We start from the raw sequence: 113,853 nt of genomic DNA on the forward strand, positions 1-113,853 counted from the left end.
GGACCTGCTGACCAACAAGGCCGGCACCTTCGTGGTCAGCCGGATCCCGCTGCGCCAGGAGGACGGCCAGACCATCGGCGCCATCGGCATCGTGCTGTTCGACCAGCCGGAGACCACGCTCAAACCGCTGATCGAGAAATTCGCGCTGCTGCAGCGCGACCTGGACGACGCCCGCCGCGAACTGGCCAGCCAGCGCAGCCGCGCGCTGCTGCACGGCGATGGCGGGGTGGGCGGCGGAGGCCAGCGCCGCGCCAAGTACACTTTCGCCAGCTTCATCGGCACCAGCGCGGCGGCGCTGGAGGTCAAGCGCCACGCGCGGCGCGCCGCGCAATCCTCCAGCCCGGTGCTGCTGCTGGGCGAGACCGGCACGGGCAAGGAGTTGCTGGCCCACGCCATCCATCTGGCCTCGGCCCGCGCGCGCGGGCCCTTCGTGAGCCTGAACATCGCGGCCGTGCCCGACACCTTGCTGGAGGCCGAGTTCTTCGGCGTCTCGCCCGGCGCCTACACCGGTGCCGACCGGCGCGGGCGCGACGGCAAGTTCAAGCTGGCCGATGGCGGCACGTTGTTCCTGGACGAGATCGGCGACATGCCGGCCGCGCTGCAGGCCAAGCTGCTGCGCGCGCTGCAGGAGGGCGAGATCGAGCCGCTGGGCTCGAACCGGCTGGTGCCGTTCGACGCGCGCGTGATCGCCGCCACCTCGCGCGACCTGCCGGCCCTGGTGCGCCAGGGGCGCTTCCGCGAAGACCTGTACTACCGGCTCAACGTGCTGCCACTGAAGCTGCCGCCGCTGCGCGAACGCCGTGGCGACATCCCCGCCCTGGTCGAGGCGCTCAGCGAAGACCTGGCCCAGCGCAGCGGCGAAGCCCCGCCAGAACTGACGCCCGACGCACTGGCGCTGCTGGCCGGCCAGCACTGGCGCGGCAACATCCGCGAACTGCGCAACGTGCTCGAACAGCTGGCCATGCGCAGCGACAGCCAGCGCGTGGACGCGGCCGAGGTGCGCCGCGTGCTGGCCGAGACCGGCGTGGCCGCCATCGCCGCCGCCGCGCCCGAGCCGCTGCCCGAGCGCGAGGGCCATGCCGCCCTGCTGCGCCCGATGGCCGAACAGGTGGCCGAACTGGAGGCGCGCGCCATCGCCGCCGCCATGGCCGAGACCGGCGGCAACAAGCTGGCCGCAGCGCGGCTGCTCGGCATCTCGCGCGCGACGCTGTACGGCCGACTGCAGCACAACACGTAACTTCCCCTTTCATCACAACTGCGTACCGCCGCCACGGCGGCACGCCCAGTCCCTGCTAAGTTCGCCGCTCGGGCCGCCGGGCGGTCCCCCTCACAAGGAACGACACCATGCGCAACCACGTGCGCGGAAGCGGCCTCGCAGGCATCACCAATCTGGCCTTGCTGGCCCCTGTCCGCGCGGGCCTGGCCCCGGGCTTCGAACCCATCAGCTATCTCGAGCGGCTGCGCCGCCTGCTGGATGCGATGCACGCCTCGCGCCGCAATGCGCGCGAGTCCGAACTGCGCGACTCCGCCTTCCCCGACCCCATCGGCCGCTTCCTGATGATCAGCGGCTTCCGCTATGCGCTGGTGCCGCCCTCGCTGGTCGGCTCTGACACCTGGCACCTGTCGCTGAACGTGAGCTTCGACGGCGGCTGGGAACCCTACATGCGGGTCATCTACCGCGACATCGGCCCGCTGCTGGACGCGCTGCTGTGCCACTGCGACGGCTACCCCGGTTCGCGCACGAGCGACTTCGACACCTACTGCCGCTGGGTGCGCAGCGCCGAGCAGGACGCCGGCATCTTCTACACCGACGGCCCCGCCACGCTGGCCGACCAGCGCTACCTGGCCAGCGTGGAGCGCCTGCAGCGCGAGAGCGGCTGCCCGGTGCAGGCCGACCGCGCCATCGCCGCCCACGCCGAGCCCGACGACCTGAGCGCCACGCGCCAGGGCCTGGAGCGCATGCTGGGCGACCTGGAAGGCCTGTTGCCGCTGCACCTGCGCACGCTCAAGGGCCTGTACCGGCTGACCGGCTGGTGGGCCGGCGCCGACGGCGACATCCTGCTGCGCTTTGCGCAGCTGGCGCTCAAGGGCCTGCAGTCCACGCTGGCCACCGATGCCTTCAACCAGCATCCGCAGGTGCCGTTGCTCAAGAAGCTGTTCGCCGACGAGCTGGCCTGGCTGGCCCGCCCGCTGCCCGAGCCGGTGCCGACCGACCGGCTCGCGTGGAGCCCCGACGCGTTGCAGGCCGCCGTGCTGGGCGAGGGCCCGCGCGCCACGCACGGCGCGCTGGTGCTGCTGCGCGTGACCGATCCGCAGCGGGCCGCCGAGCACCTGGCCACGCTGGCTCCGCGCTGCGCCGCGCCGGCTGCCGCCGAGGGCGAAGTCCGCCTGCACATCGGCTTCACGATGGCGGGCCTGCGCGCGCTGCGGATCGACCCCGAACGGCTGGACCGCCTGCCGCCCGAGTTCGCCGAAGGCATGGAGCCGCGCGCCGGCCTGCTGGGCGACCTGCGCGGCAACCATCCCGACCACTGGCACCGCCCGCTGCGCCACGGCGTGGACCCGGCACGCGAAGACCGCATCGAACTCGACGTGGTGCATGTGGCGGTCATGATGCGCACCATCGACACCAGTGACGAGGGCCATGGCCTGCACCCCCTGATCCAGGGCGCGGTGCGCGTGCTGGGCCAGGGCACGGGCCTCACGGTGCTGGCGGTGGAGCCCACGCGCAGCCGCACCACCGCACCCAACGGCCGCGAGCATTTCGGCTTCGTCGACGGCATCAGCCAGCCCATGGTCACGCCCGACCTGGTGCCCGATCCGGCGCCCGACAGCTCGGCCTACCCACGGCAGCACCAGGTGCGCCCCGGCGAGCTGGTGCTGGGCTTCGCCAACGACCGCGGCGACGGCCCGTACCCGGCCGAGGCCGATGGCCTGCTGGACCGCGGCAGCTTCCTCGTGGTGCGCAAGCTGCGCCAGCGGCTGGACCACCTCTACGACGCGCTGGAGCAGCACGCCCAGGGCGACCCCGTGCGCCGCACCGACCTGCTCGAACGCATGATGGGCCGCCGCCAGGACGGCACGCCCCTGGTGGCCAGCGGCCCCGGCGGCGACAACGATTTCCGCTACCGCGCCGCCGACCAGGCGCAATGCCCGTTCTCCTCGCACGTGCGGCGCGCCAACCCGCGCGACGGCCGGCCCGGCCTGCCGCGCATCCTGCGCCGCGGCATGGGCTACGGCCCGGCCTCGCTGGAGGCGGCGCCCGACGCCGACCGCGGCATCCTCTTCATGGCCTACTGCGCCAGCATCGCCGAGCAGTTCGAGACCGTGCAGCGCTGGATGGCCGGCGGCAACAGCAGCGGCGTGGGCTCGACCCAGTCCGACCCCTTCCTGGGCGTTCCGCGCGCGGGCCAGCCGCGCGTGTTCCGCTGGGTCGATGCCAGCGGCGCGCCGCAACGCGCCGACCTGGGCGAGCAGGCCTTCGTCGAGCTGCAGTGGGGCCTGTACCTCTTCGTGCCCGCGCTGGCGGCTCTGGCCCGGCTGTCGGACTTCCGCAGCGCGCCCGAGCCGGTGCTGGCGCCTGCGCCCGTGCCGCCCAGCGCGCTCGACGAATGGCGCGCCCGGCTCGAGGACCGCGACAGCGGCCGCGCCACCTGGCGCACCGTGCGCGAGCAGCATGGCGGCGACCAGCAGGCCGAGCCCTATGGACGCCTGCTCGGTTCGGCCGACAAGGTGTTCCCCGCGCTGGCCGATGCGCCGTGCAAGCACTTCTCGGTGAAGGGCTTCGGCGACCGCATGCAGGCCTCGCTGGGCGTAAACCACCTGGGCATGGACCCGGCCGACGGCCACACGGCGGTGGGCCCCGTGGTCAACGCGGCCGTGGCCAGCATCGGCGAGGCCCAGGCCTTCGCCGCGGCCAGCGCCGTGGCGCAGGCCGTGCTGGCCGAGACCGTGCGCGCCTCCAGCGGCGCTTTCGCGCTGCGCCATCCCGACGGCCGCGTGCGCGTGGCGGTCGATCTCATGGGCTACTCGGAGCAGGTGGTCGGCGCGCTGTCCAGGCTCTGGTTCGGCCTGCCCGATGGCCAGAACATGGTGGTGGGCGGGCGCAGCCCCACGCCCGATCCGCAGGGCAAGCCGCGCTGCCCCGGCCACATCATCGGCCCCTCGCGCATGGTGTTCGGTGCCCACCCGCAGGTGCGCGTGACGGCCGAGGGCGAGCTGCACGGCCCCATGGTGCTGCAGGCCGTCAAGGACACGCTGGCCGGCGGCGCCTCGCCCGGCCTGGTGGCAGCGCTGCGTCCCGGGCTGGCCGCGCTGGGCACGGCGCACGGTCCGGACCTGCTGGAGCGCGAGATCGCCGGGCTGCTGCTGGGCTTCGCGCCCACGGTGCACGGCAACTTCCTGACCGTCATGAAGAACTGGATCGAGGACGGCCGGCTGTGGGCCCTGCAGCAAGAGCTGGCCGACCGCGTGCTCGCCGGGGATGCGCCACTGGACACCGCGCGCGCCGCGCTGTGGCGGCCCATGCTGGACACCATGCAGGCCGAGCCCGTGCCGCCCATGGTCTGGCGCCGCCCGGTGGTGGACGGCCAGCCCGATGCGGACGCCACCGTGGTGCTGGGCCTGGCCTCGGCCATCGAGAGCCTGCCGCCCGAGGAGCAGGCCCGGCGCGACGCGCTGCTGTTCGGCGGCGACTACTTCGCGCCCGGCACCGACCGCTGGGGCCTGCACGCCTGCCCGGGTTCGCGCATGGGCGTGGGCGTCATGCTGGCGATGGCTTGCGCGCTGCTGCAGGCCGGCACGCTGCGGCCGACCGGCTCGCCGGTGCTGCTGATCCTGACGCCCAAGGCAGCGGTGCCGTCACCGGCACCGGCACCGGCGCCGGCCTGAGCCGGGTCACAGGCGCTCGCGCAGCTGCCGCGCCTGGCCCAGGTGCCAGGCCATGTCCATGGCGGCGAACGCCGCCTCGGCCTGCGCCAGCAGGGCGCGCGCATGCGCACCTGCCCCGTCGGCGGCGGCCAGCTCGGCCTCGGTGAGCTGCGTGGCCGCCTGCTCGTGCGCCGATCCGCGCGCCTGCGCCACGCGGTAGGCGAAGGCCAGCTGGCGCTGCGCAGCGCCGCGCTGGCCGTTCGCATGGGCCGCGCGCGCCATCGCGCGCGCCGCCATGGCCAGGCCGATGCGGTCTTCGCGGCGGCCGCGCTGCAGGGCCAGCAGCGCATGCCGGCGCGCTTCCTCCGGCCGGCCCAGCGCCAGCAGGCTGTCGGCCAGCCAGCCGTGGTTGAGCGAGCGGAACAGGCCGCTGTCGCGTGGCAGCACCCAGTCGGTCACGGCCACGAGGCGGTCGACCGCGGCCGGGTCGCGCTGCAGCATCCAGTCGGCGTAGCCGCCGATCGCGCGGGCCACCGACAGCTGCCACAGGCAGCGCGTGGCTTCGGCGATGCGGGCCGAGGCCGCGGCGGCCTCGCGCGCGGCATCCCAGCGGCCCTGCCACAGCAGCACGGCGGCGCGCCAACCTTCGATGCTGGTGCCGATCTGGTGCGTGAGCCCGACGATGCAGTCCTGCGCCTGGTCGAAGCATTCGGCGGCCGCGGCAAAGCGCCCCTGGTCGCCCAGCACCACGCCGCGGCAGACCAGCGAATAGGCCAGCCCGACGTTGGTGCGGCGGCCGCTGCGGTGGCTGCGCTTGACCGCGATGGCGCGGTCCAGCAGGCTGGCCGCGGGCAGGTAGTGCCCGGCCGCGGCGTGCGCCTCGCCCAGCGAGGCCAATGCCTGCGTGGCGAGCGGCTCGTCGCCGGCCGCCTCGGCTTCGCGCAGGGCCTGCTCGCCATGGCGGATGGCCTGGCGCGCCTCGCCCAGGGCGTAGTGCACGCAGCCCAGCCAGTGGCGCGCGCGCGCCACGCGCCCGAGGTCCCCGTGGCGCTGGGCCAGCAGCACGGCGCGCTCGGCCAGCGCGATCTGGCCGCGCTCGGGGTCGAACATGCAGACCATCGCGAGCCGCTCGACGATGTCGACCCAGCGCAGCGCGCGCTCGCCCGACAGCTCGCCGCGCTCCAGTGCCGCCAGCGCGGCGTGGAAGTGCGCCCGGGCGCGATCCAGCGCCGAGACCGCCAGCGCGCGGTCGCCGGCCAGCTCGGCATAGTGCGCCTGCAACGCCGGATCGCCGCCGGCGCCGAAGTGCAGGGCCAGCGCCTCGGCATCCTCCTGCACGCCGGCCTGGGCCTGCTGCATCAGCGCCACGGCGATGCGCAGATGCAGCCACTGGCGCTGCAGCAGGCCGACCGAGGCGTACACGACGTCGCGCGTGACGCCGTGCTTGAAGCGCAGCGTGCCCGCGTGCTCGCCGGGGAACAGGAAGTCCTGCTCGGCCAGCTCGCGCAGCAGCGGGCCGTCGGTGGCATGGCCGGTGATGCGCGCCAGCAGCCAGGCCGGCACCGTGTTGCCGATCACGGCGGCGGTGCGCAGCATGTCCACCAGCGGCGCGGCCAGGCTGTGCACGCGCGATTCGATGAGCTGGTTGATCCAGCCGGCCGGGCTGGGCGGCGGCGCCAGCCGGCCGCTGTCGCCGTGGGCGGCGGAGTGGCACAGCTCTTCGATGAACAAGGGGTTGCCGCCCGCGCGTGCGCAGATCTGGGCCACCACGAAGGGGTCGGCGCCGGGCAGGTAGGCGGCCACGGCTTCGGCGGCGGTGGCCTGCGCCAGCGGCGCCAGCGTGATCGCGTCGAAGCCCGGCGTGGCCGGCGCCGCTGCGCTGCCGACGACGCGCCGCGTCAACACCACCAGCAGGCGCAGCCCGTCCAGCTGCAGGATGCTGGCCAGCACCTGGTGCGATGCGTCGTCCGCCCATTGCCAGTCGTCGATGAACAGCACCAGCGGCTGCTCGGTCGCCAGCCGTTCGAAAGCCTCCGTGAAGGCGCGGGGCCGCGCCGGCAGCTCGGCCGTGCCGAGCGACTGCATCATCTGGCGAAAGGGCTGCAGCGGCGCTGCGCCCAGGCCGCTGTCGCAGCTGCCGCGCAGCACCCGGCAGTCGCGCTGGTGGGCGTGGTGCAGGAACTCCTCCACCAGCCGCGTCTTGCCGATGCCGGGCGGCCCGGCCACCTCGACACCTGCCGGCGCGCCACCGCAGGCGGCGTCCAGCGCGCGCGCCAGCCGGTCGGACTCGGCCTGGCGGCCCACCAGCGGCGCCTGCTTGCGGCTGCGTGCCTGCACGCCGGCCAGCGTCTCGGCCTGGGCCCCGATGCGGTAGACGAGGATCGGCGCGTCGCGGCCCTTGACCGTGAGCATGCTGGGCGCACCGGCGCCGAAGAAGCGGCGCGCCGGTCCCAGCGTCTCGTCGCTGACGACGATCTCGTGCGGGCCGGCGGCGTCCGACAGGCGGGCCGCGATGTTGGGCACCGTGCCCATCAGTTCGAAGCGGCCGCGCTCGATGTCGCCATCGCCGATCAGCACCAGCCCGGCGTGGATACCGGTGTGCAGCTGCAGTGCGAAGCCTGCCGGCAGGCGGGGCGCCAGCCGTCCGACCGCCCGGTGCAGCGCCAGCGCGGCCTCGACCGCGCGGCGCCCGGCCTCCTCGTGCGGCACCGGGTGGCCGAACATGGCCAGCAGCCCGTCGCCCTGCACGCGCACGATGGTGCCGCCCCAGCGCGGCACGGTCTCCTGGTAGGCGATGCGCAGCATGGAGAGCAGGGCGGCGTACTGCTCGGCCTCCATCGCGCCGGCCAGTTCGGTGGAGCGCGACAGGTCGGAGAACAGCAGCGTGACGTAGTGGCGACGCTGCACCACGGCCAGGTCCGTGCGGGGGGTGGGGGCGGGGGCGGGCGGCAGCGTTTCGATCATGGGGCGGCAGCGCGTCGTCGCGGTGCATCAGGCATGTCGGCAAAGTGTTGTCGTTGGGCCACATGGCATGGTACAGGGCAGCGCGGCCGCGTGCCGCCCCCATGTGGGCCACGCGCGTGGCTGCAACAGCTCACACCTCGCCACGCCGTATGGCGTCGGCCCGCAGCGCGATCGCGCCGCGTTCGGCATCGGACAGCCGCGCCAGGTTCTGCACCTGCGCCCGCATGCGCGGGTGCGCGGCGAAACGCTGCGCGTGGCGCGCCAGGAAGTCCCAGTACAGGGTGGTGAACGGGCAGGCGCTGTCGCCCGTGCGCTCCGCGGGCTGGAAGCGGCAGTGCCGGCAGTGGTCGCTCATGCGTGCGATGTACTGGCCGCTGGCCACGTAGGGCTTGCTGCCCAGCAGGCCGCCATCGGCGAACTGGCCCATGCCCAGCGTGTTGGGCAGCTCCACCCATTCCACCGCGTCCACGTAGACGGCCAGGTACCAGGCGTGCACCTGCACCGGCTCCACGCCCAGCAGCAGCGCATACAGGCCGGTGACCATCAGCCGCTGGATGTGGTGGGCATAGCCCAGGTCCAGCGTCTGGGTGATGGTGTCGCGCAGGCATTCGCGGTCGGTCCGGCCGGTCCAGTACCAGTCGGGCAGCGGGGCGTGGGCGTCGAGCGCGTTGCGCTCCAGGTAGCCCGGCATCTCGCGCCAGTAGATGCCGCGCACGTATTCGCGCCAGCCCAGGATCTGGCGGATGAAGCCCTCGGCGCAGGCGATCGGCACCTGGCCGCTGCGGTACGCCGCCTCGGCCCGCGCGATCACCTCGCGCGGCTCCAGCAGCTTCAGGTTCAGCGCCGCGCTGAGCTGCGCGTGGTAGAGCCAGGGCTCGCCGCCCCACATCGCGTCCTGCCAGTGGCCGAAGAACGCAAGCCGCTCGCCGATGAAGGCGTCGAGCGCCTGCAGCGCCTGGGCGCGTGTGACCGGCCAGGCAAATGCGTCGAGCCGGCCCGGGTGGCCGGCGAAGCGCGCACGCACGAGCGCGATCACCTCTTGCGTGGTGGCGTCGGGCGGGAAGGCCGCGGGCGGCGGCAGGAAGCCGGGGCCGTCGCGGCCGAAGGCGGCGCGGTTGTCGGTGTCGAAGTTCCAGGCACCGCCGGCGGGGGCGTCGCCGTCCATGAGCACGCGGTGGCGCCGGCGCATGGCGCGGTAGAAGTGCTCCATCACCAAGGCGCTGCGGCCTTCGGCGTAGCGCTGGAAAGCGGCCGGCGTGCACAGGAAATGCCGGTCCTCGCGCGCGTCCAGCGGCACGCCGCTGCTGGCAGCCACGGCGTGCAGGGCTTCGCGCACGCGCCACTCGCCAGGCTGCACCAGCACCACCGCGGCGGGCCGCAGCCGGGCCAGCGCCGCGCCCAGCTCGGCGGCCAGCGTGCCGCGGTTGCCCGCGTCGTCCAGCCGGCGGTAGTCCACGTGCAGGCCTTCGCCGCGCAACGCATCGGCGAAGTGCCGCATGGCCGCCAGGAAGATGGCGATGCGCGGCTGCGTGCTCCAGACCTGGGTGGACTCCTCCAGCACCTCGGCCATCCAGACCCGGTCCTGCGCGGGATCGAAGCCGTCGAAGGCGGCGGACTGCCGGTCGAGCTGGTCGCCCAGCACCACGACCAGGTGGCGCACGCCGCAGGGGGGAGCGTCCAGCGCGGGGGGAGGGGTCATGGTCGGCGATTCTGCAATGGCGGTGCGACCCCGGGCACGACCCCGGGCACAATGCGGCGCCTGCGCACGCCCCCACCACCATGCACATCCTGCTCGTTGAAGACGACGAAGCCCTGGCCACCTCGGTCGCCAGCGCGCTGCAGGCGCAAGGCTGGCGCGTGGACGTGAGCGACCGCGGCGAGCCCGTGCCGCGCTCGCTGGCCCAGGACGCCTACGACCTGCTGGTGCTGGACCTGGGCCTGCCCGGCATCGACGGGCTGGAAACCCTGCGCCGCGTGCGCGCGAGCGGCTGGCTGCTGCCGGTGCTGGTGCTGACCGCGCGCGACAGCGTGGAGGACCGCGTCTCCGGCCTGGAGTCCGGCGCCGACGACTACATGTGCAAGCCCTTTGCCCCGGCCGAGTTGGTGGCCCGGTTGCGCGCGCTGGTGCGCCGGCACGAGAACCGGCGCGAAGGCAGGCTGGCGCTGGCGGCCCTGCGCTTCGACCCGCAGGGCATGCGCGCCTGCATCGGCGAGCAGGCGCTGCCGCTCAGCGCGCGCGAATCCACGGTGCTGCAGTACCTGATGACCCGGGCCGGCCAGGTCGTCTCGCGCGAGCAGCTCATGGCGCTGGTGCCGGGCTGGGCCGCGGGCACCTCCGACAACGCACTGGAACTGCTGGTCTCGCGCCTGCGCGCCAAGATCGAGCCGGGCGGCGTGCGCCTGCGTACCGTGCGCGGCCTGGGCTACCTGCTGGAGGCTGCGGAGCCCGATGGCGCCTGAGGCGCCCGTGCCGGGGGCGCCGCCGGCCGCGGTGCCCAGCCTGCGGCACGCGCTGCTGCTCTGGCTGCTGGCACCGCTCGTGGTGCTCGTGCCGCTGGCCACGGCCCTGCTGTACCTGCTGGCCGTGCAGCCGGCCATGGACAGCCTGGACCGCGCGCTGACCGACACCACGGTGGCGCTCGCGCAGATCCTCGAGGAGCACGAGGGCCAGGCCCGCCTGCCGCTCAGTGCGCAGACCGCGCGTGCGCTGCGGGCCGACCTGGTCGACGAGGTGGTGTTCGCGGTGGGCGACGCGCAGGGCCGCCTGCTGGCCGGCGAGCGCGCGCTGCTGGCGCAGGACCCGCACCTGCCGCGCGGCGACTGGCGCTTCTTCGACGGCGCACTGCGCGGCCAGGCCATGCGCGTCGTCGCCCACGGCGCGGCCTGTGGCGGGCAGACCTGCCCGATCCTCGTGGCCGAGTCGCTGGGCAAGCGCGATGCCGCGGCGCGCGCCGTCGTGCTGGCCGCGGGGGGCGTGAGCCTGCTGCTGGCCCTGTGCCTGGCGGTGCTGGCCCGCGTGGCGGTGGGGCGCGGGCTGCGGCCGCTGCAGCAGGCATCGCAGGAGCTGGAACGGCGCTCGCTGCAGCAGCTCGATCCGCTGCCGTTGCAGCAGTTGCCGCGCGAGGTGGCCTTCTTCGGCGGCGCCATCAACGCGCTGTTCGGGCGGCTGCGCCAGGCGGTCGGTGTGCAGCGCAGCTTCCTGGACGACGCCTCGCACCAGCTGCGCACGCCGCTGGCGGTGCTGCTGTCCGAATCGGCCCAGGCACTGGCGCAGCCGCACCCGCCTGAACTGCATGCGCGGCTGCAGCGCCTGCATGCCGCGGCCGAGCGCAGCGCCCATCTGTCGCACCAGTTGCTGACGCTGGCACGTGCCGAGGGCGCGGCGCTGGAGCGGCGCGACGCTGCGCGCATCGACCTCGCGCAACTCGTGACCGGGGCCGCCGCCGACTGGGTGCGGCCAGCCCTGGCCGCCGGGCAGGACCTGGGCTTCGACCTGCAGCCCGCGGCGGTGCTGGGCGAGTCCTGGCTGCTGCGCGAGCTGCTGGCCAACCTGCTGCACAACGCCCAGCAGCACGCCGGGCGCGGCGCGCAGGTGACGGTGCGCACCCGCACCGAGGGCGGCCACGCGGTGCTGGACGTGGAGGACGACGGCCCCGGCATGGACGCCGCCGACCTGGCCCGCGCCTGGGACCGCTTCCACCGTGGCCGCTCGGCCAGCGGGCCCGGCACCGGCCTGGGCCTGCCCATCGTGCAGCACATTGCCCAGCTGCACGCGGGCAGCGCCGAACTGCTGGCCGGGCCGTCCGGGCGTGGCCTGTGCGTGCGTGTGCGCCTGCCGAACGCCGGCGCCTGAAGCCCCCGTCGCGCGAAGCTGTCGCCAAGCTGTCGTACGTGGTACCCGATAGGGCGGGGCAGCGGTCCGCCGCCAAGAATTCCGGCACGGCCCGCGGCTTGCCGCCTGCGTGGCCCATAGGCGCCTGCGAAGCCATGTTCCGGCGACGCAGGCGTGGAGACCAACCCATCGGAAGTTCATGATGATCGACCGCAATCTCGCGAGGGGCCTGTTCCTGGCACTCATCGCATTGGTATTCGGCGGCTTCTCGCTGCAATACCAGACCGGCTCCCTCGGCCGGGCCGGCCCCGGCCTGTTTCCGCTGATCGTCAGCGGCATCCTGCTGACGATCGCATTGATGATCATCGTGCGTTCGCGCTTCACGGCGCGCGAGCCGCTGGACCTGAACATCAAGAACATCGGCCTGCTGCTGGTCTCGCTGTGCGTGTTCGCGTTTCTTTCGCTGTACGTGAACATGCTCGTGGCGATCGTGGCCATGGTGTTCATCTCGGGCAAGGCAGCGACCACCTACTCGGTGTCGCGCAACATCAAGATCAGCATCGGCCTGATCCTGGTGGCCTTCGCGTTCCAGAAGCTGCTCGGCCTCTCCCTGCCGCTGATCTGAAGGAGCTGCGATGGACGTCCTCCACAACCTCATGTTCGGTTTCGGCCACGCGCTGACGCTGGACAACCTCATGTACTGCGCCCTCGGTTGCACCGTGGGCACCATGGTCGGCCTGCTGCCAGGCCTGGGCCCGCTGGCCACCATCAGCCTGCTGCTGCCGCTGACCTACTCGATGCCGCTGGACGGCTCGCTGATCATGCTTGCCGGCATCTACTACGGGGCGCAGTACGGCGACAGCGTGAGCGCGATCACGATGAAGATCCCGCATGCCAGCTCCATCGTGGCCTGCATCGACGGCTACGCGATGACGCTCAAGGGCAAGACCGGATTGGCGCTGTTCACGGCGGGCTTCTCCAGCTTCATCGGCGGCACGATCTCCATCGTGGTGCTGGCGTTCCTGGCGCCCACGCTGAGCCAGGTGGCCTTCCTGTTCGGCCCGGCCGACTACTGCGCGCTGATGATGGTGGGCTTCGTCTGCGTGAGCTTCGTCACCACGGGCAGCCTGCTCAACGGCCTGGCCATGTGCATGGTCGGCGTGCTGCTGGGCCAGATCGGCACCGACGTGAACAGCGGCGTGGCCCGGTTCACGATGGACATGCCTTTCCTGGCCGACGGCATCGGCCTGGTCAGCATCGCGCTGGGCTGCTTCGGCATCGCCGAGATCACCAAGAACCTGGACGCCAAGGAAGAGCGCACGCCCTTCAACGGCGCCATCAAGCTGATCCCGACCTGGCCCGAGTTCAAGCGCATCATCCCGAGCGCACTGCGCGGCAGCGTGCTGGGCTCCTTCCTGGGCATCCTGCCCGGCGGCGGCCCGGTGATCGCCCAGTTCGCGGCCTATGCCGTGGACAAGAAGGTCAGCAAGTACAAGCACGAGATCGGCGAGGGCGCCATCGAGGGCGTGGCCGGCCAGGCCGCAGCCGACGAATCGGCCGCGCGCACCAGCTTCATCCCGCTCATGAGCATCGGCATCCCCGAGAACGCCGTCATGGCACTCATGATGGGCGCCTTCATGATCAAGGGCGTCACGCCCGGCCCGAACCTGATCCCCGAGCATCCGGACCTGTTCTGGGGCCTGGTGGCCAGCATGTGGGTGGGCAACTGCTTCCTGCTGATCCTGAACGTGCCGCTGGTGCGCTGGTGGCTCACGCTGTTCAAGATCCCGTACAGCGTGCTGTTCCCGGCGATCCTGTTCTTCTGCTGCATCGGCTCGTTCAGCGTGAACAACAACGTCGACGACATCTTCGTCACCGCCGCCTTCGGGGCCATGGGCTACATGTTCATGCGGCTGGGGCTGGACGCCGCGCCGCTGATGCTGGGCTTCATCCTCGGCCCGATGCTGGAGGAGAACTTCCGCCGCGCCATGCTGCTGACGCGCGGCAGCTTCCTGGAGATGGCGCACCGGCCGATCGCCGGCACGCTGTTCACGCTGGTGGGCTCGTTCATCGTGTGGCAGATGGGGCTGGCGATCTGGAAGCTGCGCAAGGGGGGCGGGCAGGTGGCGCCTGCGGTGGCGACCCACTGAGCGTCGACTGATGGATGCAAGGCCCGCATGCTCGCGCATGCGGGCCTTGTTGCATTTGGGGGCGACGGCCCAGGGTCGTCGGTCACCCCGTCCGCAGCACAATAGCGGGTTGCCGACCGCCTCCCTTTCGCCCTGATGTCCCGCACCCGTCTGACCCTTGCCCGCCTTGAATCACTGCTGCTGACCGCCTGCGATGACCTGCGCGGCAACATGGACGCCAGCGAGTACAAGGAATACGTCTTCGGCATGCTGTTCTTGAAGCGCGCCAGCGACCTGTTCGACCAGCGCCGTGAGCAGATCGAGAAGCAGGGCGAGCGCGACGGCCTGTCGCCGGCCGACATCGTCGCCAACCTGGCCGACCCCGACCAGTACTCCGGCCAGTACTTCTATGTGCCGGCGCGTGCGCGCTGGAGCACGCCGTGGACCGACGCCGAGACCGGCGTGCAATACCCCGCGCTCAAGCACACCAAGGAGAACGTGGGCTCCATGCTCAACAAGGCTCTGGAGGCCCTGGAAGACGCCAACGCCGACGCGTTGCAGGACGTGCTCAAGGGCACGATCAACTTCAACCGCAAGATCGGCCAGACCACGCTGGACGACGACACCCTCGTCAACTTCATCCAGAACTTCGACCAGATTCCGCTGCGGGACGAAGACTTCGAGTTCCCCGACCTGCTGGGCGCGGCCTACGAATACCTGCTGAAGGACTTTGCCGACCAGGCCGGCAAGAAGGCCGGCGAGTTCTATACGCCGGCCGAGGTGGTACGCGTGTGCGTGGAGTTGTGTGACCCGCAGGAGAACATGCGCGTGTACGACCCCACCTGCGGCTCGGGCGGCATGCTGATCCAGGTACGTGACTACTTGCGCGAGCATGGCCGCCAGGCCGGCAACGTGGCGCTGTATGGGCAGGAGAAGATGGGCACCACCTGGTCCATCTGCAAGATGAACATGCTGCTGCACGGCATCCCCGATGCCAGCATCGAGCAGCAGGACACGCTGCGCGAACCCCAGCACCACGACGAGGACGGTCAGCTCAAGCGCTTCGACCGCGTGCTTGCCAACCCGCCCTTCAGCCAGAACTACATCAAGAAGGACATCAAGCACCCGGGCCGTTTCCCGGTGTGGCTGCCCGAGAAGGGCAAGAAGGCCGACCTGATGTTCGTGCAGCACATGCTGGCCGTGCTCAAGATCGACGGCAAGCTGGCCACCGTGATGCCACACGGCGTGCTGTTCCGCGGCGGCGAAGAACGCGAGGTGCGCAAGCTGCTCATCGAGCGCGGCGTGCTGGAGGCCGTGATCGGCCTGCCCGCCAACCTGTTCTACGGCACCGGCATCCCGGCCTGCATCCTGGTGCTGAACAAGGCCGGCGCTGCCGAGCGCCGGCACGCGCTGTTCATCAACGCCGACCGCGAGTACCGCGAGGGCAAGGCGCAGAACCACCTGCGGCCCGAGGACATCGACAAGATCGTGCACGTCTACCGCGACGGGCATGACGTGCCGGCCTACGCCCGTCGTGTGCCCTACGAGGAGATCGCGGCCGAAGACTTCAATTGCAACATTCGCCGCTACGTGGACAACGCGCCGCCGCCCGAGCCGCAGGACGTGCGCGCGCACCTGCACGGTGGCGTGCCTGTCGCCGAGGTGGATGCGCTGGAACATTTCTGGGCGCAGTACGCGGGCCTGCGCGAGAGCTGCTTCGTGCCCCGCCCTGCGTCGCCTGACGGCCGCTATATGGACTTCAGCCCCGCGTTGGCGGACCGGCGCGCCATCGCGACCCACGTGGCCGAGCATGCCGGCGTGCGGCAACGGCATGCCGCGTTCATGCAGCAACTGCAGGCGTGGTGGCAGGCCCATCTGCCGGTGGTCGACGCGCTGGCGCCCGACGCCGACAACCAGCACGCCACGGCGCGCAACGTCTACCAGTTGCGCATCGATTTGCTGAAGGGCATCGAGCGCCAGTTCGCGGCCACCGCGACGGGCGCGGCGCTGCTCACGCGCTACCAGGTGCGCGGCGCCTTCGCCAACTACTACAAGCTGCTGCAGTCCGATTTCAAGTCCATCGCCGCCAGCGGTTGGGGGCCGGAACTGATCCCTGACGACGACATCCTGCAGAGCCAGTTCCCGCTGGTGCTGGCTGAGCTGGAGCAGCAGCAGGCGCGGCTGGCGGAACTGCAGGCACTGTTCGCTGCCGCCGGCGAAGAGGATTTTGAGGATGTGGACGGCACCGGCGTACTGCCGCCCGAGCAGGTCAAGGAACTGAAGGCCCAGCTCAAGGAGGCCAAGGGCTCGATGAAGCTGGCCAAGCGCGACAGGAGCTTTGGCGACTGGACGGCATACCAGGCCGAGGCGCAGCGGCTGGAGGCGCTGCTGGCCGCGCACAAGAAGCTTGAAGATGAGGCCAAGGGGCTCAAGGCGCTGATCAAGGGCACGGAGAAGAGCCGCGACGAACTGGTGGAGCAGGCGCGCAAGAAGATCAGTCCGGCGCAGGCGCGGCAGGCGATCCTGCAGCGGCTGGAAGCGGTGTTGATGGAGAGTTACCGGCAGTACTTGCGGGCGGATCAGCGGGCGTGTGTGGCCGCCGTTGAGAACCTGTGGGAGAAATACGCCGTGACAGCCATGGCACTGGAAGTCAAGCGCGAACAGGCTGCTGTCGAACTGGCCGAGCATCTCGCGGAGCTGGGGTATGACTGAGCAGCCGATCAGCGAGCTTGCGGACATCAATCCGCCACTGACGAAACTCCCATCCGATGCAACCATGGTGAGTTTTGTCGCCATGGCGGATGTCAGCGAATCCGGCCGACTGATCTCTCATCAAACGAGACCGTTTGAGCGCGTCAAAACCGGTTTCACGCGCTTTCAAGACGGTGACATCCTGTTCGCCAAGATCACCCCGTGCATGGAGAACGGCAAGGGGGCGCTTGTTCACGGGTTGGAGGGAGGCGTGGGTTGCGGCAGCACTGAGTTTCATGTGTTGCGGGCCAAGAATGGCCACGATGCGCGCTACCTGCATCAGTGGCTGCAGTGGGGCGCCACCCGTGATAAAGCCAAGTTGTTCATGTCGGGCTCGGCGGGGCAGCAGCGCGTGCCATCCGATTTCTTTCGACGTTTTCGCATTCCTGCGCCGGATGGCACCGCGCAACGGCGCATTGCCGCCATCCTCACCAGCCTCGACAACGCCATCGAAGCCACCGAAGCGCTGATCGAGAAGAACCGGCAGATCAAGGCTGGGCTGATGCAGGATCTGTTCACGCGCGGGGTGCTGTCTAATGGGCAACTACGGCCGCCGCCCGCCGCGGCCGCCGTACTGTATCGAGATTGGGAGCTTGGCTTCTTGCCAAAGTCTTGGAACTTGGTTAAGGCAGGTGCGCTTTGCTCCTTGATTACTAAAGGCACAACGCCGTTAGCTTCTGAAATGTGGCAGGGCGCTGATGGGGTGCGATTTCTGCGAGTCGACAACCTGACTTTCGACGGGCGGCTTTCTTTCGCGGCTAGTGATTTCCGAATTTCTGGAAAAACGCATACGACGACCTTGTCACGGTCTCGTTGCTTTGTCGGCGACGTGTTGATGAATATCGTGGGACCACCGCTTGGCAAAGTTGGGTTGGTGGAGGACCAGAGTCTCAATATCAACCAGGCAATCGCCGTGTTCAGACCTAGCAGCCAAGTGCTTTCGCGGTTTCTGTTGATCTGGCTCACCACAGATTTAGCTAAGCAATGGATTCTTCAGCGCGCGAAGCAGACTTCTGGGCAGGTCAATGTCACGCTGGCGATGTGTCAAGCGATACCCGTCCCGCTACCTGATTTGGCCGAACAAGAGCGGATCATCGAGCGCTTTGCTTCGGTGGAACTTCGGTTGCGAGCTGAAGCGGATCAGCTCGACAAACTCCGCTTCAAGAAACTCGGCCTCATGCAAGACCTCTTAACCGGCGAAGTCCTGGTCACGGTCCCCGCACCCGCCAACGCCGCCTGATCCCATGCCGCTCCCCCTCAACCTGCCCCACCTGCTGCGCCAGCGCACGGTGGAGGGCGAGCGCATCGAATACAAGGCCGGCTGGAATCCCGACTCCATCCTGCGTACCTTGTGCGCCTTCGCCAACGACTTCGCCAACCTGGGTGGCGGCTACATCGTGATCGGTCAGGACTGCGATGCCAACGGCCAGCCGGTGTTCCCCCCCATCGGCCTGGCCGAAGACCAGATCGACAAGATCCAGCAGGAACTGCTGGCCGCCTGCCAGTTGATCCAGCCGCCGTACTTCCCCGCGCTGAGCGTGGAACGTGTGGAGGGCCGCCTGCTGATCGTGCTGCAAGCACCCGGCGGCATGCACCGGCCCTACAAGGCGCCGGCCTCGGTGAAGGCCAAGCATAAGACCTGGCACTACTACATTCGCCGTTACAGCAGCACGGTGGAGGCCAAGGGCGCGGACGAGCAGGAACTCCTGAGCCTCACCGCCAACGTGCCCTGGGATGACCGGCTGGCGCAGCAGGCGCGCGTGGAAGACCTGTCGCGCCCGTTGATGTTGGACTACCTGCGCGAAGTGGGCAGCGCGCTCGCAGACGATGCAGTCATCATGCCGCTGGAAGTGCTGGGGCGTCAGATGAATGTGGTGGGTGGCTCGACCGAGACGCCCTGGCCCAAGAACGTGGGCCTGCTGTTCTTCACCGAGGCACCGGACCGCTTCTTTCCGTACACGCAGATCGATGTGGTGTGGTTCCCCGAGGGTGCGGGTGGTGACCGCTTCGACGAGAAGATCTTCAAGGGCCCGCTGGCGCGCATGACGCGCGAGGCGCTGGGCTACATCCAGCGCAACTACCTGACAGAGACGGTGCTGAAACACCCCGACCGCGCGGAGGCCACACGGGTCTGGAACTTCCCCTACGTGGCCATCGAGGAAGCGCTGGTCAATGCCGTGTACCACCGCGCCTACGACGAGCGCGAACCGATCGAGGTGCGCATCAGCCGCGAGGAGCTGGTCATCCTGAGCTTTCCGGGGCCGGACCGCTCCATCCGCCTGGAGGACTTCGAGGCCGGCCGCGCCGTGAGCCGCCGCTACCGCAACCGCCGCATCGGTGAGTTCCTGAAGGAGCTGGACCTGACCGAAGGCCGCAGTACTGGGGTGCCCAAGATCCTGAAGGCCATGGCGGCCAACGGCTCACCCGCGCCATTGTTCGAAACGGACGATGACCGGGCAGCGTATGTGATCCGGTTGCCGGTGCATGCGCTGGCAGCGCCAGTGGAGGGGACTACTCCGGAAGTCACCACGGAAGTCACCACGGAAGTCACCACGGAAGTCCGCCGTGTCGTTCAGGCGCTGCAGGGTGAATGGTCGCGCCAGACCCTGCAGCAGGCGCTGGGCTTGGCAAACGCCGAACACTTTCGCAAGGCGTATCTGTTGCCGGCGCTTGCCAGCGGCCTCGTCGAGATGTCGCTGCCCGAGACACCCCGTAGCAGCAAACAGCGTTATCGGCTCACTGCAGCAGGTCGACAGGTCAGGGGTGCGGCGTGAGCGAATACACCGAGGTCGAACAGCCCTTCCTGGCGCAACTGGCCGCCCAGGGCTGGACCGTCATCGACCAGGGACCGCAGTTGCCGCAAGCGGCGGACGCCAGCCTGCGCACCAGCTTCCGCCCGTGGTGGCTGCCCGGCGTATTCCGCGAGGCGGTGCGCGCGCTGAACACCTTGCCCGATGGCATGCCCTGGTTGGCTGACCGCCAACTCGACGAACTGGAGTCCGCACTGTTCCGCCAGCCTCAACGCACGTTGCTGGAGGCCAACCTCGTGGTGCACGAGTTGCTGATCAAGACCCAGGTGGATGTGAACGAGGCCACGGGCGAGGTGGACCCGGTGGTGCGGCTGATCGACTTCCAGCACCCGGAGCGCAACCGCTTCCACGCCGTCAACCAGTTCCGCATCGACACGCCGGGTTGCGTGCGGGGATTCATCGTTCCCGACATCGTGCTTTTCGTGAACGGCATCCCGCTGGTGGTGGTGGAGTGCAAGAAGGGATCGGCCACCTGCGCCAACCCGATGCAGGAGGCCTTCGTGCAACTGCAGCGCTACATGCGCCGCCGGCCCGAGACCGAGGCCGCTGGCCTGAAGGAGGGCGAGCCCCGGTTGTTCCGCAGCAACCTGCTGCTGGTGCGCAGCAGCGGCGCCGAGGCGGACTACGGCAGCATCAGCTCGGAGGCCGAACACTTCTATGCGTGGAAAACGCTGTATCCGGCCGACGATGTCGGCGCCGAAGCGCTGAGCCCTCAACAGCGGCTGGTGGCCGGCATGCTGGTGCCTGCCAACCTGCTGCAGATCGCACGCACCTGCACCGTGTTCATGGACACGGACGCCGGAACGCGTGTGAAGGTGGTGTGCCGCTACCAGCAGTTCCGCGCTGCCGGCAAGATCGTGCAGCGCCTGCGCAGCGGGCAGACGGCCGCCGAGCGCAGCGGCGTGGTGTGGCACACGCAGGGTTCGGGCAAGTCGCTGACCATGGTGTTCGTCGCGCGCATGCTGCGCGCCAGCACCGATCTGAACGACCACAAGATCGTGCTGGTGAACGACCGGCAGGACCTGGAAGAGCAGCTGGGCGAGACGGCCACGCTGATCGGCGGCCGCGTCAACGTGATCGGCAGCACGCAGGCGCTGCGCCAGCACCTGGCCAGCGACAGCTCGGACATCAACATGGTGATGGTCCACAAGTTCCAGGAGCGCGAGCAGGCGCTGAGCCCCATGGTGGCCGAGGCCTTGGGCACCTACCTGGCCATGCCGGCGGGCAAGACCTTCGGCGTGGTGAACCGGTCGGAGCGCATCGTGCTGATGATCGACGAGGCTCACCGTACCCAGGGGTCGGACCTGGGCGAGAACCTGTTCGAGGCCTTTCCCAATGCGGTGCGGCTGGCCTTCACCGGCACTCCGCTGCTGACCGAGCGCCATGGCGAACGCAAGACGGTCAAGCGTTTCGGCGAGTACATCGACACCTACAAGCTGATGGACGCGGTGCACGATGGCGCCACGCTGCAGATCTTGTACGAAGGCCGCACGGCCGACAGCGCGCTGAACGAGAAACACGCCTTCGACCAGAAGTTCGAAGATCTGTTCAGGGACCGCAGCGAGGAAGAGTTGGCGGCCATCCGCAAGAAATACGGCGCCACGGGCGACATCCTGGAGGCAGAGGCGCGCATCAATGCCATTGCGCGCGACCTGGTGGCGCACTATGTGGACAACATCCTGCCCAACGGCTTCAAGGCGCAGGTGGTCTGCCACTCCAAGCTGGCCTGCGTGCGCTACCGCAACGGCATCCGCGCCGCCATTGCCGAGCGGCTGGCGCTGGAGCAGGCCCGGCCGGCACCGGATGCGGCGCTGGTGCGCAAGCTCGGTCTCCTGCAGGCGGTGGTGGTGGTTTCGTCCGACGGCACCAACGAAGCGGCCTACATCACCCATGCGCGCAGGGAAGCCGCGCGGTTGAACGCAGTGCAAAACTTCTGCAAGGGCTTCGACCTGGATGACCCGGATCAGGCGAATACCGGCATCGCGTTCCTGATCGTGTGCGACATGCTGCTGACCGGCTTCGATGCGCCCATCGAGCAGGTGATGTACATCGACAAGCGCCTGCGCGAGCACACGCTGCTGCAGGCCATTGCCCGCACCAACCGCGTGAAGCGCGGCAAGCGGCGCGGCTATGTGGTGGACTACATCGGCCTGGCCAACCACCTGGCCGAGGCCTTGAGCCTGTACACCGCCAGCGACGAGCTGGAAGAATTGCGTGAAGGGTTGAAGAACATCGGGACCGAGCTGCCAGTGCTGGAAGAGCGCCACCAGCGGTTGCTGCAGCACTTCGAGGCCAAGGGCGTGGCGGGCATTCAGGCCTTCGTCAGCGGCGCGCTGCTCAGCCAGGCGCAGGAAGCTGCCGTGGTGCATGCTGCCGTCAAGTCGCTGGTCGACGAGCGTTACCGGGCCGACTTCGAGGTCTACCTGAAGAAGTTCCTGATGAGCCTGGACATCGTGCTGCCGCATGTCTCGGCGCAGCCATTTCGCGTGCCGGCCAAGCGCTTCGGCTACATCCTGCAGGTGGCCAAGGAACGTTACAAGGACGACAGCCTCGACCTGGGCGATGCTGGCGAGAAGGTCAAGGCGTTGATCAACGAACACCTGGTCAGCCTGGGCATCAATCCCAAACTGCCGCCGGTGGAGTTGCTGGCGCAAGACTTTTTGCAGCGCCTGCAGCAGCACGCCGGCGACAACGACGAGGCCAGGGCCAGCGAGATGGAGCACGCCATCCGCAAGCACTGCACGGTGCACCACGACGAAGACCCGGCGTTCTACCAACGGTTGTCGGAGAAGGTGGATGCGCTGATCGAGCGCCACCAGGGCGCCTGGGACGCGCTGGTGGACCAACTCGACGCGCTGCGCAGCGAGGCTGTGGCAGGGCGCCAGGACGGCGTGCACGGCCTGGGGCGCGAAGCCAGCAGCTTCTTTGAGCATCTGGTGCAGGTGGCCTATGGTGCGGAGCCGGTGCCTGCCACTGATCTGCCTGCGTTCAAGCGCTTGGTCGAGCAACTGGTGGAGCTTCTGCAGCAGACCATCGGCAGCATCGACTTCTGGCAGAACGCCGACAAGCAGAAGCGCCTGCGGGGCGAGATCAAGCAGGCGATCAGCCGCACTGGGCCACAAGCGGCGGTGGCGCAGCGGGAGCGGCTGGCGGTGGAGGTGATGAAGCTGGCGCGGAACCGGCACGACGGCTTGTTGCAGGCAGGGCGCCATGAACGCTGATGCTGCCGCCAACCTGCGTCGGGTCCACGACATCGAGTACCTGCTGCTGCCGGGAACGGTGCGGCGAACCACGGACATCGTGATCGAGCGCGATGGCGCCGTCACCGTGCGCCCGCCTGCGCGCATGACGCCGGAGCAGGTCGACCACACGGTGTTGAGCCGGCGCCTGTGGATTTACCGCAACCTGGCGGAGTGGCGCGACCTGAACGCCACGCGCGTGGTGCGCGAGTGGGTCAACGGCGAGAGCTTTCTCTACCTGGGCAGTGCTTATCGCCTGCTGCTGGTGGCCGAGCAGAACGTGCCGCTGAAGCTCAAGGATGGGCGCTTTTGCCTGCTGCGCGGCCTGGTGGAGAAGGGCGGCACGGCGGCGGCGCAAGAGGCTTTCAGAGACTTCTATTGCAAGGCAGGGCAGGCGCGTATCGCGCAGCGCGTGTCGTATTTCGCACCGCGGGTGGGTGTGGCGCCTGGGCCGCTGAAGGTGCGCGAGCTAGGCTACCGCTGGGCGGCCAGCCTGCCCGGTGGTGGGCTGCTGTTCCACTGGAAATGCCTCATGGCTCCACTGAGGATCATCGACTACATCGTGGCGCACGAGCTGTGCCACCTGCGCCACCGTGACCACGGCGAGGCATTCTGGAACGAGGTGGACAAGGTGCTGCCGGACTACCGGCAGCGCAAGGAATGGCTGCGCGCGCGCGGGGCGGAGATGGACCTGTGAGTGGCCACCGTCCGAAACACCACCCTCGACAGGGCCGCTAACACCGGCTGCCGGAACGTGTAGGCATCAGAGTCCGGTCAGCAGATCGTCCAGCTTCTCAGGCGTCAGCCCGGCTTGCTGCGCTCGGCCCGCTGTCCTGTCCATGGTGCGGGCCAAACGATCGGCGTAAAAGGCGCGCACGGCCTCGTAGTCCTCGGGCGACACCATGACGCCGACGAGGCCGTCATGCCCCATCACGCGCACAGGCCCCTTCTGCGCCATGTCGATGAAAGCGTCGAACTGGGTCTGGGCCTGGTTGGCCGTCATGGTTTGCACGGCTGACTCCGTTGGGTCGTCGGCTGGACATTCTCGTCAAGTCACTCGATTTGGCCGATGAAGTGGTTCATGGCCCCAGCGCGCGCAGGCCTGCGAGCACCACCGTCGCCAGGCCGAGCGCCACGGTGCAGACCTTCCAGAACAGCACCGGGTCGCGTTCGGCCAGCGGCAGGGCGCGCGTGCGCAGCAGCGCGGCCCCGGGCCGGTGCAGGTCGTGCACGAACTCCGACACGGCCTCCTGCCGCCGCGCGGGATCGGGCTGCAGCGCCTTGTGCAGCACCGCGTCCAGCCAGGCCGGCAGTTCGGGGCGGTGGTGGCGCAGCGGCACGTAGCGCAGCCGCTTCAGGTCCGTGCCCTGGCGCAGCTGCGTGACCTGCAGGCCATACGGCAGCTGTCCGCAGAGCATCTGGTAGGTCAGCACGGCCAGCGCGAACAAGTCGGCGGCGGCGGTGGCCGTGCCGCCCACGAAGTACTCGGGCGCGGTGTATTGCAGCGAACCCACGATGCGCGTGGCCTGCAGCGCGGGCACGGCCTCGGCCAGGCCGGCCACGTGGGCGGCGGCGAAGTCGATGATCTTCACGGTGCCGCTGCGGTCGATCATCACGTTCTCGGGCCGCAGGTCCTGGTGCAGCATCTCCTTGCCGTGCAGGGCCTGCAGGCCTTTGGCGAGTTGCGCGACGAGGCCGCGCACGCTGTCCAGGTCGGGGCGAGGGTGGTCGGTCATCCACTGCGCAAGCGTCTGGCCCTCGACGTATTCCATGGCCACATACAGGTGCTCGCGCGCCTGCTCGCCTGCCCAGGCCTGCAGCACGTGGGGGCTGCGCACGCGGCGTGCCACCCATTCCTCGAGCAGGAAGCGGTCCAGCGCCTCGGCGTCCTCGCGCAGCTCGACGGACGGCACCTTGATCACGAGCTGGTGGCCGGCCTGCGCGTCGAGCGCCAGGAACACCTGGCTGCGCGCACTCGCGTAGAGCTCGCGCACCAGCGTGTAGCCCTCGAAGACCATGCGCGGCGCCAGCGGCGGTGGCAGGCGCAACTGCGCGCGCTGCGCCTGCCAGGGCTGGGCGTCGAGCGGGGGCAGTGCGTCGATGCGCAGCAGCTGCACGGTGGCATCGTCGTCGCTGCCGCGCTGGCGCGCCGTGTCGACCAGGAACCGGGCCGCGGCGTCGAAGTCGTCGGGCCGGTGGGCCAGCGCCTGGTGCACGGCGGCGGCGTCCAGCCGCTCGTAGGCGCCGTCGCTGGCCAGCAGGTAGAGCGCGCCGGCCTCGGCCTCCAGGCACAGGTGGTCGATCTCCACATGCGGCGTGGCACCCAGCGCGCGGCCCAGGTAGGACTGGCCCGCGCCCATGTGCACGCGGTGGTCCTCGGTCAGCTGCTCCAGCGCCTGCGCGTGCACGCGGTAGATGCGCGTGTCGCCCACGTGCAGCAGGTGCAGCTCGCGGCCCTTGAGCACGAGCGCGCTGAAGGTGCAGCAGTAGCCGCGGTCCTTGTCGAAGCGCGCGTCGCCGCGCTGGTTCTGCGCATGCAGCCAGGCGTTGGTGGCACCCAGCACGCGCTGCGCGGCACGGCGCACGGACCAGGCCTCCGAGCAGGCGTAGTAGTCGTCGAGGAAGCCGCGCACGGCCGCGGCACTCGCCACATGGCTCACGGGGCTGGAGCCGATGCCGTCGGCCAGCGCGACGGCGATGCCCTTGAAGCGCAGTGCCGAGCCTGTGGGCACGATGGCACCGTGGAAGTCCTGGTTGGCCCCGCCGGCGCCGGCCTGCGAGTGCTGGCCCAGCGTGATGCGCAGGGTCTGCCCCACGGCGCCGCTCAGGCGATCTTGCGCTTCGCGCCGGTCTTGTAGTGCGTGGAGTACAGCGTGAGGCCCACGAAGGTCAGGCCGCCCACCAGGTTGCCCAGCACGGTGGGGATCTCGTTCCAGATCAGGTAGTCCATGAACGTGAACTTGCCGCCCAGCATCAGGCCGATGGGGAACAGAAACATGTTGACGATGCTGTGCTCGAAACCCATGTAGAAGAACACCATCACGGGCATCCACATGCCGATGGCCTTGCCCGACACGGAGGTGGACATGAAGGCCGCCACCACGCCCGTGGACACCATCCAGTTGCACAACACGCCGCGGATGAAGAGCGTCAGCATGCCGGCGGCGCCGTGCGCCGCATACCCCACCGTGCGGCCTTCGCCGATGTGGCCGATCTTCTCGCCGACGGCATTGGGCGCCTCGGAGAAACCGAAGGTGAAGATGATGGCCATGAACACGGCCACGGTGAAGGCGCCGGCGAAGTTGCCGCAGAACACCAGGCCCCAGTTGCGCAGCACGCCCTTCCAGGTGGCGCCGGGGCGCTTGTCCAGCACCGCCAGCGGGGCCAGCGTGAACACACCCGTCAGCAGGTCGAAGCCCATCAGGTACAGCAGGATGAAGCCGACCGGGAACAGCATGGCACCGACGAGCGCGTTGCCGGTGTTGACCGTGACCGTGACGGCGAAGGCCGCCGCCAGCGCCAGGATGGCGCCCGCCATGTACGAGCGGATCAGCGTGTCGCGCGTGGACATGAGGAGCTTGGATTCACCGGAATCGACCATCTTGGTCACGAATTCGGCAGGAGCGAGGTAAGCCATTTTTTTTTGGAGGTGAAGGAGGTAAAGGGTGTTTCAGTTCAGGGCGACGAGCACGCGGCCGTCTTCCACGCGCACGGCGTGCACGGCCACCGAGTGCTCGGGCGCCTCCAGGCATTCGCCCGTCGCCAGGTCGAAGTGGTTCTTGTAGAGCGGCGAGGCGACGACGGTGCGCTCGCCCAGGCTGCCGATCAGCCCGCGCGACAGCACGCTGGCGCCGGACTTGGGGTCGATGTTGTCGATGGCATGGAGGCGGTCATCGCCGAGGCGGAACACGGCGACATGGCGGTCCTCGACCAGCGCGCAGACGCCGGTGTGGGGCACGATGTCTTCCAGCGTGCAGACGGTGGTCCAGGTGTGGGTCTTGGCAAGCATGGGGCTCTCCTGATCAGGCGGCGGCGGTGTCGCGTTCTTCGGCCCGTTCACCAGGGCGCGCGGGGCGGATCTGGCCGCGTTCCTTCACGAACACGATGCGCTGGTCGGGCTGCTCGCTGTTGACGAAGCTCTTGAAGCGCTGGCGCACGGCCGGGTCGTTCACGGCGCTCTTCCACTCGCACTGGTAGGTGTCCACCACGTGCTGCATCTGCGCCTCGAGTTCGGCGCCGATGCCGAGCGAGTCCTCGATGAGCACCTGCTTGAGGTAGTCCAGCCCGCCCTCCAGGCCCTCGCGCCAGGTGCTGGTGCGCTGCAGCCGGTCGGCCGTGCGCACGTAGAACATCAGGAAGCGGTCGATCATGGCGAGCAAGGCTTCCTTGCTCAGGTCGCTGGCGATCAGCTCGGCGTGGCGCGGCTTCATGCCGCCGTTGCCGCAGACGTAGAGGTTCCAGCCCTTCTCGGTGGCGATGATGCCCACGTCCTTGCCCTGCGCCTCGGCGCATTCGCGCGTGCAGCCCGAGACGCCGAACTTGATCTTGTGCGGCGCGCGCAGGCCCTTGTAGCGGTTCTCCAGCAGCACCGCGAGGCCGACGGAATCGTCCACGCCGTAGCGGCACCAGGTGCTGCCGACGCAGCTCTTCACGGTGCGCAGCGACTTGCCGTACGCGTGGCCGCTCTCGAAGCCCGCGGCGATCAGCTCTTCCCAGATCAGCGGCAGCTGCTCCAGCCGCGCGCCGAACATGTCGACCCGCGCGCCGCCCGTGACCTTGGTGTACAGGCCGTACTTCTTGGCCACCTGGCCCACGGCGATCAGGCCGTCGGGCGTGACCTCGCCGCCCGGCATGCGCGGCACCACGGAATAGGTGCCGTCCTTCTGGATGTTGCCCAGGAAGTAGTCGTTGCTGTCCTGCAGCTTGGCCAGCTGCGGCTTGAGCACGAACTCGTTCCAGATCGAGGCCAGCACGCTGGCGGCCACGGGCTTGCACACGTCGCAGCCCAGGCCCTTGCCGTGCCTGGCCAGCAGCTCGTCGAAGGTCTTGATTTGGCCCACGCGCACCAGGTGGTAGATCTCCTGGCGCGAGTAGGCGAAGTGCTCGCAGACATGGTTGTTCACGGCCATGCCGCGGCGCGCCATCTCGAACTTCATGACCTGCGTGACCAGCGGCACGCAGCCGCCGCAGGTGGCGCCGGCCTTGGTGCAGGCTTTCAGGTCGCCGATGGTGCAGGCGCCTTCGCCCACCGCCGCACAGATCTGTCCCTTGCTGACGCTGTTGCACGAGCAGATCTGGGCGCTGTCGGGCAAGGCTTCGACGCCCAGGCCGGGCTTGGCCTTGCCGTCGCTGGACGGCAGGATCATGAACTCGGGATCGTCCGGCAGCGCCAGGCCGTTGAGTGCGGTCTGCAGCAGCGTGCCGTACTCGTCGGCATTGCCGACCAGCACCGCGCCCAGCAGCTTCTTGCCGTCTTCGCTGACCACGATCTTCTTGTAGATCTGCTTGCGCTCGTCCACGTACTGGTAGTTGCGGCAGCCGGGCGTCTTGCCCTGCGCGTCGCCGATGCTGGCCACGTCCACGCCCATCAGCTTGAGCTTGGTGCTCATGTCGGCGCCGGTGAAGGCGGCGTCGGCATCGCCGGCGATGTGGCGCGCTGCAGTGCGCGCCATGTCGTAGCCCGGCGCCACCAGGCCGAACACCTGCTCATTCCACGACGCGCATTCGCCGATGGCGTAGACGTCGTGGTCGCTGGTGCGGCAATGGTTGTCGATGACCACGCCGCCGCGCGGGCCGATGGCCAGCACACACTGGCGTGCCAGGTCGTCGCGCGGGCGGATGCCGGCGGAGAACACGATCATGTCGGTCTCCAGGTGCGTGCCGTCGGCGAACACCATGCGGTGGCGCGCGGTGGCGCCGTCGACGATCTCGGTGGTGTTGCGGCCGGTGTGCACCTGCACGCCCAGCGCCTCGATCTTGGTGCGCAGCGTGCGGCCGCCGCCTTCGTCCACCTGCACGGTCATCAACCGCGGGGCGAACTCCACCACATGCGTCTGCAGGCCCATGTCGCGCAGCGCCTTCGCGCACTCCAGGCCCAGCAGGCCGCCGCCGATGACGACGCCGCTCGTGGACTTGGTGCCGGATGCCTGCATGGCCTCCAGGTCCTCGATGGTGCGGTAGACGTGGCAGTGCGCGCGGTCGCGGCCCGGCACGCCGGGCACGAAGGGGTTGGAGCCGGTGGCCAGCACCAGCTTGTCGTAGCCGATGACCTCGCCGTCGGCGGTGGTCACGGTCTTGGCGCGGCGCTCCACCGCGGCGGCACGCGCGGCCAGGCGCAGCGTGAAGCCGCTCTTCTCGAAGAAGCCGGGCGCCACCAGCGAGAGTTCGTCGGCGGTCTTGCCGCTGAAGAACTCCGACAGGTGCACGCGGTCGTAGGCCGCGCGCGGCTCCTCGCAGAGCACGGTCACGTCCAGGTCGCTCAGGCCTGACTCGGCCAGGCTTTCGAGGAATTTGTGGCCCACCATTCCGTGGCCGACGACGACGATCTTCATGTGGCTTGCGCTCCTGCTGGCTGCGGGCTGGCCGCGGCGCAGGAACTGCGCGCTTTGGCCGACCCTGGCGGGTGGCGCTTGCGCGCTCCGCCGGTTGGTTGGAACACCGCCTGCGCACAGCCCGGTCGGGCCGCAAACAGACAGAGGTTCCGCCACCGTTGGCGGAGAGTCGGGCGGATGTGAAACCGCCCCGTCACCCGGCTACGGCGCCGGAGGACAGGGCAGGTGTTGCAATAGGCGTGCCAGTTGCGATCGCAATGGAATCAACGGCTTGCAGCCGATGGCGAGCGGTAGGCCATCGGTCGTGGTGCACGCCGAGCCCCAATGTGGGGCATTCCCAGGCCGGCGTGGGCCAGCCTGGGGCAATCCCTCACGGCGTGACAGGACTGATCTTGGCGCCTTGCAGTGCCACGCCGGCTTCCAGGCCGGCATTGGTCAACACGTAGCCGACCACGGGTTGGCGGATGGTGTTGCTGTCGACCTGCCCGTTGGCGCCCACGGTGGCCAGGGCCACGGTGGCGTCGGCACCCACGGTCCAGCCGCTGCTGGCGCGGAACTTCTCCAGCGCTTCACGGGTGCTGAACACATAGATCACTGCGCGGGACTGGGCGCCGGCCTGCCAGCCGACCGAGCCGGCCGTGGTGCTGTAGTAACCCACCGTGCGGCTGCCTTCGCGCAGCGCGCCGCGGCCGTATTCGGCGCCCAGGCCCAGGCTGGCGCTGATCACGGACGGGAACACGAGCGTGCCGGCCGAGCGGGCCACGAGCTCGCGCGAGCCCGGCACCGTGTTGTAGAGCTTGGACAGCGCCGCATCGACATCGGCGTCGATGGCTTGGCGCGCCGATGCGGGTGCGCTGGCCGTGCCAGGCTTGGTCGTCGTGCAGCCGACGAAGGCAAGGCTGCAGGCGGTCAGCAGGGCGGTGGCGGCGAGGGTGCGAAAGCGGTTGTTGTGCATGTTGTGCATGGCGGTTCTTCCTTGGGTAGCTCCATCAGGCCCGAAAGGGCGACGGGAATGCTAGGCCCGCTCCCGCGCACTCGGCGCCGGCTTGCGGCCCCGGCCTACAGGAGGCGGGCAGCGCCGGCCTCAGGAAAACCCTGTCGAAATGCCGTGCAGTTGTCTGCAATTCAGGCAACTGCGCTGTCTGAACTGCGTGCGGTTTTCAGGAAGATTTGGGGTAAGTTGTTTGAAAACAAAGGCTTGCGCTGTTGGCATGGACTGTGCAATTTCCAGGCATCACACATTTGGAGACTACGCCATGAACCGTCGCCGTCTGGCACGCCTGTCAGCCATTGCCGCACTCGCGCTGTGCGCCAGCGCGAGCTTCGCCCAGTCCAAGGAAATCCGCATCGCCCATGTCTACGGCAAGACGGGTGCGCTGGAGGCCTACGGCAAGCAGACGCAGACCGGCTTCATGATGGGCCTCTCGTACGCGACCGAAGGCACCATGGCCGTGAACGGCAAGAAGCTCGTCGTGCTCGAGAAGGACGACCAGGGCAAGCCCGACCTGGGCAAGTCGCTGCTGGCCACGGCCTATGCCGACGACAAGGCCGACCTGGCCGTGGGCACCACGGGCTCGGGCGTGGCGCTGGCCATGCTGCCGGTGGCTGAGGAGTACAAGAAGATCCTCGTCGTCGAGCCGGCCGTGGCCGACTCGATCACGGGCGACAAGTGGAACAAATACATCTTCCGCACCGGCCGCAACTCCAGCCAGGACGCCATCAGCAATGCCGTGGCGCTGGACAAGGACGGCACGACCATCGTCACGCTGGCGCAGGACTGGGCCTTCGGCCGCGACGGCGTGAAGGCCTTCAAGGACGCGGTGAAGAAGGCCAGGATCGGCCACGAGGAATACCTGCCGCCCACCACCACCGACTTCACGGCCGGCATCCAGCGCATCGTCGACCAGCTCAAGGACAAGCCGGGCCGCAAGGTGGTCTGGGTGGTCTGGGCCGGCGCCACCACGCCGTTCAACGCGCTGGCCGATGCCGACCTGCAAAAGCGCTTCGGCATCGAGGTGGCCACGGGCGGCAACATCCTGCCGGCCATGACGGCCTACAAGCGCTTCCCGGGCATGGAGGGCGCCACCTACTACTACTTCGGCCTGCCGAAGAACCCGGTCAACGAGGCGCTGGTGGCTGCCCACTACAAGGAGTTCAAGACGCCGCCGGACTTCTTCACGGCCGGCGGCTTCTCGGCCGCGATGGCGGTGGTCACGGCGCTCAAGAAGACGGGTGGCGACACCAACACCAACAAGCTCATCGCCGCCATGGAGGGCATGAGCTTCGAGACGCCCAAGGGCACCATGACCTTCCGCAAGGAAGACCACCAGGCGATGCAGAGCATGTACCACTTCCGCATCAAGCAGGACCCGGCCTTCGCCTGGGGCGTGCCCGAGCTGGTGCGCGAGATCAAGCCTGAGGAAATGCAGGTTCCGGTCCGCAACAAGCGTTGATCGCGGCGTGCTGGAGACCCGAGACCTGACGATCCGCTTCGGCGGACACGTGGCCGTCAACGCCGTGAGCTGCGCCTTCGCGCCGGGCACCTTGACGGCCATCGTGGGGCCGAACGGCGCGGGCAAGACCACCTACTTCAACCTGATCTCGGGCCAGCTCAAGGCCAGCGCGGGCACGGTGGCGCTGGACGGGCGTGAACTCTCCGGCCTGCCGCCCTCGGCGCGCACGCGCGCCGGCCTGGGCCGGGCCTTCCAGCTGACGAACCTGTTCCCCAACCTCACGGTGCTGGAGAACGTGCGCCTGGCGGTGCAGGCCACGCGCGAGGGCCCGCACCGGCGCGGCCTGAACCTGTGGAGCATCTGGAGCGACCACCGCGACCTGCTGGCACGTGCCGATGCGATCCTGGCCGATGTCTCGCTGCAGGCCCGCGCGCACGACACCGTGGCCAGCCTGCCGCACGGCGACCAGCGCAAGCTGGAGGTGGCCTTGCTGATGGCGCTGGAGCCGCAGGTCTTCATGTTCGACGAGCCCACGGCCGGCATGAACGCGGCCGAGGCGCCCGTGATCCTGGACCTGATCCGCAAGCTCAAGCGCGACCGCAGCAAGACCATCCTGCTGGTCGAACACAAGATGGACGTGGTGCGCGAGCTGGCCGACCGCATCATCGTGCTGCACAACGGGCAGCTCGTGGCCGATGGCGACCCGGCAGAAGTCATCGCCTCGCCGATCGTGCAAGAGGCTTACCTCGGAGTGGCCAAGGCATGAACCTGCTCGAACTGAACGACGTGCACACGCACATCGGCGCGTACCACATCCTGCATGGCGTGGACCTTGTGGTGCCCCAGGGCCGGGTCACCATGCTGCTGGGCCGCAACGGTGCCGGCAAGTCGACCACGTTGCGCACGGTCATGGGCCTGTGGCATGCGTCGCAGGGCAGGGTCGTGCTGGCGGGGCAAGACATCACCGCAGCCGCCACGCCGCAGATCGCCGCGCTGGGCGTGGCCTATGTGCCCGAGAACATGGGCATCTTCGCCGACCTCACGGTCAAGGAGAACATGCTGCTGGCCGCGCGCACCGCCAAGCGCGCCGAGCAGATGGACAGCGGCCGCCTGCAGTGGATCTTCAAGATGTTCCCGGCCGTCGAGAAGTTTTGGAACCACCCGGCCGGCAAGCTGTCGGGCGGGCAGAAGCAGATGCTGGCCGTGGCGCGCGCCATCGTCGAGCCGCGCCAGCTGCTGATCGTGGACGAGCCCAGCAAGGGCCTGGCGCCGGCCATCATCGACAACATGATCGACGCCTTCGCCGAACTCAAGGCGCAGGGCGTGACCATCCTGCTCGTCGAGCAGAACCTGAACTTTGCGCGGCGCCTGGGCGACACCGTGGCCGTGATGGACAACGGCCGCGTCGTGCATGCCGGCGGCATGGCGGCGTTCTCGGCGGACGCCGCGTTGCAGCAGTCGCTGTTGGGATTGGCCATATGACGTTCGACTGGAAACCATTGGCCCTGGTGCCGGTGCTGGCGCTGCTGGCCTTGCCGCTCGTGGGCTCGCCCTCCACCTGGCTCACGCTCACGGTGGCGGGACTGGCCATGGGCATGATCGTCTTCATCATCGCCTCCGGCCTCACGCTGGTGTTCGGCCTCATGGACGTGCTGAACTTTGGCCACGGCCTGTTCATCGCGCTGGGCGCCTTCGTCGCGAGCAGCGTGCTGGGCCTGATGGCCGACTGGACCGGCTCGCAAGAGCTGTGGCGCAACCTCGTGGCGGTGTTCCCGGCCATGCTGGTGGCCATGGCGGTGGCGGCCGCCGTGGGCCTGGCCTTCGAGCGCTTCATCGTGCGGCCGGTCTACGGCCAGCACCTGAAGCAGATCCTGATCACCATGGGCGGCATGATCATCGGCGAGGAGTTCATCAAGATGGTCTGGGGCCCCGCGCAGATCCCGCTGCCGCTGCCCGAGGCGCTGCGCGGCTCGCTCTTCATCGGCGAGGCGGCCATCAGCAAGTACCGGCTGCTGGCCGTGGTGGTGGGCCTGGTGGTGTTCGCCACGCTGGCCTTCACCCTGAGCCGCACCAAGATCGGCCTGCTGATCCGCGCCGGCGTGCAGGACCGCGAGATGGTCGAGTCGCTGGGCTACCGCATCGGCCGGCTGTTCGTCGGCGTGTTCGTGGCCGGCAGTGCGCTGGCGGGCCTGGGCGGCGTGATGTGGGGCCTGTTCCAGCAGAACCTGGTGCCGCAGATGGGCGCGCAGGTCAACGTACTGATCTTCATCGTCATCATCATCGGCGGGCTGGGCTCGACGCTGGGCGCGCTGATCGGCGCGTTGCTGGTGGGGCTGATGGTCAACTACGTGGGCTTCGTGCTGCCGGTGGCCACGCAGTTCGCGAGCATCGCGCTGATGGTGGCGGTGCTGATGTGGCGGCCGCAGGGCGTGTACCCGGTGGTGAAGGTATGAGGGTTTGCTGCTCTACGCCTGGCATGGCGGGCGCCCAGGCGGCGCCAGCGGGCCTGCGTTCTCCAGCCCACGCTCGCGCAAACCGGCAGTGGCCCGCGCGAGGCGCGCCCTTGAACGCCGGCGGCGCGCCAGCTGTGTATCTCGCCATCGCGAATGGGGCCTGCGCTAGCAGGCCCACTGCCGCCGCCCGAAACCGAGGTGGCACATGGGTGCGGACGCACCGGTCGTGCGCCTCGGCACAAGCGCAACGTGAGGCAGGTGGTGCTGACATGCGGGCGCAGGCCCCATTCGCGGCCCAGAGATGGCTTGCAAGCCGCGCTATGGGCGGGCGAGCGCAAGGCCCGCAAGCAACCACCATCGCCCGCGAGCGTGGGCCGGAGAACGCGTTTCTGCGCCGCCTGCCGTCTGGGCAGCAACGCGCGCGCGTCTCCCCCAGACAAAAGGCCCAAGCATGAGCCGCATCCTCTCCCACGACCTGCCGCGCAGCCGCTGGCTGGCCCTCATCCTCGTCGCCCTCGTGCTGGGCCTGGCCTTCGCGCCCTTCCTCTTCCCGGGCGTCAAGGCGCTCAACGTCGCGGCCAAGGTGCTGGTGTTCGTGGTGCTGGTCGCCAGCTTCGACCTGCTGCTGGGCTACACCGGCATCGTGAGCTTCGCGCACACGATGTTCTTCGGCATCGGGGCCTATGGCGTGGCGATCGCGTCCTCGCGCATGGGGGCGGGCTGGGATGCGCTCGCGGTGGGCATCGTCGCGGCGCTCGCGCTGTCCTTCGTACTCTCGCTGGCCATCGGCCTGTTCTCGCTGCGCGTGCGCGCCATCTTCTTCGCCATGATCACGCTGGCCGTGGCCTCGGCGTTCCAGACGCTGGCCTCGCAGCTCTCGTCCTTCACGGGCGGCGAGGACGGGCTGACCTTCAAGATGCCCGAACTCATCTCGCCGAGCTTCGAGTTCGCCGAAGAGCCTTTCCTGGGTGCATCGCTGGACGGGCGGCTGCTCTGCTACTACGGGCTGTTCGTGCTGGCCGTGGGCCTGGTGCTGGCGCTGCTGCGCATCGTCAACTCGCCCTTCGGCCGCGTGCTGCAGGCCATCCGCGAGAACGAGTTCCGCGCCGAGGCCATCGGCTACCGCGTGGTGGTCTACCGCACCACGGCGGCGGTGCTGTCGGCCCTGTTCGCCACGCTGGCCGGCGCCATGCTGGCCATCTGGCTGCGCTACAACGGGCCGGACACCTCGCTGTCGTTCGAGATCATGGTCGACATCCTGCTCATCGTGGTGATCGGCGGCATGGGCACCGTCTACGGCGCGGCCATCGGCGCCACGCTGTTCGTGGTGGCGCAGAGCTACCTGCAGGACCTTCTGCGCCTGGCGAACGAGGCCGTGGCCGGCGTGCCCTGGCTGGCGGCCGTGTTCACGCCGGACCGCTGGCTGCTCTGGCTGGGCCTGCTGTTCGTGCTCTCGGTCTACCACTTTCCGACCGGCATCGTCGGGCGCCTGCGGGCGCGCGCGTTGGCACGGCGCTGATTTCTTTCAACGACGAGGAGACAGACCATGCGATGCGAGAACCCGCGGCCAACGCCGCTCTGTGCCCTTGCGCTGGCGGCGGCGGCCATGCTGGCGGGCTGCGGCGACGATGGCCCCAAGGCCAACGCCAAGCCCGATTTCGTCGGCACGGTGACGATGCTGGAATACGACGGCAGCCGGGACGACCTGCTCACGGCGGGCCTGGGCAAGACGGGCCTGGCCGGTGCCGCGCCGGGCTATGCCAACGCTGCCGCGCCCACCGCGGCCGAGTTGCGCCGCAATGCCATCTACAACAACTACCGCGCGCTGCTGGACATGACCGCTGCCGGCGGCTACGGCGTGCTCTACGGCCCCAACGTGGCGCTGGACGGCACGGCCTCGCTGGGCGAGGGCAAGGTGGCCGGCGGCGAGTACATCGCCTTCAGCGACGACGGCAGCGGCCGGCGCAACGTGACCCTGATGGTGCAGGTGCCCAACAGCTTCGATGCCAAGCAAGCCTGCATCGTGACGGCCACCTCGTCGGGCTCGCGCGGCGTCTACGGTGCGATCTCGGCCGGCGAATGGGCGCTCAAGCGCGGCTGCGCCGTGGCCTACACCGACAAGGGCACGGGCGCAGCGCCGCACGACCTGCAGAACGACACCGTGCCGCTGATCGACGGCACGCGCGCTGCCGCGTCCGCGGCGGGTACGGCGGCGGCCTTCCGCGCCGCGCTGACGGACAGCCAGCGCGCCGCCTACAACGCGGCCACGCCCAACCGTTTCGCGTTCAAGCATGCGCACTCGCAGCAGAACCCCGAGAAGGACTGGGGCCGCTCCACGCTGCAGGCCGTGCAGTTCGCGTTCTACGTGCTCAACGAGCGCCTGGGCGAGCGCGCGGCCGACGGCACGCGGCTGCAGACCTTCGTGCGCGGCAACACGCTGGTGATCGCGTCCAGCATCTCCAACGGCGGCGGCGCGGCTTTGGCCGCGGCCGAGCTCGACGACGAGGGCTGGATCGACGCGGTGGCCGTGTCCGAGCCGGCCGTGGAACTGCCGGCCGACCCGGGCGTGAGCATCCGGCGCGGCGCCACGGCCGTGCCCGTCAGCGCAAGGACGCTGATCGATTTCACGACCTATGCGCACGTGTTCCAGACCTGCGCCGCGCTGGCGCCCAGTCTGGCCGGGGCGCCCTACCAGGCGGCCTACGCCGCGGCGTTCGCCACGGTGGCGCCGCCGCGCTGCGCTTCACTCAAGGCCAAGGGCCTGCTGACGGGCACTGGAACCACGGCCCAGGCCGAGGAGGCGCTGGCCAAGCTGCGCGCTTACGGCTGGGAGGCGGAGGCCCAGGTGCTGCATCCCTCGCTGGCGGCCTTCGAGGTGGCGCCGGCTGTGGCCGTGACCTTTGCGAACGGCCTGGCGCGTGCAGGTGTGCAGGAGCGGCTGTGTGGCTACGGCTACGGGGCCACGAGCGCGCTGGGCGTGCCCCAGGCGCTGGACGCCACGTCGCTGGCCGGCATGTTTGCCACCGGCAATGGCGTGCCGCCGGCCAGCAACGTGCAGTTGCTCAACGAGAACAATCCGGGCGGCGCGGCACGCGACCTGCTGTCGCGCTCGCCGTCCACGGGCGCCTTCGACATGAACCTGGACGGCGCGCTGTGCCTGCGCGACCTGGTCGAGGGCAACGGCGCCTGGGCGCAGCGCCTGAAGACCGGCGTGGACGAAACCCGCCGCAACGGCAACCTGCGCGGCAAGCCCGCCGTGATCGTGCACGGCCGCGACGACGCGCTGCTGCCGGTCTCGCACACCTCGCGTCCCTATGCCGCGCTGAACAAGCGTGTCGAGGGTGCGAGCAGCAGGCTCAGCTACATCGAGGTGACCAACGCGCAGCACTTCGACAGCTTCATCGGCCTGCCGACCATCCTGCCCGGCTACGACAGCCGCTACATCCCGCTGCACGTGTACCTGAACCACGCGCTGGACGCGGTGTGGGCGAACCTCAAGAGCGGCACGGCGCTGCCGCCGAGCCAGGTCGTGCGGACGGTGCCGCGCGGCGGCACGCCGGGCGCCGCGCCGGCCATCACGGCGGCCAACGTGCCCGCCATCGCCGCCGCACCCGCCGCAGCCAACCGCATCGACTACGCCGCCGGCGTGCTGACCATCCCCGACTGAGTTTGTCCATGACCCCCAGCTCGCACTACGTGGTCTGCGCCGGCCGCGAGATCCACTACACCGCCTGGGGCGCGCCCGACGCGCCGGCGGTGATCGCCTGGCACGGCCTGGCGCGCACCGGCCGCGACATGGACGAGCTGGCCGCGCACCTGGCCGACCGCTACCGCGTGGTCTGCCCCGACACCATCGGGCGCGGACTGAGCCAGTGGAGCCCGGTGCCGCGCGAGGAGTACTGCATCGCCTTCTACGCGCGGCTGGCCGAGGCGCTGCTCGACGCGCTGGGCATCGCGCGCGCGCACTGGGTCGGCACCTCGATGGGCGGCGCCATCGGCATGGCCTGCGCGGGCGGGCTCGTCGTGCCGGGCATGCGCGCGCGCGTGCAGAGCCTGGTGCTCAACGACAACGCGCCGCAACTGGCCGATGCGGCCATCGCGCGCATCCGCGCCTATGCCGGCCAGCCGCCCGCGTTCGCGACGGTGACCGAACTCGAAGCCTTCTTCCGCCAGGCCTACGCGCCCTACGGCTGGCTCGGCGATGCGCAGTGGCGCCGGCTGACCGAGACGTCCACGCGGCGCCTGCCCGACGGCCGCGTGACGCCGCACTACGACCCGGCCATGGTCGGCCAGTTCGTCGACCACCCCGACGACTACCTGCTGTGGGACGCCTACGACGCCATCCAGGCGCCAGTGCTGTGCCTGCGCGGGGCGCAGTCCGACCTGGTGCTGCCGGAGACGGTGGCGGCCATGCGCGGCCGCGGCCCCGGTGCAGCGGGACGCTTGCAGGTGATCGAGGTGCCCGGCTGCGGGCATGCGCCGGCGCTCAACGTGCCGTCGCAGCTGGCGCCGGTGCGCGCTTTCATCGACGCGGCGCAGGCTGCAGGCTGAGCCGCGGCGCACGCTTCGGGGCGTGGCAGGGCGGGGCGGGGCGTGCCCCTGCGGCGGCGCTGGCGGCGTGGCAGATCGCCATGCCGTGTCAGCCAATGCCGCAGCTTTGTTGCGACCGGGGAAACGGTCCGTTCTCCCGCGCCCGGTTTTTCTTTTCGACTGCGACTTCCACAATCGAGCCATCGATGAGACGCACACAGAACGACTCATCGAGACGGGGCAGACATGGTGTCCACCCCGCCGAATGAGAAGTTGCTTCCCCATCGCCTCGAAAGGAATCCATCATGAACAAGTTCTTCGCTTCCGCACTGATCGCCGCCGCCGGCTTCGCCGCAGCTCCCAGCTTTGCAGCCGACTTCGTTGGCGGTGAAGTCGGCTACGTGCCGCAGGTCTCCACCACCGTGAGCGGCCTGAGCCGTGAAGCCGTGCGCGCCGAAGTGCTGCAGGCCGAGCGCAACGGCACGATGCCTGAACTGGGCGAGGGTGCCGACGTTGGCGCCGTGTCCACCGCCAAAAGCACGCTGAGCCGCGACGCTGTGCGCGCCCAGGCCGTCTACGCCGTGCAGCATGGCCAGCAAGTGGGCGGCGAAGTCTGATCGGTCAGCACGCCCTTTGACGAGCCGCCTGCGGGCGGCTTTGTCGTTTCTGGAGGGTTGTGCTTGCCGTTGGCTTCCACGGCCAGCAGCGCTTTTCCTACGCTGCGGCGCGCCCTTCGATCACCCACCGGGCTGGGCGTCGGCGTAGCTTGGAGGTCGAGCATGTTGCTCGGCAATCCAAGGAGACGTAGATGGCGAATCAACCCAACCAGACCACCGGCGGCACCAACCAGGACAAGTCTGCACAGCAGACACAGGCCCAACCGAACCAGGGCGGTCAACAAGGCCAGGGCGGCAAGCCCCAGGACCAGCAGCAACAGGCTGGCGGGAACAAGGCAGGCCAGCAGGATCAGCAGGGTCAGAAGGGGCACCCACCCGGCGCCACCCAGGGCGACAACCCGAACAAGCAGACGGGCGGCAAGTCGCAATAACGCGTTCCAGTGACCGGGCCATCGCCTACGGGCGGTGCGCCGGTCGAGCGGCGATGTTCTCGAGCGCCGCAGCCCGGCCGTTGCGGCGGGGGCATGGACCGAGCCTACGGACGCTGGAAACGCCCCAGGGCGTTTGACCAGCTCGGCGGATCAGATCACTTGGCGGGCGCGGACGGCTTCATTTCGCCCACGCCACCCTTCTTGTCGGCCTTCTCGCCATTGGCTTCCGCAGACGGCGTAGGAGCAGCCTTGCGCTCTGCCGCCGTGCCGCGTCCTGCGGCATCGGTAGAACCGGTTGAAGGTTTGCGCTCAGCCGGCATGCGCGCCTTCTCGCCCATCGACTCGGTCGTCGGCGCGGGTGCCTTGCCGCTCGGGGCTGGGCCGCTCTTGGGGGCCATGCCGGGCGCATCGGTGCCGGCCATGCCGGCCTTGGGGCCTGCCGGTGCCGTGCCCTTTTCTCCGTTGGCCTGCGCCGAAGGGGTCGGCGCGCTCTTGGAGCCTCCCGTGTCGCTCTGTGCGAACGCCTGCATGCTTGCCGCCTGGGCCAGAACCAAGCCCGTTGCCAAAATCAGCTTCTTCATTTCGCTTCCTTTTTGATGTGATCCGCTGCACCGAACGTGGCGCCGTTGGGAACCCCACCAGCCTAAGAAGCCGTGCGGTGCGGGGCAGTAGGACGGGAGGCAGTCGGTACGCAAGCCACACGTGCGCTTGGACCTTGCTCGGCAACGTCGATGTCGGCAACTGCGGCCCATCCGCCCGACGCGGGCGGCCATGAAACGCCGTCCTTGAGCTGCCTGGCCGTTGGTGTCTTCCGACTTGTGCCTGTCACACGTGGGCAACCCTGTGGACAACCGATAGGGCAACTGCGGGGATCGTTGACTGGCGCGGCCTGCACCGCGGTGCCCGAAAAACAGGCGATTCGGACTGCCGGTGGGCGCAGGTGGCCGATGTGGCCCCGAGCAAGTGGCTACACCTGCCATCGGTGGCGCAGAAAGCACAAAGGGCTAGGTCCTTGTGAGACCTAACCCTTTGATTTTCTGGTGCCGGAGAAAGGAATCGAACCCTCGACCTTCTCATTACGAATGAGCTGCTCTACCGACTGAGCTACACCGGCGTAGCCCGCGATTATAGCGTCATTTTTCGGCGTGGTAGCCGGTCACGCGCTCGACTTCGTTCTTCGAACCCAGGATCACGCTCACGCGCTGGTGCAGCTTGGTCGGCTCGATGTCGAGGATGCGCTCCTTGCCGTTGGTCGCGGCGCCGCCGGCCTGCTCGACCAGCCAGCTCATGGGGTTGGCCTCGTACATCAGGCGCAGCTTGCCCGGCTTCTCGGGCTCGCGCTTGTCCCAGGGGTACATGAAGACGCCGCCGCGCATCAGGATGCGGTGCACGTCGGCCACCATGCTGGCGATCCAGCGCATGTTGAAGTCCTTGCCGCGCGGGCCATCCTTGCCGGCCAGGCATTCGTCGATGTAGCGCTTCACGGGAGCGTCCCAGTGGCGCATGTTGCTCATGTTGATCGCGAACTCCTTGGTGTCCTCCGGGACGCGCAGGTTCTCCTGCGTCAGCACGAAGGATCCTTGCTCGCGGTCCAGCGTGAACATGGCCACGCCATCGCCCACCGTCAGCACCAGCGTGGTCTGTGGGCCATAGATGCAGTAGCCGGCCGCGACCTGCTTGGCGCCGGCTTGCAGGAAGTCGGCTTCCTGCACGCCGGGATGGTCGTCGGGCTTCTTGAGCACGCTGAAGATGGTGCCGATGCTGACGTTCACGTCGATGTTGGACGAGCCGTCCAGGGGATCGAACAGCAGCAGGTATTCGCCCTGCGGGTAGCGGTTGGGCACCACGTAGATGCCTTCCATCTCCTCGGAGGCCATGGCGGCCAGGTGGCCGCCCCATTCGTTGGCCTCGATCAGCACCTCGTTGGCGATGATGTCGAGCTTCTTCTGCACCTCGCCCTGCACGTTCTGCGTCTCGGCAGCGCCCATCACGTCGCCGAGCTCGCCCTTGTTGACGGCGAAGCTGATGCGCTTGCAGGCGCGGGCGACCACTTCCAGCAGCAGGCGCAGCTGGGCCGGGATCAGGCCGTCGACGCGCTGCTGCTCGACCAGGTAGCGGGTCAGTGAGACTTTCTGGGTCATGGGATTCCTTTGAAGTGGGTGATGAGATGCGGCCGGGCGCCGGGCCGCCCCAAGCCGGCCGCGCCTCCACCTCGGGGGTGGAGTTGCACGACCGAAGGGAGTGAAAAGCCGGAGGCCATCTAGTCCAGTGCGCGGGTCACGACCTCGCGCACGTCGTTGGACAGGTCGGCCTTGGCGGCCACGCGGGCCAGCGCTTCGCGGGCGGCCGTGCGGTAGGGCTCGGCGAGCTTCTTCCAGCGGTCCAGCGCGCGCGCCAGGCGGGCGGCGACCTGCGGATTGATGCCGTCGAGCTCGATCACGCGGTCGGCCCAGAACACGTAGCCGGCCGCGTCCGTGCGGTGGAAGCCGCCCGGGTTGGCATTGCAGTAGCTGAAGATCACGCTGCGCGCGCGGTTGGGGTTGCGCAGGTTGAAGTCGGCATGCTTCATGAGCTGCTTGACGGCCGGCAGCACGTTGCCGTTGCGGTCGGGGCTCCCGGCCTGCAGCGCGAACCATTTGTCCAGCACCAGGGCCTCGTCCTTGAACAGCGCGTGGAAGCGCTCCAGGGCCGGCGTGGCGAGCGCGTGGGCGCTGGCCACCAGGGCCGACAGCGCGTTGAAGCGGTCGGTCATGTTGCCGGCGTCCTTGAAGCGCTGGTAGGCCTTGCCTGGCCAGACCGTGTCGCCACTGGACCGCGCGGCCAGGCACAGCTGGGCCAGCGCCAGGCCGGCCAGCGCGCGCCGGCCCGATGAGCGCGGGTCGGGCTGGTAGGCGCCGTTGTCGCGGTGTTCCTCGTAGGCCCACTGCCAGTCGTCGAACAAGGCCGTGGCCAGCTGCGCGCGCATGGCTTCGCGCACGGCGTGGATGCGTTGCGGGTCGACCACGTCCAGCTGTTCGGCCAGGTAGGTCTCGGACGGCAGCGTCAGCACCAGCTCCTTGAAGGCCGCGTCCAGCGTGGGGTGGCGCAGCACCTCGCGCATGGCGTCGAGGAAGGCGGCGTCCAGCACCGGCTGGGCGGCGGCGGAGCCGTCGTCCGCGATGGCCTTCAGCGCACGGCGCAAGGCCAGACGCTGGCCGGCTTCCCAGCGGTTGAACGGATCGCTGTCGTGCGCGAGCAGGGCCAGCAGTTGGGCGTCGGTGTAGTCGATGTCCAGGATCACGGGGGCCGAGAAGCCGCGCAGCAGCGAAGGCACGGGCTCGGCGGACAAGCCGTCGAACACGATCTCGTGCTGCGCCTCGGTCATCACGAACAGTGCGGGCTGCTGCGTGGACAGCTCCTGGCCGTCGGCACCCAGCAGGCCCAGCGCGACCGGGACCACGAAGGGCTCCTTGAGTGCCTGGCCCGGCGTGGGCGCGCAGCTCTGCGCGAGCGTGAGCGTGTAGCGGCCCGCGGCGGCGTCGTACCGGCCCTTGGCCTGCACGCGTGGCGTGCCGGCCTGGCTGTACCAGCGCTTGAACTGCGGCAGCAGGCGTGCGAGTTCGGAGCCGGGATTGGCATCGGCAATGGCCTGGGCGAAGTCGTCGCAGGTCACGGCCTGGCCGTCGTGGCGTTCGAAGTACAGCTTCATGCCGGCGGCAAAACCGTCGCGTCCCACCAGGGTCTGCATCATGCGCACGACCTCGGCGCCCTTTTCGTAGACCGTGACGGTGTAGAAGTTGTTGATCTCCACGTAGCTGTCCGGCCGCACCGGATGCGCCATCGGGCCGGCATCCTCGGGGAACTGGGCGGTGCGCAGCACGCGCACGTCCTCGATGCGCTTGACGGCGCGGGCCGAGGGCTCGGCGCACAGGTCCTGGCTGAACTCCTGGTCGCGGAACACCGTCAGGCCTTCCTTGAGCGACAGCTGGAACCAGTCGCGGCAGGTCACGCGGTTGCCGGTCCAGTTGTGGAAGTACTCGTGGCCCACCACCGATTCGATGTTGGCGAAGTCCACGTCGGTCGCCGTGGCCTGGCTGGCCAGCACGTACTTGGTGTTGAAGATGTTGAGGCCCTTGTTCTCCATGGCCCCCATGTTGAAGTCGCTGGTCGCCACGATCATGAAGCGTTCCAGGTCCAGCGGCAGGCTGAAGCGGGCCTCGTCCCAGGCCACCGAGGCCATCAGCGACTGCATGGCGTGCTCGGTCTTGTCCAGGTCGCCGGGGCGCACGTAGACCTGCAGCAAATGGTCGCCGCCCAGGCGCGAGCGGATGCGCTGCTCGCGCGCCACGAGCTTGCCGGCCACCAGCGCGAACAGGTAGCTGGGCTTCTTGTGCGGATCGACCCACTTGGCGAAGTGGCGGTTCTCGTTGCCGGTGCCTTCGAGCGGGCCGTGCTCGACCAGGTTGCCGTTGGACAGCAGCACCGGGTAGAGCGTCTTGTCGGCACGCAGGGTCACCGTGTAGCTGGCCATCACGTCGGGACGGTCCAGGAAGTAGGTGATGCGGCGAAAGCCCTCGGCCTCGCACTGCGTGAAGAACGAGCCGTTGCTGACGTACAGGCCCATCAGCTTGGTGTTCTTGGCCGGCGCGCAGGTGGTGAAGATCTCCAGCGCGAAGGCGCCTTCCTCGGCCGCCGGCAGGTTCTCCAGCACCAGCTGGCCGCCCTCGATGCGGAACGAGGTCCCCTGGCCGTTGACCAGCACGCGGGCAAGGTTCAGCTCTTCCCCGTCCAGCCGCAGCGCCTGGGCCGGCACCTCGGGGTTGCGGCGCAGCACCATCTTGTTGAGCACCCGGGTCTTGGCCGGGTCCAGGTCGAAGCAGAGGTCGACCGTGTCGATCCAGAACGCCGGTGCCTGGTAGTCCCCGCGGCGGATCGCCACGGGCTGGCTCTGCGCATCACGCAATTGCAACATCGAGCATCTCCAGAAATTTCGAATGGGCGAGTTCGTCGTAGGTGCGCACGGCCGCGATCACATGCGGGCCGGCGAGTTCTTCGGCGCTGTGGGTGCTGCACACGGCCACGGCGCGCATGCCGCCACGGCGGGCGGCCTCGATGCCGAAGGGTGCGTCCTCGAACACGATGCAGCGCTCGGGCGCCACGCCGATGCGGCGCGCCGCTTCCAGGAAGATGGCAGGGGTGGGTTTGCCGGACAGGCCCTCGTCGCCGCCGACGATGGCCAGCGGCGGGGGATCCATGCCCAGGCGCGACATCACGAAGGCGATGTTGTGCCTGTCGCCGGCCGTGCCCACGGCCAGCTTGAGTCCGCGCGCCGCGGCCTGCCGCGCGAACGCGGCAAAGCCGGCGATCTCGCGGAACTCCGCCCTGAACAGGTCGCGGTAGATCTGCTCCTTCTCGTGCACGAAGGCCAGCGCCTCGGCCTCGCCCAGCGGGCGGCCGAAGACCTCGGCCATGCACTCCACGCCGGTGCGGCCGGTGGTGCGCGCGAGGATCTCGGCAGCTTCCATCTGGATGCCGTGCCGGCGGCAGAACGCCACCCAGGATTTGGCATGCCAGGGCATGGAATCGACCATGGTGCCGTCCATGTCGAAGATCAGGGCTTCGGTCTTCATCCTCAGATGCCCTGCTTGAGCGACGCTTCGATGAAGGCGTCCAGGTCGCCGTCCAGCACCTTCTGCGTGGCCGAGATCTCGACGTTGGTGCGCAGGTCCTTGATGCGGCTGTTGTCCAGCACGTAGCTGCGGATCTGGTGGCCCCAGCCCACGTCGGTCTTGCTGTCCTCGAGCTTTTGCTGCTCTTCCTGGCGCTTGCGCATCTCGTGGTCGTACAGGCGCGAGCGCAGGCGCTTCCAGGCCACGTCGCGGTTGCTGTGCTGGCTGCGGCCATCCTGGCACTGCACCACGATGCCGGTCGGGATGTGCGTGAGCCGCACGGCCGAGTCGGTCTTGTTGATGTGCTGGCCGCCGGCGCCGGAAGCGCGGAAGGTGTCGGTGCGCACGTCGGCCGGGTTGATCTCGATCTCGATGGAGTCGTCGATCTCCGGGTAGACGAAGATGCTGGCGAAGCTGGTGTGGCGCCCGCCCGAGCTGTCGAACGGCGACTTGCGCACCAGGCGGTGCACGCCGGTCTCGGTGCGCAGCAGGCCGAACGCGTACTCCCCCTCGATCTTGATCGTGGCGCCCTTGATGCCGGCCGTGTCGCCAGGCGACTCGTCTTCCACCGTGGTCTTGAAGCCCTTGCGCTCGGCGTACTTGAGGTACTGGCGCAGCAGCATGCTGGCCCAGTCGCAGGCCTCGGTGCCGCCGGCGCCGGCCTGGATGTCGACGAAGCAGTTCAGCGGGTCGGCCGGGTTGCTGAACATGCGGCGGAACTCCAGGGCCTCGACCTCGGCCGCCAGCTTGGCGCCTTCGGCCTCGATGGTGGCCAGGCCCGCCTCGTCGCCGTCGTCCTTGCTCATCTCGTAGAGCTCGGTGTTGTCGGACAGCTCGCGCGCCAGGCGCTCCAGCGTCATGACGACGTCTTCCAGCGCCTTTTTCTCCTTGGAGAGCTCCTGCGCTTTCTTGGGCTCGTTCCAGACCGCGGGGTCTTCCAGCGCGGCGTTGACGGTCCTCAGGCGTTCGGCTTTGGCATCGGCGTCAAAGATACCCCCGTAGTTCCTGGGTCCTTGCGGCCAGGTCCGTCAGTTGGGTGCCGATCTGGTTGATGTGTTCTGCGTCCATGGTGTTCTCGCTTATCGGGTGGTGCCTTGCGGCAAAACGTGCGATTTTCTCATGCGCATCCGCCGGCCCGCCGTGGCCCTGCGGCGGCCGGGGAGGGCAGGGGCTCAGGCCACTGCGGGCAGCGCGTGCACAAGGCGCGGCTGGCCGCTGCCGAGCCGGAACACGGCCACGGCCTGGACCAGGTCGTGGGCCTGCGACTTGAGGCTGCTGGCCGCGGCGGCGCTCTGCTCGACGAGGGCGGCGTTCTGCTGGGTGGCATGGTCCATCTGCGTCACCGCCTCGCCGATCTGGGTCACCCCGGAACTCTGCTCCTGGCTGGCGTCGCTGATCTCGCCCATGAGGTCGGTCACACGCTGGATGGCGGCCACCACCTGCTGCATGGTGGCGCCGGCCGCGTCCACCTGGGCCGAGCCTTCCGCCACGCGGGCGGCGCTGGCGCCGATCAACGCCTTGATCTCGCGCGCCGCCTCGGCGCTGCGCTGGGCCAGGTGGCGCACTTCGCTGGCCACCACCGCGAAGCCGCGGCCCTGCTCGCCGGCCCTGGCCGCTTCCACGGCGGCGTTCAGCGCGAGGATGTTGGTCTGGAAGGCGATGCCGTCGATGGTGCCGGTGATGTCGGCGATGCGGCGCGAGGCGTCGGCGATGCCCTGCATGGTCTGCACCACACGGCCCACCGCGGCGCCACCCTCGGCGGCGATGCGCGAGGCCTCCTGCGACAGGCCGTTCGCGCTGCGCGCGTTGTCGGCGTTCTGGCGCACGGTGGCGCCGAGTTCTTCCATGGAGGCCGCCGTCTGCTCCAGGGCCGAGGCCTGCTGCTCGGTGCGCGACGACAGGTCGTTGTTGCCCAGCGCGATCTCGGCGCTGGCCGTGGCCACGCCCTCGGCGTTCTCGCGCACATTGGCCACCACGGTGGAGAGCGCGCCCTGCATGGCGTGCAGCGCGTTCAGCAGTTGGGCCACCTCGTCCTTGCCCAGCACCTGGGCGGCGGCGGTCAGGTCGCCGGCCGCGACGGCGCGCGACACGGCCACGGCCCGGTCCAGCGGGCGCACGACGGAGCGGCTGAACAGGATGGCCCCCACGGTGGCCAGCACACAGACCACCAGCATCGTGGCCAGGCTGATGCCCAGTGCGCGGCGCGACTGCTCGGCCGCCGCCGTGGCGATGGCCTGGCTCGCGGCGGCGATTTTCTCGCCGGCCTGGTCGAGCAGTTGCGCGGGCTCGCGGTCCATGCCCTGCACAGCCTTGTCGCCTGCGCTGGCGTCGAATCCGGCCGCCTCGAACGCGGCATAGCCCTTGCGATAGCCCTCGCCCATGGCCGCATGGGCCGCCCGAAACCGCGCGACCAGCGCACCCGCTTCGCTGGTGCCCAGGGCGGCGGCGAGCAGGCCCGCATCGCGCGCGATGACGGCTTCCTTCTGCTGGAATGCGGCCCAGTAGCGCGCGCGCTGCTGCGGGTCCTTGCCGCGCAGCAGCACGTTCTTCCACTCCTGCACCTGGGTCTTGAAGTCGTTCAGCAGGCCGCTGACATCGCGCTCCTGCGCCGTGTGCGCGCGCACCGTGGTCTCGTAGGTGCCCAAGCCCTGGTTGAGCTGGTACATGCCGAACAGTGCGGCACACAGCAAGGCGGCCAGGGCGGCGAGGAAGGCAAGCGGAAGCTTGAGGCTGAGTTTCATGCGGGTCTCCGGGATTTCCCGGATGGCATTGGACGGCAATTGCGCGCTGGCTGCAACAGCCCTGCGCAATATTCGCTCAAGCGATGAACTTCTCGATGGCCCGTGCCACCGCCAGCGGCTGGTCGTGCTGCAGCATGTGGCCGGCGTCGTCGATGCGCAGCACGGTGCAGTCGGCGATCTCGCGCAGCCGCTCGTGGTAGTCGGCCAGCGTGTAGCGGCCCTTCCACCATTGCGACAGGCTGTCGTCGGACGCCTCCACCGCCAACACCGGCGCCGTGATCGCGCGGTACAGCGCCAGCACCTCGTCCACGCGCATGGCCTGGGCGAAGATGGTCTTGTGCGCGGCGTCGCCACGGATGCGCCACTCCAGGCTGCCATCGGCGCGCGGCGTTGCGTGCGCCCATTCGCGCGCCAGCCAGTCGGCCTTGTCCTGCGGCAGCCGGCGGTTGGTCCGCATGAGGCGGCGGGCCACGCCGTCGGCACTGTCGTACGGCGCGAGCGCCATGTCGCCACGGTGGAACTGCTTGAGCTCGTCCATCCAGCGCGCGTAGCGGCTGGGCGCCTCGTCCGCGCGGTGCTCGGGCGAGCCGAAGCCTTCCAGGTTCACGAGCCGGCGGATGCGGGCCGGCCGCACGCCCGTGTACATCATGGCCACGTTGCCGCCCATGCTGTGGCCGACCAGGTTCACGGGCTGGTCGCCGGCGTAGTGGTCGAGCAGGAAGTCCAGGTCGCCCAGGTAGTCGGCGAAGCAGTAGCTGTCGACCGGCGCGGCTTCGGTCAGGCCGTAGCCGCGCCAGTCGGGTGCGATCACGAAGTGCTCGCGCGCCAGCGCGTCGACCACGAACTGCCAGGACGCCGAGACGTCCATCCAGCCGTGGACCAGCACCAGCGGCACGCGGCCAGGGGCGGGTTCGCCCCACAGGCGGACATGGGCGCGCAGCGTGCGCAGGGCAATGTGTTCGCTGCGCGAGGGGCGGAGGGGCTGGTACATGGGCGGCGATGGTAGGGCAGCCGTCGGCCCGGGAGCGGTCAGCCGCGCGACACGAAAGCTGCGACACTCCCGCGCTTCTTTTTGCCGTACCGACAAGCTCTTCCATGCACACTGTTCCCCTGGGCCGCAGTGGCCTGCACGTGACGCCGCTCTGCCTGGGCACCATGACCTTCGGCGAGCAGGTCGACAGCGCCACCGCGCACGCCATCCTGGACCGATCGCTCGCACTGGGCATCAACTTCATCGACACGGCCGAGATGTACGCCGTGCCGGCGCGCGCCGAGACCTACGGCGCCACCGAGACCATCATCGGCGACTGGTTCGCGGCCCGTCCGGGCGCGCGCCAGCGTGTGCTGCTGGCGACCAAGGCGGCCGGCCCGCCGCGCGGCATGCCATGGATCCGCCAGGGCCGGGCCGAGTTCAAGGCCAGCGACATCGTGGAATCGTGCGAGGCGAGCTTGCAGCGCCTGCGCACCGATGTGATCGACCTCTACCAGATCCACTGGCCGGCGCGCAACCTGCCGGCCTTCGGCGCGCGCTACTTCGACCCGGCGCTGGACAAGCCCACGCCCGACATCGAGGAGCAGCTGCGCGCGCTCGACAGCCTGGTGCGCGCGGGCAAGGTGCGCGCCATCGGCCTGTCCAATGAAACGCCCTACGGCGTGCACGAGTTCGTGCGCCTGGCAGAAAGCCATGGCCTGGCGCGCGTGGCCTCGGTGCAGAACGCCTACTGCCTGATCAACCGCAGCGTGGAACACGCACTGGACGAAACCCTGCACCGGCTGGACGTGGGCCTCTTGGCCTACTCGCCGCTGGGCTTCGGCCTGCTGACCGGCAAGTACGACGCGGGCGGCACCAGCGGCCCGGACGCCCCGGGCGAGGCCCGTATCGCCCGCTATGCCTCGGTGCGCTCGGGCCGGTGGGGCCGCGACGCGGCGCTGGCCGCCGCGCGCCGCTACAACGCGCTGGCGCGCGAACATGGCCTCACGCCCACGCAGCTGGCGCTGGCGTTCTGTGCAGCCAAGTGGCAGGTGGCCAGCACGATCCTGGGCGTGACCAGCGTGGCGCAGCTCGAAGAAGACGTGGCCGCCTTCGCCACCGAACTGTCGCCCGAGATCCTGGCGGCGCTGGACGCGCTGCACCTGGAATTGGGCGATCCCGCCCAGTAGCCGCATGGCCAAGCAGCACGTCTCCGAGACGCCGGCCACGCAGCTGCTGCGCGCCCACAAGGTGGCGTTCACCGAGCACCCGTACGCCTACCTGGAGCACGGCGGCGCCCAGCACAGCGCCGAGGTGCTGGGCCTGGATCCGTTCACCGTCGTCAAGACACTCGTGATGCAGGACCAGGACGCCAAGCCGCTGCTGGTGCTGATGCATGGCAACCGCAAGGTCTCCACCAAGAACCTGGCGCGCCAGATCGGCGCCAAGTCGGTCGATGCGTGTGCGCCCGAGGTGGCCAACCGGCACAGCGGCTACCTGGTCGGCGGCACCTCGCCGTTCGGCACCAGGCGGCGCATGCCGGTCTACATCGAGGAGACCGTCCTGGCCCTGCCGCGCATTGCCATCAACGGCGGGCGGCGCGGCTTCCTGGTGGGCATCGATCCACAGGTCTGCGTGCAGTTGCTCGGCGCCACACCGGTGCAGTGCGCCCTGCCGCTCTGAGGCCCCGATGGCGGGCGGCGCTGGCACAATGCGCGCGCTTTTCGCCGGAGACATTTGCATCCCATGAATTCCATCCTCGCCACGCTGGCGGCCTACCTGCTGGGCTCCTTGTCCTTCGCCGTGATCGTCAGCCGTGCCATGGGCCTGTCGGACCCGCGCAGCTACGGTAGCAAGAACCCCGGCGCGACCAATGTGCTGCGCTCCGGCAGCAAGGCCGCGGCCCTCATCACCTTGCTGCTCGACGCGCTCAAGGGCTGGCTGCCGGTGGCGCTGGTGGTCTGGTACGGCGAGCGCTTCGGGCTGCAGGAGGGCACGGTGGCGCTTGTCGGCCTGGCGGCGTTCCTGGGCCACCTGTACCCGGTGTTCTTCCGCTTCCAGGGCGGCAAGGGCGTGGCCACGGCATTGGGCGTGCTGTTCGGCGTGGACTGGATGCTGGGCCTGGCCGCGGCACTGACCTGGGTCATCATCGCCTTCTTCTTCCGCTACTCGTCGCTGGCGTCGCTGGTGGCGGCCATCTTCGCGCCGGTCTACTACCTGTTCGGCAACGGCCTGGCCTGGTATGCCGACAAGCGCATCGCGCTGTCCTTGGGCGCCATGGCCTTGCTGCTGTTCTGGCGCCACCGCGAGAACATCGGCCGGCTGGCCCAGGGCCGCGAATCGCGCCTGGGCAGCAAGAAGAAGTAGGGCGCCGTCAGGCCGCGTGCGCGCGCTCGGCCTGCAGGCCCTGGCGCAGCAGGGCCTGGTGGTTGATGCGCACGCGGTTGCGCAGCAGGTCGGGCGTCAGCGCCGACTGGATCGCCGGGCCGCCGTGGCCGATGCGGTGCAGGCGGGGCGCAGGCAGCTTGTCGCCGCTGCGGCCGAGCACGGTGGCCACCAGCGGGTGGTTGGCCTGGCGGCCACGGCGCAGCACCAGGGCCACCTCGCCCGAATCCAGCCGCACGAAGCTGCCCGGTGGGCACAGGCCCACGGCGCGCACCAGTGCCATGCCGGCCGCTTCGCGCGCAACATCGCCGCGGCCCAGCATGGCGCGCACGGTCTCGATCACGCTGCGCGCGGCGCGCGACTTGCGCGGGCTGATCATGGCGGCGTAGCGGTCCACCACCTGCAGGATGCGGGCCAGCCGCTGCACCGGCGCCAGCGTCTCCAGTGCGGCGCCGGGCAGGGCCTCATGGTGCAGGGCGACCACCTGCAGCCATTCCACGTTGTCCACGCCGAGGCGGCCCAGCAGCATGCTGCCGGTCTGCGCATGCGCGCCGATCTGTTCCTTTTGCTCCGCGCTGGGCGCTTCGGACTGTTCGGCCAGGCGGTTCTGCAGAGCCGTCATCGACAGGTTCATGGTCAGTGCTGCGCCCACGAGGCTGTCGCGCTCGGCCTGCGGCAGCGCCAGTTCGGCCGCCAGCACATGGCACAGCACGCCGCAGACCAGCGCATGCGCGCTGCTGTAGCCCAGCGTGCGGTTGGCCGCGAGCTGGTACAGCAGGTACAGGCCGGTGTCCATGTCGTGTTGCAGCAGGTCCTGCATCCAGCGGTCGTACTGCTGCACCTTGCGCGGGAATTCGGCTGCCTGGCGCGGGCGCAGCAGGAGCGTGGACAGGCCTGCCTCCAGCTCGGACCACAGGCCCAGCAGGTCCTCGTATTCGGCATCCTGCGGGTGGGGGATGGCGGTGGGCTGCATGGCCGTCAGTAGCGCTGCTCCAGCACCATCTGCTGCGGGCCGCGGCTCATCTGGAACCGCGCCAGCACGTTGTTGCCGAGCAGCACGTAAGGCATGGGCTGGGGCAGGACGGCGGCTTCGATGTCCCGGAGCTCGGTCTCGCCGATGCGCAGCGAGGCCAGCCGGACGACCCAGACCAGGGTGGCGCCGTTGGCGGTGCCCATGCTCACCTGCCGGCCCTTGCGGAAATCCAGCCCCAGGCGTTCCGCCTCGGAGGTGTCCATCGCCACGGTGCTGGCGCCCGTGTCCACCATGAACTGCACCAGCTGGCCATTGATGCGGCCCTGGCCCATGAAATGGCCGCGGCCGTCGGCCTGCAGCACGATACGCCGGTTGGCCGCCGGCGCGCCCATGGCGACGGGCGAGCCACCCAGGCGAACGCTGGTGCGGTGCCCGCCGATGTCCAGCTCGGCCTGCTCGCCCTGCAGCGCAAGCAGCTTGACGCCGCGCCAGGTCTCGCCGATGGCGACGCTGCGCGGCCCGGCGCCGTCCACGACCAGCAGGGCACGCTGGCCCAGCACGCCCGTCAGCGCCACAGACGGCGCCGCCGGCTGGGCCAGCGCCTGGCCCAGCCAGGCCGCAAGCAGCAGGGCGGCCAGCGCCGGAGCCGGGCGCACGCGCATCAGTCCCTGAAGTTGTTGAACGACAGCGGGATGTCGGTGATGTCCTTGCGGATCAGCGCCATGGCGGCCTGCAGGTCGTCGCGCTTGGCGCCGGTCACGCGCACGCTCTCGCCCTGGATGGCGGCCTGCACCTTGAGCTTGCTGTCCTTGACCAGGCGCTGCAGTTTCTTGGCCAGTTCGGCCTCGATGCCGTTGCGCACCTTGATCACGCGCTTGACCTTGTCGCCGCCGATCTTCTGCACGTCGCCCATGTCCAGGAAGCGCACATCGACCTCCTGCTTGGTGAGCTTGTTGCGCAGCACGTCGGCGATCTGGTCGAGCTGGAATTCGGCGTCGCCGATGAGGGTGATCTCCTTGTCCTTGAGCTCGATGGCGGCCGAGGTGCCCTTGAAATCGAAGCGGGTGCCGATTTCCTTGGCGCTGTTGTCCACGGCGTTGCGGACCTTCACGAGGTCGGCTTCACATACGGTGTCGAAAGAAGGCATGGCTGGTGTTCCTGGAGGTTGCGCCGGGCCGTGGACGCGGACGCCAGGGCCGGCATGCGATGCGACAATTCCGGGATGTTAGTCGAGATGAATGTGCCTCTGCGGGCCTACAACGCCTTCGGCATCGTGGCGCGCGCGCAGACGCTGGTGCGCGTGGCGTGCGAGGCCGACGTGGCCGCCGTGCTGGCCGATCCAGCGCTGGCGGCCACGCCGAAGTTCGTGCTCGGCGGCGGCAGCAACATCGTGCTGACGGGCGACGTGCGCGCGCTGGTGCTCAAGGTCGAGATCATGGGGCGGCGCGTGGTCAAGGAGACGGACCGCGCCTGGATCGTCGAGGCCGGTGCCGGCGAGAACTGGCACGCCTTCGTCGCCTGGACGCTGGCACAGGGCTGCCCGGGGCTGGAGAACCTGGCGCTGATCCCGGGCACGTTGGGCGCCTCGCCGGTGCAGAACATCGGCGCGTACGGCGTGGAGTTGCAGGACCGTTTCGAATCGCTCGATGGCATCGACCTGGCGACGGGCAAGCCGTTCACGCTCGATGCCGCGCAATGCGCCTTCGGCTACCGCGACTCTGTGTTCAAGCATGCGGCGGCCGAGCTGTCGGACTTCGGCCTGGCGGGCCGCGCGCTCATCACGCGCGTGCGGCTGCGCCTGCCCAAGCCCTGGAAGCCGGTGCTGGGCTATGTGGACCTGGAGCGCAAGCAGGCCGAGACCGGCATCCGGTCGCCCACGGCCCAGCAGATCTTCGACTGGGTCTGCGAGATCCGCCGCCACAAGCTGCCCGACCCGCAGGTGATCGGCAACGCCGGCAGCTTCTTCAAGAACCCCACGGTCACACCCGAGCAGTGCGCCGACATCATCGGCCGCGACCCGCGCGTGGTGCACTACCCGATGGCCGACGGCAGCATCAAGCTGGCCGCGGGCTGGCTCATCGATGCCTGCGGCTGGAAGGGCAAGAGCGTGGGCAATGCGGGCGTCTACGAGAAGCAGGCGCTGGTGCTCGTGAACCGCGGCGGGGCGGAACACCCTGCCACGGGCGGCGAGGTCATGACGCTGGCGCGGGCGATCCAGACCAGCGTCTATGAGCGCTTCGGCATCCGGCTGGAGCCGGAGCCGGTGGTGGTCTGAGGCTGCTCAGCCGTAGTGGCAGATGTAGTGGTACGGCCCGGTCTCGGCCGTCACGCGGATGTCGAACTTCGTGTTGCCCGGCACGCTGAACTCCTCGCCCGCGCTGGACTTGACCCAGGCATCGGTGCCGGCCAGGCGGTATTCGCAGGCGCCGCCCACGCATTCCATGATCTCGGGCGCGGCCGTGCCGAAGGTCAGTTCGGCCGGCAGGACCACGCCCACGCTCTTCTTGGTGCCGTCAGGAAAGGTGATGCCGTGGCTGACGCATTTGCCGTCGAAGTACACATTGGCCTGGGTCGTGACGGTCACGCCCGCGATGCTGCTGGTGGTCATGGTCTCAAAAAGACAGAGTGAAAAAACTAGTTGCGGCGCGCGGCCCAGGCATCGGGCGCAAAGCCCACGGTCACGGGTCCGTCGTCCCATTCGACGACCGGGCGCTTGATCGCGCTGGGCTGCGCGCGCAGCAGTGCCGCGGCGCTGGCGGCATCGTGCACGGCAGCCTGCTGCGCGGCATCGAGCTTGCGCCAGGTTGTGCCCTTGCGGTTCAGCACGGCTTCCCAGCCCAGCTGCGCGATCCAGGTGTCCAGCTGCGCCGGCACGCCGGCCTTCTTGAAGTCGTGGAAGGTGTAGGCAATGCCCTGGTCGTCGAGCCAGGTGCGCGCCTTCTTGACGGTGTCGCAGTTCGGAATGCCGTACAGGGTGGTCATGGCGCGCGATTATGGCGAACGCGTTTGCGACAATCCGCGCCCTATGGAAACCCTTGTCCGAACTCTCGCCGACTGGCTCGCGCACTGCGAGCAACTGCATTCACGCGCGATCGATCTCGGCCTGGACCGCGTGCGCCAGGTGGCCGAGCGCATGCAGCTGCGCTTCGAATGCACCGTCATCACGGTCGCCGGCACCAATGGCAAGGGCTCGACCTGCGCCATGCTGGAATCCATCGCTGGCCAGGCCGGCTGGCGCACCGGCGTCTACACCTCGCCGCACCTGGTGCGCTTCGAGGAGCGTTGCCGCATCGCGGGCGAGGCGGTGGCCGAGGCCGATCTGCTGCCGCAGTTCGCGCGCGTGGAGGCTGCGCGTGGCGACACCACGCTGAGCTACTTCGAATTCACCACGCTGGCCATCCTGGGCTGCATGGCCGACGCCAAGCTGGATTTGGCGGTGCTGGAGGTGGGCCTGGGCGGCCGGTTGGACGCCGTGAATGTCATCGACGCCGACTGCGCCGTGATCACCAGCATCGACCTGGACCACATGGAGTTCCTGGGGCCGGACCGTGAATCCATCGGCTTCGAGAAGGCCGGCATCCTGCGGCCGGGCCGCCCGGCCATCGTGAGCGACCCGATGCCGCCGGCCAGCATCGCCAGGCATGCGCAGGCCATCGGCGCCGACCTGTGGCAGTCCGGCGTGGACTTCAATTTCTCGGGCGACCAGCAGCAGTGGGCCTGGGCCGGGCGCGGCAAGCGCTACAGCGGCCTGGCCTACCCGGCGCTGCGCGGCGCCAACCAGTTGCTCAACGCGGCCGGTGTGCTGGCCGCGCTGATGGCCGTGCGCGAGCGCTTGCCGATCCCCGCGCAAGCCGTGCGGGCCGGCCTGGCGCTGGTCGAGCTGCCCGGGCGCTTCCAGATCGTGCCGGGCCAGCCCACGCTGGTACTGGACGTGGCGCACAACCCGCATGCGGCATCGGCGCTGGCGGCCAACCTCGATGCGATGGGCTTTTTCCCCAACACGCATGCGGTCTTCGGCGCCATGGCCGACAAGGACCTGGACGGCATCCTGCGCCGCATGGCGCCGGTCGTCGAGCATTGGTACTTCTGTGACCTGCCGGGCGCGCGGGCGGCACGCGCGGTGGATCTACAGCAGCGCTGGCAGGCGCTGAACACGCGCAAGGACGTCCAGTCCAGCACGCATGCCGGGCCCGTCCCGGCGCTGGCGGCGGCCGTGGCCAGTGCGAACCCCGCTGATAGAATCTTGGTCTTCGGGTCGTTCCTGACCGTAGGTGGCGTGCTGGAGCAAGGCCTCCCCAAACTGCACGCCAAGCACCTCGGTAGCTGAACTCATTTCCATGGCTTTTTTCAAGTTCCGCGCACGCGGCCCCAAGGGCGACGAGCAGCCGGCCAGCCCAGCGGAAACCATCGACGACATGCGCCGCCGCGCGCGCCATCGGCTGATCGGCGCGACGGTGCTCGTGCTGGTCGGTGTACTGGGTTTTCCGTTGCTGTTCGACTCGCAGCCGCGGCCGATCCAGGTCGATATCCCGATCGAGATTCCTGACCGCGACAAGGCCGCCATGCCGGGTGCCGGTGCAGGCGGCAAGGTGGCGCAGGCCGCGCCCGGCGCTGCGCCGGGCACGGTGTCGGCCGATGCCAGCCTGAATGCCAGGGAAGAGGTGGTGCCCGCGGCGCCGCCGGCACGCGCCGAGACGAAGGCGGAGCCCAGGGCAGAGCACAAGGTCGAACCCCGGGCCGAGACGAAGGCAGAGACCAAGGCCGAGCCGAAGAGCGAAGCGAGGCATGAGCCCAAGGCAGAGCCAAAGGCCGAAGCCAAGGCTACTACGCCTGCCCCCACGCCGGCGCCAGCCGCCGACAGCGGCGCCCGCGCCCGCGCGCTGCTGGAAGGCAAGGCTGCGGCGCCCGCCGCGGCGCCGGCCAGTGCCAGCGCCGAGCAGGCCGGTCGCTTCGTCGTGCAGGTGGGTGCGTTCGCCGATGCCGACAAGGCGCGCGAGACGCGCCAGCGCCTGGAGCGCGCCGGCCTCAAGACCTATACGCAGGAAGTGCAGACCAAGGACGGCGCGCGCATCCGCGTGCGTGTGGGCCCCTATGGCGTACGCGCCGAGGCCGACAAGGCGGCAGAACGCATCAAGTCGCTGAGCCTGCCGGCCTCCGTGCTCACGCTCTGACGCCGTGCATGCCCACCCTCGACTGGATCCTGTTGGCCGTGCTGGTCTGCTCCCTGCTGCTGGGGGCCTGGCGCGGGCTGGTGTTCGAGGTGCTGTCGGTGCTGGGGTGGATCGCCGCCTTCGTGCTGGCGCAATGGCTGGCGCCCGATGTGGCGCCGCACTTGCCAATGGGCGGTGCAACGGCTACGGTGCGCTATGTGGCCGCGTTCGCGCTGGTGTTCGTGCTGGGCGCATTCGCCTGCGGGCTGCTGGCGGCGCTGTTCAAGCGGCTGGTGCAGGCGGTGGGCCTGCGGCCGGTGGACCGTGTGCTGGGCATGGTGTTCGGCCTGTTGCGCGGCGCCATCTTGATTCTGGCGGCCGGCGTCATCATCTCCAATACGCCGTTGCAGCGCGAGCCCTGGTGGCGCGAGTCCCACGGGGCCGGCATCACGGTGTCGGTGCTGCATGCGTTCAAGCAGGCCCTGCCGAGCGGGCTTGCCGAGTATCTACCCTGAGTCTTGCGGCCTGAGCCTGGCCGCGCCTTTTACCTGCGGGATCAACCATGTGCGGAATCGTCGGCGTCGTCAGCAATGCCCCTGTCAACCAGCTGATCTATGACGCGCTGCTGCTGCTGCAGCACCGTGGCCAGGATGCGGCCGGCATCGTGACGCAGCAGGAGCGCAAGTTCTTCATGCACAAGGCCAAGGGCATGGTGCGCGACGTGTTCCGCACGCGCAACATGCGCGCGCTGCCGGGCAACTGCGGCCTGGGCCAGGCGCGCTATCCCACGGCCGGCAACGCCTATAGCGAGGAAGAGGCACAGCCCTTCTACGTCAATGCGCCGTTCGGCATCGTTCTGGTGCACAACGGCAACCTCACGAACGCGCATGCGCTCAAGGCCGAGCTGTTCAGTACCGACCACCGCCACACCAACACCGAGAGCGATTCCGAGGTGCTGCTCAACGTGCTGGCGCACGAACTGGAGCGCGCCACGCGCGGCGTGCCGCTCAAGATCGCCGACGTGTTCGCAGCGGTGCGCGCCGTCCACAAGCGCGTGCGCGGCTCCTACGCCGTGGTTGCGCTGATCGCGGGTTACGGCCTGCTGGCGTTTCGCGACCCCCATGGCATCCGTCCGCTCGTGATCGGCCGCAGCGGCGACACCGTCATGGTGGCCAGCGAGTCCGTCACGCTGGAAGGCACGGGCCACGAGTTCGAGCGCAATGTGCAGCCCGGCGAGGCGGTGTTCATCGACCTGCAGGGCCAGGTGCATGCCGAGCAGTGCGCCGAGTCGCCGCGGCTCAATCCCTGCATCTTCGAGTACGTCTACCTGGCGCGGCCCGATTCGGTCATGGACGGCATCTCGGTCTACCAGGCCCGGCTGAACCTGGGGGAGGCATTGGCCAAGCGCCTGGTGTCGACCCTGCCTCCGAGTGGCGTCGACGTGGTGATCCCAATTCCCGAATCCAGCCGCCCCAGTGCCATGCAACTGGCGCAGCTGTTGGGCATTCCGTACCGCGAAGGCTTCGTGAAGAACCGCTATGTGGGCCGTACCTTCATCATGCCGGGGCAGGGCGTTCGCAAGAAGTCGGTGCGCCAGAAGCTCAATGCCATCGCCAGCGAGTTCAAGGACCGCAACGTGCTGCTGGTCGACGACTCGATCGTGCGCGGCACCACCAGCCGCGAGATCGTGCAGATGGCGCGCGATGCGGGTGCCCGCAAGGTCTACCTGGCCAGCGCCGCGCCGCCGGTGCGCTATCCCAACGTCTATGGCATCGACATGCCCACCAAGGACGAACTGGTCGCGCACGGCCGCACCGTCGAAGAGATCCGCGCCATCATCGGCTGCGATGCACTGATCTACCAGGACGTGGACGGCATGAAGAAGGCCATCGGCTCGCTGAACCCGGCCATCCATGGCTTCGACGCGTCGTGCTTCGATGGTGTCTACGTCACGGGCGACATCTCCGACGGCGACATCGCCCGCCTCAACGAGCGCCGCGTGGGCGGCAACGAGGACGACGCCGACAGCTCGCGCCTTGCCCTGCCCAACGCAGAAGCCGCCTGATTTCCATGCCTGACATGCCAACGACTCCAGTCCGTACCCGCTTCGCGCCGTCTCCGACGGGCTTCATCCACCTGGGCAACATCCGTTCGGCGCTGTATCCGTGGGCGTTTGCCCGCGCGAGCGGCGGCGTGTTCGTGCTCCGCATCGAGGACACCGACCTGGAGCGCTCCTCGCAGGCTGCCGTCGACGTGATCATCGAGGGCATGCGCTGGCTGGGACTGGACCACGACGAAGGCCCGTTCTACCAGATGCAGCGCATCGCCCGCTACAAGGACGTGCTCGCCCAGATGCAGGCGCAGGGCTTGGTCTACCCGTGCTACATGGGAGTTGCCGAACTTGACGCGCTGCGCGAGCGCCAGATGGCCAACAAGGAAAAGCCGCGTTACGACGGCACCTGGCGGCCCGAGCCCGGCAAGGTGTTGCCGCCGGTGCCAGAGGGGGTGCAGCCTGTGCTGCGCTTCAAGAGCCCGCAGGACGGTGTGGTGGTCTGGGACGACAAGGTCAAGGGCCGCATCGAGATCCGCAACGACGAACTGGACGACCTCGTGATCGCCCGGCCCGATGGCACGCCGACCTACAACTTCTGCGTGGTCGTCGACGACATCGACATGGACATCACCCACGTGATCCGTGGCGACGACCACGTCAACAACACGCCGCGCCAGATCAACATCTTTCGCGCGCTGGGCAAGGAGCCGCCGGTCTACGCCCATCTGCCCACCGTGCTGGCCGAAGTGGTGGACGAGCAGGGCGAGAAGCGCGTGGAAAAAATGTCCAAGCGCTACGGCGCCAAGCCCGTCACGCAGTACCGCGACGAGGGCTACCTGCCCGACGCCATGGTCAATTACCTCGCGCGCCTGGGCTGGAGCCATGGCGACGACGAGATCTTCAGCCGCGCGCAGTTCCTTGAATGGTTCGATCTGGACCATCTTGGCCGCAGCGCCGCGCAATTCGACGAGGCCAAGCTGCGCTGGGTCAACGCCCAGCACCTCAAGGCCACGGCAGACGACGTGCTTGCGCCGCTGGTGGCGGAGCAGTTGAAGAAGCAAGGCATCGAGGCCGACGAGCGGTTGCCCGCGATCTGTGGCCTGTTCAAGGACCGTTGCGACACCACGGTGGCGTTGGCGAATTGGGCTGCGGCCTTCTACCGCGGCGTGCAGCCCAAGCCCGAAGAGTTGGCGCTGCATGTGACGGACGCAGTGCGGCCCGCCATCGCCGCGCTGGCCGAGAGGCTGGAGGGCGTGGCGTGGGACAAGCCGGCCATCGCTGCTGCGCTCAAGGAAGTGCTGGCCGCGCATGGCTTGAAGATGCCGCAGTTGGCCATGCCGGTACGGGTGCTGGTCATGGGCACGGCCCAGACGCCATCGCTCGATGCCGTGCTGGCCCTTGCCACGAAAAAAAATGTGATCGAAAGATTGCGAGGGGCTTGAAAAGCGTTCTATAATTTGAGGCTCGATAGATGATGAAAAAGCATGTATAAAACATGCAGTTGCGTCAAAAATTGACAACTACCCAAGGGGGTATAGCTCAGCTGGGAGAGCGCTTGCATGGCATGCAAGAGGTCAGCGGTTCGATCCCGCTTACCTCCACCAAGTAAGTTGTCAGCACTGTCGAACGGATCAGTCCACAGGTTTTGACCCTATCGTCTAGAGGCCTAGGACATCACCCTTTCACGGTGAGTACCGGGGTTCGAATCCCCGTAGGGTCGCCAAGTTTGTAGCGCTTGGGTTGCCGCAAGGTGCCGAAGCTACCTACCAGGAGTGGTAGTTCAGTTGGTTAGAATACCGGCCTGTCACGCCGGGGGTCGCGGGTTCACAGCACACCCGGGGGGTATAGCTCAGCTGGGAGAGCGCTTGCATGGCATGCAAGAGGTCAGCGGTTCGATCCCGCTTACCTCCACCACGTGCGCTGTCGGTCGGCCCTAAGGTTTTGACCCTATCGTCTAGAGGCCTAGGACATCACCCTTTCACGGTGAGTACCGGGGTTCGAATCCCCGTAGGGTCGCCAAGTTCGTAGCGCTTGGGTTGCCGCAAGGTGCCGAAGCTACCTACCAGGAGTGGTAGTTCAGTTGGTTAGAATACCGGCCTGTCACGCCGGGGGTCGCGGGTTCGAGTCCCGTCCACTCCGCCACATNGCCAATATATAAGCAAATCTCGCAAACACTGTTGCATCGCAGCCTCGACCCGGAGCGCGCCCCAAGGTGCCGAAGCTACCTACCAGGAGTGGTAGTTCAGTTGGTTAGAATACCGGCCTGTCACGCCGGGGGTCGCGGGTTCGAGTCCCGTCCACTCCGCCACATCGCAACGGGTTACGCAAGCAATTGCGTAGCCCGTTTGTCTTTGCGCGCCGCATGCGCTGCAGGGCTCAGCTGGGCGCGCGGCGCGCACGTGCGCGTGCCAGTGCGGCCTCGACAATGGTGCGGCGGGAATCGATCGGCGTTGCGGCGCGCTGCTCCATCGCGTGCGCGGGCGGGAGGGGCTCGGTCTGCGGCAAGGCCTCTGGCTTTCCGCGGCGGACATGCTGCGCATGCCTGTCCCGCGCGGCAGTCGCCTGGGCCTCAGACCACGCGGCCCAGCCGGTTTGGCCACCGCTGGCAGGCTCAAGCAGGATGCAGTCGACCGGGCACACCGGAATGCAGAGCTCGCAACCCGTGCAATGCGCTTCCAGCACCGTGTGCATGGTCTTGCTGCTGCCAATGATGGCGTCGACCGGGCAGGCCTTGAGGCACAGCGTGCAGCCGATGCACCAGTCCTCGTCGATGAAGGCCATCTGGCGCGGCCCCTCGGTGCCGTAGGCGGGGTCGAGGGGCAGCGCGGCCTGCCCGGTCAGCAGCGCCAAGCGCTGCACGCCTTCGGCGCCGCCTGGGGGGCAGCGGTTGATCGGTGTCTGCGCGTCAGCGATGGCCTGCGCGTAAGCGGCGCAATCGGGATAGCCGCAGCGCGTGCATTGCGTCTGCGGCAATGCAGCCAGCACGCGTTGGGCCAACGCAGACACAGCGGTCAGGCGGCGCTCGTCTTCTTGGCGGCGACGCGTGCCGCGGCAGTGCGTGCCACTGCATTGCTGCGCGGCGTGCTGGGCTTGGCGCCGTTGTTGTGCGCGAGGACGAAGTCGCGAACCTTCGGGTAGACGCTTTCGCGCCAGCGCCGGCCGCTGAAGATGCCGTAGTGGCCCGCGCCCTTGACCTCGAAATGCTCACGCTGGTCTGCGGCGATGCCCGTGCACAGGTCGTGCGCGGCGGCGGTCTGGCCGGAGCCGGAGATGTCGTCGAGTTCGCCTTCGATGGTCAGCAGTGCGCAGCCCTGGATGTCCTGCGGCTTCACCAGCTCGGAAACGCCCTTGGCGTTGCGCACCTGCCAGGTGCCGTTGACGAGCTTGAACTCCTGGAACACCGTGGCGATGGTTTCCAGGTAGTAATCGGCGTCCATGTCCAGCACGGCGTTGTACTCGTCGTAGAACTTGCGATGGCTTTCGGCACCGACGTCGTCGCCTTGCAGCAGGTGCTCAAAATAGTCGTAATGGCTCTTGGCGTGGTGATCGGGATTCATGGCCACGAAACCGGCATGCTGCAGGAAGCCCGGGTAGACGCGGCGGCCAGCGCCAGGGAAGCTCTGCGGCACGCGGTAGATCACGTTGCCCTCGAACCAGTCGAAGCTCTTGTTCATGGCCAGGTTGTTCACGGCCGTCGGCGACTTGCGTGCGTCGATGGGTCCGCCCATCATGGTCATCGACAACGGCAGACGTTCGCCGCGCGACGCCATCAGCGACACGGCCGCCAGCACCGGCACCGTGGGCTGGCACACGCTCATCACATGGCAGTCGCCGTAGACGGACTGCAGGTGGCGGATGAACTCCTGCACGTAGTTGACGTAGTCGTCCAAATGGAACTCGCCATCGGCCAGCGGCACGGTGCGGGCATTCTTCCAATCGGTGATGTACACCTTGTGGCCACCCAGCATCGACTTGACGGTGTCGCGCAGCAACGTGGCGTAGTGGCCCGACAAAGGCGCCACGATCAGCACCGCCGGCTGGCCCTTGAGCTTGGAGAGCGTGGCTTCGTCGTCCGTGAAGCGCTTGAAGCGGCGCAACTCGCAGAACGGCTTGTTGAGCTCCACGCGCTCATGGATGGCCACCTCGACCCCACCGACCGTAACGGTCTGCAGGCCGAACACCGGCTTTTCGTAGTCCTTGCCCAGCCGGTACAGGAGGTCGTAACCGGCAGCCACGCGTTGGGCGAACGGGTTGTGGCCCAGCGGCGACGCCGGGTTGCCGAACAGCTTGGAGGCAGCGTTTGCGAACTCGGCAAACGGCTCCATCAGGGAGCGCTGGGCTTCGTAGATCTGGTACAGCATCGCGTGGAAGGGGGTAAGGGGATGAGGGCGGTGCAGCGTTTCATGTTGCACTGCAGCAATATAGCAGTTGTCGGACGTGTTTGCATGCCGGGAAACACCAATGCAGTGCACTGGTGGAAGCTTGCGTGCTGCAGTGCACACGGCCGGTGCGCCCATATGCCGCGAATGCGCACAACTACACTGCCCGCCATGTTGAATGGTTTGTGGCTGGGCTTCTTTTTCACGGCCGCGGCCTGTGCCTGCTGGCGCTGGCTCGTTGGCGGGGAAGCCGAAGTCTTCGCGGCCATGGTGCAGGCGCTGTTCGCCATGGCGAAGCTGGCCGTGGAGGTCATGGTGCTGCTCTTCGGCACGCTGACGCTGTGGCTGGGTTTCCTGCGCATTGCGGAGCAGGCCGGCCTGGTGAACTGGCTGGCGCGCTTGCTGTCGCCCCTGCTGTGCCGCCTGATGCCGCAGGTACCGCCGGGCCACCCCTCGCTCGGGCTCATCACGCTCAACTTTGCGGCCAATGCGTTGGGGCTGGACAACGCGGCCACGCCCATCGGGCTCAAGGCGATGCGTTCGCTGCAGGAACTCAACCCCAGCGCCACAGTGGCCAGCAACGCGCAGATCCTGTTCCTCGTGATGAACGCCTCGGCGTTGACGCTGCTGCCGGTCAGCATCTTCATGTACCGCGCGCAGCAGGGTGCGGCCGACCCGACGCTGGTCTTCCTGCCGATCCTGCTGGCCAACGCGGCCGGCACGCTGGTGGCGCTGCTGGCGGTGGCCGCGGTGCAGCGTCTGCGGCTGTGGGATCCGGTGGTACTGGCATATCTGGTGCCAGGCGCCTTGTTGATGGGCGGCTTCATGGCGCTGCTGGCCGGGTTGTCGGCGACGGCGTTGGCGGCGCTGTCGTCGCTGCTGGGAAACCTGACCATGTTCGCCATCGTCCTGCTGTTCCTGCTGGCCGGCGCGCTGCGGCGTGTGCCTGTGTACGAGTCCTTCATCGAAGGCGCCAAGGAGGGCTTCGATGTTGCGAAGAATCTGCTGCCCTACCTGGTCGCCATGTTGTGCGCTGTCGGCGTGCTGCGCGCCTCGGGCGCGCTCGACCTGGCGCTGGACGGCCTGCGCGGCCTGGTGGCGATGGCAGGCTGGGACACACGTTTCGTCGACGCCATGCCCACGGCGCTAGTCAAGCCGTTCTCGGGCAGTGCGGCGCGCGCGCTGTTGCTGGAGACCATGCAGAGCCAGGGCGTCGACAGCTTCGCCGCGCTCCTGGCTGCCACTGTGCAAGGCAGCACCGAGACCACGTTCTACGTGCTCGCGGTGTATTTCGGCGCCGTCGGCATCCAGCGCGCACGGCATGCCGTGGCCTGCGCGGTGCTGGCCGACGTGGCGGGCATCCTGGCCTCGATCGGCGTCTGTTACTGGTTCTTTGGCTGATACCAACAAAAACGCCGCGCAGTGCGCGGCGTTTTCACGGAGAGCAGTGGCCGGTCAGATCACCTTGGCAATGCTGGCGCAAACGTAGTCGATGTTCTTGCTGTTCAGCGCGGCCACGCACATGCGGCCGGTGTCGGTGCCGTAGACACCGAACTCGTTGCGCAGGCGCACCATCTGGTCCTTGGACAGGCCCGAGTAGCTGAACATGCCGACCTGGGTGGTGATGAAGCCCATGTCCTGCTGCACACCGGCGCTCTTGAGCTTGTCGACCAGTGCGATGCGCATCTGCTTGATGCGGCTGCGCATGCCGGCCAGTTCCTCTTCCCACAGCGCGCGCAACTCCGGCGTGTTCAGCACCGAGGCGACGACGGTGCCGCCGTGGATGGGCGGGTTGCTGTAGTTGGTACGGATCATGATCTTGAGCTGGCTCAGCACGCGGCCGGCTTCTGCCTGGTCCTGGCACAGCACCGACAGCGCGCCGACGCGCTCGCCGTACAGGCTGAAGCTCTTGCTGAACGAGGTGGAGACGAAGAAGGTGAGCCCGGCCGCGACGCTCTTGGCGACCGCCACGCCGTCTTCGGCAATGCCCTGGCCGAAACCCTGGTAGGCCATGTCCAGGAACGGCACGAGCCGACCGGCCTTGACCGTGGCGATCACCTGGTCCCACTGCGCCGGCGTGATGTCGTAACCGGTGGGGTTGTGGCAGCAGGCGTGCAGGACGACCACGGTGCCGGGCGCGGCAGCCTTCAGGTCGGCCAGCATGCCGTCGAAGTCGACGCCGCGCTTGGCCGCATCGTAGTAGCGGTAGCTCTCGACCTGGAAGCCGGCCTGCGTGAACAGTGCGCGGTGGTTTTCCCAGCTCGGGTCGCTGATCAGCACCTTGGCGCCCGGGTTCAGGTGCTTCAAGAAGTCGGCGCCGATCTTCAGGCCACCGGTGCCGCCCAGGCCCTGCACGGTCGCGACGCGGCCGCTCTTGACAGGCTCGCTGTCGGCCCCAAATACCAGGTTCTTGACGGCACTGTCGTATGCGGCGATGCCGTCGATGGGCAGGTAGCCGCGGGCCTTGGGGGCCTCCATCATGGCGCGTTCGGCCTTCTGCACGCATTCCAGCAGCGGCAGCTTGCCGTTGTCGTCGTAGTAGACACCGACGCCCAGGTTGACCTTGTTGGGGTTGGTGTCGGCGGCAAACTGCTCGTTCAGACCCAGGATCGGGTCGCGCGGTGCCATCTCGACGGCGGAGAACAAAGACATGAAGGTTCCTGCAGAGGGTTGTCGCTAGCGGGGAGGGCCGTGCTGCGCTAGCCTATCGTGTTGCCCCTCGCGGACCTTGCGAGGAAGCCGGCGACGGCCGTGCACCAATTTTAAGCATTCCTGTCACGATCGGATTCCCTATGTCAGAAGTTCTGGATACGCCTGCTGAAGAGAAGAAGGGGGAGTTCGTCCGTTTCCCCGATTCGCCGTTCGAACTGTTCCAGCCGTATCCGCCGGCTGGCGACCAGCCCGAGGCCATCGACAGCCTGGTCGAGGGCGTGCGCGAAGGCGAGGTGTTCCAGACCCTGCTGGGTGTGACCGGCTCGGGCAAGACCTACACCATGGCCAACGTGGTCGCACGGCTGGGCCGGCCGGCCATCGTGTTCGCGCCGAACAAGACGCTGGCCGCGCAGCTGTACAGCGAGTTCCGCGAGTTCTTTCCGAACAACGCCGTGGAGTACTTCGTCAGCTACTACGACTACTACCAGCCCGAGGCCTACGTGCCGCAGCGCGACCTGTTCATCGAGAAGGACTCGGCGATCAACGAGCACATCGAGCAGATGCGGCTGTCGTGCACCAAGAGCATCCTGGAGCGGCGCGACGTGCTGATCGTGGCCACGGTGTCTGCGATCTACGGCATCGGCGAGCCCGAGAGCTACCACCGCATGATCATGACGCTGCGCGCAGGCGACAAGCTGGGCCAGCGCGACGTGATCGCCCAACTGATCCGCATGCAATACCAGCGCAACGACCAGGACTTCCAGCGCGGCAAGTTCCGCGTGCGCGGCGACACCATCGACGTGTTTCCCGCCGAGCATTCCGAACTGGCGATCCGCATCGAGCTGTTCGACGACGAGATCGAGACCTTGCAGCTCTTCGACCCGCTCACGGGCCGCATCAAGCAGAAGATCCCGCGCTTCACGGTCTACCCGAGCAGCCACTACGTGACGCCGCGCGACAAGGTGCTGACTGCCGTCGAAACCATCAAGCTCGAATTGAGCGACCGGCTCAAGGAGCTGGTCGCCGCCGGCAAGCTGGTCGAGGCCCAGCGCCTGGAGCAGCGCACGCGCTTCGACCTGGAGATGCTGAGCGAGGTGGGCCACTGCAAGGGCATCGAGAACTACACGCGGCACCTGTCGGGCGCCGCGCCGGGCGACCCACCGTCCACGCTGACCGACTACCTGCCGAAGGACGCCGTGATGTTCCTGGACGAAAGCCATGTGCTGATCGGCCAGTTGGGCGCCATGTACAACGGCGACCGCTCGCGCAAGACCACGCTGGTGGAATACGGTTTCCGCCTGCCTAGCGCGCTGGACAACCGGCCGCTCAAGTTCGAGGAGTTCGAGCAGCGCATGCGCCAGGTGGTGTTCGTCTCGGCCACGCCGGCCGACTACGAGAAGACGCATGCCGGCCAGGTCGTGGAGCAGGTGGTGCGGCCGACCGGCCTGGTCGACCCGGAAGTCGAGGTGCGCCCAGCCGCCACGCAGGTCGACGACGTGCTGCAGGAGATCCGCCTGCGCGTGGAGCGCAACGAGCGCGTGCTGATCACCACGCTGACCAAGCGCATGGCCGAGCAGTTGACCGACTACCTGGCCGACAACGGCGTCAAGGTGCGCTACCTGCATTCGGACATCGACACGGTGGAGCGCGTGGAGATCCTGCGTGACCTGCGGCTCGGAAGCTTCGACGTGTTGGTCGGCATCAATCTGCTGCGCGAGGGCCTGGACATTCCCGAGGTGTCGCTGGTAGCCATCCTCGATGCCGACAAGGAGGGCTTCCTGCGTTCCGAGCGTTCGCTGATCCAAACCATCGGCCGCGCCGCGCGCAACCTGCAGGGCAGGGCCATCCTGTACGCCGACCGCATCACCGACTCCATGCGCCGCGCCATCGACGAGACCGAGCGCCGGCGCGTCAAGCAGACGGCGCACAACCTCGCGCAGGGCATCACGCCGAAGGCCATCGTCAAGAAGGTGCGCGACCTGATCGATGGCGTCTACAGCGAGAAGAGCGGCAAGGAGGCCGAGCGCATCGAGCAGGCCGCGCTGCAGCGCGCCAAGGTCGAGGACATGAGCGAGAAGGACGTGGCGCGCGAGATCAAGCGTCTGGAAAAGCAGATGCTGGAGCACGCCCGCAACCTCGAGTTCGAGAAGGCCGCCCGCGTGCGCGACCAGCTTGCGCATCTCAAGGCCCAGGCCTTCGGTGCCGCGGGAGGTGACCACATTCCGGCCGCCTGAGCCCTTAATCCGACAGATTCAATAGGGAATTCTGCTATACTTGAGTTAATTGATCGGGAACAAAAAGCGCATCGAAGAAGTCCATCGCTGAGGGCTCCAAACCGCTTCCACATCGTGACGGATGAAAAGCAGGTGCAAAGCGCGTCGGGTTGGGGTGACACCCCTTCCCAGCTTCAACGGTAGGTCAAGCAATTCAGAAGGAGCTTGCGATGCGTCTGACAACCAAAGGCCGTTTTGCGGTCACAGCCATGATCGATCTGGCCCTGCGCCAGAACAACGGCCCGGTCACGCTGGCGGCCATCAGCCAGCGCCAGCAGATCTCCCTGTCGTATCTGGAACAGCTGTTCGGCAAGCTGCGCCGCCATGACCTCGTGGAATCCACGCGGGGCCCCGGTGGCGGCTACACGCTGGGCCGCAAGGCCACCGAGATCACCGTGGCCGACATCATCGTCTCGGTCGACGAGCCCATCGACGCCACCCATTGCGGCGGCAAGGAAAACTGCCTGGGCGAAGCCGGCCGCTGCATGACGCACGAGCTGTGGGCCGCGCTGAACCAGCGCATGGTCGAGTTCCTCGATTCCGTGACGCTGCAAAAGCTGGTAGACGACCAGATCGCCAAGGGCGTGCAGGTCGAGAGCAAGCCCATGCTCAAGCGCGCCATCTCGCCGCAGCCGGTGGTCAAGCCGATCCGCGTGAACGCGCCCAATTCGGTGTTCGCGCTGGGCAACGCCTTCGCCAAATCCTGAAAACCCATCCGAGTCCTTTGCGCCCGCCATCTCCAGCCAGCCGCGACTGAAAGCTAGCCAATGTCAAGCACGCCCCATTTCCCGATCTACATGGACTACAGCGCCACCAACCCGTGCGACGAGCGGGTGGTGGATGCCATGATCCCGTGGCTGCGGGAACACTTCGGCAACCCCGCATCGCGCAGCCACGCCTGGGGCTGGGAAGCCGAGGCCGCGGTCGAGAAGGCGCGCGAGCATGTGGCGGCCCTCATCGGCGCCGACCCGCGCGAGGTCATCTGGACCTCGGGCGCGACCGAGTCCGACAACCTGGCGATCAAGGGTGCTGCGCAGTTCTACAAGGGCAAGGGCAAGCACATCATCACGGTCAAGACCGAGCACAAGGCTGTGCTGGACACCTGCCGTGAGCTGGAGCGCCAGGGTTTCGAGGTGACCTACATGGACGTGCAGCCCGACGGCTTGCTGGATCTGGCGGCGTTCGAAGCCGCGATCCGTCCGGACACCATCCTGGCCAGCGTGATGTTCGTGAACAACGAGATCGGCGTGGTGCAGGACATCGCGGCCATCGGCGAGATCTGCCGCGCCAAGGGCGTGGTGTTCCATGTGGATGCAGCGCAGGCCACCGGGCGTGTCGACATCGACCTGTCCACGCTGAAGGTCGACCTCATGAGCCTGACCTCGCACAAGACCTACGGCCCCAAGGGCATCGGTGCGCTGTACGTGCGCCGCAAGCCCCGTATCCGCATCGAGGCGCAGATGCACGGCGGCGGCCACGAGCGCGGCATGCGCTCGGGTACGCTGCCTACGCACCAGATCGTCGGCATGGGCGAGGCCTACCGCATCGCCAAGGAAGAAATGGCGGCCGAGAACCAGCGCATCCAGGCGCTGCACGACCGCATGCTCAAGGGCCTGCAGGACGTCGAGCAGGTGTTCATCAACGGCCATGCCACCCAGCGCGTGCCGCACAACCTGAACATGAGCTTCAACTTCGTCGAAGGCGAGTCGCTGATCATGGGCATCAAGGGCCTGGCGGTGTCCAGCGGTTCGGCGTGCACCTCGGCCAGCCTGGAGCCCAGCTATGTGCTGCGTGCACTGGGCCGCAGCGACGAGCTGGCGCACAGCAGCCTGCGCATGACCATCGGCCGCTGGACCACCGAGGCCGACATCGACTATGCCGTGCAGACCATCCGCCAGAACGTGGAGAAGCTGCGCGAACTGAGCCCGCTGTGGGAGATGTACCAGGACGGTGTCGACATCTCGTCGATCCAGTGGACTGCACATTGACCGCACAACATACAGAGTGAGAAAACCATGGCTTATTCGGACAAGGTCGTAGACCACTACGAGAACCCTCGCAACGTCGGCTCCTTCGACAAGGGCGACGATTCCATCGGCACCGGCATGGTCGGCGCGCCAGCCTGTGGCGACGTGATGAAGCTGCAGATCAAGGTGAACGCGCAGACCGGCGTGATCGAGGATGCGCGCTTCAAGACCTATGGCTGTGGCTCGGCCATTGCCTCGTCCTCGCTCGTGACCGAGTGGGTCAAGGGCAAGACGCTGGACGAGGCCGCTGCGCTGAAGAACAGCCAGATCGCCGAAGAGCTCGCGCTGCCGCCGGTCAAGATCCACTGTTCCATCCTGGCCGAGGACGCCATCAAGGCGGCCGTGGACGACTACCGCAAGAAGCGGACGGGCGACAACACGGTGCATTGAGATGGCGGTGACACTGACCGAGGCGGCCGCCCGCCATGTGAACCGCTACCTCGCCAAGCGCGGCAGGGGCGTCGGTGTGCGCCTGGGCGTCAAGACCACGGGTTGCTCGGGCCTGGCTTACAAGCTCGAATATGTGGACGAGGCTGCGCCGGAAGACCTGGTATTCGAGGAGCATGGCATCAAGGTGCTCATCGATCCCAAGAGCCTGGCTTACCTGGACGGCACCAAGCTCGACTTCGTGCGCGAAGGGCTGAACGAGGGCTTCCGTTTCGAGAACCCCAACGAGCGCGACAAATGCGGTTGCGGTGAGAGCTTCCGCGTCTGAGTCTGTTTTCCATCCCGGCAACCGCCATGGCGCACTGCGTGATGGCGGTTTTTTCTTGGGGGCGCCGCTGACGCGCATTGCGACCATGAACCTGCAGTCCACCGATTTCGAACTGTTCGACGTGCCGGCCCGTTTCGCGCAGGACCACGCTGCCTTGCAGCGGCGCTGGAAGGCCTTGCAGCGGGAGGCGCACCCCGACCGCTTCAGCGCCCAGGGCGCGGCGGCGCAGCGCGTCGCCATGCAGTGGTCGGTGCGCATCAACGAGGCCTGGCAGCGCCTGCGCGATCCGCTGCGCCGTGCGGCCTATCTCTGCGAACTCCATGGCGCGCCCGTCGACGTGCACGGCAACACCAAGATGCCGCCGGCCTTCCTCATGCAGCAGATGGAGTGGCACGAGCAGCTCGACGACGCGCGCATGCCGCAGGACTTCGATGCGCTGGACCAGGAACTGGCCGCGACGCATGCCGCGGGCCTGGCGCGTTGCGCGCGCCTGCTGGACGAGGAGCGCGACTTTGCCGCGGCAGCGGCCGAGGTGCGCGCGCTCATGTTCGTCGAGCGCCTGCAGGCCGGCGTTGGCGACAAGCGCGATGCCAGTGCAACCGAAGGGGGCGCTGCTTCCGGAGGACAATGAAACCATGGCGCTTCTCCAGATTTCCGAACCCGGCTTCTCGCCCGATCCCCACCAGCGCCGCATCGCAGTCGGCATCGACCTGGGCACCACGCATTCGCTCGTGGCCGCCGTGCGCAACGGCGTGGCCGAGTGTCTGCCCGACGCGCAGGGCCGCGTGATCCTGCCCTCGGTCGTGCGCTACCTCGCACCATCGGCCGGTGGTTCCGGCCGGCAGATCGGCCACGAGGCCTTGGCCGCCCAGACCACCGACCCCGAGAACACCATTGCGTCGGTCAAGCGGCTCATGGGCCGCGGCCCGGCCGACGTGGCGGCTGCCGAACTGCCCTACCGCCTCGTGGCCACCGAGGGTGCCGGCATGCTGCGCATCGAGACCGCGGCCGGCCCCAAGACGCCGGTGGAGATCAGCGCAGAGATCCTGGCCACGCTGCGTTTCCGTGCCGAGGACAGCTTTGCCGACGACCTGCACGGTGCCGTGATCACGGTGCCCGCCTACTTCGACGATGCCCAGCGCCAAGCCACCAAGGACGCGGCCCAACTGGCCGGCCTCCATGTGCTGCGCCTGATCAACGAGCCGACCGCCGCCGCCATCGCCTACGGCCTGGACAACGCATCCGAAGGCATCTACGCCGTGTACGACCTGGGTGGCGGCACCTTCGACATCTCCATCCTGCGCCTGTCGCGCGGCGTGTTCGAGGTCGTTGCGGCTGGCGGCGATTCCGCGCTCGGCGGCGACGACTACGACCACGCGCTGGCCGGCTGGGCACAGCAGGCCAGCGGCCTGCAGGCCGAGGGCGCGCAGCAGCAGGTGGCGTTGCGTCGCGCCGCGCGCGCGGCCAAGGAGCGACTCACGGACGACGACCGAGCCGCCCTGCGCGTTCAGCTGGGCGACACCGAGCTGGCCGTGGACGTGGCCCGTGCCGACTTCGAAGCCAGCACCGCCGCCCTCACGGCGCGCACCATGGCCGCTGTGCGCAAGGCGCTGCGCGACGCCAAGCTGACACCTGCCGACGTGCAGGGCACGGTGCTGGTCGGCGGCGCCACGCGCATGCCGCAGGTGCGCCGCGCGGTCGAGGCCTTCTTCGGCAAGCCGCCGCTGACCAACCTGAACCCCGACGAGGTCGTCGCGCTCGGCGCGGCCATCCAGGCCGACCAACTGGCCGGCAACAGCGGCGCGGCCGATCTGCTGCTGCTGGACGTGATCCCGCTGTCGCTGGGCATCGAGACCATGGGTGGGCTGGTCGAGCGCATCGTGCCGCGCAACCAGACCATCCCGACCGCGATGGCGCAGGATTTCACGACCTACCAGGACGGCCAGACCGCGCTGGCGCTGCACGTGGTGCAGGGCGAGCGCGACCTCGTGGCCGACTGCCGCAGCCTGGCGCGCTTCGTGTTGCGCGGCATACCGCCGATGGCGGCCGGCGCGGCGCGCATCCGCGTCACGTTCACTGTGGATGCCGATGGCCTGCTGACCGTCAGCGCGCGCGAGCAAGGCAGTGGGGTGGAGGCCAGCGTGGACGTGAAGCCGTCCTACGGCCTCAGCGACGACGAGATCGCCCGCATGCTGCAGGACAGCTTCAGCACCGCCGGCCAGGACATGCAGGCCCGGGCGCTGGTCGAGGCGCGTGTCGAGCTCGACCGCATGCTGCTGGCCACGCGCAGCGCGCTGGATGCCGACGGCGACCTGCTGCCGGCGCCTGAGCGCGCCGCCATCGACGCCCTGGTCGCCAGCGCTGAGCAGGCGCGCGCCGCCGACCAGCTGCAGCCCATGACCGCCGCCACCGAAGGCTTGGCAAAGGGCACGGAGGCCTTCGCCGCCCTGCGCATGAACGCCGGTATCCGCAACGCCCTGTCCGGCAAGAACATCGAGTCCGTCTGATCCCCATGCCCGTCATCAAGGTCCTGCCCCATCCCGAATTCTGTCCCGCCGGCGCCGAGCTGCGCGCCGCGCCTGGCACCAGCGTCTGCGAGGCCCTGCTCGACAACGGCATCGCCATCGAGCATGCCTGCGACATGAGCTGCGCTTGCACCACCTGCCACGTGATCGTGCGCCAGGGCTTCAACACGCTGGAAGATCCGGAAGAAGAGGAAGAAGACCTGCTGGACAAGGCCTGGGGCCTGGAGCCGCAGTCGCGCCTGTCGTGCCAGGTCATGCTGGGCAAGGACGACCTGACGGTGGAGATTCCCAAGTACACGATCAACCACGCGCGCGAGAACCACTGATGCGCCAGATCGTCCTCGACACCGAAACCACGGGCCTGTCGGCCGCCACGGGCGACCGCATCATCGAGATCGGCTGCGTGGAGCTGCTGAACCGCAAGCTCACGGGCAACAACAAGCACTTCTACCTGAACCCCGAGCGCGACAGCCACGAGGACGCGCTCAAGGTGCACGGCATCAGCAACGAGTTCCTGCGCGACAAGCCCAAGTTCGCCGAGGTCGTCGACGAGCTGCTGGACTACCTGCAGGGCGCCGAGATCATCATCCACAACGCGCCGTTCGATGTGGGCTTCCTGAACAAGGAACTCGACCTGCTGGGCCGCGGTCCGATCGGCGGCGTCGTCGACAACGTGGTCGATTCGCTGGTGATGGCCAAGGAGATGTTCCCGGGCAAGCGCAACTCGCTCGACGCGCTGTGCGGCCGCCTGGAGGTCGACAACTCGGGCCGCACGCTGCACGGCGCCTTGCTCGACGCCGAACTGCTGGCCGACGTCTACATCAACATGACGCGCGGCCAGGACGCGCTCTTGATCGAGGTCGAGACGACCGACGAGGCCGTCACCACCAGCGAGGTGCCGCGCATCGACCTGTCCAGCATCGTGCTGCAGGTGCTGGTCGCGAGCGAAGAAGAGCTTGCGGCGCACGAAGCCGTGCTCGCGCAACTCGACAAGTCGACCGGCGGAAAAACAATCTGGCGGACGCACGAAAAATCTATGGCATAATCACAGGCTTTCCTGAACAAGATTCAGGGCGGTTAGCTCAGGGGTAGAGCACTGCCTTCACACGGCAGGGGTCGCAGGTTCGAAGCCTGCACCGCCCACCAATCCAAAGCCTCGCAAATCTGTGATTTGCGGGGCTTTTTGGTTTTTGCCGGTCCCGTTCTTTGCGGCCCTTTGCCGTTCTTTTCGCTCCTCTTCGCGCATGACCACCGCCCACTCTTCCGCCGCCCCTGCGATGGCTTCAGCCGCCATCCCTCTGCCATCCATCTTCCACTTCGCCTTCAACGTCGCCGACCTCGACGCGGCGCGCCGCTTCTACGGCGAGGTGCTTGGCTGTCGAGAAGGCCGCAGCACCGACACCTGGGTCGACTTCGATTTTTTCGGCCACCAGATCTCGCTGCACCTGGGCCAACCGTTTGCCACGGCCGCGACGGGCCATGTCGGCGACAAGCTGGTGCCCATGCCGCACTTCGGCCTGATCCTGCTGCTGCCCGAGTGGAAGGCCATGGCAGAGCGCTTGCAGGCGGCCGGCACCGACTTCGTGCTGGCGCCGCAGGTGCGCTTCGAGAACCAGCCGGGAGAGCAATGGACGATGTTCTTCCGCGACCCGTTCGGCAATCCCATCGAGATCAAGGGCTTCCGCGACCTGGCTGCCGTGTACGCGAGCTGAGCCTGGCGCCGGGCGATGGAGAGCGCCTCGCAGGCGCACGGCCCCGGCGGGAAGTTGGCAACGGTCGGGGCGGCTTTGCGAGGCCTGCATTGCCGGCGAGGGCAGCCGCCCTGCGATCAGGGCTGCTGCAGGTCGCGCACGAAGGCTTCGAGCTGGGCGGCCGACAGCGGCCGGCTGAACAGATAGCCCTGGGCCTCGTCGCAGCCCTGCTGGCGCAGGAAGCGCAGCTGGGCCTCGGTCTCCACCCCTTCGGCGATGGTCTGCAGGCCCAGGCTGCTGGCCATGTGGATGATGGCCGCGACGATGGCGCGGTCGTCCGCATCGACGCCGATGTCGCGCACAAACGACTGGTCGATCTTGAGCTTGTCGGCCTGCAAGCGCTTGAGGTAGCTCAGCGACGAGTGGCCGGTGCCGAAGTCATCGATCGACACGCGCACGCCGCGTTGGTGCAGCGCCTGCAGCACGGCAATCGCACGCTGCGGGTCTTGCATGGCCGCGCCTTCGGTCAGCTCCAGTTCCAGGTCTCGCGGCGTGAGACCGGCTTCGTGCAGCACGCTGTCGATCAGCGCGGGCAGCTCGCTCTGTTGCAGTTGCATGGCCGACAGGTTGACCGCCATGGTCAGGGCCGGCAGGCCGCGGTCGCGCCAGGCCTTGAGCTGGAAGGCCGCGTTGCGCAGCGCCCATTCGCCGAGCGTGCCGATCAGGCCGCAGGCTTCGGCCAGCGGAATGAACTCCGCCGGGGAGACGTTGCCCAGTTCCGGGTGGCGCCAGCGCAGCAACGCCTCGACGCCGGTCACCTGGCCACTGCGCAGGTCCACCATGGGCTGGAAGGCCAGCGAGAACTGCTGGCGCTCCAGTGCGCGGCGCAGCGCGTTCTCCATCGCCAGCGCACGCACCGCCTCGTTCTGCATGGCGGGTGTGAAGAAGCGGTAGACGCTGCCGCCGGTGCGCTTGGCCTGGTGGACGGCGGCATCGGCGCGTTGCGTGAGCATGTCGAAGTCTTCCCCATCCTGCGGATATATCGCGATGCCGATGGAAGAGGTGATGCTGAGTTCGCGCTGCGCGATGTCGTAGACGGGCGCGGTGCGCACCATGAGCTTGTCGGCCACATGGGCTGCGCCGTGCACGTCGGTATCGGGCAGCACGAGCATGAATTCGTCGCCGCCCACGCGGGCAACCAGGTCACGCTCGCGCACCGCAGAACGCAGGCGCTGCGCCAGCGCAACCAGAAGCTGGTCGCCGACGCGGTGGCCCAGCGAGTCGTTGACGTACTTGAAGCGGTCCAGGTCCAAATACAGCACGGCCAGCGGCTTGTGGCCGGCCTGCGCCTGCGCGATGGCCTGCGCCGCGTCGCGTGCCAGCAGCATGCGGTTGGGCAGGTTGGTCAACTCGTCGATGTCGGCCTGGCGCCGGGCGCGCGCGGCGTTCTCGGCATATTGGGCGACCTGTTCCTGCAGTGCTTGTACCTGTTGCTGCAGTGCGTCGCTGCGGTCCGTGGGCTGGCTGGCCTCGGTCAGCAGCCAGACCGTGCCGGCTTCGGGGCGGCCGGCGTGCAAGGGGCGCACCCGCGCGTGGCAGCGCAGCGCGCTGCCGTCCTGGCGCTGCAGCGTCAGCGCTTCCTCGAACACCTGGCCCGCCAGGAGCGCGGCGGCGCAGCGGCGCTCCACCCCGGCCCACAACGTGTCGTCCGCATGCCATGCGCGCGAGGACAGGCCGAGGAGATCCTGCACCGCGTGCCCCAGCATGCCGGCGAACGTGGCGTTGCAATACTGGACGCGCAGCTCGTGCAGCCAGGCCACGCCGGCGGGCAGGGCGTCGAGCACAGCGCTCAGCCCGTCTGGCAGTGGCATGGAGGGGGGCTGCAGGGTGTGTGGCGCGCGTTGCAGGCCGGTCATCGGGGGTCAGTCTTCGAGCGGCGAGATACCGACCACCACCAGTGACAGGTTGTCGCCACCGCCGCGCGAACGCGAGCGCGCCTTCTCCACCAGCAGTTCGGTCGCATCGCGCGGCGACACCGCGGACAGCAAGACGCCGAGTTCGGCGTCGTTGAAGTAGTGCCACACCCCATCGCTGCAGGCCAGGATGACGTCGCCGGCCGCGAGCTGCGTGCGGTGCTCGCCCAGTGGCGGGTCTGCCTCGCTGCCCAGGCAGCCGATGAGGATGTTGGAGTCGGGATGCACACGCGCCTGCTCTTCGCTCAACTCGCCGCGGTCCACCAGCGTCTGCACGTACGAGTGGTCGCGTGTGCGGTGGATCAGGCGGCCTTGGTGGAAGTGGTAGATGCGCGAGTCGCCGACATGGGCCCACAGGCATTCGCCCTTGGGCAACACGAGGAACGCGGCGATCGTGCTGTGGGGCTCCTGCTCGGCGGAGATGGCCGTCAGCTTGATGACCATGTGCGCCTGCGCGACCATGCTGCGCAGCAGCGCTGCGCCGTCGTCGCCGACGGGGTCGAAGCGTTCGAACAGCTGGCGCGCCGTCAGCAGCACCTGGTCGGCCGCTTCGCGCCCGCCGCTGCGGCCGCCCATGCCGTCGGCCACCACGCCGAGCAGGCAACCCTGGGCGCGCGGGTGCTGCATCAGCACCACCTGGTCTTGCTGGTATTGCCGATCACCTTTGTGGATGCCGGTCGCGGCGCTGATCCGGAATCCTTGGGGGAGCGGCTGGGGCATCGTGGGGTAGCGGAGGGCGTTGAAACGAGCGCGTATTATCAAACGATCCGGCGCATGTCCCTTGCGCGCCGGCTGTCATCTTGTCCGCCAATCTCCACTCTCCCGAACGCCAGCTGATCGAGCTGCGCATCGAGCATGCCGACCTCGACGCCCTCGTCGACCGCATGGCCCATGCCACCCCCGTCGACGAGCTGCTGGTGCAGCGCCTGAAGAAGCGCCGCCTCGCGTTGCGGGACCGCATCGCGCGGCTGGAGTGGCAGCTCGATCCCAAGGAGCCGGCGTGAACCCATCGACCGGTGCCGCAGAGCCGGCGCTGGTCCAGCAGGTGCGCGCCGCCTTCGCTGCAGACGGCGTGCTGGCCCGGGCTGCCGACCACTACAGGCCACGCCAGGGCCAGATCGACATGGCAGAGGCAGTGGCCCGCACCATCGTGCACGGCGGTGCGCTGGTCGTGGAGGCGGGCACCGGCGTCGGCAAGACCTTCTCCTACCTCGTGCCGGCGCTGCTGAGCGGCGAGCGCGTGCTGGTGTCCACCGCCACCAAGACATTGCAGGACCAGCTGTTCGGCCGCGACCTGCCGCGTCTGCGCGACGCGCTGGGCCTGGCGCTGCGCGCGGCCCTGCTCAAGGGGCGTGGCAGCTACCTGTGCCTGCACCGCATGCGGCAGGCGGGCCAGGCGCTGGCCCGTGAGGAGACCGCGGCATGGCGCACGCTGACGGCGGTCCAGCATTGGGCGACGGCCACCCGAACCGGCGATCTGGCCGAGCTCGCGGGCCTGGACGAGCGTTCGCCCGTGACGCCGCTGGTCAGTTCCACGCGCGAGAATTGCCTGGGCGGCGACTGCCCGGATTTCCAGGGCTGCCATGTCTACCGCGCGCGGCGCGAGGCGATGGCCGCCGACGTGGTGGTGGTCAACCACCACCTGTTCTTCGCCGATCTGGCAGTGCGTGAATCGGGCATGGCCGAACTGCTGCCCACGGTGCGTGTGGCGATCTTCGACGAGGCGCACCAGCTCAACGAAACCGGCCTGCAGTTCCTCGGGCGTCAGCTGGGCACGGGCCAGTTGCTGGACTTCGTGCGCGACGCGCTGGCCACCGTGCGGCCACTTGCCGGCGGGCTGGTCGACTGGCAGGCCGAACTGGAACCGGTGGAGCGCAGCGCACGCGACCTGCGCATGCTGGCCGGCCCGGCCGCGCCCGGCACGCAGCTGCGCTGGATCGGTCCGGCGCCCGATGGGCTCGATGCCGCCGAATGGTCCGAGGCCCTGCAGAAGCTGGCCGCGGCGCTGCTGCGCGTGAGCGGCTGGCTGGATGGCGTGGCGGACATGTCGCCCGACCTCGCGCGCTTGCACGCGCGGGCGGGTGCCTTGGCCGAGCGTGTCGCGCAGTTCGCGGCGGCAGGGGTGGGCGATGTGGTGCGCTGGGTGGATGTGGGCCTGCAGCTGCGGCTGGTCGAGGCGCCGTTGAGCATCGGCGCCGCCCTGCGGGCCCAACTGGCGCAGCAGCCAGGCCGCGCTTATGTGTTCACCTCGGCCACGCTGGGCGACGATGCCGCGCTGCGCTGGTTCACCGAGCCCTGCGGGCTGGAGGAAGCCGAGATCCTGCGCGTGGACAGTCCGTTCGACTACGCCCGCCAGGCGGCCTTGTACGTCCCGCGCACGCTACCCAGGCCGGCGGATGCCGCCCATGGCGGTGCCGTCGCCGCGCTGGTTGCCGACGCAGCCCTGCGGCTGGGCGGCCGCACACTGGTGCTCACCACCACGCTGCGCGCCCTGCGCACCATCGGCCAGGCGCTGCAGGGGCAACTGCAGGGGCAGCTCGACGTGCTCGTGCAGGGCCAGATGGCGCGCCAGCGCATCCTCGACCGGTTCCGCGAAGGCGGGCAGGGCGGCGGCGCCGGCTGCGTGCTGGTGGCTTCGGCATCGTTCTGGGAGGGCGTGGATGTGCCGGGCGATGCGCTGCAGCTGGTGGTCATCGACAAGCTGCCCTTTCCGCCACCGAATGACCCCTTGGTCGAAGCACGGGCCCAGCAGATCGAGCAGGCCGGCGGGAGCGCCTTCAAGGAGTATTTCCTGGCCGAGGCCGCGGTTGCGCTCAAGCAGGGCGCCGGGCGGCTGATCCGCCGCGAGAGCGACCGCGGCGTGCTGGTCGTGGGCGATGCGCGGCTGGTGCAGATGGGCTATGGCAAGCGGCTGCGCGCGGCGCTGCCACCCATGCGTCAGCTGCAGGACGAAGCCGAGTTCCTGCAGGCGCTGGAAGAACTGGCCGAACCGGCCGTCACCAGACCTTCCACCACGGATCGTCCTTCGGCTTGAAGCCGCCGCGCTGCACATAGGCGCTCTGCGGGTAGTTGGTCTCCAGCACGCGGCGTGCGTCGTCGCGCAACTGGGTCATGCCGAGGGCTTCGTAGCTCCTGTAGATGATGTACAGCGCTTCTTCCAGGGCCGGCACTTCACGGTAATCGGCCAGCGCGATCTGGGCGCGGTTGATGGCGGCCACGTAGGCGCCGCGCGTGTAGTAGTAGCGCGCCACGTGCACTTCGTACTGCGCCAGCGAGTTGACGATGTAGTTCATGCGCTGGCGCGCATCGGGCGTGTAGCGCGAGTCGGGAAAGCGCGTCACCAGCTCCTTGAAGGCCTCGAACGAATCCTTCGCCGCCTTCTGGTCGCGCTCGGACAGGTCCTGCCGGCTGATGAAAGCGAACATGCCCATGTTCTCGTTGAAGTTGACGATGCCCTTCAGGTACAGCGCGTAGTCCAGCGCGGGGCTGGCAGGGTGCAGCTTGATGAAGCGGTCGAGCGTGGCGATGGCCTGGGCCTGCTCGTTCGACTTGTGGTACGCGTAGGCCTTTTCCAGCTGGGCCTGCTGGGCCAAGGGCGTGCCGGCGGCGCGGCCTTCGAGCTTCTCGAACAGCGTGATCGCGCGTTCGTAGCCGCCCGCACTGAGCTCTTCCTTGGCCTCGGAGTAGATGCGGTTCGGGCTCCAGTTCGCGGTCTCGTCTACCGACTTGGTCGCGCAGCCCGCCAAGGCCGCGGCCAGCAGCAATGGCGCGAGCGCCGATAATTTGGAGCGATGGAACACGGGCAGATCCCTTGAAAGAAGCGGCAGCAATTATATCGACCGACCCCCACGGCGACGCCGGGGCGGAAGGCCCCGAGGACCTGCAGGGCTTGGCCGCGGAGGTGGAGCTGCGCCAGGCGGTGGTGGACACCGCCCTGCATGGCCAGCGGCTCGACCGGGCGTTGGCAGCGCTCGTGTCGGAGTTTTCGCGCAGCTACCTGCAGCAATTGATCGAGGCCGATGCCGTGCAGTTGAACGGCCGGCCTGTGCGCAAGAGCGCCATGCGCGTGCACGTGGGCGATGCCTTGCAGGTGGAGCTGCGGCCCACCCAGCAAAGCCAGGCCTTCGTCGCCCAGGCCATGGCGCTGGACACGGTCTACGAGGACGCGCACCTGCGCGTGGTCCACAAGCCCGCGGGCCTGGTCGTGCATCCCGCGCCAGGCAACTGGAGCGGCACCTTGCTCAATGGCCTGCTGGCGCTGGACCCGGCTGCGGCGACGCTGCCGCGCGCCGGCATCGTGCACCGGCTGGACAAGGACACCAGCGGCCTCATGGTGGTGGCGCGCACGCGCGCCTGCATGGATGCGCTGGTCGGGCTGATCGCGCAGCGCGCCGTCAGCCGCCAGTACCTGGCGCTGGCGCACAGGCCCTGGACCGGACCGGCGCAGCGCACGGTGGACGCGCCGATCGGCCGCGATCCGCGCAACCGGCTGCGCATGGCGGTCGTGGACCTCGCGCGCGAGGCGGGCAAGACCGCCCGCACCGATTTCGACTGCCTGGCGCAGGCGGAGCAGGGCTGCTGGCTGCGCTGCACGCTGCACACCGGTCGCACGCACCAGATCCGCGTGCACGCCGCCTCGCTCGGCCATCCCTTGGTGGGCGACACCCTGTACGGCGGGGCACCCGCCGCCGGGCTGGCGCGCCAGGCACTGCACGCCTTCCGGCTCGCGTTCGTGCACCCGATGACGGGTGCGCCGGTCGAGCTGTTCGCGCCCCTGCCGGAGGACCTGCGCGAGGCCTTGGCCGCATGGGGCCTGCGCTACAATCCGTGACCGCGCACGCCGCCTGAATCGAAGGCCAGCAGCGCGAATGCCAGAATCCACGCCCGATGCGCTCGCCGAGGCGGCGACCCAGTCACCCAGACGCATCCGTGCCCGCACCGCCCCGGTGCTTATCCCGGAACCGTAAGCAGCCATGAATTCGGCAGAGGCCAAGCATGTCCTCGAAGCGGCATTGATGTGCTCGCCGCAGCCCTTGCCTGTGCGCGAGTTGCGCGTGCTGTTCGACGACGTGCTGGGTGCCGACACCATCAAGACCCTGCTGGCCGAGCTGCAGCTGGAGTGGGCGCAGCGTGGCCTGGAATTGGTCAGCGTGTCCTCGGGCTGGCGCTTCCAGAGCCGGCCCGCGATGCGTGCCTACCTGGACCGGCTGCACCCCGAAAAGCCGCCGCGCTACACGCGCGCTGCGCTGGAGACGCTGGCCATCATTGCCTACCGCCAGCCTGCGACGCGGGGCGACATGGAGGACATCCGTGGCGTCAGCATCAATGCCCAGGTGCTCAAGCAGCTGGAAGACCGCGGCTGGGTCGAGGTGATCGGCCACCGCGAGACCGTGGGCCGTCCGGCCCTGTTCGCCACCACGCGCCAGTTCCTGGACGACCTGGGGCTGGAATCGCTCGACCAGTTGCCCGTGGCCGACGATCCGGCCCAGCGCGCGCAGCTGATGGCGGCCCTGGCCGCGGCCGATCCGGCACAGGCGGCCCTGCCCATCGACGAGGTGGAGCCGGTCGAAGACACCGGCGCGCCCTCCACACCTCCCGAACCCTCTCCCGAAACGAACCCCGACGACGGCGCATCCCGCGCAACGTCCGAACCAGCGGATCCCAGCCCATGAACGACATTCCCGGCACCGCGCCCGAAGACGAAGACAGCGGCGAGCACGCCGAGGCGGCCGTGCCTGCGGCACCTGCCGAATCGACCGAATCGGCTGGCGCGGGCGAGTCCACCGCACCGCAGGGCGAAACCGCGCCTGAGTCCGGCAACCCACCCGACGCAGATCCGGCCGACAGCCGCTTCGCCGACGTGGTGTCCGGCCGTTTCGACGAGGACGAGGAAGCCTCCGACCTCGCGCCGCCCAAGCGCGTGCTGCTGCCCCAGCCCGAGACCCCCAAGCTGCACAAGATCCTCGCGCAGGCCGGCCTCGGCTCGCGCCTGGAGATGGAGCAGCTCATCACCGAAGGCCGCATCTCCGTCAACAACGAGCCGGCCCACATCGGCCAGCGCATCCAGTACGGCGACCAGATCAAGGTCAACGGCAAGCCGATCCGCGTGCGGATCGACGCGCCTCCGCCGCGGGTGATCGCCTACCATAAGCCGACCGGCGAAGTCGTCACGCACGACGACCCGCAGAACCGGCCCACGGTGTTCCGCAAGCTGCCCAAGCTGTTCCAGGGCAAGTGGCAGTCGGTCGGCCGGCTGGACCTCAACACCGAAGGCCTGCTGCTGTTCACCAACTCGGGCGAACTGGCCAACAAGCTCATGCACCCGCGCTTCGGCCTGGAGCGTGAGTACGCGGTGCGCGTGCTGGGTGCGCTCAGCAACGAGGAAAAGCAGCGCCTGCTCGACGGCGTCCACCTGGACGACGGGCAGGCGCAGTTCGGCAGCATCGAGGACGGCGGCGGCGAGGGCTCCAACTGCTGGTACCGCGTCACGATCTCCGAAGGCCGCAACCGCGAGGTGCGGCGCATGTTCGAGGCCGTGGGCCACGCGGTGAGCCGGCTGATCCGCATCCGCTACGGCGCCATGCTGCTGCCGCGCGGCCTCAAGCGCGGCGCCTCGCTGGAGCTGGACACGCGGGACATCCAGGCACTGATGCGCGCCGCCGGCGCCCAGGCACCCCAGCCGCAAGCCGCGCGCGGAGCGGGCGGCCGCAGCCAGGCCCCCGACCGGCGTGGCGGCGGCCGCAACGCGCGTGGCGGGCAGCGCCAGGGCGGCGGCGGGGGCGAGGGCGGCTCGCCCGCGCAGCCGCGCGGCAATGGCGGTGGGCGCAACAAGCGCGGCGGTCCCAATCCGGCTGGTGGCGGCAATGCCGGGGCGCGCCGCGAGGGGGGCAACCGCTCCGAAGGGCCGATCCCCAATCCGCTGACTGTCAGCACGCCAGGTGGGCAGCGCCGTCCGCCGCGCGATGTGGGCGGAGGCGGCGGCAGCGGCGCGCAGCCCGATCCGATGAAAACCTCTTTCGGCTACATCGGCGCCGACAGCTTCACGCGCCAGCGCCAGGGCCAGCAGCGCCGCGGCGGTGGTGGTGGCGGTGGTGGCGGACCCCAGCGCCGTGGCGGCCGGGGGCGCTGACGCCCCGCATTTCCCTGGCGCGTGCGCAGCTTTCGAATACAGATGGCGGCACGGGCTAAAATCACGGGCTTTGCGCGCTCTGGCGCATTCCCTTTTCCCCAACGATCCTCAACCGATCTCCAAGCAATCCAAGGCCTCGCGGCCCCATTCCAAGGACACTACAAAAATGGCTCTCGAACGCACCCTCTCCATCATCAAGCCCGACGCCGTCGCCAAGAACGTCATCGGCCAGATCTACGCCCGTTTCGAGGCCGCCGGCTTGAAGATCGCCGCTGCCCGCCTGGTGCAACTGTCGCGCGCCGAAGCCGAGCAGTTCTACGGCGTGCACAAGGAGCGTCCCTTCTTCAAGGACCTGGTCGATTTCATGATCTCGGGCCCCGTCATGATCCAGGTGCTGGAAGGCGAGAACGCCATCCTGAAGAACCGTGACCTGATGGGCGCCACCGACCCGAAGAAGGCCGCCGCCGGCACCATCCGCGCCGACTTCGCCGACAGCATCGACGCCAACGCCGTGCACGGCTCGGACGCTGCCGAAACCGCCCAGGTCGAAGTCGCCTTCTTCTTCCCGGGCCTGAACGTCTACGCACGCTGACATGCTGCATCCCGCGCCTTGCCACCCCGCTCGGGGTCGTCGCCGGCGCGGGCTGAGCGCGGCGGGGGCACGCGCGTGAACGCCCCCGCCGTCAACCTGCTGGAGTTCGACCTCGACGGCCTCGCCGCCTTTTGTGAGCGCCTGGGCGAGAAGCGTTTTCGCGCCACCCAGCTGTTCCGATGGATCCACCAGCGCGGCGCCAGCGACTTCCACCAGATGAGCGATCTGGCCAAGTCACTGCGCGGCAAGCTCGAGGGCGCCGCGCAGGTCACGGCGCTGCCCGTCATCACCCAGCACATCTCGCAGGACGGCACCGTCAAGTGGCTGTTCGACGTGGGTGCAGGCGACGCGGTCGAGGCGGTGTTCATCCCCGAGGACGACCGCGGCACGCTGTGCATCTCCTCGCAGGCCGGCTGCGCCGTGGGCTGCCGTTTCTGTTCCACGGGCCACCAGGGCTTCAGCCGCAACCTCACGACCGGCGAGATCCTGGCCCAGCTGTGGTTCGCCGAGCACTTCCTGCGCAAGCACCTGGGCGTGGCCGAGCGTGTCATCTCCAACGTGGTGATGATGGGCATGGGCGAGCCGCTGCAGAACTACACGGCCCTGGTGCCCGCGCTGCGCGTGATGCTGGACGACCACGGCTACGGCCTGTCGCGCCGCCGTGTGACGGTGTCCACCTCGGGAGTGGTGCCGATGATCGACCGGCTCGGCCAGGATTGCCCGGTGGCGCTGGCCGTGTCGCTGCATGCGCCGAACGATGCGCTGCGCGACAAGCTCGTGCCGCTCAACCGCAAGTACCCGCTCGACGAACTGATGGGCGCCTGCCAGCGTTACCTCGCGCATGCGCCGCGCGACTTCATCACCTTCGAATACTGCATGCTCGATGGCGTCAACGACCAACCCGAGCATGCGCGCGAGCTGATCGCGCTGGTCGAGCGCTACCGTACCGACGGCGTCTGGTGCAAGCTCAACCTAATTCCGTTCAACCCGTTCCCGGCGTCCGGCCTCAAGCGCTCGCCCGCGCCGCAGGTCAGCGCGTTCGCCAAGCTGCTGCTCGATGCCGGCCTCGTCACCACCGTGCGCAAGACGCGCGGCGACGACATCGACGCCGCCTGCGGCCAGTTGGCCGGCGACGTGAAGGACCGCACGCGGGTGACCCAGCGCATCGCGCTGCAACGCCAGGTGCCGCTGCAGGTCGTCGCGGCACCGCCGCAGGGAGACTGACCGATGCGCATGACGACGTGCCTGCCGGGCAGCACGATGGCCCTGTGCCTCACCGGCCTGGCCCTGTCCGGCGCCGCGCTGCTGTCCGGCTGCACTGCGCCTGCCGGCGTGCGGGGCACGGATCCTTCCGGCGTGGTGATCCCGTCCGAGGAGTCGGACGTGCGCAAGCGTGCCCGCGTCCGGCTCGAGCTGGCGTCGCGCTACTTCGACCAGGGCCAGACCAACGTGGCGCTGGAGGAGGTCAAGCTCGCGCTGGCGACCGATCCCGGCTTCGCCGAAGCCTTCAACCTGCGCGGGCTGGTCTACATGCGGCTGAACGACCTCGCACTGGCCGAGGAGAGCTTCCGCCAGGCCCAGCGCCTGAGCCCGCGCGAGCCGGGTACGGCCCACAATTACGGCTGGCTGCTGTGCCAGCAGGGCCGCTACGACCAGGCCATGGCGCAGTTCGCCGTGGCGCTGGAGAACCTGACCTATGCCGACAAGGCCAAGACCTGGCTTGCGCAGGGCATGTGCCAGCAGCAGGCCGGCCAGGCGGGCGAGGCCGAGCGCAGCTTCCTGCGTTCGTACGAGCTCGACCCGGCCAATCCGATCACCGGCTACAACCTGGCGCAGCTGCTGCTCAGGCGCGGCGACGCACAGCGCGCGCAGTTCTACATCCGCCGCATCAACAACAGCGAATACGCCAACGCCGAGTCCCTGTGGCTGGGCATCAAGGTCGAGCGCAGCCTGGGCAACCGCCAGGCTGTCGAGCAACTGGGCACGCAATTGCGCAACCGTTTTGCGCAGTCCCGCGAGTACATGGCTCTGGAGCGCCAAGCTTTCGATGAGTGACAACAACCTTTCCCCCGACGTGGCACCGCCGCCTTCCGAACAAGCCACCAGCGGCGCGCAGCGCGCTGGCGCCATGCTGCGCCAGGCGCGCGAACAGGCCGGCCTGCATGTGGAGGCGCTGGCCGTCGCGTTGAAGGTGCCGGTCAAGAAGCTGGAGGCGCTGGAGGCCGGCCGCATCGACCTGTTGCCCGACCCGACGTTCGCGCGCGGGTTGGCCGCCAGCATCTGCCGCGGCCTCAAGGTCGATCCCAAGCCGGTGCTCGACCTGATGCCCGGCATCGCGGGCGATCGCAGGGCGGTGTCGCCGCCGGCCATCAACGCGCGGTTCGAGCCAGGCGCCGCGGCGTCGGGCAGTTCCGCGCTGCGCGGCAGCCCGAGCCCGGCGATGTGGGTGGTGGCCGTGCTGCTGCTGGGCGCATTGGCGATCTACCTGTGGCCCGGCATGGGCGGTGGCCAGCCCGATGCCGAGACCGGGTCCGCCGCCACCCCCATGGGCGCGCCGAGCACCGTGACCGAGAGCGCGACGCCGGCGGAGCCCGCAGCCGCAACCGCGCCGACCGTGGCAGACCCGGCCCCGGTGGCCACCGCCCCTGCTGCGCCGGCCTCGGCCGCCGTGGCTGCGCCAGCCGCGCTGCTGCAATTCATCGCCAGGAGCGAAACCTGGGTCCAGGTGACCGATGCCACCGGCGCCACGCCCTTGCGCCGCAGCCTCGTCGCTGGCGAGACCGTGACCGCCACCGGCACCCCGCCGCTGGCGGTGGTGATCGGCCGCATCGACGCGGTCGAGGTGCAGGTGCGCGGCGAGACCCGCGACCTGCGCGCCATCGCCAAGAACAACGTCGCACGCTTCGAGGTGAAGTGACCATGCCTGACACCGTCGACCCCACCACCTGCACCGACCCTGGCGCCATCGAACCGGTGGCGCCTGCCGCGCGCCGCAGCCTGCAGGCCGAGGTGCGCTGGAAAGACCACCTGCTGACGCTGGGCGGCGATGCGCCCGTGCGCGTGCAGTCCATGACCAACACCGACACGGCCGACGCCATCGGCACGGCGATCCAGGTCAAGGAACTCGCGCTGGCCGGCTCCGAGATGGTGCGCATCACGGTCAACACGCCCGAGGCCGCCGAGGCCGTGCCGCACATCCGCGAGCAGCTGGACCGCATGGGCATCCATGTGCCGCTGATCGGCGACTTCCACTACAACGGCCACCGGCTGCTGACCGACTTCCCGGCCTGTGCCGAGGCCTTGTCCAAGTACCGCATCAACCCCGGCAACGTGGGCAAGGGCGACAAGCACGACAAGCAGTTCGGCCAGATGATCGAGGCCGCGATGCGCTGGAACAAGCCGGTGCGCATCGGCGTCAACTGGGGCAGCCTGGACCAGGAACTGCTGGCCAGTCTGATGGACGCGAACAATGCGCGCGCCCAGCCGCTGGACGCCAAGCAGATCATGTACGAGGCGCTGATCACCTCGGCGATCTCGTCGGCCCAGTTGGCCGAGGGCATGGGCATGGCAGCGCAGCAGATCATCCTGTCGTGCAAGGTCAGCGGCGTGCAGGACCTGATCACCGTCTACGGCGAACTGGCCCGCCGCTGCCGCTACCCGCTGCACCTGGGCCTGACCGAGGCCGGCATGGGCACCAAGGGCACGGTGGCCTCCACGGCGGCGCTGGCCGTGCTGCTGCAGCAGGGCATCGGCGACACCATCCGCGTGTCGCTCACGCCGCAGCCCGGCGAGGCCCGCACGCAGGAAGTGGTGGTGGCCTCGGAGATCCTGCAGGCCCTGGGCATGCGCAGCTTCGTGCCCAGCGTCACGGCATGCCCGGGTTGCGGCCGCACCACCAGCACCACCTTCCAGGAACTGACCAAGCAGATCGATGACTTCCTGCGCCTGCAGATGCCGGTCTGGCGCAACCGCTATCCGGGTGTCGAGAAGCTCAAGGTCGCCGTGATGGGCTGCATCGTCAATGGCCCGGGCGAGAGCAAGCATGCCGACATCGGCATCAGCCTGCCCGGCACCGGCGAGGCCCCGGCCGCACCCGTCTTCATCGACGGCGAGAAGGCCATGACGCTGCGCGGCGAGGGCATCGCGCAGGAGTTCCAGAAGGTCGTCGAAAACTACATCGAGAAGCGCTTCGGCCAGCCCCAGGTGGCCGACATCGCCTGAAACCGGATCCCCATGGCTGACAAGATCAATGCCGTCAAAGGCATGAACGACATATTGCCGGCGAGCGTGCCGCGCACCGACAAGCTGCCCGATTCGGCGTTGTGGCACTGGTTCGAGACCACCGTGCGCGAGGTGCTGGCACGCTACGGCTACCAGTACATCGTGACGCCCGTGGTCGAGCCCACCGCGCTGTTCGTGCGCGGCCTGGGCGAGGTGACCGACATCGTCGAGAAGGAGATGTACTCCTTCACCGACTCCATGAACGGGGACAGGCTCACGCTGCGGCCGGAGGCCACGGCCGGCATCGTGCGCGCGATGGTCGAGCACAACGCGCTGTACAACGGCCCGCTGCGCCTGTGGACGCTTGGCCCGATGTTCCGCCACGAGCGGCCGCAGAAAGGGCGCTACCGCCAGTTCCACCAGCTCGACGTCGAGGCACTGGGATTCGCGGGCCCCGATGTGGACGCCGAACTGATCCTCCTGGTGCGCGCGCTGTGGAAGCAGCTCGGCCTCGTCGAAGGGCAGCACGTGCGGCTGGAGCTCAACAGCCTGGGCCAACCTTCCGAACGCCAGGCGCACCGCGATGCCCTGGTGCGCCATTTCGAGGCCCATGCCGAGCTGCTGGACGAGGACGCCAGGCGCCGCCTGCACAGCAACCCGCTGCGCATCCTGGACACCAAGAACCCCGCCATGCAGGCCATGGTGGAGGCCGCGCCCCAGCTCATGGACTTCCTGGGCGTCGAGTCGCGCGCGCACTTCGACGCCGTGCGTGCCGTGCTCGATGCGGCCGGCCTGGCCTACCGCGTGAACCCGCGCCTCGTGCGCGGCATGGACTACTACAACCTCACGGTCTTCGAGTGGGTCACGGACCATCTGGGCTCGCAGGGCACGGTCTGCGGCGGTGGCCGCTACGACGGCCTGATCGCGCAGATGGGCGGCAAGCCGGCGCCGGCCGTGGGCTTCGGCCTGGGCATCGAGCGGCTGCTGCTGCTGATCCAGGGGCTGGGGCTGGCGGTGCCCGATGCGGCGCCAGCGGCCTATGCCATCGTCACCACGCCGGAACTGCTGCCGCGCGCGATGGTCGTGCTGGAGCAGTTGCGCGAGGCCGGTGTCAAGGTGGTGCTGCATGCCGGCGGCGGCAGCATGAAGTCGCAATTCAAGAAGGCCGATGCCAGCGGCGCGCAGCATGCGCTGGTCTTCGGCGCCGACGAAGCGGCCGCCGGCGAGCTGACCGTCAAGGCGCTGCGCGACGGGCAGGGCGCCCAGCAGCGCCGCTCTCTTTCCAATGTGGCCGAATGGGCCGCATCCCTACAATCGCGCGCTTGATTTCGTGCGCTGACCGCGCCTTTCGCTCTTCCTCATGGCAAAACATCTCGATCTCGAAGAACAGGAACAGCTCGACCAGGTCAAGCACCTGTGGCAGCGCTACGGCAATGCCATCACCTGGCTGCTGATTCTTGTGCTGGCCGGTTTTGCCGGCTGGAACGGCTGGCAGTACTGGCAGCGCAACCAGGCGGCCAAGGCCGCTGGTCTCTACGACGAGGTCGACCGCGCCGCCAAGGCCGGTGACACGGCCCGGCTGGAGCGGGCCTTCGGCGACATCCGCGACAGCTACCCCGGCACGACATACGCGCAGCAGGCCGGCCTGCTGGCCGGCAAGGTGCTGCACGAAAAGGGCAATGCCGATGCGGCCAAGGCGGCCTTGGGCTGGGTGGCCGACAAATCGTCCGATCCCGCCTACCAGGCCCTGGCGCGGCTGCGCCTGGCCGGGCTGCTGTTCGATGCCAAGGCCTACGACGAAGCCTTGAAGCAACTCGGTGGAAACTTTGCCGGCGAGTTCGCCGCGCTGGCGGCAGACCGCCGCGGCGACATCCTGGCCGCGCAGGACAAGAAGCCCGAGGCGCTGGCGGAGTACCGCAAGGCCTATGCGGGCCTGGACGCCCGCTCAGGCTACCGCCGCATGGTCGAAGTCAAGCTGAACGCGCTGGGCGTGGACCCCACGTCCACCACCACCACCACGACCGGAGCTGCGAAATGATGGCGCGCCTGTTCACACGCCGCCTGGCATCCACCGCGACGCTGCTGGGCCTCACGGCCGCCCTGCTGGCCGGTTGCGGCAGCACCACCAAACCCAAGCCCGCCGAACTCGGTCCGAATCCTGGCCTGCTGGGTGTGCGCCAGGCCTGGACGGCCAAGATCGGCGAGATCGGCTATCCGCTGGACGTGCAGGTCGCCGGCCAGCAACTGGCCCTGGCCAGCAGCGACGGTACGGTGCTGGCGCTGGACGCACGCACCGGCCGCGAACTGTGGCGCGCATCCGCCAAGGCCAAGCTGTCGGCCGGCGTCGGCAGCGACGGCCAGCGCACGGCCGTGGCCACGCAGGCCAACGAGATCGTGGCCTTCGAGGCCGGGCGCGAACTGTGGCGCCAGAAGCTGCCGGCCCAGGTGGCCACGGCGCCGTTCGTGGCCGGTGGCCGCGTCTTCGTGCTGGCGGCCGACCGCTCGGTCACGGCGCTGGACGGCGCCAGCGGGCGCCGCCTGTGGACCCAGCAGCGCCCGGGCGATCCGCTGGTGCTGCGCCAGAGCGGCGTGATCCTGGCGGTGGGCGACACGCTGGTCGTGGGCCTGTCTGGCAGGCTCGTGGGCCTGAACCCGTTGAACGGCCAGGTGCGCTGGGACGTGCCCGTGGCCACGCCGCGCGGCACCAACGACGTGGAGCGCCTGGTCGATCTGGTCGGCCGCGTCAGCCGGGTTGGCGACTCCGTCTGCGTGCGTGCGTTCCAGGTCGGCGTGGGTTGCGTCGATGCAGCGCGTGGCAGCCTGGCCTGGACCAAGCCTTCGTCAGGTTACGTGGGTGTGCATGGCGACGACCGCATGGTCTACGGGCCCGAGAGCGACGGCAAGCTGGTGGCCTGGAACCGCAGCAACGGCGAGCAGGCCTGGGTGTCCGAGCGGCTGCGCTACCGGCAGCTGACGGCACCGCTGGCCCTGGGCCGCTCGGTCATCGTGGGCGACGAGACGGGCCTCGTGCATTTCCTGTCGCGCGAGGACGGTTCGCCGTTGACGCGCGTGAGCACCGATGGCTCGCCCATCGTGGCCTCTCCGGTCGTGGCCGGCGACATCCTGGTGGTCGTCACGCGCAACGGCGGCGTCTACGGCTACGCGCCCGAGTGAACTGGACCCGATGAAACCTGTCATTGCCCTGGTGGGCCGACCCAACGTCGGCAAGTCCACGCTGTTCAACCGGCTGACGCGTTCGCGCGACGCCATCGTGGCGGACTTCGCCGGCCTCACGCGCGACCGCCACTACGGCAACGGCAAGCAGGGCAAGCACGAGTACATCGTCATCGACACCGGCGGCTTCGAGCCCACGGCCGAGAGCGGCATCTACAAGGAGATGGCCAAGCAGACGCGCCAGGCGGTGGCCGAGGCCGACGTGGTGGTCTTCGTGCTCGATGCGCGCGGCGGCCTGTCGGCGCAGGACCACGACATCGGCAACTACCTGCGCCGCCTGGGCAAGCCCTGCGTGCTGGCGGCCAACAAGGCCGAAGGCATGCACGACGGCCAGCAGCTGGTGGAGTTCTTCGAGCTCGGCCTGGGCGAGGTGCATGCGGTGTCCGCTGCGCACGGCCAGGGCGTGCGCGCGTTGGTGGAACTGGCGCTGGCGCCGCTGGGCCTGCCCGACGAGCCCGAGGAGGATGCGGACGGCGAGCCCGGCGTGATCCGCCTGGCCGTGGCCGGGCGGCCCAACGTCGGCAAGTCCACGCTCATCAACACCTGGCTGGGCGAAGAGCGGCTCGTGGCCTTCGACATGCCGGGCACCACGCGCGACGCCATCAGCGTGCCGTTCGAGCGGCATGGTCAGCGCTTCGAACTCATCGACACGGCCGGCCTGCGCCGACGCGGCAAGGTGTTCGAGGCCATCGAGAAGTTCTCTGTCGTCAAGACGCTGCAGGCCATCGAGGGTGCCAACGTGGTGTTGCTGCTGCTCGACGCGACGCAGGGCGTGACCGACCAGGACGCGCACATCGCGGGCTACATCCTGGAAAGCGGCCGCGCCGTCGTGGTGGCCATCAACAAATGGGATGCGGTGGACGCCTACCAGCGCGAGCTGGTGCAGCGCTCCATCGAGACCCGCTTGCCCTTCCTCAAGTTTGCCGCGCTGCATTTCATCTCGGCGAAGAAGCGGCAGGGCATCGGGCCGCTGTGGGGCGCCATCGCGCAGGCCCACAAGGCGGCCATGTGCAAGATGTCCACGCCGGTGCTGACGCGCCTGCTGCTGGAGGCCGTGCAGTTCCAGTCGCCCAAGCGCAGCGGCATGTTCAGGCCCAAGATGCGCTATGCGCACCAGGGCGGCATGAACCCGCCCATCATCGTGATCCATGGCAATTCGCTGGAGCACGTGACCGAGGCCTACAAGCGTTTCCTGGAAGGGCGGTTCCGCAAGGAATTCGACCTGACCGGCACGCCGCTGCGCATCGAAATGCGCACGTCGGCGAACCCCTTTGCCGACAAGTCCGACCGCTGATCGCGCGGGGCCGTTGCACCTCGCTGGTGCGTCCATCCTGGCTGTCCCAACACGTAATCTAAGGACATCAGTGTTTCTACGGAGGGCGCCGACACGCTGTGGTATGGTCCCCTTCTTCCAAATAACAACGGTTTGAACACGGAGGATATCGTGAGCAACAAAGGTCAACTTTTGCAGGATCCTTTCCTGAACACGCTGCGCCGCGAGCATGTGCCGGTGTCGATCTATCTGGTCAACGGCATCAAGCTGCAGGGCCAGATCGAGTCGTTCGACCAGTATGTGGTCCTGCTGCGCAACACGGTGACCCAGATGGTCTACAAGCACGCCATCTCCACCATCGTTCCGGGTCGTGCCGTGAACTTCCAGCCCGCACAGGACGACAACGCGGACGCCGCCTCCTGAGCCTTGCAGCCGACACTTGTGTGTCGGCCTCCCGCGCGCCGCCGTGGCGGTGCGCACTTTCGGTTCCTTCCGATTGACTGAAATTCCTGTTGCGGACGCTGCGGCGGCCTCGGCCATCCTGGTCGGGGTCGATTTTGGCCTTCCGCATTTCGATGCCGAACTCGAAGAGCTCGGCCTGCTGGCGCAGACCGCCGGCCTGCAGCCGGTGGCCCGCGTCACCTGCAAGCGCAAGGCGCCCGACGCCGCGTTGTTCATCGGCAACGGCAAGGCCGAAGAGATCAAGCTGCTGGCACGCATGCACAAGGCCACCGAGGTACTGTTCGACCAGGCCTTGAGCCCGGCCCAGCAGCGCAACCTCGAGCGTGCGCTCGAACTGCCGGTCAATGACCGGACCATGCTGATCCTGACCATCTTCTCGCAGCGCGCGCGCAGCCACGAAGGCAAGTTGCAGGTCGAGCTGGCGCGCTTGCAGTACCTCTCGACGCGCCTGGTGCGGCGCTGGTCGCACCTGGAGCGCCAGCGCGGTGGCATCGGCACGCGCGGCGGCCCCGGCGAACGCCAGATCGAACTGGACCGCCGCATGATCGGCGAGTCCATCAAGCGCACGCGCGAGCGCCTGTCCAAGGTCGTGCGCCAGCGTGGCACGCAGCGGCGCCAGCGCGAACGGCGCGACGCGTTCACCATCTCGCTGGTGGGCTACACCAACGCCGGCAAGTCCAGCCTGTTCAATGCAATGGTCAAGGCGCGCGCCTACGCTGCCGACCAGTTGTTCGCCACGCTTGACACCACCACGCGCCAGTTGTACCTGGGCGAGGCCGGGCGTTCGGTCTCGCTGTCCGACACGGTCGGCTTCATCCGCGACCTGCCGCACGGCCTGGTCGATGCCTTCCGCGCCACGCTGCAGGAGGCGGCCGATGCCGACCTGCTGCTGCACGTGATCGACGCGTCCAACCCGCACCATCCGGAGCAGATGGAGGAGGTCCGGCGCGTCCTTACCGACATCGGTGCCGACGAGGTGCCGATGCTGCTGGTGTTCAACAAGCTCGATGCGCTGACGCCGGAGCAGCGCCCGCTGCAGTTGGCCGACACCGTGGAGGTGGACGGCCGGCAGATCGGGCGCGTCTTCGTCAGTGCCCGGACCGGCGAGGGCATGCCCGCATTGCGTGCCGAACTGGCGCGCCGCGCGGAGCAGCTGGCGCCTGCGCGGGCGCCCGATTCCCCTGAGTATGATGAGGCCGATCCCCGTTTCGGCACAATCGTCCGTTGACCAAAAGAGACCAGAGCGCATGAACCTTTCTTCTCGGCCGTCGGCTTGGGCGGGCCTTCCGGGCCGCATCCGCGGCATGTTCAATCTGAACGATCCCCGCTGGGGCCGTGGAGACGACAAGGCGGGCGACTCGGATGAGAAGCCCGACACGCGCCGCCCCGACAACAACGAGCGTCCCTACGAACCCCAGCGCCCCACGCCCAACCGCGGCGGCAACCAGGGCCCGCCGGACCTGGACGAACTCTGGCGCGACTTCAACCGCAAGCTCAGCGGCCTGTTCGGCGGTGGTGGCCGCAATGGGGGCCGCGGTGGCATGGGTTCAGGCAACGGTGGCGGCTTCCAGCCCGACATGAAAGGCGCTGGCATCGGCATCGGCCTGATCGGCGCGGTGGCGGTGCTGATCTGGCTGGGTACCGGCTTCTTCATCGTGCAGGAAGGCCAGCAGGCGGTCATCACGCAGTTCGGCCGCTACCACTCCACCGTCGGTGCGGGCTTCAATTGGCGGCTGCCTTACCCGATCCAGCGCCATGAACTGGTGTTCGTGACGCAGATCCGTTCCATCGACATCGGCCGCGACGTCATCATCAAGGCCACCGGCCTGCGCGACTCGGCCATGCTGACCGAGGACGAGAACATCGTCGAGATCCGCTTCGCCGTTCAGTACCGTCTCAACGACGCGCGCGCCTTCCTGTTCGAGAGCAAGGACCCGACCGCCGCCGTGGTGCAGGCGGCCGAGACGGCCGTGCGCGAGGTGGTTGGCAAGATGCGCATGGACTCGGCCCTGGCCGAGGAGCGCGACCAGATCGGCCCGCGCGTGCGCACGCTGATGCAGACCATCCTGGATCGCTACAAGGTCGGCATCGAGGTCGTCGGCATCAACCTGCAGCAAAGCGGTGTGCGTCCGCCCGAGCAGGTGCAAGCCGCGTTCGACGACGTGCTCAAGGCCGGGCAGGAGCGTGAACGCGCCAAGAACGAGGCGCAGGCCTACGCCAACGACGTGATCCCGCGCGCCACCGGTACCGCATCGCGGCTCATGGAAGAGGCGCAGGCGTACAAGTCGCGCATCACGGCCCAGGCCGATGGCGATGCGCAACGCTTCCGCTCGGTGCTGACCGAGTACCAGAAGGCGCCGCAGGTCACGCGTGACCGGCTGTACACGGAGACCATGCAGCTCGTCTATGCCAATGTCACCAAGGTGATGGTGGACTCGCGCCAGGGCTCCAACCTGTTGTACTTGCCGCTCGACAAGCTGATGCAGGCGACTGGCCAAGCGGCCGGCGCCATGGGCGATGCTGCAATGTCGGGCAGCGGCCAAGCCACCTCGACTGCTCCGGCAGCCCCGCCCCTGGCCAGCGGCGACCTGCGCGCCCGCGACGGGCGCACCCGCGAACGCGATTTGCGCTAGGAGATGCGCCAAGTGAACAGAATCGGATTCATTGCTTCCTCGCTGCTGGTGCTGCTGGCACTGGCGAGCTCCATGCTCTTCGTGGTGGACCAGCGCCAGTACGGCGTGGTCTACGCCCTCGGGCAGATCAAGAAGGTCATCACCGAGCCCGGCCTCAACTTCAAGATGCCGCCGCCATTCCAGAACGTGCGCTACCTCGACAAGCGTCTGCTGACGCTCGAGAGCAGCGACTCCGAGCCCATGCTGACGGCCGAGAAGCAACGTGTGGTGATCGACTGGTACATCCGCTGGCGCGTGACCGATCCGTCGGAGTACATCCGCAACGTCGGCCTGGACGAAGGCGCCGGCTCCAACCAACTCAACCGCGTGGTGCGCAATGCGTTCCAGGAAGAGATCAACCGCCGTACCGTGCGCGACCTGCTGTCCACGCGGCGCGAGGAGTTGATGGCCGACGTCAAGCGCGAGGTGCTGGAGGTCGTGCAGGGTGGACGCCCCTGGGGCGTTGACGTGGTGGACGTGCGCATCACGCGCGTCGACTACGTGGAAGCCATCACCGAGTCCGTCTACCGCCGGATGGAAGCCGAGCGCAAGCGTGTGGCCAACGAGTTGCGTTCCACGGGCGCGGCCGAGGGCGAGAAGATCCGCGCCGAGGCCGACCGCCAGCGCGAGGTGACCATCGCCAATGCCTACCGCGATGCGCAGAAGGCCAAGGGCGAGGGCGATGCCCAGGCCGCGGCGCTGTACAGCGATGCATTCGGCCGCGACCCTCAGTTCGCGCAGTTCTACCGCAGCCTGGAAGCCTACCGGAACAGCTTCAACAAGAAGAGCGATGTGATGGTCGTCGATCCATCGTCCGACTTCTTCCGTGCGATGCGGGGGACGTCGACGACGGCACCAGCCGGGCGCTGACGCGCCGTTGCGCCCGTGGATACCCTCTGGGCAGCGCTGGCCCTGGTGCTTGTCATCGAAGGCTTGATGCCGCTGCTCTCGCCGGGCGGCTGGCGCCGCATGTTCATGCAGGTGCTGCAGCTGTCCGACGGGCAGATCCGCTTCTTCGGCATGTGCAGCGTACTGGTCGGCCTGGTGGTGCTGGCGCTGCTTTTCTAAAGGCGTCGTCCTGGCCACCCGGGCCCGCCATGACAGCCCGGTAGAATCCCTTTTTTAACAGCGCACTGATTTCCATGTCCGCTTGGGTCCTGCCGGATCACATCGCCGATGTATTGCCTTCCGAGGCCCGGCACATCGAAGAACTCCGCCGCGAACTGCTGGACACTGCCCGTGGCTATGGCTACGAGCTGGTGATGCCGCCGCTGCTGGAGCATCTGGAGTCGCTGCTCACCGGGACCGGCGAGGCGTTGGACCTGCTCACCTTCAAGCTGGTGGACCAACTGTCCGGCCGCATGTTGGGGCTGCGTGCCGACACGACGCCCCAGGTGGCCCGCATCGACGCCCACCTGCTCAACCGCCAGGGCGTCGCACGGCTGTGCTATTGCGGCCCCGTCGCCCACACCCGCCCCGACCGTGCCTATGCCACGCGCGAGCCACTGCAGTTCGGCGCCGAGATCTATGGCCACGAGGGCCTGGAAGCCGATTTCGAGGTGCTGTTGCTGGCGTTGGACTGTCTCTCTGCAGCCCGCCTGCAAGACCTGACGGTGGATCTTTCCGACGCTCGCATCGTGCAGGCCTTGCTGCCTGACAGCGCCCTGGCCCCTGCCGACCTGGCACGCATCCATGCCGCGCTGACCACCAAGGACGCGGGCGAACTGGCCGCGCTGACCGCCAGGCTGCCGGCCGTGGACCGCGATGGCCTGCAGGCCCTGTTGCAGCTGTACGGCGATGCCAGCGTGCTGGACGAGGCCGAGCGCGTGCTGCCCGACCGGCCTGCGCTGCGCCATGCGCTGGCCGAGCTGCGCCGTTGCGCAGGCCTGCTGGGCGAGCGCGCCAGCGTGCGCGTGGACCTGGCCGATCTGCGCGGCTACGCGTACTACAGCGGTGTGCGCTTTTCGATCTACGCCGCGCATGGCGATGCCCTGGTACGTGGCGGACGCTACGACGAGGTCGGCGCGGTGTTCGGCCGCAACCGGCCCGCCGTGGGCTTCAGCCTGGACCTCAAGCAACTCGTCGCGGCCGTGCCGCCGCGTCCCCTGCGCGCGGCCATCCGTGCGCCCTGGGGCGAGGACGGAGCCTTGCGCTCGGCCATCGCGGTCCTGCGCCGCGGCGGCGAAACGGTGGTCTGCGCATTGCCAGGCCACGAAAGTGAAATCGATGAGTTCCATTGCGACCGCGTGCTGACGCACAAGGGCGGCGAATGGGTCGTGCAAGCCATCTGAACCTGCCCTGCTTTGGGCACTCAAGACATGAACACAGGTAATCGCGCGGCCGCCGGTCGCAACGTGGTCGTCGTTGGCACCCAGTGGGGTGACGAAGGCAAGGGCAAGCTGGTCGACTGGCTGACCGAAAGCGCACAGGGTGTGGTGCGTTTCCAGGGCGGGCACAACGCCGGCCACACGCTGGTCATCAACGGCAAGAAGACGGCGCTGCACCTGATTCCGAGCGGCATCATGCGGCCCGGCGTCAAGTGCTACATCGGCAATGGCGTGGTGTTGTCGGCCCCCAAGCTGCTCGAGGAGATCCAGGGCCTGGAGGCGGCTGGCGTGGAGGTGCGTTCGCGCCTGCGCATCAGCGAGGCCTGCCCGCTGATCCTGCCGTTCCATGCGGCGCTGGACGTGGCCCGGGAGGCCGCGCGCGAGAAGGTCGGGATCGAGAAGATCGGCACCACCGGCCGCGGCATCGGCCCGGCCTACGAAGACAAGATCGCACGCCGCGCGCTGCGCGTGCAGGACCTCAAGTACCCCGAGCGCTTTGCCACCAAGCTGCGCGAGCTGCTGGCCCTGCACAACTTCGTGTTGACCGAATTCCTGCATGCCGCACCGATCGGCTACGACCAGGTCTATGCCGAGTCCATGCAGCACGCCGAACAGCTGCGCCCCATGATCGCCGACGTCTCGCGCGAATTGAACGCGGCGCACCAGGCCGGCGCGAACCTGCTGTTCGAAGGCGCCCAGGGCACGCTGCTGGATGTGGACCATGGCACCTACCCCTACGTCACGTCCAGCAATTGCGTGGCCGGCAATGCCGCCGCCGGTGCCGGTGTCGGCCCCGGCCTGCTGCACTACGTGCTGGGCATCACCAAGGCCTACTGCACGCGCGTTGGCGGGGGGCCCTTCCCGACCGAACTCGAGTGGGAAAAGCCCGGCACGCCGGGTTACCACATGAGCACGGTGGGCGCGGAGAAGGGGGTGACCACGGGCCGCTCGCGCCGTTGCGGCTGGTTCGATGCCGCATTGCTCAAGCGCTCGGCGCAGGTCAACGGCCTGTCGGGCTTGTGCATCACCAAGCTCGATGTGCTGGACGGGCTGGAAGAGCTCAAGCTGTGCACGGGGTACAAGCTCGATGGCGAACTGATCGACATCCTGCCCATGGGCGCGGACGATATCTCGCGCTGCGAACCCGTGTACGAGACCCTGCCGGGCTGGACCGATTCCACCGTGGGCGTGACCGACTACAACGCGCTGCCGGCCAGCGCACGACGCTACCTGGAACGCATCGAGCAGACCACTGGCGTGCCGATCGCGATGGTGTCCACCAGCCCCGACCGCGACCACACCATCCTGATGCACAACCCCTACCAGGCGTCCTGAGCCTGCCGTACCCGCCCCCACCGGAGAACCGCCCATGCTGACCGAAGACGGCAAACATCTGTACGTGAGCTACGACGAGTACCACAACCTGATCGAGAAGCTCGCGATCAAGGTGCACCAGTCGGGGTGGGAGTTCGACAACATCCTGTGCCTGGCGCGCGGCGGCATGCGGCCTGGCGACATCCTGTCGCGCATTTTCGACAAGCCGCTGGCGATCATGTCGACCAGCTCGTACCGTGCTGACGCCGGCACGCGACAGGGCTCGCTGGACATCGCGCGCTACATCACGACGCCCAAGGGCGAGATCGCCGGCAAGGTGCTGCTGGTCGACGATCTGGCCGACAGCGGGCACACGCTGAACGCTGTGATCAAGCTGCTCAAGACCAGCTACGAGCCCATCACGGAGTTGCGCAGCGCAGTGTTGTGGACCAAGGGCGTGTCGCTGTTCACGCCAGACTACTCCGTCGAATTCCTGCCGACCAACCCCTGGATCCACCAGCCGTTCGAAGGCTACGACAGCATGGGGCCTGCGCAACTACTGGAGAAGTGGAAGGTCTGATCGCTGGTACCGGGCGGCGGCTAATATGCCGCATGTCTTGCCCGACCACCGACCTGATCCACCACCCTTACGTCCCGCCGGCCGAGTTCGCCGCGCCGCAGCCCGGCGTGTTCAAGGCCTCCACCGTGATCTTTCCGAACGTGGCCGCGATGCGCAGCCGCGAGTGGAGGGACAAGTCGGCCTACACGTACGGCCTGCACGGCACGCCGACCACCTTCACGCTGGAAGAGCGGCTGGCCGCCATCGAAGGCGGCCTGCAGTGCCTGCTCGTCCCCAGCGGACTGGCCGCCATCGCCAATGTGGCGCTGTCGCTGCTGCGCAGCGGCGACGAGATGCTGATTCCCGACAACGCCTATGGGCCCAACAAGACGCTGGCGCGTGGCGAGCTGCAGGCCTGGGGCATCACGCACCGCTTCTACGACCCGATGGACCCGGCCGATCTGGCATCCAAGATCGATGAGCGCACCCGGCTGGTCTGGCTGGAGGCGGCGGGCTCGGTGACGCTGGAGTTTCCCGACCTCGTGCAGCAGGTGCGGATCTGCCGCGAGCGTGGTGTCACCACGGCCCTGGACAACACCTGGGGCGCAGGCCTGGCCTTCGATCCCTTCGACCTTGGCACGCTGGACGCGCCACTGGCCGTCGACATCTCCGTGCACGCGTTGACCAAATACCCCAGCGGCGGCGGTGACGTGCTGATGGGCAGCATCGTGACGCGCGACGATGCGCTGCACCAGCAACTCAAGATGACCCACATGCGGCTGGGCCTGGGCGTCGGCGTCAACGATGCCGAGACCCTGTTGCGCTCGCTGCCGAGCATGGCTCTGCGCTACCGGGCCCACGACGCATCGGCCCGTGCACTGGCCTCCTGGTGCCTTGGCCGGCCAGAGTTCGTGCAGGTGCTGCATCCCGCACTGGCAGGTTCGCCGGGGCACGCGCACTGGGCAGCCCTGTGCGGGCGTGGCCAGCCAGATAGCCCGGGGCGCGCGGCCGGCCTGTTCAGCGTGATGATCGATCCGCGTTACTCGCAAGTGCAGGTCGACGCCTTCTGCGATGCCCTGCGCCTGTTCAAGCTTGGCTACAGCTGGGGTGGCCCCATGAGCCTGGTCGTTCCTTACGAACTCGCCCAGATGCGCACGCAATGGCCGGCGCACCTGGCGCGTGGAACGCTGGTTCGTTTCTCCACCGGGTTGGAGGACGCCTGCGATCTCATGGCAGATCTGGAGCAGGCTGTCGTGTCGGCCCTTTCCGGCTGATCGTGTACAGGTCGAACTTAAAAAAACTCCGTATTCACGTGCCTACCTGCTTGGGGTAGAGTGACACGATCCAACCCACCAGCGAGCAGACATTGGCAACTCCAAACTACGGTTACGAAAAGCGGCAAAAGGAATTGGCCAAGAAGCGCAAGAAGGAAGACAAGCTGAAGGCCAAGGCCGAACGCAAACTGCATGGCCCGGGCGATGGCGAAGCACCGGCAGACGAGTCTGCAGAAACCGAGACAGAAACAGGCGGCACGCCGCCTGCCCAGGACGCCTGATGGCGCTGGCGCACTAGCGCAACTGCTTGCGCAACTCAGGCCACACGTTGTCCAGCATGGCTGCCTGCGCTTCTTCGCGCGGGTGGATGCGGTCAGGCTGAAACAAAGCCGCCGCATTCGGTCCGTCGGCCACGCCCTTGAGAAGAAAAGGCACCAGACCTGCCTTGTGCTCGCGTGCCACGTCACCGAACAGCGTGGAGAACTGGCGCCCATAGTCAGCGCCGTAGTTGGGGGGCATCTGCATGCCCACGATCAGCACCTTGGCGCCGGCCTGCTGCGCTGCCTGGGTCATGGCCGAGAGGTTGTCGGCCGTGTTCTTCAGCGGCAGGCCGCGTAGCGCGTCATTGCCGCCCAGTTCCAGCACCACGTGCGTGGGTTGGAAGTTCTTCAGCAGCGGTGCCAGGCGGGCGCGGCCACCCGATGTGGTGTCGCCACTGATGCTGGCGTTGCGCACCTCGGCAGCGATTTTCTGCTCCGCCAGCCGCTGCTCCAGCAGCGCGACCCAGCCCGTGCCGCGCTGGAGGCCGTACTCGGCCGACAGGCTGTCGCCCACCACGAGGATGCGGGGCCGGCCCGCCCCGGCCTCGGCCGCCCTGGCGCTTTGCGCCCACGATGGCCCGGCCAGCAAGGGGATGTACAGGCCCGCGATAAAGTGTCGTCGTCTCAAACCAAGAAGCCTTTCAATGTCCCAATCCCCCGGTGCCGCGCTGGTTTCTGTCGAGCATGTGTTCAAGTCTGTCGTCGACTCGACGGGCACGCTCGACATTCTGCGCGATATCGATTTCGCCCTGGCTGCGCGGGAGACTGCGGCCATCGTCGGTGCCTCCGGTTCCGGCAAGAGCACGCTGTTGTCCATCATTGCCGGCCTGGACACACCGAGCCGCGGCACGGTCCGCATTGCGGGCCATGACCTGTTCGCGCTCGACGAGGACAGGCGCGCCGCGCTGCGTGCCCAGCAGATCGGCTTCGTGTTCCAGAGCTTTCAGTTGATGGGCAACCTGACCGCGTTGGAGAACGTCATGCTGCCCCTGGAGCTGGCGGCCCGGCGCGACGCGCGCCAGGCGGCGACGGAGATGCTGCGGCGTGTCGGCCTGTCGGAGCGCCTGTCCCACTACCCGAAGGTGTTGTCCGGTGGCGAGCAACAGCGCGTGGCGCTGGCGCGCGCCTTTGTCGTCCAGCCGGCCGTGCTGCTGGCCGACGAGCCGACCGGCAGCCTGGATTTCGCGACGGGCGAGAAGGTCATGGAACTGATGTTCGAGCTCAACCGTGAACTCGGCACGACGCTCGTGCTGGTCACGCACGACCGTGCCATCGCTGCACGCTGCGAGCGGCGCATCACCATCGAGGCCGGACGCGTCGTCGCCTGAAGATGCCGGGGGGCCCGCGTCGATAATCGGCCTCCTATGTCAGCCCCTAAAGTCCTGTTCGGCTTCCACGCGGTCGGTGTGCGCCTGAAGACCGCTCCGCAGTCCATCGTCGAGATCTATTTCGAACCCACGCGCCGCGACGCCCGCATGCGCCAGTTCCTGGAACGTGCGCGCGAAGCGGGCACGCGCCTGATCGAGGCCGACGGTCTTCGCCTTGCCAAGCTGGCCGGCAGCCATGGACACCAGGGCGTTGCTGCGCGCGTCCAGCCCCTGGTGCAGCAGCATTCGCTGGACGAGTTTCTGGACGAGTTGCAAGGGCCGCCGCTGCTGCTGGTGCTGGACGGCGTGACCGATCCGCACAACCTGGGCGCCTGCCTGCGTGTGGCCGACGGCGCCGGTGCGCACGCCGTCATTGCGCCGAAGGACCATGCGGCCGGCATCAACGCCACGGTGGCCAAGGTGGCCAGCGGGGCGGCAGAGACCGTGCCCTACTTCATGGTCACCAACCTGGCGCGGACCTTGGGCGAGTTGAAGGAACGCGGGATCTGGTGCATCGGCACCAGCGGCGACGCCGACAAGACGCTGTACCAGACTGACCTTTCGGTTCCCGTGGCGCTGGTGCTGGGCGCCGAGGGCGAAGGCATGCGCCAACTGACGCGCAAGACCTGTGACGCGCTGGTGCGCATTCCCATGCAGGGTGCTGTTGAAAGCCTCAATGTGTCTGTGGCCAGCGGTGTCTGCCTTTACGAGGCCTTGCGCCAGCGCGGCATGTGAGGCGTGCGGCCGATTTCTGTGAAGTCGGCAACAAAGCAGAACTGAATTTGCGAGATTTTGTAAGCGAAAGTCGGGCTTCCAGTTACAGTCGCCCGCATTTTCTGCATACACGGGCAGCCATTCGCCCGGTTTCTCGCCATGCATTTTCAATTCCTGCCCCTGCGCGCTTCCTGCCGTGCCCTGTGCCTGACGGCTCTGCTGGCGGCAACCCTGCCGGCTGGCGCAGCCGACAGCAAGGCGGGCCGGTTCTATGAAGACGCGCTGACCCGCTACGAGCGGCGCGACATGCCTGGCGCCATCATCCAGCTCAAGAACGCGCTACAGATCGACAAGAACATGCTGCCCGTGCAACTGCTGCTGGGCAAGGCGCTGTTGGCCAATGGCGAGGTGGCTGCGGCTGAGGTGGCTTTCAACGACGCCCTGCGGCTGGGTGTGGACCGTGCCGAGGTCGTGCTGCCCATGGCGCGTGCCTATCTGGCACAGGGCAAGCATCGGCTGCTCCTGGATCAGCCGGCCTTCGCCATGGGTGGGTTGCCGGTTCGCACGCAAATCGAACTTTGGGTGTTGCGCTCTTCGGCACTGTCTGACCTCGGGGATGCGCGCGGCGCGATGCACGCCATCGAGCAGGCGCGGGGGCTGGACCCGCGTCTGCCAGATTCCTGGCTGGCCGAAGTGCCGGTTCGCCTGCGGGCACGCCAGTTGACGGAAGCAGCGGCGGCGGCCGACCGGGCATTGGCCCTGGCGCCCCAGTCGGCCGAGGCACGTTACCAGCGCGGCGCGGTGTACCACGTGCAAGGCAATCTGAATGCCGCTGCCGCTGCCTATGACCAGGTGCTTGCGTTGGATGCCAACCATCTGGAAGCGCGGGTCGCCCGGGCCGGTTTGTATGTGGACATGAGGCGCCATGCCGAAGCGGCCGCCGATCTGGTGTATCTGCAGCGCCTTTCCGACCAGGAGCCGCGCGCGGCCTACCTGCGCAGTGTGCTGGCCGAGCGCGATGGCAAAACTGCGCAGGCCAAGCTGCACCTGGCGCAGGTGACGGCCTTGCTGGACCCGGCACCCGTCGAGTTCATCCAATACCGCTCGCAGTTGTTGCTGCTCAACGGACTGGCTCACCTTGGCCTGGGCGAAATGGAAAAAGCCCAGGCGTATCTGGAATCGCTGCAGCGTGCCCAAGGTTTCTCGCCTGCTTCCAAGCTGTTGGCGCAGCTGTTGTTGCGCAATGGGGCGGGCGAGCGTGGCATCGGCATCCTGGAAGGCTATGTGCGGACCGCGCCTGGCGACAAGCAAGCGCTCATGCAACTGGCTGCGGCCTACATGGAGCAAGGCCGCAACGCTCCGGCCATTTCCCTCATGCAGGAAGCGCTGCGTGGCGACGATCAGCCTGACATGCGCGCCGTGCTCGGGATGGGGTTGATCGGCAGCGGACAGATCAGCCAAGGGGTGGGCGAATTGGAGGCTGCGCTGCGCAAGCAGCCGGGTCAGGCCGAGGCCGGCACCATGCTCATCGGCCTGTACCTGCGTGCGGGACAGGGGGCCAAGGCTGCCAAGATCGCGCAGGACCTGGTCAAGCGGGATGCCGACAACGCGGTGTTCCAGGACTTGCTGGGCATGTCGTTGGCGCTCAGCAATGACACCGCGGGCGCCAAGCTCGCGTTCGAGCGCGCCATGCGCTTGGACGGTGCGCTGGTGGCGCCCAAACTCCACATGGCGAGGTTGGAGATCGGCACGCGTCAGTACGACGCGGCTGGGAAGCGGCTGCAGGAAATCCTGGCCGGCGATCCAAAGAACATCGACGTCCTGCTGGAGCTCGCGCTGCTGGCCGATCGGCGTGGAGAACCGCGGCAGATGCTGGAATGGCTGCGCAAAGCCGATGACCAGGCTGGCGCCGTCGATCTTCGTCCGGGTCTGGCCTTGGTGGATCTGCACCTGCGCGAACAGCAGCCTGGGCCGGCATTGGAGGCCGCACGTCGCGTCCACGCGAAGGCACCGCCCGACGATTTGCCGACCCAGCTGGCCTATGGCCGTGCCCAGGCCGCCAATGGTGACCGCATGGGCGCCAAGGCCGCGTACACATTGGCCTCACGGCTGGCGGATGCGAACGCGCCGTTGCAAGTGCGTATCGCGGCGCTGCAAGTGGCAATCCAGGACGTTGACGGCGCGGCGTACAGCCTGGGCAAGGCGCTCTCCTCGCAGCCTCAGCTGTTGACGGCGCAGGCCCTGATGGTCGATGTCGACGTCCTTCGCAAGGACTTCGCCAGCGCGGAGCGGCGTGCGCGCCAGATCGCCGAACAGCACCCGAAGCAGGCCATCGGCTACAGCCTGCTTGGCGACGTTGCCATGGCGCAGGGACAGCGGCGGCCGGGTATCGACCTTTATCGCAAGGCGCACCAAATCGCGCCTTCCCCTGACACGTTCTCGCGCCTGTCCAGCGCGCTGTGGTCGGAAGACGGTGGCAAGGCCGCAGTGCAACTGGCGGAGCAATGGTCCGGCCAGAGGCCTGCCGACATGCAGGCGCGCCGCGTGCTGGCCGATGCGTATGCGCGTGCCGGCCACTACGCGCAGGCGCGGACCAGCTACGAGTCGCTTCTGAAGAAAGCCCCGCAGGATCCGGTCGCCCTCAACAACCTGGCCAATGTGCTGCTGCGCTTGAAAGACCCGGCTGCGGCAGATGTTGCCGAACGCGCTTTTGCATTGGCGCCGAACGACCCGAGCGTGCTCGATACGCTTGGTTGGTCGCTGTTCCAGGCCGGCGCAGCATCGCAGCGCGAGCGTGCGCTCGGGCTGCTGCGGGATGCCCGCCTGCGTGCTCCGGGCAATGCCTCCATCCGCTACCACCTGGCCACCGTCCTGGCGCAGGCCGGCCGCACCACGGAAGCACGGGCGGAAGTGCAGGGGGCCCTGGACATGGCGCCCACGTTTGAATACCGCGCAGACGCAGAACAGCTTTTGCGAGGCCTGCGCTGACATTGTCGGGTTTCTGTACACCCGATTTCTGCAGGAGACACAGAACTAAGCGAAATGCCTGATTTGTAAGGAAGTTTTATCGTGGCATGGTTTTCGCATAAAACGTATCTGAATGTTGATTCAGAATTGATCGGAGGATCTACCAAATGACAAAGAACATCGGACGGCACCTGGTTGCCAGCGTTGCGTTGATGGCGGCTGCGTCGGGTGCAATGGCAGACTGGGCCTTCACCAAGGACAACACCAGCGCTGCCGATCAGGGAGTGACCGCGACGGCGTCGGCCTACTACATCGCTAACAACGGGTCCGGTAGTGCTTTCGCCGCCAGCGACCAAGTGGCGAGCGCCAGCTTGGGGACCTGGGGCAGCAGCGGGCTGGGCGTGCAATCCGGTGGCGAAAGCGGCTCGCCGAACCACGCGGTCGACAACAGCAGCCGGACGGACATGATCCTGTTCACCTTCACGGGCCTCGTGGAACTGGACTTCGTGAAGCTCGGTTGGACCAGTGACAGCGCTGGCCAGCAAAGCGCCAGCCGTGACGCCGATTACAGCGTGCTGCGCTACACGAAGTCGACGATGCCTGCGAACTACTCGATCCTCAACAAGACGTGGAGCACGTTGAAGAACGATGGTTGGGAGTGGGTCAGCAGCGTCAACACGTCCGATGCGGGAAGCCAGGCCGTCAACAGCAAGGGCCTGACGTCGAGCTGGTGGATCGTGGCTGCATTCAACACCGGGTTCGGCGGTGACTCGAATGGCGCAGACAACGGCAACGACTACTTCAAGCTCGCCAGCTTGGCCGGCGTGGTGCGGACCACTTCGGTGCCGGAACCTGGTTCCCTGGCGCTGATGGGCTTGGCGCTGACTGGCATCGTGGCCGCGCGTCGCCGGCGCCAGCGCAACGGCTGATTGCTTTCAGGTCTTTGACATGACAAACGGCGCCTCGCGGCGCCGTTTGTCATTGGCGCATCAGAAAACCTCAGACGACGCCGCTTGCCTTGAGCTCTGCAATGCGCGCCACGCTGAGGCCCAGTTCGCCCAGCACCGCGTCCGTGTGCTGGCCAAGCGCGGGCGGCGCATTGCGCAGGACGGGCGGATGCTCCGACAGGCGCAGCGGGCTGGCAACGCCCGCGATCGACGCGATGCCGTCGCCCGCATCGCGCGGCATTTCCTGGCGCAGGCCGCGCGCCACCACCTGCGGATCGGCAAATGCCTGCCCGATGTCGTTGATGGGGCCGCACGGCACGGCCTTGTCCTCCAGCAGCGCGACCCATTGCGCCGTGCTGCGCTGGCGCGTGATTTCTTCCATGGCTGGAATCAAGGTCGTGCGGTGGCGCACACGCGCGGTGTTGGTGGCAAAACGTGCGTCGCGCGACCATTCCGGTTGGCCGGCCGCCTCGCACCAACGTGCGAACTGCCCGTCGTTGCCGATGGCGAGCAGCATGGCGCCGTCTGCCGTCGGGAAGTCCTGGTAGGGCGCCAGGCTCGGGTGCGAGTTGCCCTGGCGTTGCGGCACCTTGCCGGTGTTCAGATAGCCCGACGCCTGGTTGGCCAGGATGGCCATGCCCACGTCGAGCAGGGCCATGTCGACGTGCTGCCCCCGTCCCGTCTGCTCGCGCGCGCGCAAGGCTGCCAGCACGGCGGTGGACGCGTAGACGCCGGTGAACAGGTCCGTGAGGGCCACGCCCACGCGCACGCCACCGCCGCCAGGCTCGCCATCGGCGCGACCGGTGATGCTCATCATGCCGCTGGACGCCTGGATCAGCAGGTCGTAACCCGCGCGCTCGGCGTACGGGCCGGTCTGGCCGAATCCTGTCACCGAGCAGTAGACCAGCCGCGGGTTCAGCGCCGCGAGGCTGGCGTAGTCCAGACCGTATTTCTTCAGGCCGCCCACCTTGAAGTTCTCCACCAGCACATCCGCCTGCTCCGCCAGTTGGCGGATCAAGGCCTGGCCTTGCGGCTTGGACATGTCGATGGTCACCGAGCGCTTGTTGCGGTTGCAGGCGGCGAAGTAGCTGGCCTGATCGGTGTCCTGCCCCTGGGCATCCTGCAGGAACGGCGGCCCCCAATGGCGCGTGTCGTCCCCGGCTCCCGGCAATTCGACCTTCACCACGTCGGCTCCCAGGTCGGCCAGGATCTGCGTGCACCAGGGACCTGCCAGCACGCGCGACAGGTCCAGCACCTTGACGCCGGCCAGCGCGCCGGCCGCAGCAGCGGTCTGGTCCATCGTCAGTTGGCGAAGGCTGCGATGCCGGTCTGCGCGCGTCCGAGGATCAGCGCGTGCACGTCGTGCGTGCCTTCGTAGGTGTTGACCACCTCCAGGTTCACGAGGTGGCGCGCCACGCCGAACTCGTCGGAGATGCCGTTGCCGCCCAGCATGTCACGCGCCATGCGCGCGATGTCCAGTGCCTTGCCGCAGTTGTTGCGTTTGATGAGCGAGGTGATCTCCACCACGTTCTGGTGCTCGTCCTTGATGCGGCCCACGCGCAGCGCGGCCTGCAGGCCCAGCGCGATCTCGGTCTGCATGTCGGCGAGCTTCTTCTGCACCAGCTGGTTGGCGGCCAGCGGGCGGCCGAACTGCTTGCGGTCCAGCGTGTACTGCAGCGCCGTGTGCCAGCAGAACTCGGCCGCGCCCATGACGCCCCAGGCGATGCCGAAGCGTGCGCTGTTGAGGCAGGTGAAGGGACCCTTCAAACCTTGGACTTCGGGGAAGGCGTTTTCTTCGGGAACGAACACATCGTCCATCACGATCTCGCCGGTGATGGAAGCGCGCAGGCCCACCTTGCCGTGGATCGCGGGCGCGGTGAGGCCCTTCATGCCCTTTTCCAGCACGAAGCCGCGGATCGGGCCGACCTGGCCCCCGGCGGCCACTTCCTTGGCCCAGACCACGAACACGTCGGCGATGGGCGAGTTGGTGATCCACATCTTGGCGCCCTTGAGCCGGTAGCCGCCGTCCACCTTGTGGGCGCGGGTGGCCATGGAGCCGGGGTCGGAGCCGTGGTCGGGTTCGGTCAGGCCGAAGCAGCCGATGAATTCGCCGCTGGCCAACTTGGGCAGGTACTTCTGCTTCTGCGCTTCGGTGCCGAATTCGTTGATGGGCACCATGACCAGCGAGGACTGCACCGAGGCCATCGAACGGAAGCCCGAGTCCACGCGTTCGATTTCGCGCGCCACCAGGCCGTAGCTCACGTAGTTCAGGCCGGCGCCACCGTATTCGGTGGGGATCGTCGGGCCGAGCAGACCCAGTTCGCCCATCTCACGGAAGATGGATGTGTCCACCGATTCGTTGCGGAACATGGCCTGCACCCGGGGCATCAGCCGGTCCTGGCAATACGAGCGCGCCGCGTCGCGGATCATGCGCTCGTCCTCGGTCAGTTGCTGGTCGAGCAGAAAAGGGTCTTGCCAGTCGAAGCGCGCGGTGGGCATGGAAGTCTCCTGAAGGATGCACATTGAACAAAGGCGCCCATCCTAGCCTTGGCGATGGACTGCAGCAAACGATGATTCTTGATCGAGATATGAGATAGGAGAATATTTAGAAGCCAGCTTAGCCGGATTGCTGCATTGAAATGTGTATATTTCGAATACTTTGCGCCGCAAACTGCCTTCCACCCAAGCCCTGGTCTGCTTCGAGGCAGCGGCCCGGCACGAGAGCTATACCCGGGCCGCGCAGGAACTCGCCCTGACGCAAGGCGCCGTGTCCCGGCAGATCGCCGCGCTCGAGGAGTTCGTCGGTGTCGTGCTGTTTCGGCGCACGCGCCACGGCGTGGCGCTGACCGACAGCGGCCGCGACTACGCGCGCCAGGTGGCGCGGCGGCTCGATGGCCTGGAGCTGGACACCCTCAACGCCATGGCGCGCCAGCAAAGCGGCAACTCCCTGGCACTGGCGGCGGTGGCCACCTTCGCCACGCGATGGCTGATCCCGCGCCTGCCGGACCTGGCGCGACGGCATCCGCAGATCACCGTCAACATCGAGACGCGCACGCGTCCGTTCTTGTTCAGCGACGACAGCTTCGACGCGGCGCTGTACGCCGGCACGCCGGAGCAGGTGCAGAACTGGCCGGGCACCAGCGCCGTCCTGCTCATGAGCGAAGAGGTGCTGCCGGTCTGCAGCGCCACGCTGCTCCAGGGGCGCGGCTCGCTCACGCCCGCCCAGGTCGCCGAGTTGCCGCTCTTGCAGCAAAGCACGCGCCCGGATGCCTGGCGGCTATGGTTCGAGGCAATGGGCGTGCAGGCTGCGCACTGGCAGAGTGGGCCGCGCTACGAGCTGTTCTCGATGTCGGCCACGGCGGCGACGCATGGGCTGGGGGTGGCCCTGGTGCCGCGCATGCTTGTGGCCCAGGACCTGGCGCGTGGCGACCTCGTGCTCGCCTGCAACCGCGCGCTGCGGGGCAGCCGCGGCTACTACCTGGTCAGTCCCGAGCGGCGCGACCCGCCAGCGGCGTTGGCCTTGTTCCGCGATTGGCTGGTGGAGCGCGCCGGCGACGACGCCGCCTGAACCGCAGTGCCGCCACGCCCGGGTTTTCCTGATGTCGAACGCGCTGACACATGCATGCCCCAAATGGCAAGAGATCCGATCACATTTTGGCCAAGTGCGTGTAACTTACTGATTTTTCGTGATTTATTTCGGTGGGCATGGGCTGGCCCGGTGATTGCTATATGGCGTACATGCTGGAAATTCTCGCCATCGTGTATGTAATTGTGCTGGCCATCGGGTTGCGCAAGATTCCTTGATGGCCTGCGCGCTTGCGTTGGCGGCCGGCCGTGCTGGGCTGGCACGCTGCTCGTCCATCATGTTCCGCGCCATGGGGTGGAGAGCCACTGGAGGGAACGCCCGGCGCCGCTCCGCCGGCCGCTCCTGCTTCGCCTCTAAAGCGGCCCTGGCAGCTTGCCAACGCCCGGCAGGCGTAGCGCCAGGTCGTCCAGGTCCACGCCAAAGCCCAGGCCCAGCACATTGAACTCCAGGCCCTCGTCGCGGGCCAGGGTGATCCCGGCCAAGCCCAGCACCGAGATCTGCCAGCCGGTCCCGCTCGGTGCATGCGCGAGGAACTGCGTGGGCCCCAGGTAGTCCTTGCCGATGGCCGTGGGCGGCAGGTCCAGCCGCAGGGCTGGCACCTCGCGCGCGACCCAGGCGACGAAGGTGTTGCTGTTCGGGCCGGGCCACAGGCCGTAGGTGCGGCCCCAGGGGTAGCGCGCGACGGCATCCTCGATGCGGTCGATCATGGCCTCGGCCTCGGGGCCGCGGTGCTCCACCAGCAACTGCGGGTAGGCGCCGTACCAGTGCGTGTCAGGCGCATCGCCGTAGCCCTGCATCAGCGCATTGCCGCCGTAGCGTGCACGCCAGCCCATGATCTGCCAGGTGGTGTAGGTGTCCGCACCGGCGCGCTTGACCGCGATCCACGGGTGGATGCCGAAGGCGCCGCGCCAGCGCACGATGCGCGCGCCATAGACCTGCACCACGGCGCGCCGCTCGACGGCCGGGTCGGGTGCCTGGCCTGTGGCGGACCGTTCGCGGCTGTGCCAGGGCGTGTCCAGGTCGAGCTTGCCCGAGGCCAGCACGCCGATGGGGCCCAGCAGCAGCAGGGCCACCAGGGCCAGCAGGCGCAGCGGCCAGCGCAGCCATTTCC

Annotated in this window: 99 protein-coding genes and 8 tRNA genes (2 of these 107 running past the window's edge); 76 read left to right on the plus strand and 31 right to left on the minus strand. The window is 68.4% G+C overall.

All coding sequences use genetic code 11. From position 1 onward, the window contains the following. Positions 1-1,237, plus strand: partial view of a sigma-54-dependent Fis family transcriptional regulator gene (locus ASF44_RS15860; RefSeq protein ID WP_056900184.1) — the 3' portion only. The gene continues 272 nt to the left of window position 1, outside the view; 1,237 of the gene's 1,509 nt are visible here — the last part of the coding sequence; its start codon lies off the left edge, out of view; its stop codon occupies positions 1,235-1,237. 107 nt (positions 1,238-1,344) lie between these two features. After that, the gene (locus tag ASF44_RS15865) at positions 1,345-4,890 is read left to right on the plus strand and encodes a Dyp-type peroxidase domain-containing protein (protein WP_056900185.1); all 3,546 of its coding nucleotides are present in this window, start codon (positions 1,345-1,347) and stop codon (positions 4,888-4,890) included. Between the two features lie 6 nt (positions 4,891-4,896). On the opposite strand, the gene ASF44_RS15870 is transcribed toward ASF44_RS15865, so the two are convergent. Continuing rightward, the gene (locus ASF44_RS15870) at positions 4,897-7,833 is read right to left on the minus strand and encodes an AAA family ATPase (RefSeq protein ID WP_056900186.1); all 2,937 of its coding nucleotides are present in this window, start codon (positions 7,831-7,833) and stop codon (positions 4,897-4,899) included. Positions 7,834-7,963: 130 nt separating this feature from the next. Next, a complete protein-coding gene (locus ASF44_RS15875; protein ID WP_056900187.1) occupies positions 7,964-9,532 on the minus strand; it encodes a cryptochrome/photolyase family protein in 1,569 nt (522 codons plus the stop codon). An 80-nt stretch (positions 9,533-9,612) separates the two neighbouring features. Here ASF44_RS15875 and ASF44_RS15880 point away from each other — a divergent pair, with 80 nt between their 5' ends. The 9 genes from ASF44_RS15880 (at position 9,613) to ASF44_RS15920 (ending at position 23,291) form a co-directional block, all read left to right on the plus strand. Next, entirely contained in the window at positions 9,613-10,293 is a 681-nt protein-coding gene (locus ASF44_RS15880) for a response regulator transcription factor (protein ID WP_056900188.1), read from the plus strand. Continuing rightward, positions 10,283-11,686, plus strand: coding sequence for a sensor histidine kinase (locus ASF44_RS15885; RefSeq protein ID WP_056900189.1), 1,404 nt, complete (start codon positions 10,283-10,285; stop codon positions 11,684-11,686). The genes ASF44_RS15880 and ASF44_RS15885 overlap by 11 nt, the downstream gene beginning before the upstream one ends. Positions 11,687-11,867: 181 nt before the next feature. Further along, positions 11,868-12,290 carry a tripartite tricarboxylate transporter TctB family protein gene (locus ASF44_RS15890; RefSeq protein WP_056900313.1) on the plus strand — a complete coding sequence of 141 codons (423 nt, stop codon included), beginning with the start codon at positions 11,868-11,870 and terminating at the stop codon, positions 12,288-12,290. 10 nt (positions 12,291-12,300) lie between these two features. Further along, positions 12,301-13,815 carry a tripartite tricarboxylate transporter permease gene (locus ASF44_RS15895; RefSeq protein ID WP_056900190.1) on the plus strand — a complete coding sequence of 505 codons (1,515 nt, stop codon included), beginning with the start codon at positions 12,301-12,303 and terminating at the stop codon, positions 13,813-13,815. Positions 13,816-13,950: 135 nt separating this feature from the next. After that, the gene (locus ASF44_RS15900) at positions 13,951-16,506 is read left to right on the plus strand and encodes a class I SAM-dependent DNA methyltransferase (RefSeq protein ID WP_056900191.1); all 2,556 of its coding nucleotides are present in this window, start codon (positions 13,951-13,953) and stop codon (positions 16,504-16,506) included. Further along, positions 16,499-17,785: a restriction endonuclease subunit S gene (locus ASF44_RS15905; protein WP_082524800.1), complete on the plus strand. Its 1,287-nt coding sequence runs from the start codon at positions 16,499-16,501 to the stop codon at positions 17,783-17,785. Before ASF44_RS15900 ends, ASF44_RS15905 begins: the two co-directional genes overlap by 8 nt. Positions 17,786-17,789: 4 nt before the next feature. Next, the gene (locus ASF44_RS15910) at positions 17,790-19,319 is read left to right on the plus strand and encodes a Fic family protein (protein WP_056900193.1); all 1,530 of its coding nucleotides are present in this window, start codon (positions 17,790-17,792) and stop codon (positions 19,317-19,319) included. Further along, a complete protein-coding gene (locus ASF44_RS15915) occupies positions 19,316-22,576 on the plus strand; it encodes a type I restriction endonuclease subunit R (protein WP_056900194.1) in 3,261 nt (1,086 codons plus the stop codon). Before ASF44_RS15910 ends, ASF44_RS15915 begins: the two co-directional genes overlap by 4 nt. After that, entirely contained in the window at positions 22,566-23,291 is a 726-nt protein-coding gene (locus tag ASF44_RS15920; protein ID WP_056900195.1) for a M48 family metallopeptidase, read from the plus strand. The genes ASF44_RS15915 and ASF44_RS15920 overlap by 11 nt, the downstream gene beginning before the upstream one ends. 66 nt (positions 23,292-23,357) lie before the next feature. On the opposite strand, the gene ASF44_RS15925 is transcribed toward ASF44_RS15920, so the two are convergent. From ASF44_RS15925 to ASF44_RS15950, 6 genes are all read right to left on the minus strand, one after another. Then, positions 23,358-23,597: a type II toxin-antitoxin system Phd/YefM family antitoxin gene (locus ASF44_RS15925; RefSeq protein ID WP_235579240.1), complete on the minus strand. Its 240-nt coding sequence runs from the start codon at positions 23,595-23,597 to the stop codon at positions 23,358-23,360. A gap of 76 nt (positions 23,598-23,673) precedes the next feature. Beyond that, positions 23,674-25,410, minus strand: coding sequence for a bifunctional protein-serine/threonine kinase/phosphatase (locus ASF44_RS15930; RefSeq protein ID WP_235579232.1), 1,737 nt, complete (start codon positions 25,408-25,410; stop codon positions 23,674-23,676). Between the two features lie 8 nt (positions 25,411-25,418). Next, complete coding sequence (locus ASF44_RS15935; RefSeq protein WP_056900197.1) at positions 25,419-26,231, minus strand: formate/nitrite transporter family protein; 813 nt, start codon at positions 26,229-26,231, stop codon at positions 25,419-25,421. Between the two features lie 33 nt (positions 26,232-26,264). Beyond that, positions 26,265-26,603, minus strand: coding sequence for a nitrite reductase small subunit NirD (gene nirD, locus ASF44_RS15940; RefSeq protein WP_056900198.1), 339 nt, complete (start codon positions 26,601-26,603; stop codon positions 26,265-26,267). A 13-nt stretch (positions 26,604-26,616) separates the two neighbouring features. Next, a complete protein-coding gene (nirB, locus tag ASF44_RS15945; RefSeq protein ID WP_056900199.1) occupies positions 26,617-29,145 on the minus strand; it encodes a nitrite reductase large subunit NirB in 2,529 nt (842 codons plus the stop codon). A 370-nt stretch (positions 29,146-29,515) separates the two neighbouring features. Beyond that, a complete protein-coding gene (locus tag ASF44_RS15950) occupies positions 29,516-30,100 on the minus strand; it encodes a YSC84-related protein (protein ID WP_056900315.1) in 585 nt (194 codons plus the stop codon). 301 nt (positions 30,101-30,401) lie between these two features. Here ASF44_RS15950 and ASF44_RS15955 point away from each other — a divergent pair, with 301 nt between their 5' ends. From ASF44_RS15955 to ASF44_RS15995, 9 genes are all read left to right on the plus strand, one after another. After that, positions 30,402-31,598: a substrate-binding domain-containing protein gene (locus ASF44_RS15955; protein WP_056900200.1), complete on the plus strand. Its 1,197-nt coding sequence runs from the start codon at positions 30,402-30,404 to the stop codon at positions 31,596-31,598. Positions 31,599-31,605: 7 nt separating this feature from the next. Next, positions 31,606-32,364, plus strand: a complete 759-nt coding sequence (locus ASF44_RS15960) for an ABC transporter ATP-binding protein (RefSeq protein ID WP_056900201.1) — start codon at positions 31,606-31,608, stop codon at positions 32,362-32,364. Beyond that, positions 32,361-33,080: an ABC transporter ATP-binding protein gene (locus ASF44_RS15965; protein WP_056900202.1), complete on the plus strand. Its 720-nt coding sequence runs from the start codon at positions 32,361-32,363 to the stop codon at positions 33,078-33,080. The genes ASF44_RS15960 and ASF44_RS15965 overlap by 4 nt, the downstream gene beginning before the upstream one ends. Beyond that, positions 33,077-34,051, plus strand: coding sequence for a branched-chain amino acid ABC transporter permease (locus ASF44_RS15970; protein WP_056900203.1), 975 nt, complete (start codon positions 33,077-33,079; stop codon positions 34,049-34,051). The genes ASF44_RS15965 and ASF44_RS15970 overlap by 4 nt, the downstream gene beginning before the upstream one ends. A gap of 451 nt (positions 34,052-34,502) precedes the next feature. Beyond that, entirely contained in the window at positions 34,503-35,570 is a 1,068-nt protein-coding gene (locus tag ASF44_RS15975; protein ID WP_056900204.1) for a branched-chain amino acid ABC transporter permease, read from the plus strand. Positions 35,571-35,597: 27 nt separating this feature from the next. After that, positions 35,598-37,718, plus strand: a complete 2,121-nt coding sequence (locus ASF44_RS15980; protein ID WP_056900205.1) for a 3-hydroxybutyrate oligomer hydrolase family protein — start codon at positions 35,598-35,600, stop codon at positions 37,716-37,718. A gap of 8 nt (positions 37,719-37,726) precedes the next feature. Next, complete coding sequence (locus ASF44_RS15985; protein WP_156374521.1) at positions 37,727-38,602, plus strand: alpha/beta fold hydrolase; 876 nt, start codon at positions 37,727-37,729, stop codon at positions 38,600-38,602. Positions 38,603-38,886: 284 nt separating this feature from the next. After that, a complete protein-coding gene (locus ASF44_RS15990; RefSeq protein ID WP_056900206.1) occupies positions 38,887-39,198 on the plus strand; it encodes a DUF4148 domain-containing protein in 312 nt (103 codons plus the stop codon). Between the two features lie 191 nt (positions 39,199-39,389). Then, positions 39,390-39,629, plus strand: coding sequence for a hypothetical protein (locus tag ASF44_RS15995; protein ID WP_056900207.1), 240 nt, complete (start codon positions 39,390-39,392; stop codon positions 39,627-39,629). A gap of 155 nt (positions 39,630-39,784) precedes the next feature. Here ASF44_RS15995 and ASF44_RS16000 read toward each other — a convergent pair whose 3' ends face one another. The 8 genes from ASF44_RS16000 to ASF44_RS16035 form a co-directional block, all read right to left on the minus strand. Next, positions 39,785-40,210: a hypothetical protein gene (locus tag ASF44_RS16000; RefSeq protein WP_056900208.1), complete on the minus strand. Its 426-nt coding sequence runs from the start codon at positions 40,208-40,210 to the stop codon at positions 39,785-39,787. 457 nt (positions 40,211-40,667) lie between these two features. Next, positions 40,668-40,743 (minus strand) — tRNA-Thr (locus ASF44_RS16005). A gap of 19 nt (positions 40,744-40,762) precedes the next feature. After that, positions 40,763-41,770, minus strand: a complete 1,008-nt coding sequence (locus ASF44_RS16010; protein ID WP_056900209.1) for a class 1 fructose-bisphosphatase — start codon at positions 41,768-41,770, stop codon at positions 40,763-40,765. Between the two features lie 119 nt (positions 41,771-41,889). Continuing rightward, positions 41,890-44,580, minus strand: coding sequence for an aminopeptidase N (pepN, locus tag ASF44_RS16015; protein WP_156374522.1), 2,691 nt, complete (start codon positions 44,578-44,580; stop codon positions 41,890-41,892). Further along, complete coding sequence (locus tag ASF44_RS16020; RefSeq protein ID WP_056900211.1) at positions 44,564-45,238, minus strand: HAD family phosphatase; 675 nt, start codon at positions 45,236-45,238, stop codon at positions 44,564-44,566. Before ASF44_RS16020 ends, pepN begins: the two co-directional genes overlap by 17 nt. 2 nt (positions 45,239-45,240) lie before the next feature. Then, positions 45,241-46,345 (minus strand): peptide chain release factor 2 gene (gene prfB / locus ASF44_RS16025; RefSeq protein WP_156374523.1). Its coding sequence is split into 2 segments (ribosomal slippage): positions 45,241-46,263 and positions 46,265-46,345, totalling 1,104 coding nucleotides; the frame shifts between segments, so codons are not numbered across the junction. A gap of 104 nt (positions 46,346-46,449) precedes the next feature. After that, positions 46,450-48,018, minus strand: a complete 1,569-nt coding sequence (locus tag ASF44_RS16030) for a methyl-accepting chemotaxis protein (RefSeq protein WP_056900213.1) — start codon at positions 48,016-48,018, stop codon at positions 46,450-46,452. 76 nt (positions 48,019-48,094) lie between these two features. Next, positions 48,095-49,009: an alpha/beta fold hydrolase gene (locus tag ASF44_RS16035; RefSeq protein ID WP_056900214.1), complete on the minus strand. Its 915-nt coding sequence runs from the start codon at positions 49,007-49,009 to the stop codon at positions 48,095-48,097. A gap of 104 nt (positions 49,010-49,113) precedes the next feature. Between ASF44_RS16035 and ASF44_RS16040 the strand changes: the two genes are divergently transcribed. The 3 genes from ASF44_RS16040 to plsY all read left to right on the plus strand — a co-directional run bounded on the left by ASF44_RS16040 (position 49,114) and on the right by plsY (position 51,355). Further along, positions 49,114-50,178 carry an aldo/keto reductase gene (locus tag ASF44_RS16040; protein ID WP_056900215.1) on the plus strand — a complete coding sequence of 355 codons (1,065 nt, stop codon included), beginning with the start codon at positions 49,114-49,116 and terminating at the stop codon, positions 50,176-50,178. A 4-nt stretch (positions 50,179-50,182) separates the two neighbouring features. After that, a complete protein-coding gene (locus ASF44_RS16045) occupies positions 50,183-50,671 on the plus strand; it encodes an aminoacyl-tRNA deacylase (RefSeq protein WP_056900216.1) in 489 nt (162 codons plus the stop codon). Positions 50,672-50,734: 63 nt separating this feature from the next. Beyond that, entirely contained in the window at positions 50,735-51,355 is a 621-nt protein-coding gene (gene plsY / locus ASF44_RS16050) for a glycerol-3-phosphate 1-O-acyltransferase PlsY (protein WP_082524801.1), read from the plus strand. Positions 51,356-51,362: 7 nt separating this feature from the next. On the opposite strand, the gene ASF44_RS16055 is transcribed toward plsY, so the two are convergent. From ASF44_RS16055 to ASF44_RS16065, 3 genes are read right to left on the minus strand one after another with little or no spacing between them, the layout of a single operon-like run. Beyond that, on the minus strand, positions 51,363-52,346 hold the full coding sequence (locus tag ASF44_RS16055) for an HD-GYP domain-containing protein (RefSeq protein ID WP_056900218.1): 984 nt from the start codon (positions 52,344-52,346) through the stop codon (positions 51,363-51,365). A 5-nt stretch (positions 52,347-52,351) separates the two neighbouring features. Then, positions 52,352-53,002, minus strand: coding sequence for a TIGR02281 family clan AA aspartic protease (locus ASF44_RS16060; RefSeq protein ID WP_235579233.1), 651 nt, complete (start codon positions 53,000-53,002; stop codon positions 52,352-52,354). 5 nt (positions 53,003-53,007) lie between these two features. Then, the gene (locus tag ASF44_RS16065; RefSeq protein ID WP_056900220.1) at positions 53,008-53,493 is read right to left on the minus strand and encodes a YajQ family cyclic di-GMP-binding protein; all 486 of its coding nucleotides are present in this window, start codon (positions 53,491-53,493) and stop codon (positions 53,008-53,010) included. Between the two features lie 75 nt (positions 53,494-53,568). On the opposite strand from ASF44_RS16065, the gene murB reads away from it, so the two are divergent. Then, positions 53,569-54,621: a UDP-N-acetylmuramate dehydrogenase gene (gene murB, locus ASF44_RS16070; RefSeq protein WP_056900221.1), complete on the plus strand. Its 1,053-nt coding sequence runs from the start codon at positions 53,569-53,571 to the stop codon at positions 54,619-54,621. A 6-nt stretch (positions 54,622-54,627) separates the two neighbouring features. Here murB and ASF44_RS16075 read toward each other — a convergent pair whose 3' ends face one another. Next, complete coding sequence (locus ASF44_RS16075) at positions 54,628-54,954, minus strand: pyrimidine/purine nucleoside phosphorylase (protein ID WP_056900222.1); 327 nt, start codon at positions 54,952-54,954, stop codon at positions 54,628-54,630. A gap of 26 nt (positions 54,955-54,980) precedes the next feature. After that, a complete protein-coding gene (locus ASF44_RS16080; RefSeq protein WP_056900223.1) occupies positions 54,981-55,328 on the minus strand; it encodes an ArsC family reductase in 348 nt (115 codons plus the stop codon). A gap of 43 nt (positions 55,329-55,371) precedes the next feature. Between ASF44_RS16080 and folC the strand changes: the two genes are divergently transcribed. The 11 genes from folC to ASF44_RS16135 all read left to right on the plus strand — a co-directional run bounded on the left by folC (position 55,372) and on the right by ASF44_RS16135 (position 61,857). Then, entirely contained in the window at positions 55,372-56,673 is a 1,302-nt protein-coding gene (gene folC, locus ASF44_RS16085; RefSeq protein WP_056900224.1) for a bifunctional tetrahydrofolate synthase/dihydrofolate synthase, read from the plus strand. Between the two features lie 10 nt (positions 56,674-56,683). Beyond that, positions 56,684-57,517 carry an SPOR domain-containing protein gene (locus tag ASF44_RS16090; protein WP_056900225.1) on the plus strand — a complete coding sequence of 278 codons (834 nt, stop codon included), beginning with the start codon at positions 56,684-56,686 and terminating at the stop codon, positions 57,515-57,517. Between the two features lie 8 nt (positions 57,518-57,525). Next, on the plus strand, positions 57,526-58,011 hold the full coding sequence (locus tag ASF44_RS16095) for a CvpA family protein (protein WP_056900226.1): 486 nt from the start codon (positions 57,526-57,528) through the stop codon (positions 58,009-58,011). A gap of 47 nt (positions 58,012-58,058) precedes the next feature. Further along, a complete protein-coding gene (purF, locus tag ASF44_RS16100; RefSeq protein ID WP_056900227.1) occupies positions 58,059-59,561 on the plus strand; it encodes an amidophosphoribosyltransferase in 1,503 nt (500 codons plus the stop codon). 5 nt (positions 59,562-59,566) lie between these two features. Further along, the gene (gene gltX, locus ASF44_RS16105) at positions 59,567-60,991 is read left to right on the plus strand and encodes a glutamate--tRNA ligase (RefSeq protein WP_056900228.1); all 1,425 of its coding nucleotides are present in this window, start codon (positions 59,567-59,569) and stop codon (positions 60,989-60,991) included. Positions 60,992-61,077: 86 nt separating this feature from the next. Continuing rightward, positions 61,078-61,153: transfer RNA gene (locus tag ASF44_RS16110), tRNA-Ala, on the plus strand. 43 nt (positions 61,154-61,196) lie between these two features. Then, positions 61,197-61,272 (plus strand) — tRNA-Glu (locus ASF44_RS16115). A 115-nt stretch (positions 61,273-61,387) separates the two neighbouring features. Beyond that, positions 61,388-61,463 (plus strand) — tRNA-Ala (locus ASF44_RS16120). Between the two features lie 29 nt (positions 61,464-61,492). Beyond that, positions 61,493-61,568, plus strand: a tRNA-Glu gene (locus ASF44_RS16125). Between the two features lie 46 nt (positions 61,569-61,614). After that, positions 61,615-61,691: transfer RNA gene (locus ASF44_RS16130), tRNA-Asp, on the plus strand. 89 nt (positions 61,692-61,780) lie between these two features. Then, positions 61,781-61,857, plus strand: a tRNA-Asp gene (locus tag ASF44_RS16135). 68 nt (positions 61,858-61,925) lie between these two features. On the opposite strand, the gene ASF44_RS16140 is transcribed toward ASF44_RS16135, so the two are convergent. After that, positions 61,926-62,555 carry an RnfABCDGE type electron transport complex subunit B gene (locus tag ASF44_RS16140; RefSeq protein ID WP_056900229.1) on the minus strand — a complete coding sequence of 210 codons (630 nt, stop codon included), beginning with the start codon at positions 62,553-62,555 and terminating at the stop codon, positions 61,926-61,928. Between the two features lie 5 nt (positions 62,556-62,560). Then, a complete protein-coding gene (locus ASF44_RS16145) occupies positions 62,561-63,910 on the minus strand; it encodes a polyhydroxyalkanoate depolymerase (RefSeq protein WP_056900230.1) in 1,350 nt (449 codons plus the stop codon). 189 nt (positions 63,911-64,099) lie between these two features. On the opposite strand from ASF44_RS16145, the gene ASF44_RS16150 reads away from it, so the two are divergent. Further along, entirely contained in the window at positions 64,100-65,329 is a 1,230-nt protein-coding gene (locus tag ASF44_RS16150; RefSeq protein WP_056900231.1) for a nucleoside recognition domain-containing protein, read from the plus strand. 54 nt (positions 65,330-65,383) lie between these two features. Here the strand turns inward: ASF44_RS16150 and ASF44_RS16155 are convergent, their stop codons facing one another. After that, positions 65,384-66,580, minus strand: coding sequence for an amino acid aminotransferase (locus ASF44_RS16155; RefSeq protein WP_056900232.1), 1,197 nt, complete (start codon positions 66,578-66,580; stop codon positions 65,384-65,386). A 140-nt stretch (positions 66,581-66,720) separates the two neighbouring features. Between ASF44_RS16155 and uvrB the strand changes: the two genes are divergently transcribed. The 11 genes from uvrB to ASF44_RS16210 all read left to right on the plus strand — a co-directional run bounded on the left by uvrB (position 66,721) and on the right by ASF44_RS16210 (position 75,832). Continuing rightward, positions 66,721-68,814, plus strand: a complete 2,094-nt coding sequence (uvrB, locus tag ASF44_RS16160; protein ID WP_056900233.1) for an excinuclease ABC subunit UvrB — start codon at positions 66,721-66,723, stop codon at positions 68,812-68,814. Between the two features lie 209 nt (positions 68,815-69,023). Continuing rightward, on the plus strand, positions 69,024-69,560 hold the full coding sequence (gene iscR / locus ASF44_RS16165) for a Fe-S cluster assembly transcriptional regulator IscR (RefSeq protein WP_056900234.1): 537 nt from the start codon (positions 69,024-69,026) through the stop codon (positions 69,558-69,560). 60 nt (positions 69,561-69,620) lie between these two features. Next, positions 69,621-70,841, plus strand: a complete 1,221-nt coding sequence (locus ASF44_RS16170; RefSeq protein ID WP_056900235.1) for an IscS subfamily cysteine desulfurase — start codon at positions 69,621-69,623, stop codon at positions 70,839-70,841. A gap of 27 nt (positions 70,842-70,868) precedes the next feature. Next, positions 70,869-71,270, plus strand: coding sequence for a Fe-S cluster assembly scaffold IscU (gene iscU, locus ASF44_RS16175; RefSeq protein ID WP_056900236.1), 402 nt, complete (start codon positions 70,869-70,871; stop codon positions 71,268-71,270). Between the two features lies 1 nt (position 71,271). Next, entirely contained in the window at positions 71,272-71,595 is a 324-nt protein-coding gene (iscA, locus tag ASF44_RS16180) for an iron-sulfur cluster assembly protein IscA (protein WP_056900237.1), read from the plus strand. Between the two features lie 85 nt (positions 71,596-71,680). After that, positions 71,681-72,226 carry a Fe-S protein assembly co-chaperone HscB gene (gene hscB / locus ASF44_RS16185; protein ID WP_056900238.1) on the plus strand — a complete coding sequence of 182 codons (546 nt, stop codon included), beginning with the start codon at positions 71,681-71,683 and terminating at the stop codon, positions 72,224-72,226. 4 nt (positions 72,227-72,230) lie between these two features. After that, on the plus strand, positions 72,231-74,102 hold the full coding sequence (hscA, locus tag ASF44_RS16190) for a Fe-S protein assembly chaperone HscA (protein WP_056900239.1): 1,872 nt from the start codon (positions 72,231-72,233) through the stop codon (positions 74,100-74,102). 5 nt (positions 74,103-74,107) lie between these two features. Then, complete coding sequence (gene fdx / locus ASF44_RS16195; RefSeq protein ID WP_056900240.1) at positions 74,108-74,446, plus strand: ISC system 2Fe-2S type ferredoxin; 339 nt, start codon at positions 74,108-74,110, stop codon at positions 74,444-74,446. Beyond that, on the plus strand, positions 74,443-75,165 hold the full coding sequence (gene dnaQ, locus ASF44_RS16200; RefSeq protein ID WP_056900317.1) for a DNA polymerase III subunit epsilon: 723 nt from the start codon (positions 74,443-74,445) through the stop codon (positions 75,163-75,165). The genes fdx and dnaQ overlap by 4 nt, the downstream gene beginning before the upstream one ends. Positions 75,166-75,191: 26 nt before the next feature. Then, positions 75,192-75,266: transfer RNA gene (locus tag ASF44_RS16205), tRNA-Val, on the plus strand. 152 nt (positions 75,267-75,418) lie between these two features. After that, positions 75,419-75,832, plus strand: a complete 414-nt coding sequence (locus ASF44_RS16210; protein ID WP_056900318.1) for a VOC family protein — start codon at positions 75,419-75,421, stop codon at positions 75,830-75,832. A 116-nt stretch (positions 75,833-75,948) separates the two neighbouring features. Here the strand turns inward: ASF44_RS16210 and ASF44_RS16215 are convergent, their stop codons facing one another. Further along, positions 75,949-77,682 (minus strand): GGDEF and EAL domain-containing protein, encoded by a 1,734-nt coding sequence (locus ASF44_RS16215; protein WP_162243820.1) that lies wholly within the window; start codon positions 77,680-77,682, stop codon positions 75,949-75,951. Positions 77,683-77,733: 51 nt separating this feature from the next. Further along, entirely contained in the window at positions 77,734-78,504 is a 771-nt protein-coding gene (locus ASF44_RS16220; protein ID WP_056900242.1) for a PP2C family serine/threonine-protein phosphatase, read from the minus strand. Positions 78,505-78,584: 80 nt separating this feature from the next. Between ASF44_RS16220 and ASF44_RS16225 the strand changes: the two genes are divergently transcribed. Further along, a complete protein-coding gene (locus ASF44_RS16225; RefSeq protein ID WP_056900243.1) occupies positions 78,585-78,788 on the plus strand; it encodes a YdcH family protein in 204 nt (67 codons plus the stop codon). Between the two features lie 119 nt (positions 78,789-78,907). Then, positions 78,908-80,818: an ATP-dependent DNA helicase gene (locus ASF44_RS16230; protein ID WP_082524820.1), complete on the plus strand. Its 1,911-nt coding sequence runs from the start codon at positions 78,908-78,910 to the stop codon at positions 80,816-80,818. Here the strand turns inward: ASF44_RS16230 and ASF44_RS16235 are convergent. Further along, a complete protein-coding gene (locus tag ASF44_RS16235) occupies positions 80,781-81,584 on the minus strand; it encodes an outer membrane protein assembly factor BamD (protein WP_056900244.1) in 804 nt (267 codons plus the stop codon). The genes ASF44_RS16230 and ASF44_RS16235 overlap by 38 nt on opposite strands. A gap of 11 nt (positions 81,585-81,595) precedes the next feature. Here ASF44_RS16235 and ASF44_RS16240 point away from each other — a divergent pair, with 11 nt between their 5' ends. The 22 genes from ASF44_RS16240 (at position 81,596) to ASF44_RS16345 (ending at position 103,122) form a co-directional block, all read left to right on the plus strand. Then, positions 81,596-82,615 (plus strand): RluA family pseudouridine synthase, encoded by a 1,020-nt coding sequence (locus ASF44_RS16240; protein WP_369820929.1) that lies wholly within the window; start codon positions 81,596-81,598, stop codon positions 82,613-82,615. Positions 82,616-82,757: 142 nt separating this feature from the next. Further along, complete coding sequence (gene scpB / locus ASF44_RS16245) at positions 82,758-83,456, plus strand: SMC-Scp complex subunit ScpB (protein WP_056900245.1); 699 nt, start codon at positions 82,758-82,760, stop codon at positions 83,454-83,456. Further along, complete coding sequence (locus ASF44_RS16250) at positions 83,453-84,913, plus strand: pseudouridine synthase (RefSeq protein ID WP_082524802.1); 1,461 nt, start codon at positions 83,453-83,455, stop codon at positions 84,911-84,913. The genes scpB and ASF44_RS16250 overlap by 4 nt, the downstream gene beginning before the upstream one ends. 166 nt (positions 84,914-85,079) lie before the next feature. Further along, positions 85,080-85,505, plus strand: a complete 426-nt coding sequence (gene ndk / locus ASF44_RS16255) for a nucleoside-diphosphate kinase (protein ID WP_056900246.1) — start codon at positions 85,080-85,082, stop codon at positions 85,503-85,505. Positions 85,506-85,580: 75 nt separating this feature from the next. Then, positions 85,581-86,729 (plus strand): 23S rRNA (adenine(2503)-C(2))-methyltransferase RlmN, encoded by a 1,149-nt coding sequence (rlmN, locus tag ASF44_RS16260; RefSeq protein ID WP_056900247.1) that lies wholly within the window; start codon positions 85,581-85,583, stop codon positions 86,727-86,729. Between the two features lie 9 nt (positions 86,730-86,738). Continuing rightward, positions 86,739-87,560, plus strand: coding sequence for a type IV pilus biogenesis/stability protein PilW (gene pilW / locus ASF44_RS16265; RefSeq protein ID WP_369820932.1), 822 nt, complete (start codon positions 86,739-86,741; stop codon positions 87,558-87,560). After that, positions 87,553-88,422, plus strand: a complete 870-nt coding sequence (locus ASF44_RS16270) for a RodZ domain-containing protein (protein ID WP_056900249.1) — start codon at positions 87,553-87,555, stop codon at positions 88,420-88,422. The genes pilW and ASF44_RS16270 overlap by 8 nt, the downstream gene beginning before the upstream one ends. Before the next feature lie 2 nt (positions 88,423-88,424). Further along, a complete protein-coding gene (gene ispG / locus ASF44_RS16275) occupies positions 88,425-89,726 on the plus strand; it encodes a flavodoxin-dependent (E)-4-hydroxy-3-methylbut-2-enyl-diphosphate synthase (protein WP_056900250.1) in 1,302 nt (433 codons plus the stop codon). A 12-nt stretch (positions 89,727-89,738) separates the two neighbouring features. After that, the gene (hisS, locus tag ASF44_RS16280) at positions 89,739-91,052 is read left to right on the plus strand and encodes a histidine--tRNA ligase (RefSeq protein ID WP_056900251.1); all 1,314 of its coding nucleotides are present in this window, start codon (positions 89,739-89,741) and stop codon (positions 91,050-91,052) included. 34 nt (positions 91,053-91,086) lie between these two features. Further along, on the plus strand, positions 91,087-91,764 hold the full coding sequence (locus tag ASF44_RS16285) for a tetratricopeptide repeat protein (RefSeq protein ID WP_056900252.1): 678 nt from the start codon (positions 91,087-91,089) through the stop codon (positions 91,762-91,764). Beyond that, positions 91,764-92,900 (plus strand): outer membrane protein assembly factor BamB, encoded by a 1,137-nt coding sequence (bamB, locus tag ASF44_RS16290; protein WP_369820933.1) that lies wholly within the window; start codon positions 91,764-91,766, stop codon positions 92,898-92,900. The genes ASF44_RS16285 and bamB overlap by 1 nt, the downstream gene beginning before the upstream one ends. A gap of 10 nt (positions 92,901-92,910) precedes the next feature. Continuing rightward, complete coding sequence (gene der, locus ASF44_RS16295; protein WP_056900254.1) at positions 92,911-94,254, plus strand: ribosome biogenesis GTPase Der; 1,344 nt, start codon at positions 92,911-92,913, stop codon at positions 94,252-94,254. Positions 94,255-94,386: 132 nt separating this feature from the next. Further along, on the plus strand, positions 94,387-94,656 hold the full coding sequence (gene hfq / locus ASF44_RS16300; RefSeq protein ID WP_082524803.1) for an RNA chaperone Hfq: 270 nt from the start codon (positions 94,387-94,389) through the stop codon (positions 94,654-94,656). A 73-nt stretch (positions 94,657-94,729) separates the two neighbouring features. Next, a complete protein-coding gene (hflX, locus tag ASF44_RS16305) occupies positions 94,730-95,923 on the plus strand; it encodes a GTPase HflX (protein ID WP_082524822.1) in 1,194 nt (397 codons plus the stop codon). Between the two features lie 19 nt (positions 95,924-95,942). Continuing rightward, entirely contained in the window at positions 95,943-97,328 is a 1,386-nt protein-coding gene (gene hflK, locus ASF44_RS16310) for an FtsH protease activity modulator HflK (protein ID WP_056900255.1), read from the plus strand. 12 nt (positions 97,329-97,340) lie between these two features. After that, positions 97,341-98,237: a protease modulator HflC gene (gene hflC, locus ASF44_RS16315; RefSeq protein ID WP_056900323.1), complete on the plus strand. Its 897-nt coding sequence runs from the start codon at positions 97,341-97,343 to the stop codon at positions 98,235-98,237. A 15-nt stretch (positions 98,238-98,252) separates the two neighbouring features. After that, positions 98,253-98,435 carry a DUF2065 family protein gene (locus tag ASF44_RS16320; protein WP_056900256.1) on the plus strand — a complete coding sequence of 61 codons (183 nt, stop codon included), beginning with the start codon at positions 98,253-98,255 and terminating at the stop codon, positions 98,433-98,435. A gap of 74 nt (positions 98,436-98,509) precedes the next feature. Next, positions 98,510-99,658, plus strand: a complete 1,149-nt coding sequence (locus ASF44_RS16325) for an ATP phosphoribosyltransferase regulatory subunit (protein ID WP_056900257.1) — start codon at positions 98,510-98,512, stop codon at positions 99,656-99,658. 27 nt (positions 99,659-99,685) lie between these two features. After that, complete coding sequence (locus ASF44_RS16330; RefSeq protein WP_056900258.1) at positions 99,686-101,029, plus strand: adenylosuccinate synthase; 1,344 nt, start codon at positions 99,686-99,688, stop codon at positions 101,027-101,029. Between the two features lie 34 nt (positions 101,030-101,063). Beyond that, the gene (locus ASF44_RS16335) at positions 101,064-101,588 is read left to right on the plus strand and encodes a phosphoribosyltransferase (RefSeq protein ID WP_056900259.1); all 525 of its coding nucleotides are present in this window, start codon (positions 101,064-101,066) and stop codon (positions 101,586-101,588) included. A gap of 32 nt (positions 101,589-101,620) precedes the next feature. Next, on the plus strand, positions 101,621-102,841 hold the full coding sequence (locus ASF44_RS16340) for a PLP-dependent transferase (RefSeq protein WP_056900260.1): 1,221 nt from the start codon (positions 101,621-101,623) through the stop codon (positions 102,839-102,841). A gap of 92 nt (positions 102,842-102,933) precedes the next feature. Beyond that, positions 102,934-103,122, plus strand: coding sequence for a hypothetical protein (locus tag ASF44_RS16345; protein ID WP_056900261.1), 189 nt, complete (start codon positions 102,934-102,936; stop codon positions 103,120-103,122). A gap of 13 nt (positions 103,123-103,135) precedes the next feature. Here the strand turns inward: ASF44_RS16345 and ASF44_RS16350 are convergent, their stop codons facing one another. Continuing rightward, positions 103,136-103,789, minus strand: coding sequence for an arylesterase (locus ASF44_RS16350; RefSeq protein ID WP_235579235.1), 654 nt, complete (start codon positions 103,787-103,789; stop codon positions 103,136-103,138). A 16-nt stretch (positions 103,790-103,805) separates the two neighbouring features. Between ASF44_RS16350 and ASF44_RS16355 the strand changes: the two genes are divergently transcribed. The 4 genes from ASF44_RS16355 to xdp1 all read left to right on the plus strand — a co-directional run bounded on the left by ASF44_RS16355 (position 103,806) and on the right by xdp1 (position 109,138). After that, positions 103,806-104,489, plus strand: coding sequence for an ABC transporter ATP-binding protein (locus tag ASF44_RS16355; protein WP_056900325.1), 684 nt, complete (start codon positions 103,806-103,808; stop codon positions 104,487-104,489). A gap of 36 nt (positions 104,490-104,525) precedes the next feature. Next, a complete protein-coding gene (gene rlmB, locus ASF44_RS16360) occupies positions 104,526-105,263 on the plus strand; it encodes a 23S rRNA (guanosine(2251)-2'-O)-methyltransferase RlmB (protein ID WP_056900262.1) in 738 nt (245 codons plus the stop codon). 138 nt (positions 105,264-105,401) lie between these two features. Continuing rightward, entirely contained in the window at positions 105,402-108,230 is a 2,829-nt protein-coding gene (gene prsT, locus ASF44_RS16365) for an XrtA/PEP-CTERM system TPR-repeat protein PrsT (protein ID WP_056900263.1), read from the plus strand. A 146-nt stretch (positions 108,231-108,376) separates the two neighbouring features. After that, a complete protein-coding gene (xdp1, locus tag ASF44_RS32890; RefSeq protein ID WP_082524805.1) occupies positions 108,377-109,138 on the plus strand; it encodes an exosortase-dependent surface protein XDP1 in 762 nt (253 codons plus the stop codon). 70 nt (positions 109,139-109,208) lie between these two features. Here xdp1 and ASF44_RS16375 read toward each other — a convergent pair whose 3' ends face one another. Both ASF44_RS16375 and ASF44_RS16380 read right to left on the minus strand, forming a co-directional pair. Further along, on the minus strand, positions 109,209-110,456 hold the full coding sequence (locus ASF44_RS16375; RefSeq protein ID WP_056900265.1) for a CaiB/BaiF CoA-transferase family protein: 1,248 nt from the start codon (positions 110,454-110,456) through the stop codon (positions 109,209-109,211). Between the two features lie 2 nt (positions 110,457-110,458). Next, positions 110,459-111,655, minus strand: a complete 1,197-nt coding sequence (locus ASF44_RS16380; protein ID WP_056900266.1) for an acyl-CoA dehydrogenase — start codon at positions 111,653-111,655, stop codon at positions 110,459-110,461. A 160-nt stretch (positions 111,656-111,815) separates the two neighbouring features. Here ASF44_RS16380 and ASF44_RS16385 point away from each other — a divergent pair, with 160 nt between their 5' ends. Beyond that, complete coding sequence (locus ASF44_RS16385; protein ID WP_056900267.1) at positions 111,816-112,724, plus strand: LysR family transcriptional regulator; 909 nt, start codon at positions 111,816-111,818, stop codon at positions 112,722-112,724. Between the two features lie 371 nt (positions 112,725-113,095). On the opposite strand, the gene ASF44_RS16390 is transcribed toward ASF44_RS16385, so the two are convergent. Further along, on the minus strand, positions 113,096-113,853 hold the 3' portion of the coding sequence (locus tag ASF44_RS16390) for a DUF3750 domain-containing protein (protein ID WP_082524806.1). 64 nt of this gene lie beyond the right edge of the window; the window shows 758 of its 822 coding nt (coding positions 65-822); its start codon lies off the right edge, out of view — the gene reads right to left on this strand; the stop codon is at positions 113,096-113,098.

Source organism: Pseudorhodoferax sp. Leaf274 (genome assembly GCF_001422445.1).
Classification (GTDB): Bacteria; Pseudomonadota; Gammaproteobacteria; order Burkholderiales; family Burkholderiaceae_C; genus Pseudorhodoferax.

What these genes read in the sequence shown, in the direction of transcription:
- ASF44_RS15865 (WP_056900185.1), top strand. Translation starts at nt 1,345, where the DNA reads ATGCGCAACCACGTGCGCGGAAGCGGCCTCGCAGGCATCACCAATCTG.
- ASF44_RS15870 (WP_056900186.1), bottom strand. Translation starts at nt 7,833, where the DNA reads ATGATCGAAACGCTGCCGCCCGCCCCCGCCCCCACCCCCCGCACGGAC.
- ASF44_RS15875 (WP_056900187.1), bottom strand. Translation starts at nt 9,532, where the DNA reads ATGACCCCTCCCCCCGCGCTGGACGCTCCCCCCTGCGGCGTGCGCCAC.
- ASF44_RS15880 (WP_056900188.1), top strand. Translation starts at nt 9,613, where the DNA reads ATGCACATCCTGCTCGTTGAAGACGACGAAGCCCTGGCCACCTCGGTC.
- ASF44_RS15885 (WP_056900189.1), top strand. Translation starts at nt 10,283, where the DNA reads ATGGCGCCTGAGGCGCCCGTGCCGGGGGCGCCGCCGGCCGCGGTGCCC.
- ASF44_RS15890 (WP_056900313.1), top strand. Translation starts at nt 11,868, where the DNA reads ATGATCGACCGCAATCTCGCGAGGGGCCTGTTCCTGGCACTCATCGCA.
- ASF44_RS15895 (WP_056900190.1), top strand. Translation starts at nt 12,301, where the DNA reads ATGGACGTCCTCCACAACCTCATGTTCGGTTTCGGCCACGCGCTGACG.
- ASF44_RS15900 (WP_056900191.1), top strand. Translation starts at nt 13,951, where the DNA reads ATGTCCCGCACCCGTCTGACCCTTGCCCGCCTTGAATCACTGCTGCTG.
- ASF44_RS15905 (WP_082524800.1), top strand. Translation starts at nt 16,499, where the DNA reads ATGACTGAGCAGCCGATCAGCGAGCTTGCGGACATCAATCCGCCACTG.
- ASF44_RS15910 (WP_056900193.1), top strand. Translation starts at nt 17,790, where the DNA reads ATGCCGCTCCCCCTCAACCTGCCCCACCTGCTGCGCCAGCGCACGGTG.
- ASF44_RS15920 (WP_056900195.1), top strand. Translation starts at nt 22,566, where the DNA reads ATGAACGCTGATGCTGCCGCCAACCTGCGTCGGGTCCACGACATCGAG.
- ASF44_RS15925 (WP_235579240.1), bottom strand. Translation starts at nt 23,597, where the DNA reads ATGACGGCCAACCAGGCCCAGACCCAGTTCGACGCTTTCATCGACATG.
- ASF44_RS15935 (WP_056900197.1), bottom strand. Translation starts at nt 26,231, where the DNA reads ATGGCTTACCTCGCTCCTGCCGAATTCGTGACCAAGATGGTCGATTCC.
- nirD (WP_056900198.1), bottom strand. Translation starts at nt 26,603, where the DNA reads ATGCTTGCCAAGACCCACACCTGGACCACCGTCTGCACGCTGGAAGAC.
- nirB (WP_056900199.1), bottom strand. Translation starts at nt 29,145, where the DNA reads ATGAAGATCGTCGTCGTCGGCCACGGAATGGTGGGCCACAAATTCCTC.
- ASF44_RS15950 (WP_056900315.1), bottom strand. Translation starts at nt 30,100, where the DNA reads ATGCACAACAACCGCTTTCGCACCCTCGCCGCCACCGCCCTGCTGACC.
- ASF44_RS15955 (WP_056900200.1), top strand. Translation starts at nt 30,402, where the DNA reads ATGAACCGTCGCCGTCTGGCACGCCTGTCAGCCATTGCCGCACTCGCG.
- ASF44_RS15965 (WP_056900202.1), top strand. Translation starts at nt 32,361, where the DNA reads ATGAACCTGCTCGAACTGAACGACGTGCACACGCACATCGGCGCGTAC.
- ASF44_RS15970 (WP_056900203.1), top strand. Translation starts at nt 33,077, where the DNA reads ATGACGTTCGACTGGAAACCATTGGCCCTGGTGCCGGTGCTGGCGCTG.
- ASF44_RS15975 (WP_056900204.1), top strand. Translation starts at nt 34,503, where the DNA reads ATGAGCCGCATCCTCTCCCACGACCTGCCGCGCAGCCGCTGGCTGGCC.
- ASF44_RS15980 (WP_056900205.1), top strand. Translation starts at nt 35,598, where the DNA reads ATGCGATGCGAGAACCCGCGGCCAACGCCGCTCTGTGCCCTTGCGCTG.
- ASF44_RS15985 (WP_156374521.1), top strand. Translation starts at nt 37,727, where the DNA reads ATGACCCCCAGCTCGCACTACGTGGTCTGCGCCGGCCGCGAGATCCAC.
- ASF44_RS15990 (WP_056900206.1), top strand. Translation starts at nt 38,887, where the DNA reads ATGAACAAGTTCTTCGCTTCCGCACTGATCGCCGCCGCCGGCTTCGCC.
- ASF44_RS15995 (WP_056900207.1), top strand. Translation starts at nt 39,390, where the DNA reads ATGGCGAATCAACCCAACCAGACCACCGGCGGCACCAACCAGGACAAG.
- ASF44_RS16000 (WP_056900208.1), bottom strand. Translation starts at nt 40,210, where the DNA reads ATGAAGAAGCTGATTTTGGCAACGGGCTTGGTTCTGGCCCAGGCGGCA.
- ASF44_RS16010 (WP_056900209.1), bottom strand. Translation starts at nt 41,770, where the DNA reads ATGACCCAGAAAGTCTCACTGACCCGCTACCTGGTCGAGCAGCAGCGC.
- pepN (WP_156374522.1), bottom strand. Translation starts at nt 44,580, where the DNA reads ATGTTGCAATTGCGTGATGCGCAGAGCCAGCCCGTGGCGATCCGCCGC.
- ASF44_RS16020 (WP_056900211.1), bottom strand. Translation starts at nt 45,238, where the DNA reads ATGAAGACCGAAGCCCTGATCTTCGACATGGACGGCACCATGGTCGAT.
- ASF44_RS16030 (WP_056900213.1), bottom strand. Translation starts at nt 48,018, where the DNA reads ATGAAACTCAGCCTCAAGCTTCCGCTTGCCTTCCTCGCCGCCCTGGCC.
- ASF44_RS16035 (WP_056900214.1), bottom strand. Translation starts at nt 49,009, where the DNA reads ATGTACCAGCCCCTCCGCCCCTCGCGCAGCGAACACATTGCCCTGCGC.
- ASF44_RS16040 (WP_056900215.1), top strand. Translation starts at nt 49,114, where the DNA reads ATGCACACTGTTCCCCTGGGCCGCAGTGGCCTGCACGTGACGCCGCTC.
- ASF44_RS16045 (WP_056900216.1), top strand. Translation starts at nt 50,183, where the DNA reads ATGGCCAAGCAGCACGTCTCCGAGACGCCGGCCACGCAGCTGCTGCGC.
- plsY (WP_082524801.1), top strand. Translation starts at nt 50,735, where the DNA reads ATGAATTCCATCCTCGCCACGCTGGCGGCCTACCTGCTGGGCTCCTTG.
- ASF44_RS16055 (WP_056900218.1), bottom strand. Translation starts at nt 52,346, where the DNA reads ATGCAGCCCACCGCCATCCCCCACCCGCAGGATGCCGAATACGAGGAC.
- ASF44_RS16065 (WP_056900220.1), bottom strand. Translation starts at nt 53,493, where the DNA reads ATGCCTTCTTTCGACACCGTATGTGAAGCCGACCTCGTGAAGGTCCGC.
- murB (WP_056900221.1), top strand. Translation starts at nt 53,569, where the DNA reads ATGTTAGTCGAGATGAATGTGCCTCTGCGGGCCTACAACGCCTTCGGC.
- ASF44_RS16075 (WP_056900222.1), bottom strand. Translation starts at nt 54,954, where the DNA reads ATGACCACCAGCAGCATCGCGGGCGTGACCGTCACGACCCAGGCCAAT.
- ASF44_RS16080 (WP_056900223.1), bottom strand. Translation starts at nt 55,328, where the DNA reads ATGACCACCCTGTACGGCATTCCGAACTGCGACACCGTCAAGAAGGCG.
- folC (WP_056900224.1), top strand. Translation starts at nt 55,372, where the DNA reads ATGGAAACCCTTGTCCGAACTCTCGCCGACTGGCTCGCGCACTGCGAG.
- ASF44_RS16090 (WP_056900225.1), top strand. Translation starts at nt 56,684, where the DNA reads ATGGCTTTTTTCAAGTTCCGCGCACGCGGCCCCAAGGGCGACGAGCAG.
- ASF44_RS16095 (WP_056900226.1), top strand. Translation starts at nt 57,526, where the DNA reads ATGCCCACCCTCGACTGGATCCTGTTGGCCGTGCTGGTCTGCTCCCTG.
- purF (WP_056900227.1), top strand. Translation starts at nt 58,059, where the DNA reads ATGTGCGGAATCGTCGGCGTCGTCAGCAATGCCCCTGTCAACCAGCTG.
- gltX (WP_056900228.1), top strand. Translation starts at nt 59,567, where the DNA reads ATGCCTGACATGCCAACGACTCCAGTCCGTACCCGCTTCGCGCCGTCT.
- ASF44_RS16145 (WP_056900230.1), bottom strand. Translation starts at nt 63,910, where the DNA reads ATGCTGTACCAGATCTACGAAGCCCAGCGCTCCCTGATGGAGCCGTTT.
- ASF44_RS16150 (WP_056900231.1), top strand. Translation starts at nt 64,100, where the DNA reads ATGTTGAATGGTTTGTGGCTGGGCTTCTTTTTCACGGCCGCGGCCTGT.
- ASF44_RS16155 (WP_056900232.1), bottom strand. Translation starts at nt 66,580, where the DNA reads ATGTCTTTGTTCTCCGCCGTCGAGATGGCACCGCGCGACCCGATCCTG.
- uvrB (WP_056900233.1), top strand. Translation starts at nt 66,721, where the DNA reads ATGTCAGAAGTTCTGGATACGCCTGCTGAAGAGAAGAAGGGGGAGTTC.
- iscR (WP_056900234.1), top strand. Translation starts at nt 69,024, where the DNA reads ATGCGTCTGACAACCAAAGGCCGTTTTGCGGTCACAGCCATGATCGAT.
- ASF44_RS16170 (WP_056900235.1), top strand. Translation starts at nt 69,621, where the DNA reads ATGTCAAGCACGCCCCATTTCCCGATCTACATGGACTACAGCGCCACC.
- iscU (WP_056900236.1), top strand. Translation starts at nt 70,869, where the DNA reads ATGGCTTATTCGGACAAGGTCGTAGACCACTACGAGAACCCTCGCAAC.
- iscA (WP_056900237.1), top strand. Translation starts at nt 71,272, where the DNA reads ATGGCGGTGACACTGACCGAGGCGGCCGCCCGCCATGTGAACCGCTAC.
- hscB (WP_056900238.1), top strand. Translation starts at nt 71,681, where the DNA reads ATGAACCTGCAGTCCACCGATTTCGAACTGTTCGACGTGCCGGCCCGT.
- hscA (WP_056900239.1), top strand. Translation starts at nt 72,231, where the DNA reads ATGGCGCTTCTCCAGATTTCCGAACCCGGCTTCTCGCCCGATCCCCAC.
- fdx (WP_056900240.1), top strand. Translation starts at nt 74,108, where the DNA reads ATGCCCGTCATCAAGGTCCTGCCCCATCCCGAATTCTGTCCCGCCGGC.
- ASF44_RS16215 (WP_162243820.1), bottom strand. Translation starts at nt 77,682, where the DNA reads ATGCCACTGCCAGACGGGCTGAGCGCTGTGCTCGACGCCCTGCCCGCC.
- ASF44_RS16220 (WP_056900242.1), bottom strand. Translation starts at nt 78,504, where the DNA reads ATGCCCCAGCCGCTCCCCCAAGGATTCCGGATCAGCGCCGCGACCGGC.
- ASF44_RS16230 (WP_082524820.1), top strand. Translation starts at nt 78,908, where the DNA reads ATGGCAGAGGCAGTGGCCCGCACCATCGTGCACGGCGGTGCGCTGGTC.
- scpB (WP_056900245.1), top strand. Translation starts at nt 82,758, where the DNA reads ATGAATTCGGCAGAGGCCAAGCATGTCCTCGAAGCGGCATTGATGTGC.
- ASF44_RS16250 (WP_082524802.1), top strand. Translation starts at nt 83,453, where the DNA reads ATGAACGACATTCCCGGCACCGCGCCCGAAGACGAAGACAGCGGCGAG.
- ndk (WP_056900246.1), top strand. Translation starts at nt 85,080, where the DNA reads ATGGCTCTCGAACGCACCCTCTCCATCATCAAGCCCGACGCCGTCGCC.
- pilW (WP_369820932.1), top strand. Translation starts at nt 86,739, where the DNA reads ATGACGACGTGCCTGCCGGGCAGCACGATGGCCCTGTGCCTCACCGGC.
- ASF44_RS16270 (WP_056900249.1), top strand. Translation starts at nt 87,553, where the DNA reads ATGAGTGACAACAACCTTTCCCCCGACGTGGCACCGCCGCCTTCCGAA.
- ispG (WP_056900250.1), top strand. Translation starts at nt 88,425, where the DNA reads ATGCCTGACACCGTCGACCCCACCACCTGCACCGACCCTGGCGCCATC.
- hisS (WP_056900251.1), top strand. Translation starts at nt 89,739, where the DNA reads ATGGCTGACAAGATCAATGCCGTCAAAGGCATGAACGACATATTGCCG.
- ASF44_RS16285 (WP_056900252.1), top strand. Translation starts at nt 91,087, where the DNA reads ATGGCAAAACATCTCGATCTCGAAGAACAGGAACAGCTCGACCAGGTC.
- bamB (WP_369820933.1), top strand. Translation starts at nt 91,764, where the DNA reads ATGGCGCGCCTGTTCACACGCCGCCTGGCATCCACCGCGACGCTGCTG.
- der (WP_056900254.1), top strand. Translation starts at nt 92,911, where the DNA reads ATGAAACCTGTCATTGCCCTGGTGGGCCGACCCAACGTCGGCAAGTCC.
- hflK (WP_056900255.1), top strand. Translation starts at nt 95,943, where the DNA reads ATGAACCTTTCTTCTCGGCCGTCGGCTTGGGCGGGCCTTCCGGGCCGC.
- ASF44_RS16325 (WP_056900257.1), top strand. Translation starts at nt 98,510, where the DNA reads ATGTCCGCTTGGGTCCTGCCGGATCACATCGCCGATGTATTGCCTTCC.
- ASF44_RS16330 (WP_056900258.1), top strand. Translation starts at nt 99,686, where the DNA reads ATGAACACAGGTAATCGCGCGGCCGCCGGTCGCAACGTGGTCGTCGTT.
- ASF44_RS16335 (WP_056900259.1), top strand. Translation starts at nt 101,064, where the DNA reads ATGCTGACCGAAGACGGCAAACATCTGTACGTGAGCTACGACGAGTAC.
- ASF44_RS16340 (WP_056900260.1), top strand. Translation starts at nt 101,621, where the DNA reads ATGTCTTGCCCGACCACCGACCTGATCCACCACCCTTACGTCCCGCCG.
- ASF44_RS16355 (WP_056900325.1), top strand. Translation starts at nt 103,806, where the DNA reads ATGTCCCAATCCCCCGGTGCCGCGCTGGTTTCTGTCGAGCATGTGTTC.
- rlmB (WP_056900262.1), top strand. Translation starts at nt 104,526, where the DNA reads ATGTCAGCCCCTAAAGTCCTGTTCGGCTTCCACGCGGTCGGTGTGCGC.
- prsT (WP_056900263.1), top strand. Translation starts at nt 105,402, where the DNA reads ATGCATTTTCAATTCCTGCCCCTGCGCGCTTCCTGCCGTGCCCTGTGC.
- xdp1 (WP_082524805.1), top strand. Translation starts at nt 108,377, where the DNA reads ATGACAAAGAACATCGGACGGCACCTGGTTGCCAGCGTTGCGTTGATG.
- ASF44_RS16375 (WP_056900265.1), bottom strand. Translation starts at nt 110,456, where the DNA reads ATGGACCAGACCGCTGCTGCGGCCGGCGCGCTGGCCGGCGTCAAGGTG.
- ASF44_RS16380 (WP_056900266.1), bottom strand. Translation starts at nt 111,655, where the DNA reads ATGCCCACCGCGCGCTTCGACTGGCAAGACCCTTTTCTGCTCGACCAG.